This is a genomic window from Actinomadura gamaensis (genome assembly GCF_042652125.1).
Taxonomy (GTDB): domain Bacteria; phylum Actinomycetota; class Actinomycetes; order Streptosporangiales; family Streptosporangiaceae; genus Spirillospora; species Spirillospora gamaensis.
Genome location: NZ_JBHSIT010000002.1, coordinates 57672 through 171901 on the forward strand (window position 1 = coordinate 57672; position 114230 = coordinate 171901).

At 71.0% G+C, this 114230-nt stretch carries 104 protein-coding genes, 2 pseudogenes and 2 CRISPR repeat arrays (2 of these 108 cut by a window edge); of the genes and pseudogenes, 47 read left to right on the plus strand and 59 right to left on the minus strand.

All coding sequences use genetic code 11. The features are described from left to right. Nucleotides 1–428: direct repeats of the CRISPR family, unit length 29 nt; unit sequence GTGCTCCCCGCGCACGCGGGGATGGTCCC; it begins 341 nt to the left of the window's first position. A 211-nt stretch (nt 429–639) separates the two neighbouring features. Genes cas3 through cas2e form a run of 8 tightly spaced genes read left to right on the plus strand, consistent with a single transcriptional unit; the run spans nt 640 to nt 9775 of the window. Further along, nucleotides 640–3522 carry a CRISPR-associated helicase Cas3' gene (gene cas3 / locus ACFPCY_RS06150; protein ID WP_378252632.1) on the plus strand — a complete coding sequence of 961 codons (2883 nt, stop codon included), beginning with the start codon at nt 640–642 and terminating at the stop codon, nt 3520–3522. Then, nucleotides 3512–5218: a type I-E CRISPR-associated protein Cse1/CasA gene (gene casA / locus ACFPCY_RS06155; RefSeq protein WP_378252633.1), complete on the plus strand. Its 1707-nt coding sequence runs from the start codon at nt 3512–3514 to the stop codon at nt 5216–5218. Before cas3 ends, casA begins: the two co-directional genes overlap by 11 nt. Further along, nucleotides 5215–5871: a type I-E CRISPR-associated protein Cse2/CasB gene (gene casB, locus ACFPCY_RS06160; RefSeq protein WP_378252634.1), complete on the plus strand. Its 657-nt coding sequence runs from the start codon at nt 5215–5217 to the stop codon at nt 5869–5871. Before casA ends, casB begins: the two co-directional genes overlap by 4 nt. After that, complete coding sequence (gene cas7e / locus ACFPCY_RS06165; RefSeq protein WP_378252635.1) at nt 5868–7067, plus strand: type I-E CRISPR-associated protein Cas7/Cse4/CasC; 1200 nt, start codon at nt 5868–5870, stop codon at nt 7065–7067. The genes casB and cas7e overlap by 4 nt, the downstream gene beginning before the upstream one ends. Then, nucleotides 7064–7783 carry a type I-E CRISPR-associated protein Cas5/CasD gene (cas5e, locus tag ACFPCY_RS06170; protein WP_378252636.1) on the plus strand — a complete coding sequence of 240 codons (720 nt, stop codon included), beginning with the start codon at nt 7064–7066 and terminating at the stop codon, nt 7781–7783. Before cas7e ends, cas5e begins: the two co-directional genes overlap by 4 nt. Further along, entirely contained in the window at nt 7783–8481 is a 699-nt protein-coding gene (gene cas6e, locus ACFPCY_RS06175) for a type I-E CRISPR-associated protein Cas6/Cse3/CasE (RefSeq protein ID WP_378252637.1), read from the plus strand. Before cas5e ends, cas6e begins: the two co-directional genes overlap by 1 nt. Further along, a complete protein-coding gene (gene cas1e / locus ACFPCY_RS06180; RefSeq protein WP_378252638.1) occupies nt 8478–9428 on the plus strand; it encodes a type I-E CRISPR-associated endonuclease Cas1e in 951 nt (316 codons plus the stop codon). Before cas6e ends, cas1e begins: the two co-directional genes overlap by 4 nt. Beyond that, a complete protein-coding gene (cas2e, locus tag ACFPCY_RS06185) occupies nt 9425–9775 on the plus strand; it encodes a type I-E CRISPR-associated endoribonuclease Cas2e (protein ID WP_378252639.1) in 351 nt (116 codons plus the stop codon). The genes cas1e and cas2e overlap by 4 nt, the downstream gene beginning before the upstream one ends. A gap of 648 nt (nt 9776–10423) precedes the next feature. Here the strand turns inward: cas2e and ACFPCY_RS06190 are convergent. The 4 genes and pseudogenes from ACFPCY_RS06190 to ACFPCY_RS06205 form a co-directional block, all read right to left on the minus strand. Then, on the minus strand, nt 10424–10858 hold the full coding sequence (locus ACFPCY_RS06190) for a hypothetical protein (protein WP_378253787.1): 435 nt from the start codon (nt 10856–10858) through the stop codon (nt 10424–10426). 238 nt (nt 10859–11096) lie between these two features. After that, nucleotides 11097–11651, minus strand: a pseudogene (locus ACFPCY_RS06195) (SAM-dependent methyltransferase); the annotation flags it as partial. Beyond that, entirely contained in the window at nt 11648–11911 is a 264-nt protein-coding gene (locus ACFPCY_RS06200) for a hypothetical protein (protein WP_378252640.1), read from the minus strand. The gene ACFPCY_RS06200 and the pseudogene ACFPCY_RS06195, both read right to left, overlap by 4 nt. A 299-nt stretch (nt 11912–12210) precedes the next feature. Then, nucleotides 12211–12570, minus strand: coding sequence for a hypothetical protein (locus ACFPCY_RS06205; RefSeq protein ID WP_378252641.1), 360 nt, complete (start codon nt 12568–12570; stop codon nt 12211–12213). A gap of 228 nt (nt 12571–12798) precedes the next feature. Here ACFPCY_RS06205 and ACFPCY_RS06210 point away from each other — a divergent pair, with 228 nt between their 5' ends. Then, nucleotides 12799–14196 carry a hypothetical protein gene (locus ACFPCY_RS06210; RefSeq protein WP_378252642.1) on the plus strand — a complete coding sequence of 466 codons (1398 nt, stop codon included), beginning with the start codon at nt 12799–12801 and terminating at the stop codon, nt 14194–14196. Here ACFPCY_RS06210 and ACFPCY_RS06215 read toward each other — a convergent pair. Continuing rightward, nucleotides 14178–15191: an NAD-dependent epimerase/dehydratase family protein gene (locus ACFPCY_RS06215; protein WP_378252644.1), complete on the minus strand. Its 1014-nt coding sequence runs from the start codon at nt 15189–15191 to the stop codon at nt 14178–14180. The genes ACFPCY_RS06210 and ACFPCY_RS06215 overlap by 19 nt on opposite strands. 87 nt (nt 15192–15278) lie before the next feature. Continuing rightward, nucleotides 15279–18494, minus strand: coding sequence for a hypothetical protein (locus ACFPCY_RS06220; protein ID WP_378252645.1), 3216 nt, complete (start codon nt 18492–18494; stop codon nt 15279–15281). Nucleotides 18495–18652: 158 nt separating this feature from the next. On the opposite strand from ACFPCY_RS06220, the gene ACFPCY_RS06225 reads away from it, so the two are divergent. The 7 genes from ACFPCY_RS06225 (at nt 18653) to ACFPCY_RS06255 (ending at nt 26666) form a co-directional block, all read left to right on the plus strand. Next, the gene (locus ACFPCY_RS06225) at nt 18653–18838 is read left to right on the plus strand and encodes a hypothetical protein (protein ID WP_378252646.1); all 186 of its coding nucleotides are present in this window, start codon (nt 18653–18655) and stop codon (nt 18836–18838) included. A 183-nt stretch (nt 18839–19021) separates the two neighbouring features. Next, nucleotides 19022–19279 carry a hypothetical protein gene (locus ACFPCY_RS06230; RefSeq protein WP_378252647.1) on the plus strand — a complete coding sequence of 86 codons (258 nt, stop codon included), beginning with the start codon at nt 19022–19024 and terminating at the stop codon, nt 19277–19279. Nucleotides 19280–19589: 310 nt separating this feature from the next. Then, nucleotides 19590–20564 carry a helix-turn-helix transcriptional regulator gene (locus ACFPCY_RS06235; protein ID WP_378252648.1) on the plus strand — a complete coding sequence of 325 codons (975 nt, stop codon included), beginning with the start codon at nt 19590–19592 and terminating at the stop codon, nt 20562–20564. 26 nt (nt 20565–20590) lie between these two features. Further along, the gene (locus ACFPCY_RS06240) at nt 20591–22390 is read left to right on the plus strand and encodes a S9 family peptidase (protein ID WP_378252649.1); all 1800 of its coding nucleotides are present in this window, start codon (nt 20591–20593) and stop codon (nt 22388–22390) included. 64 nt (nt 22391–22454) lie between these two features. Beyond that, nucleotides 22455–23690, plus strand: a complete 1236-nt coding sequence (locus ACFPCY_RS06245) for an MFS transporter (RefSeq protein WP_378252650.1) — start codon at nt 22455–22457, stop codon at nt 23688–23690. Nucleotides 23691–24349: 659 nt separating this feature from the next. Next, entirely contained in the window at nt 24350–24862 is a 513-nt protein-coding gene (locus tag ACFPCY_RS06250) for a plasmid mobilization protein (protein WP_378252651.1), read from the plus strand. A 22-nt stretch (nt 24863–24884) separates the two neighbouring features. Next, a complete protein-coding gene (locus tag ACFPCY_RS06255; RefSeq protein ID WP_378252652.1) occupies nt 24885–26666 on the plus strand; it encodes a relaxase/mobilization nuclease domain-containing protein in 1782 nt (593 codons plus the stop codon). 2 nt (nt 26667–26668) lie between these two features. On the opposite strand, the gene ACFPCY_RS06260 is transcribed toward ACFPCY_RS06255, so the two are convergent. Further along, nucleotides 26669–27370 (minus strand): HAD family hydrolase, encoded by a 702-nt coding sequence (locus ACFPCY_RS06260; protein WP_378252653.1) that lies wholly within the window; start codon nt 27368–27370, stop codon nt 26669–26671. Between the two features lie 721 nt (nt 27371–28091). On the opposite strand from ACFPCY_RS06260, the gene ACFPCY_RS06265 reads away from it, so the two are divergent. The 3 genes from ACFPCY_RS06265 to ACFPCY_RS06275 are packed head-to-tail and all read left to right on the plus strand — an operon-like array spanning nt 28092 to nt 32634. Further along, complete coding sequence (locus ACFPCY_RS06265; RefSeq protein ID WP_378252654.1) at nt 28092–29396, plus strand: helix-turn-helix domain-containing protein; 1305 nt, start codon at nt 28092–28094, stop codon at nt 29394–29396. Next, the gene (locus tag ACFPCY_RS06270; protein WP_378252655.1) at nt 29393–30238 is read left to right on the plus strand and encodes a toll/interleukin-1 receptor domain-containing protein; all 846 of its coding nucleotides are present in this window, start codon (nt 29393–29395) and stop codon (nt 30236–30238) included. Before ACFPCY_RS06265 ends, ACFPCY_RS06270 begins: the two co-directional genes overlap by 4 nt. Beyond that, complete coding sequence (locus tag ACFPCY_RS06275; protein ID WP_378252656.1) at nt 30235–32634, plus strand: hypothetical protein; 2400 nt, start codon at nt 30235–30237, stop codon at nt 32632–32634. Before ACFPCY_RS06270 ends, ACFPCY_RS06275 begins: the two co-directional genes overlap by 4 nt. Nucleotides 32635–32842: 208 nt before the next feature. Here the strand turns inward: ACFPCY_RS06275 and ACFPCY_RS06280 are convergent, their stop codons facing one another. Continuing rightward, nucleotides 32843–34570 (minus strand): S9 family peptidase, encoded by a 1728-nt coding sequence (locus ACFPCY_RS06280; RefSeq protein ID WP_378252657.1) that lies wholly within the window; start codon nt 34568–34570, stop codon nt 32843–32845. A 113-nt stretch (nt 34571–34683) separates the two neighbouring features. Continuing rightward, nucleotides 34684–35997, minus strand: coding sequence for a helix-turn-helix domain-containing protein (locus tag ACFPCY_RS06285; protein ID WP_378252658.1), 1314 nt, complete (start codon nt 35995–35997; stop codon nt 34684–34686). Nucleotides 35998–36137: 140 nt separating this feature from the next. Here ACFPCY_RS06285 and ACFPCY_RS06290 point away from each other — a divergent pair, with 140 nt between their 5' ends. The 3 genes from ACFPCY_RS06290 to ACFPCY_RS06300 all read left to right on the plus strand — a co-directional run bounded on the left by ACFPCY_RS06290 (nt 36138) and on the right by ACFPCY_RS06300 (nt 40031). Further along, nucleotides 36138–37493 carry a UDP-N-acetylmuramate--L-alanine ligase gene (locus ACFPCY_RS06290; protein WP_378253758.1) on the plus strand — a complete coding sequence of 452 codons (1356 nt, stop codon included), beginning with the start codon at nt 36138–36140 and terminating at the stop codon, nt 37491–37493. A gap of 77 nt (nt 37494–37570) precedes the next feature. Beyond that, complete coding sequence (locus ACFPCY_RS06295; protein WP_378252659.1) at nt 37571–38557, plus strand: D-alanine--D-alanine ligase family protein; 987 nt, start codon at nt 37571–37573, stop codon at nt 38555–38557. Between the two features lie 85 nt (nt 38558–38642). Then, on the plus strand, nt 38643–40031 hold the full coding sequence (locus ACFPCY_RS06300) for a UDP-N-acetylmuramoyl-tripeptide--D-alanyl-D-alanine ligase (RefSeq protein ID WP_378252660.1): 1389 nt from the start codon (nt 38643–38645) through the stop codon (nt 40029–40031). 70 nt (nt 40032–40101) lie between these two features. Continuing rightward, nucleotides 40102–41288: direct repeats of the CRISPR family, unit length 28 nt; unit sequence GGACCATCCCCGCGTGCGCGGGGCCGAC. Between the two features lie 301 nt (nt 41289–41589). Here ACFPCY_RS06300 and ACFPCY_RS06305 read toward each other — a convergent pair. Further along, nucleotides 41590–42336: an ATP-binding protein gene (locus ACFPCY_RS06305; protein ID WP_378252661.1), complete on the minus strand. Its 747-nt coding sequence runs from the start codon at nt 42334–42336 to the stop codon at nt 41590–41592. Between the two features lie 274 nt (nt 42337–42610). Next, nucleotides 42611–43354, minus strand: a complete 744-nt coding sequence (locus ACFPCY_RS06310) for a GntR family transcriptional regulator (protein WP_378252662.1) — start codon at nt 43352–43354, stop codon at nt 42611–42613. Nucleotides 43355–43440: 86 nt separating this feature from the next. On the opposite strand from ACFPCY_RS06310, the gene ACFPCY_RS06315 reads away from it, so the two are divergent. After that, on the plus strand, nt 43441–44547 hold the full coding sequence (locus tag ACFPCY_RS06315) for a DUF1152 domain-containing protein (RefSeq protein WP_378252663.1): 1107 nt from the start codon (nt 43441–43443) through the stop codon (nt 44545–44547). A gap of 926 nt (nt 44548–45473) precedes the next feature. On the opposite strand, the gene ACFPCY_RS06320 is transcribed toward ACFPCY_RS06315, so the two are convergent. Together ACFPCY_RS06320 and ACFPCY_RS06325 are read right to left on the minus strand one after the other, a co-directional pair. After that, nucleotides 45474–45974: a DUF6193 family natural product biosynthesis protein gene (locus tag ACFPCY_RS06320; RefSeq protein ID WP_378252664.1), complete on the minus strand. Its 501-nt coding sequence runs from the start codon at nt 45972–45974 to the stop codon at nt 45474–45476. A 357-nt stretch (nt 45975–46331) separates the two neighbouring features. Continuing rightward, nucleotides 46332–46841, minus strand: a complete 510-nt coding sequence (locus ACFPCY_RS06325; protein ID WP_378252665.1) for a hypothetical protein — start codon at nt 46839–46841, stop codon at nt 46332–46334. 348 nt (nt 46842–47189) lie between these two features. Between ACFPCY_RS06325 and ACFPCY_RS06330 the strand changes: the two genes are divergently transcribed. Next, entirely contained in the window at nt 47190–47558 is a 369-nt protein-coding gene (locus tag ACFPCY_RS06330) for a hypothetical protein (protein WP_378252667.1), read from the plus strand. A 104-nt stretch (nt 47559–47662) separates the two neighbouring features. Next, entirely contained in the window at nt 47663–48325 is a 663-nt protein-coding gene (locus ACFPCY_RS06335) for a nucleoside monophosphate kinase (protein ID WP_378253760.1), read from the plus strand. A 376-nt stretch (nt 48326–48701) separates the two neighbouring features. Here ACFPCY_RS06335 and ACFPCY_RS06340 read toward each other — a convergent pair whose 3' ends face one another. The 22 genes from ACFPCY_RS06340 to ACFPCY_RS06445 all read right to left on the minus strand — a co-directional run bounded on the left by ACFPCY_RS06340 (nt 48702) and on the right by ACFPCY_RS06445 (nt 68532). Then, complete coding sequence (locus ACFPCY_RS06340) at nt 48702–48980, minus strand: superinfection immunity protein (RefSeq protein ID WP_378252668.1); 279 nt, start codon at nt 48978–48980, stop codon at nt 48702–48704. Between the two features lie 19 nt (nt 48981–48999). After that, on the minus strand, nt 49000–49899 hold the full coding sequence (locus ACFPCY_RS06345; RefSeq protein WP_378252669.1) for a hypothetical protein: 900 nt from the start codon (nt 49897–49899) through the stop codon (nt 49000–49002). Further along, nucleotides 49896–51839: a toprim domain-containing protein gene (locus ACFPCY_RS06350; RefSeq protein ID WP_378252670.1), complete on the minus strand. Its 1944-nt coding sequence runs from the start codon at nt 51837–51839 to the stop codon at nt 49896–49898. Before ACFPCY_RS06350 ends, ACFPCY_RS06345 begins: the two co-directional genes overlap by 4 nt. Beyond that, entirely contained in the window at nt 51836–52174 is a 339-nt protein-coding gene (locus tag ACFPCY_RS06355) for a hypothetical protein (RefSeq protein WP_378252671.1), read from the minus strand. The genes ACFPCY_RS06350 and ACFPCY_RS06355 overlap by 4 nt, the downstream gene beginning before the upstream one ends. Before the next feature lie 133 nt (nt 52175–52307). After that, nucleotides 52308–53273, minus strand: a complete 966-nt coding sequence (locus tag ACFPCY_RS06360; protein ID WP_378252672.1) for a DUF2637 domain-containing protein — start codon at nt 53271–53273, stop codon at nt 52308–52310. 12 nt (nt 53274–53285) lie between these two features. After that, a complete protein-coding gene (locus ACFPCY_RS06365; protein ID WP_378252673.1) occupies nt 53286–54764 on the minus strand; it encodes a hypothetical protein in 1479 nt (492 codons plus the stop codon). Between the two features lie 12 nt (nt 54765–54776). After that, nucleotides 54777–55178: a hypothetical protein gene (locus ACFPCY_RS06370; RefSeq protein WP_378252674.1), complete on the minus strand. Its 402-nt coding sequence runs from the start codon at nt 55176–55178 to the stop codon at nt 54777–54779. A 112-nt stretch (nt 55179–55290) separates the two neighbouring features. After that, nucleotides 55291–56091 carry a hypothetical protein gene (locus ACFPCY_RS06375; protein WP_378252675.1) on the minus strand — a complete coding sequence of 267 codons (801 nt, stop codon included), beginning with the start codon at nt 56089–56091 and terminating at the stop codon, nt 55291–55293. Then, nucleotides 56088–56486 (minus strand): hypothetical protein, encoded by a 399-nt coding sequence (locus ACFPCY_RS06380; RefSeq protein WP_378252676.1) that lies wholly within the window; start codon nt 56484–56486, stop codon nt 56088–56090. Before ACFPCY_RS06380 ends, ACFPCY_RS06375 begins: the two co-directional genes overlap by 4 nt. A gap of 21 nt (nt 56487–56507) precedes the next feature. Continuing rightward, nucleotides 56508–56951 carry a hypothetical protein gene (locus ACFPCY_RS06385; protein ID WP_378252677.1) on the minus strand — a complete coding sequence of 148 codons (444 nt, stop codon included), beginning with the start codon at nt 56949–56951 and terminating at the stop codon, nt 56508–56510. 16 nt (nt 56952–56967) lie between these two features. Beyond that, on the minus strand, nt 56968–57900 hold the full coding sequence (locus ACFPCY_RS06390; RefSeq protein ID WP_378252678.1) for a hypothetical protein: 933 nt from the start codon (nt 57898–57900) through the stop codon (nt 56968–56970). Beyond that, complete coding sequence (locus tag ACFPCY_RS06395; RefSeq protein ID WP_378252679.1) at nt 57900–58676, minus strand: hypothetical protein; 777 nt, start codon at nt 58674–58676, stop codon at nt 57900–57902. The genes ACFPCY_RS06390 and ACFPCY_RS06395 overlap by 1 nt, the downstream gene beginning before the upstream one ends. A gap of 23 nt (nt 58677–58699) precedes the next feature. After that, nucleotides 58700–59497, minus strand: a complete 798-nt coding sequence (locus ACFPCY_RS06400; RefSeq protein ID WP_378252680.1) for a hypothetical protein — start codon at nt 59495–59497, stop codon at nt 58700–58702. Then, complete coding sequence (locus ACFPCY_RS06405) at nt 59497–60306, minus strand: hypothetical protein (RefSeq protein ID WP_378252681.1); 810 nt, start codon at nt 60304–60306, stop codon at nt 59497–59499. Before ACFPCY_RS06405 ends, ACFPCY_RS06400 begins: the two co-directional genes overlap by 1 nt. Continuing rightward, complete coding sequence (locus tag ACFPCY_RS06410) at nt 60303–60743, minus strand: DUF4913 domain-containing protein (protein ID WP_378252682.1); 441 nt, start codon at nt 60741–60743, stop codon at nt 60303–60305. The genes ACFPCY_RS06405 and ACFPCY_RS06410 overlap by 4 nt, the downstream gene beginning before the upstream one ends. A gap of 82 nt (nt 60744–60825) precedes the next feature. Next, nucleotides 60826–62631 carry a type IV secretory system conjugative DNA transfer family protein gene (locus ACFPCY_RS06415; RefSeq protein WP_378252684.1) on the minus strand — a complete coding sequence of 602 codons (1806 nt, stop codon included), beginning with the start codon at nt 62629–62631 and terminating at the stop codon, nt 60826–60828. After that, the gene (locus ACFPCY_RS06420) at nt 62628–64079 is read right to left on the minus strand and encodes a hypothetical protein (RefSeq protein ID WP_378252685.1); all 1452 of its coding nucleotides are present in this window, start codon (nt 64077–64079) and stop codon (nt 62628–62630) included. The genes ACFPCY_RS06415 and ACFPCY_RS06420 overlap by 4 nt, the downstream gene beginning before the upstream one ends. A gap of 12 nt (nt 64080–64091) precedes the next feature. Beyond that, on the minus strand, nt 64092–65564 hold the full coding sequence (locus tag ACFPCY_RS06425) for an SCO6880 family protein (RefSeq protein ID WP_378252686.1): 1473 nt from the start codon (nt 65562–65564) through the stop codon (nt 64092–64094). Further along, complete coding sequence (locus tag ACFPCY_RS06430) at nt 65554–67005, minus strand: hypothetical protein (protein ID WP_378252687.1); 1452 nt, start codon at nt 67003–67005, stop codon at nt 65554–65556. Before ACFPCY_RS06430 ends, ACFPCY_RS06425 begins: the two co-directional genes overlap by 11 nt. Then, the gene (locus ACFPCY_RS06435; RefSeq protein WP_378252688.1) at nt 67002–67673 is read right to left on the minus strand and encodes a DUF8175 domain-containg protein; all 672 of its coding nucleotides are present in this window, start codon (nt 67671–67673) and stop codon (nt 67002–67004) included. Before ACFPCY_RS06435 ends, ACFPCY_RS06430 begins: the two co-directional genes overlap by 4 nt. Further along, the gene (locus tag ACFPCY_RS06440; RefSeq protein ID WP_378252689.1) at nt 67670–68017 is read right to left on the minus strand and encodes a hypothetical protein; all 348 of its coding nucleotides are present in this window, start codon (nt 68015–68017) and stop codon (nt 67670–67672) included. Before ACFPCY_RS06440 ends, ACFPCY_RS06435 begins: the two co-directional genes overlap by 4 nt. Next, nucleotides 68017–68532: a hypothetical protein gene (locus ACFPCY_RS06445; RefSeq protein WP_378252690.1), complete on the minus strand. Its 516-nt coding sequence runs from the start codon at nt 68530–68532 to the stop codon at nt 68017–68019. Before ACFPCY_RS06445 ends, ACFPCY_RS06440 begins: the two co-directional genes overlap by 1 nt. 180 nt (nt 68533–68712) lie before the next feature. Here ACFPCY_RS06445 and ACFPCY_RS06450 point away from each other — a divergent pair, with 180 nt between their 5' ends. The 3 genes from ACFPCY_RS06450 (at nt 68713) to ACFPCY_RS06460 (ending at nt 70460) form a co-directional block, all read left to right on the plus strand. Further along, on the plus strand, nt 68713–69021 hold the full coding sequence (locus ACFPCY_RS06450; RefSeq protein WP_378252691.1) for a helix-turn-helix domain-containing protein: 309 nt from the start codon (nt 68713–68715) through the stop codon (nt 69019–69021). A 63-nt stretch (nt 69022–69084) separates the two neighbouring features. Next, complete coding sequence (locus tag ACFPCY_RS06455) at nt 69085–70011, plus strand: C40 family peptidase (RefSeq protein ID WP_378252692.1); 927 nt, start codon at nt 69085–69087, stop codon at nt 70009–70011. Between the two features lie 11 nt (nt 70012–70022). Next, nucleotides 70023–70460, plus strand: coding sequence for a hypothetical protein (locus ACFPCY_RS06460; RefSeq protein ID WP_378252693.1), 438 nt, complete (start codon nt 70023–70025; stop codon nt 70458–70460). Between the two features lie 324 nt (nt 70461–70784). Here the strand turns inward: ACFPCY_RS06460 and ACFPCY_RS06465 are convergent, their stop codons facing one another. Then, a complete protein-coding gene (locus tag ACFPCY_RS06465; protein ID WP_378252694.1) occupies nt 70785–71120 on the minus strand; it encodes a hypothetical protein in 336 nt (111 codons plus the stop codon). Between the two features lie 119 nt (nt 71121–71239). Between ACFPCY_RS06465 and ligA the strand changes: the two genes are divergently transcribed. The 3 genes from ligA (at nt 71240) to ACFPCY_RS06480 (ending at nt 75243) form a co-directional block, all read left to right on the plus strand. Continuing rightward, a complete protein-coding gene (gene ligA / locus ACFPCY_RS06470; protein ID WP_378252695.1) occupies nt 71240–73231 on the plus strand; it encodes an NAD-dependent DNA ligase LigA in 1992 nt (663 codons plus the stop codon). A 69-nt stretch (nt 73232–73300) separates the two neighbouring features. Then, a complete protein-coding gene (locus tag ACFPCY_RS06475) occupies nt 73301–74176 on the plus strand; it encodes an SDR family oxidoreductase (protein WP_378252696.1) in 876 nt (291 codons plus the stop codon). Then, entirely contained in the window at nt 74173–75243 is a 1071-nt protein-coding gene (locus ACFPCY_RS06480) for a DNA topoisomerase IB (RefSeq protein ID WP_378252697.1), read from the plus strand. The genes ACFPCY_RS06475 and ACFPCY_RS06480 overlap by 4 nt, the downstream gene beginning before the upstream one ends. Here ACFPCY_RS06480 and ACFPCY_RS06485 read toward each other — a convergent pair. From ACFPCY_RS06485 to ACFPCY_RS06495, 3 genes are read right to left on the minus strand one after another with little or no spacing between them, the layout of a single operon-like run. Further along, a complete protein-coding gene (locus ACFPCY_RS06485) occupies nt 75209–75976 on the minus strand; it encodes a metallophosphoesterase family protein (RefSeq protein ID WP_378252698.1) in 768 nt (255 codons plus the stop codon). The genes ACFPCY_RS06480 and ACFPCY_RS06485 overlap by 35 nt on opposite strands. Then, nucleotides 75973–76218, minus strand: coding sequence for a BON domain-containing protein (locus ACFPCY_RS06490; protein WP_378252699.1), 246 nt, complete (start codon nt 76216–76218; stop codon nt 75973–75975). Before ACFPCY_RS06490 ends, ACFPCY_RS06485 begins: the two co-directional genes overlap by 4 nt. Then, nucleotides 76215–76790, minus strand: a complete 576-nt coding sequence (locus ACFPCY_RS06495; protein ID WP_378252700.1) for a hypothetical protein — start codon at nt 76788–76790, stop codon at nt 76215–76217. The genes ACFPCY_RS06490 and ACFPCY_RS06495 overlap by 4 nt, the downstream gene beginning before the upstream one ends. A gap of 243 nt (nt 76791–77033) precedes the next feature. Between ACFPCY_RS06495 and ACFPCY_RS06500 the strand changes: the two genes are divergently transcribed. Next, the gene (locus ACFPCY_RS06500) at nt 77034–78143 is read left to right on the plus strand and encodes a hypothetical protein (protein WP_378252701.1); all 1110 of its coding nucleotides are present in this window, start codon (nt 77034–77036) and stop codon (nt 78141–78143) included. A 146-nt stretch (nt 78144–78289) separates the two neighbouring features. Here ACFPCY_RS06500 and ACFPCY_RS06505 read toward each other — a convergent pair whose 3' ends face one another. Next, nucleotides 78290–78487, minus strand: coding sequence for a hypothetical protein (locus ACFPCY_RS06505; RefSeq protein ID WP_378252702.1), 198 nt, complete (start codon nt 78485–78487; stop codon nt 78290–78292). A 138-nt stretch (nt 78488–78625) separates the two neighbouring features. Between ACFPCY_RS06505 and ACFPCY_RS06510 the strand changes: the two genes are divergently transcribed. Next, entirely contained in the window at nt 78626–79084 is a 459-nt protein-coding gene (locus ACFPCY_RS06510) for a MarR family winged helix-turn-helix transcriptional regulator (protein WP_378252703.1), read from the plus strand. Between the two features lie 44 nt (nt 79085–79128). On the opposite strand, the gene ACFPCY_RS06515 is transcribed toward ACFPCY_RS06510, so the two are convergent. The 3 genes from ACFPCY_RS06515 to ACFPCY_RS06525 all read right to left on the minus strand — a co-directional run bounded on the left by ACFPCY_RS06515 (nt 79129) and on the right by ACFPCY_RS06525 (nt 81687). After that, a complete protein-coding gene (locus ACFPCY_RS06515) occupies nt 79129–79884 on the minus strand; it encodes a GAF and ANTAR domain-containing protein (RefSeq protein ID WP_378252704.1) in 756 nt (251 codons plus the stop codon). Then, nucleotides 79874–80887, minus strand: coding sequence for a GAF and ANTAR domain-containing protein (locus ACFPCY_RS06520; protein WP_378252705.1), 1014 nt, complete (start codon nt 80885–80887; stop codon nt 79874–79876). Before ACFPCY_RS06520 ends, ACFPCY_RS06515 begins: the two co-directional genes overlap by 11 nt. 269 nt (nt 80888–81156) lie before the next feature. Beyond that, entirely contained in the window at nt 81157–81687 is a 531-nt protein-coding gene (locus ACFPCY_RS06525; protein ID WP_378252706.1) for a MarR family winged helix-turn-helix transcriptional regulator, read from the minus strand. 86 nt (nt 81688–81773) lie between these two features. On the opposite strand from ACFPCY_RS06525, the gene ACFPCY_RS06530 reads away from it, so the two are divergent. Further along, nucleotides 81774–81938 (plus strand): hypothetical protein, encoded by a 165-nt coding sequence (locus ACFPCY_RS06530; RefSeq protein WP_378252707.1) that lies wholly within the window; start codon nt 81774–81776, stop codon nt 81936–81938. On the opposite strand, the gene ACFPCY_RS06535 is transcribed toward ACFPCY_RS06530, so the two are convergent. Next, complete coding sequence (locus ACFPCY_RS06535) at nt 81935–82369, minus strand: tautomerase family protein (RefSeq protein ID WP_378252708.1); 435 nt, start codon at nt 82367–82369, stop codon at nt 81935–81937. The two genes, ACFPCY_RS06530 and ACFPCY_RS06535, sit on opposite strands and share 4 nt — an antisense overlap. A gap of 82 nt (nt 82370–82451) precedes the next feature. Here ACFPCY_RS06535 and ACFPCY_RS06540 point away from each other — a divergent pair, with 82 nt between their 5' ends. After that, nucleotides 82452–82961, plus strand: a complete 510-nt coding sequence (locus ACFPCY_RS06540; RefSeq protein WP_378252709.1) for a winged helix-turn-helix transcriptional regulator — start codon at nt 82452–82454, stop codon at nt 82959–82961. 5 nt (nt 82962–82966) lie between these two features. On the opposite strand, the gene bla is transcribed toward ACFPCY_RS06540, so the two are convergent. From bla to wrbA, 3 genes are all read right to left on the minus strand, one after another. Next, on the minus strand, nt 82967–83938 hold the full coding sequence (bla, locus tag ACFPCY_RS06545; RefSeq protein ID WP_378252710.1) for a class A beta-lactamase: 972 nt from the start codon (nt 83936–83938) through the stop codon (nt 82967–82969). A 162-nt stretch (nt 83939–84100) separates the two neighbouring features. Next, nucleotides 84101–85531, minus strand: a complete 1431-nt coding sequence (locus ACFPCY_RS06550) for an MFS transporter (RefSeq protein ID WP_378252711.1) — start codon at nt 85529–85531, stop codon at nt 84101–84103. 37 nt (nt 85532–85568) lie between these two features. Further along, nucleotides 85569–86252: an NAD(P)H:quinone oxidoreductase gene (wrbA, locus tag ACFPCY_RS06555; RefSeq protein ID WP_378252712.1), complete on the minus strand. Its 684-nt coding sequence runs from the start codon at nt 86250–86252 to the stop codon at nt 85569–85571. 92 nt (nt 86253–86344) lie between these two features. On the opposite strand from wrbA, the gene ACFPCY_RS06560 reads away from it, so the two are divergent. From ACFPCY_RS06560 to ACFPCY_RS06570, 3 genes are all read left to right on the plus strand, one after another. Next, entirely contained in the window at nt 86345–86815 is a 471-nt protein-coding gene (locus ACFPCY_RS06560) for a MarR family winged helix-turn-helix transcriptional regulator (protein ID WP_378252713.1), read from the plus strand. 9 nt (nt 86816–86824) lie between these two features. Further along, nucleotides 86825–87463: a class I SAM-dependent methyltransferase gene (locus ACFPCY_RS06565; protein WP_378252714.1), complete on the plus strand. Its 639-nt coding sequence runs from the start codon at nt 86825–86827 to the stop codon at nt 87461–87463. A 132-nt stretch (nt 87464–87595) separates the two neighbouring features. Next, nucleotides 87596–88165, plus strand: coding sequence for an EF-hand domain-containing protein (locus ACFPCY_RS06570; protein WP_378252715.1), 570 nt, complete (start codon nt 87596–87598; stop codon nt 88163–88165). Nucleotides 88166–88174: 9 nt separating this feature from the next. Here ACFPCY_RS06570 and ACFPCY_RS06575 read toward each other — a convergent pair whose 3' ends face one another. Next, complete coding sequence (locus ACFPCY_RS06575; RefSeq protein ID WP_378252716.1) at nt 88175–88594, minus strand: VOC family protein; 420 nt, start codon at nt 88592–88594, stop codon at nt 88175–88177. 108 nt (nt 88595–88702) lie between these two features. On the opposite strand from ACFPCY_RS06575, the gene ACFPCY_RS06580 reads away from it, so the two are divergent. After that, the gene (locus ACFPCY_RS06580; RefSeq protein WP_378252717.1) at nt 88703–89737 is read left to right on the plus strand and encodes a helix-turn-helix transcriptional regulator; all 1035 of its coding nucleotides are present in this window, start codon (nt 88703–88705) and stop codon (nt 89735–89737) included. Here the strand turns inward: ACFPCY_RS06580 and ACFPCY_RS06585 are convergent. The 3 genes from ACFPCY_RS06585 to ACFPCY_RS06595 form a co-directional block, all read right to left on the minus strand. Further along, nucleotides 89682–91181: an ABC1 kinase family protein gene (locus tag ACFPCY_RS06585; protein ID WP_378252718.1), complete on the minus strand. Its 1500-nt coding sequence runs from the start codon at nt 91179–91181 to the stop codon at nt 89682–89684. The two genes, ACFPCY_RS06580 and ACFPCY_RS06585, sit on opposite strands and share 56 nt — an antisense overlap. A 20-nt stretch (nt 91182–91201) precedes the next feature. Then, nucleotides 91202–91642 (minus strand): hypothetical protein, encoded by a 441-nt coding sequence (locus tag ACFPCY_RS06590; protein WP_378252719.1) that lies wholly within the window; start codon nt 91640–91642, stop codon nt 91202–91204. 87 nt (nt 91643–91729) lie between these two features. Then, entirely contained in the window at nt 91730–92254 is a 525-nt protein-coding gene (locus tag ACFPCY_RS06595) for a hypothetical protein (RefSeq protein ID WP_378252720.1), read from the minus strand. A 392-nt stretch (nt 92255–92646) separates the two neighbouring features. Between ACFPCY_RS06595 and ACFPCY_RS06600 the strand changes: the two genes are divergently transcribed. Next, entirely contained in the window at nt 92647–93801 is a 1155-nt protein-coding gene (locus ACFPCY_RS06600) for a geranylgeranyl reductase family protein (RefSeq protein WP_378252721.1), read from the plus strand. Nucleotides 93802–93890: 89 nt separating this feature from the next. Then, nucleotides 93891–100148, plus strand: a complete 6258-nt coding sequence (locus ACFPCY_RS06605; protein ID WP_378252722.1) for a type I polyketide synthase — start codon at nt 93891–93893, stop codon at nt 100146–100148. Between the two features lie 131 nt (nt 100149–100279). Here the strand turns inward: ACFPCY_RS06605 and ACFPCY_RS06610 are convergent, their stop codons facing one another. The 4 genes from ACFPCY_RS06610 to ACFPCY_RS06625 form a co-directional block, all read right to left on the minus strand. Then, complete coding sequence (locus ACFPCY_RS06610; RefSeq protein ID WP_378252723.1) at nt 100280–101935, minus strand: M20/M25/M40 family metallo-hydrolase; 1656 nt, start codon at nt 101933–101935, stop codon at nt 100280–100282. A gap of 272 nt (nt 101936–102207) precedes the next feature. Then, nucleotides 102208–103362 carry a c-type cytochrome biogenesis protein CcsB gene (ccsB, locus tag ACFPCY_RS06615; RefSeq protein ID WP_378252724.1) on the minus strand — a complete coding sequence of 385 codons (1155 nt, stop codon included), beginning with the start codon at nt 103360–103362 and terminating at the stop codon, nt 102208–102210. 85 nt (nt 103363–103447) lie between these two features. Continuing rightward, nucleotides 103448–104206, minus strand: a complete 759-nt coding sequence (locus ACFPCY_RS06620) for an ABC transporter permease (RefSeq protein WP_378252725.1) — start codon at nt 104204–104206, stop codon at nt 103448–103450. Beyond that, nucleotides 104203–105234, minus strand: a complete 1032-nt coding sequence (locus ACFPCY_RS06625; protein ID WP_378253762.1) for an ABC transporter ATP-binding protein — start codon at nt 105232–105234, stop codon at nt 104203–104205. Before ACFPCY_RS06625 ends, ACFPCY_RS06620 begins: the two co-directional genes overlap by 4 nt. Nucleotides 105235–105345: 111 nt before the next feature. Between ACFPCY_RS06625 and ACFPCY_RS06630 the strand changes: the two genes are divergently transcribed. The 6 genes and pseudogenes from ACFPCY_RS06630 to hemL all read left to right on the plus strand — a co-directional run bounded on the left by ACFPCY_RS06630 (nt 105346) and on the right by hemL (nt 111556). Next, complete coding sequence (locus tag ACFPCY_RS06630) at nt 105346–105942, plus strand: TetR/AcrR family transcriptional regulator (protein WP_378252726.1); 597 nt, start codon at nt 105346–105348, stop codon at nt 105940–105942. A gap of 647 nt (nt 105943–106589) precedes the next feature. Continuing rightward, a complete protein-coding gene (locus tag ACFPCY_RS06635; RefSeq protein WP_378252727.1) occupies nt 106590–107264 on the plus strand; it encodes a LuxR C-terminal-related transcriptional regulator in 675 nt (224 codons plus the stop codon). A 399-nt stretch (nt 107265–107663) separates the two neighbouring features. After that, nucleotides 107664–108968, plus strand: a pseudogene (locus ACFPCY_RS06640) (IS701 family transposase); the annotation flags it as partial. Nucleotides 108969–109030: 62 nt separating this feature from the next. After that, nucleotides 109031–109522, plus strand: coding sequence for an L-2-amino-thiazoline-4-carboxylic acid hydrolase (locus tag ACFPCY_RS06645; protein ID WP_378252729.1), 492 nt, complete (start codon nt 109031–109033; stop codon nt 109520–109522). Between the two features lie 58 nt (nt 109523–109580). Beyond that, entirely contained in the window at nt 109581–110225 is a 645-nt protein-coding gene (locus ACFPCY_RS06650; protein ID WP_378252730.1) for a hypothetical protein, read from the plus strand. Nucleotides 110226–110257: 32 nt separating this feature from the next. After that, complete coding sequence (hemL, locus tag ACFPCY_RS06655) at nt 110258–111556, plus strand: glutamate-1-semialdehyde 2,1-aminomutase (RefSeq protein WP_378252731.1); 1299 nt, start codon at nt 110258–110260, stop codon at nt 111554–111556. Nucleotides 111557–111655: 99 nt separating this feature from the next. Here the strand turns inward: hemL and ACFPCY_RS06660 are convergent, their stop codons facing one another. The 4 genes in view from ACFPCY_RS06660 to ACFPCY_RS06675 are tightly spaced (at most 21 nt apart) and all read right to left on the minus strand, a layout consistent with a single transcriptional unit that may run on beyond the window. Beyond that, a complete protein-coding gene (locus ACFPCY_RS06660) occupies nt 111656–112426 on the minus strand; it encodes an energy-coupling factor ABC transporter ATP-binding protein (RefSeq protein WP_378252732.1) in 771 nt (256 codons plus the stop codon). Next, on the minus strand, nt 112423–113190 hold the full coding sequence (cbiQ, locus tag ACFPCY_RS06665) for a cobalt ECF transporter T component CbiQ (RefSeq protein ID WP_378252733.1): 768 nt from the start codon (nt 113188–113190) through the stop codon (nt 112423–112425). Before cbiQ ends, ACFPCY_RS06660 begins: the two co-directional genes overlap by 4 nt. Further along, nucleotides 113187–113576 (minus strand): PDGLE domain-containing protein, encoded by a 390-nt coding sequence (locus ACFPCY_RS06670; RefSeq protein ID WP_378252734.1) that lies wholly within the window; start codon nt 113574–113576, stop codon nt 113187–113189. The genes cbiQ and ACFPCY_RS06670 overlap by 4 nt, the downstream gene beginning before the upstream one ends. A gap of 21 nt (nt 113577–113597) precedes the next feature. Next, on the minus strand, nt 113598–114230 hold the 3' portion of the coding sequence (locus tag ACFPCY_RS06675; protein ID WP_378252735.1) for an energy-coupling factor ABC transporter permease. 57 nt of this gene lie beyond the right edge of the window; the window shows 633 of its 690 coding nt (coding positions 58–690); its start codon lies off the right edge, out of view; its stop codon occupies nt 113598–113600.

Sequence of the window (114230 nt, forward strand, 5' to 3'; positions counted from 1 at the left end):
CTCGGCCGTCACTGGCCGTACACCACGTGCGAGTGCTCCCCGCGCACGCGGGGATGGTCCCCGCGCGGAGCATATTCTCATCACCACTGAGAGCGTGCTCCCCGCGCACGCGGGGATGGTCCCGATGGTGTCTACCTGAGAAACCTGGTAGTGACGTGCTCCCCGCGCACGCGGGGATGGTCCCCCTAGGGTTGGATCCAGATATGAGTACCGCTCGTGCTCCCCGCGCACGCGGGGATGGTCCCCTGGACGTGACGCTGATCATCCGGCAGGTCCTGTGCTCCCCGCGCACGCGGGGATGGTCCCCGGGCCGGGTACGAACGTTTGGGAGCGGACTTGTGCTCCCCGCGCACGCGGGGATGGTCCTGCAGGACGGGTCTTTCCGTGCCACGTTGCCAGGTGCTCCCCGCGCACGCGGGGATGGTCCCGCGATGCGCGGGTGATTCGCAATCAGGGTCTTGATGCTCCCCGCGCACGCGCCCGTGTCACTGAATTGTCCCCTACGGCTGGACCTGGCCTTGGGGGCGCCAGCGGGTCGCGCTCAGTTAGGGAAGCGCTGGGCTCCTGGGTGGCCATGTGTGGACAGAGCGTGTTGCTGGTTCGCCGGACGGTGTCGGATCTCTGTTGTTGAATGCCGTCATGTTCAGTGGCGAGCGGCCGGTTGTCTGGCTCGAAGAGAGCTTGTCCATAGCGGCGCGGAGGGTTTGGGCGAAGTCTGATTATTATTCGGATGATTGGCTTCCGCTGTGGCGTCACATGGCGGATAGCGGGTCGGTGGCGGGGCTGATTTGGGACGAATGGTTGCCTCGGCGAGTAAAGGAGATCATCGCTGAGTCGCTCCCCGGTGAACAGGATGATGCTCGGCTGCTTGCGGTGTGGTTGGCGACTAGTCATGACATTGGGAAGGCGACGCCTGCTTTCGCTTGTCAGGTTGACGGTTTGGCCGACAAGATGCGTGATGCTGGGCTGAAGATGCCGTTGCAGAAGCAGATGTCGGATCGGAACATGGCTCGGCATGGGCTGGCGGGGCAGGTGCTTCTCCAGCAATGGTTGGTGGAGCGTTTCGGGTGGGCGCGATCGGCGACGTTGCAGTTCGCGGTTGTGGTCGGTGGTCATCATGGAGTGGCGCCGGACGCCAGTGCCGTTCGTGAAGTGAACGTTCGTCCGCAGTTGCTGCGTACGCCTGGATGTGAGGCGGTCTGGCAGGGAGTACAGGACGAGTTGCTGGATGCGTGTGCGAGTGCGTGCGGGGTCGAGGAGCGGCTCGTCGCGTGGCGGACGGTGAAGCTGTCGCAGCCTGCGCAGGTCTTGCTGTCCGCTCTGGTCATCGTTGCGGACTGGATCGCCAGCAATAAGGATCTCTTCCCTTACTTTCCTGATGCGGCGGGCGTCGGCGATGAGGAGCGGGTCGCGGCCGCGTGGGCGGGTTTGAACTTGCCTGCGCCGTGGCGACCTCAAGAGCCTGAGTGCACTCCTGAGGAATTGTTCGCCTCTCGATTTCCTTTGCCTGCCGGTGCGAAGCCGCGGCCGGTGCAGGAGCAGGCCGTGTCGGCGGCCTTGGCCATGAAGTCACCGGGGTTGATGGTGATCGAGGCGCCGATGGGGGAGGGGAAGACCGAAGCGGCTCTGGCGGTGGCGGAGATTTTCGCTGCGAGGTCGGGGGCCGGCGGGATGTTCATCGCCCTTCCCACGATGGCCACCGGTAATGCGATGTTCCCTCGGCTTTTGGACTGGATCGGGCGTGTCCCCGGGACGGGAGATGGCGATCAGTCGGTGTTCTTGGCGCACTCCAAGGCGGCTCTCAACGAGGATTTCGTCGAACTCATGCGGCGCGGTCGGCATCGGTTGTCGTCGGTCGACCAGGATGGCGCGCCCGCCAAGGAGAAGCGGACTCTTTCGGCGGAGCTGATTGCTCACCAATGGTTGGTCGGGCGTAAGAAGGGGATGCTGGCGTCCTTCTCCGTAGGTACGATCGATCAACTGTTGTTCATGGGCTTGAAAAGCCGTCACCTTGCGCTGAGGCATCTGGCATTGGCAGGCAAGGTCGTCGTTATTGACGAGGCCCATGCATACGACACTTACATGAACACCTATCTGGATCAGGTGCTCGGCTGGCTGGGGGCCTACGGCGTCCCGGTGATCGTGCTGTCGGCGACGCTTCCGGCCCGGCGACGGCGCGACCTGGTCGCGGCCTATGTCGGGGCGGGCGGCCAGGACGTGGGACCTGAGCCGGAGGGCTATCCGCTGTTGACCACGGTCGAGCCGGGAAGGGCCGCGTCCAGCAGGGTGGTCGCTGCGTCGGGGCGAGGCACCGCGGTTCAGGTGGAGCGCTTGGACGACGACCTGGACGTCCTGGCCGACCGGCTGGACACCGAGCTGACCGATGAAGGGTGTGTTCTGGTCATCCGGAACACCGTCAAGCGTGTCCTGGCGACAGCCGCACACCTCCGCAAGCGCTTCGGCGAGGACGCCGTCACCGTCGCGCACGCGCAGTTCGTCGACCTCGACCGCGCCGACAAGGACGCCGATCTGCTGCGACGCTTCGGCCCGCCCGGCAAGGGCACCGCCCGCCCGGACAAGCGGCACATCGTGGTGGCCAGCCAGGTCGCCGAGCAGTCGTTGGACATCGACTTCGATCTCCTGGTCACCGACCTCGCTCCGATCGACCTGATGTTGCAGCGCATGGGCCGGCTCCATCGGCACCAGCGAGGCGCGGGTCAGATAGACCGGCCCCCGAGGTTGCGGACCGCGCGTTGCCTGATCACAGGGGCCGACTGGGCGGCGTCGCCGCCTGAGCCTGACTCGGGAACGTGCATGGTGTACCGGCGGTGGGCTCCGCTGAGAGCAGCCGCTGTGTTGGAGCCGTTCCTGAGCGGAACCGCCGCGTCAGGCACCGTCGTCCGGCTGCCCGACGACATCAACCCGCTGGTCCAGGCGGCGTACGGCGAGAGCCGGGTCGGCCCGGATGCCTGGCAGGACGCTCTTGGCCAAGCGTGGCAAGAGGAGGAGATCCACCGGGCGAGGCAGCGTCAGGAGGCTGAGACGTTCCGTTTGGGCGGCGTGGGCAAGCCGGGCAGGTCGCTGCTGGGGTGGGTCCAGGCCGGGGTCGGTGACGCCGACGACACCCCCGCCGGACGTGCTCAGGTCCGCGACATTCGCGAGACCCTGGAGGTGCTGGTCGTCCAGCGTGATTCAGCCGGCGTGCTGCGGACGCTCCCCCGACTGTCGAAGAACCGAGGCGGCTTGGAGCTTCCCACTCACACTGCCCCGGACTCGCGCGTCGCACGCATCGTGGCCGCGTGCGGTCTGCGGTTGCCGTTCGTGTTCTCCATCCCCTCCGTGCTGGATGAGGCGATTGCTGAGCTGGAGAAACTTTACGTCGAGGCTTGGCAGACCCCGGAGAGCCCGTGGCTGGCCGGCGAGCTGGTCCTGGTGCTCGACGAAAACTGTCAGACCCGGTTGGCAGGCTACGCACTGTCATACAGCCATCTCGATGGGCTGGAGGTGACCCGTGTCGACTGAACCCGCTCGCCTGGCGTTCGATCTGACCGAACGTCCGTGGATCCCCGTTTTGCGCGCCGATGGGTCCGATGAGCTCATGTCGCTGCGCGGCGTCTTTGCGAATGCCGCCGACCTTCGCAGGCTCGTGGGGGACGTTCCGACCCAGGACTTCGCCCTCCTGCGCCTGCTGCTGGCCGTCCTGCACGACGCCATCGACGGACCGCAGGACATTGAGGAATGGCAGGAGCTGTGGGGCACCGGCGGCTTGCCCACCGACACCGTCAATCAGTACCTGGACGAGCATCGGGACCGGTTCGACCTCCTGCACCCCTCGACCCCGTTCTTCCAGACGGCCGGTCTTCGCACGGGCAAGGACGAGGTCTTCCCGCTGAACCGCATCGTGGCGGACGTGCCGAACGGGGAGCTGTTCTTCACGATGCGCGCCACTGGAGTCGATCGCCTCGGCTTCGCCGAGGCGGCCCGCTGGGTCGTCCACGCCCATGCTTTCGACACCTCCGGGATCAAGACGGGCGTGGTCGGGGACCGGCGCGCCAAGAGCGGCAAGGTCTACCCACTGGGTGTCGGGTGGGCGGGGAACCTGGGCGGCGTGGCCGTTGAGGGCGACGACCTTCGCGAGACCTTGCTGCTCAACCTCATCGGCGTCCAGGACTCCGGCCTGCGCCGACCGGATCCCGAGACTGACCGTCCGGCCTGGCGGCAGGAGCCTGCCGGGCCCGGCCAGCGAGGCGAACTGGAACTCAGCCGCCGTCCGCATGGTGTGCGCGATCTCTACACCTGGCAGTCCCGACGCATCCGGCTGCATTTCGACGAGGACGGCGTTTACGGGGTGGTGCTCGGATACGGCGATCCGCTGTCGCCGGTCAACCAGCATGACCGGGAGCCGATGACCGCGTGGCGACGCAGCCCGTTTCAGGAGAAGAAGCTGGGCAAGGCCTCGGTCTACCTGCCGCGTGAGCACGAGGTCGCCCGTTCGGCGTGGCGCGGCCTCGGCGCCTTGGTGGCCGGACGCGTCGAGGGCGCCGAGCAGCGGAACGAGGCCGCGGCGGCGGTGCAGCCGAAGATCCTCGACTGGGTGGCGCGCCTGACCGTCGAGGGCGACCTGGATCCGGACATGATGATCCGCACCCGTCTGGTCGGCGCGGTCTACGGAACCCAGCAGTCGGTCATCGACGAGATCATCGACGACTCGGTGTCGCTGCGGCTGGTGCTGCTGCGTGACCGTGACACCAGGCTGGGGCAGGCGGCGATCGATGCGGTCGCCGACGCGGACAAAGGAGCCTGGCAGCTCGGCGACCTGGCCGCCAACATCGCCACCGCGGCCGGGGCCGACTCCGATCCGCCCCGTGAGACGGCCAAGTCCCTGGCTTATGCCGCGTTGGACGAGCCGTTCCGCCAATGGCTGGCTGGCCTGGATAGCGGCGCGGACCCGGAAGCGTCCCGGCTGGAGTGGCAACGTCGGGCTCACGCTGTGCTCGGTCGTCTCGGAGATGACCTCCTCCGCGACGCCCCGGAAGTCGCTTGGGCAGGACGGACGATCACGACGAGGCAGGGCAAGGAGCTTTGGCTCGATGCGGCCAGGGCCGACCTGATCTTCCGTCGCGGCCTCAGAAGGGTCCTGCCCGGGCCGGCCGCATCCGGCGAGGACGAGACCGAAGCTCCCGCCACTGAAGCCCCCGTCGTGGAGGAGCCGGTATGACCACCCAACCCGTCGGACGCCATCAGATCCCCAGGATCATCGCCGACGTCGCTGGTGCCCAGATCCGAACCTGGCAACGGGGATACCTGGCCGACCTCGGCTCGGCCGTCGCCGCCCTGGCGCAGCTTCGGCGAGGCGCGGGCAAGCTGCCCGCCGACGTGCCCGAACTCTGGGGGACGACCGGCACCGAGGAGCTCTACCAGGCGCTCCCCGAGCTGGCCAAGTGGGAGAGCGAGGCCACCCACGCAGAGAACGCGCTGTTCCTGGCCCTGACCCTGTACGCCTCCCATCAGCAGTCTCACCGTAGCGCCGCGATGCACAAGCCGGACATCGAGCTCGGTGCGGCGGTACGGCGACTGGCGGGGGAGGAGATCGACGAGCCGATCCGCAGACGCTTCGTCCGCGTCGGCGCCGCCGCCACCCCCGACGTCCTCGCCTACCGGATGCGGGAGATCGTCGCGTTGCTGCGCGGCGCGGCGATCCCGCTCGACTACGCCCGGCTCGCCCAGCGCCTCTACCAGGCCCAGACCCCGGACGGCATGGCCGAAGTCCGGCGCGTGTGGGGCCGGAGCTTCCACGCCTTCCGCTCCTCGCCGCCTCCATCCGCAGACGCCACTCCCAGCGAGGGCACGACCAGCAAGGACGCCGAATGAGCACGCGCATTATTGTCGAGCTGCATGCCCTGCAGACCGTCCCGCCGAGCAATCTCAACCGGGACGACACCGGCACGCCCAAGACGGCCCTGTACGGCGGGGTGCGGCGGGCGCGGGTGTCGAGCCAGGCGTGGAAGCGCGCGACCCGCAAGGCGTTCCACGATCTCCTCGACCCCAGCGAGCTGGGTGTTCGCACCAAGCGCGTCGCCGAGGAACTGGCCAAGCACATCCGCCGCCTCGACGGCTCCATCCCGCAGCAGGACGCCTGGGAGCTGGCCGCCGAGACGATCCAGGCCGCGACCGGATCCAAAATCGAGACCCCCAAGCGCGCCAAGAAGACCGAGGACTCCGCACCGGTGGCGCCCGAGTCGAAGTACCTGATGTTCTTCAGCACCCGCCAGCTCGCCGGGCTCGCCGAGCTCGCGGTGAAGGGACGCGACGACATCAAGGCGTTCTTCAAGGACAAGGACAACAAGGCGACCGCCAAGCAGCTCGCCAACAGCCGCCACTCGGTCGACATCGCCCTGTTCGGACGCATGGTCGCCGACGGCGCCGACGTCAACGTCGACGCGGCGGCGCAGGTCGCCCACGCCATCGGCGTCCACCGCTCGGAGACCGAGTCCGACTACTACACCGCCGTCGACGACGCCAAGGACCGCGAGAACGAGGACGACCTCGGCGCGGGCATGATCGGCACCGTGGAGTTCAACTCCGCCACTCTCTACCGCTTCGCCGCCGTCGACGTCGACCTGCTGCGCCGCAACCTCGGCGCCGGTCTCCGCGAGGACGAGCCGGACAACACGCCCGTCCGCCGCGCGGTCGAAGCGTTCGTCCAGGGCTTCATCACCTCGCTGCCCACCGGAAAGATCAACACTTTCGGCAACCACACCCTGCCCGACGCCGTCCTGGTCAAGCTGCGCAGCTCCCGGCCGATCAGCCTCGTCGCCGCGTTCGAAGAGCCCATCCAGCCCGCCGAAGGCGTCGGCGGACACGTCCGGCAGGCCGCCGAACGCCTCACCGCCTACGGCCCCGACATCGAGCGCGCCTACGGCGTGAACGGGACCGACGACGCCTGGGTGATGACGATCGGGCCGAACACGGCGTCCATGCGCGAGCTCGGCACCGATGTCAGCCTGCCCGAACTGGTCGAGCAGGTCGGCGCGGCCGTCGCCGCACGCCTGGACGCCCAGCCGTGAGCGTTCTGATGCTCCGGCTCGCCGGCCCCCTCCAGTCATGGGGCGCCACGGCCCGGTTCGCCCGCCGCACCACCGAACCGTTTCCGACCAAAAGCGGCGTCATCGGCCTGCTGGCAGCCGCACTCGGCCGCGACCGCACCGACGACATCACCGACCTCGCCGCACTGCGCTTCGGCGTCCGGACCGACCAGCCCGGCACCGTCCTGCGCGACTACCAGGTCGCGCTCCACTTCGAGACCGAGAAATCCATGCCGGTCTCCGAGCGCTTCTACCTCGCGGACGCCGTCTTCGTCGCCGGTGTCGAAGGCGGCGACGCTCTCATCGAGCGCCTCGACGCCGCGGTCCGCGCCCCTGCGTTCCTGCCCTACCTTGGCCGCCGCTCCTGTCCGCCCGCCAAGCCGGTCGACCTCGGCGTCCGCCGCGACGTCACGCTCGAGATGGCTCTGCACCAGGAGCCCTGGCACGCCGCCGACTGGCATCAGCGCCGCCGCCGCAACGAAGCCACCGTGAAGCTGGAACTCCACCTGGAGGCCACCAGCACCGACGGCCCGGTCGACACTCTGCGGGACCAGCCGCTCAGCTTCGACCCGCGGCACCGTCGCTACGCCCTGCGCGGCGTCCGTGTCGCCGACCCGGTGCGCAAACCCAACCCGCGCGCCCGCATTACGCCGGCACCTCCCGACCACGACCCGATCGCCGCCCTGGAAGGCGCCTGATGTACCTGACCCGCTTCCGCATCAACACCGCGAGGGTCACCGCCCGCCGCCTGCTGGCCTCACCGCAGAACCTCCACGCCGCGGTCATGTCCGGCTTCGCGGACGCCCCCGACCCCGAACGCGACGGCGCCCGCGTCCTGTGGCGGCTGGACACCAGCAGCGACCGGGCCCAGACTCACTTGTACATCGTGAGCCCCGCCCCTCCCGACCTCACCCACCTCGTCGAACAGGCCGGCTGGCCCACCACCGCTCCGCAGGGTTGGAAGACCTACGACTACGCGCCCCTGCTGACCCGCCTGGCCAAGGGCGACCGATGGCGCTTCAGACTCACCGCCAACCCCGTCCACACCGCCCGCCGCAACGATGACGAACCGACCAAACTCACCGCCCACGTCGGACGCCACCACCAGAAGAAGTGGCTTCTGGACCGCCAGCAAGCCGCCGGCTTCCAGATCGTCGAGAAACCCCTCGCCCAACGTGCACTCCCCGACGGCGACGAACATGAGCTGCTCCTGCACAACCGGCGCCAGCTGTCCTTCAGCCGTGGCCGCCCAGCCAAGACCGTCAGCCTGGTGACACTCACCTACGACGGCCTGCTCGAAGTCACCGACCCTCAAGCCTTCCGCCACACCCTCACCAACGGCCTGGGACGCGCCAAAGCCTACGGCTGCGGCCTCATCACCCTCGCGCCAGCATGAGCACCGTCGGGAAACGCGGCGCCTCCACCCCACGCGAACTCACCCGGATGGGCGATCGCATCTCCTTCATCTACCTGGAGCGCTGCACCCTCCACCGCGACGACAACGCCATCACCGCCGAAGACGCCGACGGCGTCATCCACATCCCGTCCGCGACCATCGGCACCCTGCTCCTAGGCCCCGGCACCCGCGTCACCCACCAGGCCATGAGCCTGCTCGGCGACAACGGCGCGGGCGTCGTCTGGGTCGGCGAGCAAGGTGTTCGCTTCTACTCCGGCGGACGCTCCCTCACCCGCTCCTCGGCCCTGGTCGAAGCCCAGGCGACCAAATGGGCCAACCGCCGCACCCGCCTCGACGTCGCCCGCGCTATGTACCGGCTGCGCTTCCCCGACGAAGACCCCTCCGGCCTCACCCGGCATGAACTCCTCGGCCACGAGGGACGTCGGGTCAAAGAGTGCTATCGGCGCGAGGCCGCCCGGGTCGGGATCACCTGGCGCGGCCGAAACTACGTGCCCGGGGCGTTCGACGTCGGCGACGCCGCTAACCAGGCCATCACCGCCGCCGCCCAATGCATGTACGGCATCGCACAAACCACGGTCGCCGCCCTGGGCTGCGCGCCCGGCCTCGGGTTCGTCCACTCCGGCCACGAACTCGCCTTCGTCCTGGACATCGCCGACCTATACAAGACCGAGATCGCCATCCCCGTCGCGCTCGAAACAGCCGCCGAAAGTATCGACGACGTGGGTTCCCGCACTCGCCGAGCCATCCGCGACCGCGTCAACGACCTGAGCCTCCTGCGCCGCTGCGTCAACGACATCAAACAGCTCTTGCTCCCGGAGTCCCCCGAAAGCGACCCGACAGGCACCGACTTCGACCGCGTCACCCTCCAAAGCGACAACGGCCTCGAAGTCGAATCCGGCTACAACTACGCCCAGGACCCCTGGTGACCATCATCGTCCTCACCCGATGCCCCTCCGGCCTACGCGGCTTCCTCACCCGCTGGCTGATGGAGATCTCACCCGGCGTCTTCATCGGCAACCCGTCCGCGCGCGTCCGCACCGCTCTTTGGGACGAGGTCATGAAGTACGCCGACACCGGCCGCGCCCTCCTCGCCCACACCACCAACAACGAACAGGGCTTCACCTTCGAAACCTACGACCACCACTGGCACCCGGTAGACCACGAAGGCGTCACCCTCATCCGCCGCACCAAACAAGCACCCACGATCACCGCCACACCCCCAAGCCAAGGCTGGAGCAAAGCCTCCAAACGCCGCCGCTACGGCAACCGCTAACCCACCTTGCCTGTGCCACAGAGACCTCCCATATCTTGGGCTCAACAAAGATGTCCGATATGTCCGCCTCTCAAGAAGTGCTCGATTTCGGCGCCTTCCCCGTAGAAGAGCCCAGGTCATCGAGAGTGCTCCCCGCGCACGCGGGGATGGTCCCCTTGGTAAGAACTCAGGTGGGCGTGCACGCTTGTGCTCCCCGCGCACGCGGGGATGGTCCCAGATCCTCGGCCAGACCTGGCGGAACCTGGATGTGCTCCCCGCGCCCGCGGGGATGGTCCCTGGGAGATAATGGCGCGCGCGGCCAACGCCCGGTGCTCCCCGCACGCCGGGATGGACCCTCGATGTGCTTGCCATGCCCATTGGGCAACCCGGAAAGTCCCGTCAGCGTGCGCGTCGCCGCGCTGCATCGGTACGAACCCGGCGACCTGCGTACGAAGCTCTCCAGGTGCCCGCCGAACTGGTAGAACGCGATTGTGCGGGTGACGCCGTTCAACCGCAGCACCACCAGCACCCTCCGGGCGTGAGCTGCTGCAACCACCGCGGGGAGATGTCCCAGGCGCGCGCCGTCGTCGAGGCCGCCGTTGTTGAGGTTTCAGGTGGTGACGCGCAGGGTGATCGCGTCGGGCATGCGGTACTCCTCCGAACACGGGGTCAGGATTGGGTGAGGGTGGGGTCGTGCTTGGTGAGCAGCGCGGTGCGGGCGGTGTCGAGGTCGTCCACGGCCGCGACGGGGGTGAACACGAAGCCGCCGTCTTCGGGCGGGCGCCACCGCAGCCAGCCCCAGCAGCGCACCGGAATGCAGCCGGCGAAGGCCCCGTCGTCGTCCGGCCGGGGCACCGGGCGCAGGTAGATGATCGCGCTGCGGGGGGCGGGGGAGTGGTCGGGCATCACCGACCGCGCGTCCGACGCCCCGGCGGTCTGGGCGGCTTTGACGACGACGTGCGCGCCGTCGGACTCGTGGTAGCCGACCGCGCGCAGGGCCAGTCCGCGTTTGGTGCAGTAGGCGGCGATGTGGGCGGCCAGGGCGTTGGCGGCCGCCCCCGGCGCCTGGGCCGGGGCCGGGGCCGGGCAGGGGATGGCGTTCACGGTCGGTCCTTGTCGGCGGGGCAGCGGATGGCGATACCGCCGAGGCCCGCGCCGTCGGTGGTGTCGTTGGGCAGGACCGGCGGCGGCCAGGTGGCGATGTCCCGCACGCCGGGTTCGGGTTCCAGCTCACCGAACAGGGCCCGGACCTGCCGGGGGGGCGCGGGTAGATCGGCTGGACGCGGTCGGTGTAGGTGGCGACAGCCTCATCCAGCGCGGGATGGTCACCCACGTGCGAGATCGCCATCCACCCGCCCGGCGGAAGCGCCGCCCCGTACTGCCCGGCCATCTGCGCCGCCTGGTCGTCGGGGAAGAAGTGCAGGATCGCCAGCAGCAGCACCGCGAACGGCCGGTCCAAATCCAGCAGCCGGGACGCCTGGCTCAGGACGGTCGGGACGTCGCCGGCGTCGGCGTCCACCACGGCGACGTGGGCGTTGTCGACCAGCAGCGCGCGGCCGGTGGCCACCACGTGGGGATCGTTGTCGACGTACACCACGCGCACGGCCGGGTCCTGCTGGTGCGCGATCTGGTGCACGTTGTGGTGGAGGTTCTGGTCGGTGGGTAGCCCGGAGCCGATGTCCAGGATCTGCCGGACGCCGCGACCGACGAGGAAGCGCACAGTCCGCTCGAGGTAGGCCCGGTTGGCGTGGACCACCTTGGTCAACAGGCCCCCGGACTGCTCGTCCAGCAACTCGGCGAGAGAGCGGTCCGGGCGGTAGGCGTCCTTGCCGCCGAGCAGGCCGTTGTAGATCCGGGCGATGTTCGGCTGCGCCTGGTGGGCGGGTGGCTGGATCACCAGGACTTCCGGGCGGCGGGGTGGTCGGGGGACAGGTCGAGCAGCCAGCCGCGCAGCTCCTCCGGCGATTTGGCGAGCTCGCTGCGGTACGGCAGCGCGGAGTCCGGTCCGGCCGGGACCTGACCGAGCCAGGACCCGCCGGACGCCGGAACCACAGGGCCGTCCGGGAACTCCTCCTTGAGCTCACGCCAGATCCGTTCGGTATCGCCCCGGCGGGGCGGCGGGTCGGGGAGCGGCTGGGCCGCGTGCGAAGAAGTCATCACGGGGGTCCCTACGGGTGCGGATGTGGGGGCCTGCGCGTCCCGCCCGGACGGGGCCACAGCGGGACGGGCGGGACACGCAGGGGGGAGGTCCGCTCCGCCTCCTGGGAGAGGAGGAGAGACGAAGCGGCGAACGGGCCCGCAAACCGATGACGCAGCAGCACCGCGCAATCCCTGCATGGGGCGTACTGCTCGCTGTCGCATCGTCGGCCCGGTCCTCACCGAGATGCCCTGGCTCGGTGGCGGACCCGCCGGCACCGGACGGCGCGTCCGGTGCCAGTTCGGGGGGACGGCCGCGTTCACAGGTGGCCGATTCGGGAGAGGCGGTCGAGCCGGTCGGCGGTCTTCTCGATCTCCTGGATGCGGCCGTAGTAGGAGTTCGGCCGGTCGGCGCGGCCCCAGAACCAACCCGAGGAAGGAACTTTCCGGATGGTGATGAGCCGGGGTGTTCCCAGGCCGTGCGGCGGCTGGACCTTGAGCAGCGGGACCTGTTCGCCGCGGTAGTCATAGGCGGTCGCCTGCTCGACCCGCCAGCGCCGTTTCTTCAGGGCGGCGGCGAGCAGGTCGAGGCTGGCTTGGGTGTCGGCGGCCGACAGCGATGCGCGCTCGATGCCTGCCGAGGTGTTCGGCACGCGCGCCTCAAGCTCGTGGACTCCCACCGCGCGTCTCCTCCTGATCGCCGCTCGTCTGGCACTGGCCGGCTCCGTTGGTGTTCGGAGCAACGACGAGGATGGTCAACCGAAGTGGGCGTCCGTGCGCCATAAGTGCGCCACTTCACGGCGCAGTGCGCCATTTCACGGCCCGGGTGCGCCTCTTGGAAGGGAAATCCGGCAGATAGCAGGACGGCGGCTTACCCTGACGGCAAACCACCGGCGCTGGGAGACGACATGACCAACGTGCTGGTCCGCATCGCCGCCGAGCGCAACCTCGACAGCTACTCCCGGTTCCGCGTGGCCTACTGCCAGGCGGCCCATGAGCTGGGGCAGCGCAACGCAGACCTCAGCCGCCGCCAGCATCTGCGGTGGACCCGCGGCGACATGAAGGCACTGCCCCGCGCGGCGGCATGCGAAGTGTTGGAACGAATGTTCGGCGTCCCGGTCGCCGTCCTGTTCTCACAAGACCGTCGCACCCAGAAATCCCCGGCCGAGCCCTCGAACCGGACGAGCAGCGACGCCTCCAGCCCACCCGCGTCCGAGGATGCGAGGTCTTTGGAGGAGCTGCTGCGGGCCGGAGCCGGACGGGCGCGTCGCCAAGCCGAACTCGCCGGAGCCAACATCAGCGACTATGCGCTCGAACAGGCACATGCCGATACCCGCCGTCTGGCCGGGGACTACATGGACCGTTCTCCCGCCGAACTGATCGTTGAAGTCCACGACACCCGAGAGCTGGTCTTCGACATGTTGGACCGGACCCGCCGGCCCCAACAGATCACCGACCTGATGCTCCTGGCCGGAATCTTGTCCGGGCTGTTCGCGCAGCTGTGCATCGACCTGGGCCATGAACGATCGGCCACCGAGCACGCGCTGGCGGCGTGGACGTTCGGCCAGACCATCGGTCACAACGGCTTGGCCGGGTGGGGGCGCGGCATGCAGGCGACCGTCGCGTTCTGGGATCGGCGGCCGCGCGATGCGATCGCCTCGATGCAGCGGGCCGAACAGTATGTGACCAGCGGCCCGATGGCGGTCCGCGCCGCGAGCCTCACCGCGCGGGCCTGGTCCCACAACGGCAACATCAACCAGACCGTCCTGGCGGTCCGGCGCGCCGAAGAACTGGCCTCCACCGCCGCCGGCAACGACGACCTGTCCGACGGCATCGGCGGCCTGCTGCGCTGGGACACCACCCGCCGCGAAATGTGCGCCGCTTCGGCCTACGTCCAACTGCTGTGCCTGCTGCGCACCGAGATCGACCGCGAGAAACTGATCTGGCTGGCCGACCAGGTCGTCCACCACGCCTCCCGGGCCCTGGCCTCCTCCGAGCGCGCCCCGCACCAGGGACGCTCCATCGCCTTGGAGACCTCCATGCGGCTCGACATGGCCACCGCCGCGATCATCCTCGGCGACCACGACCGCGTCCGCGACGCCCTCGCCGACCTCTTCGAGCTCCCCGACCAGCGCCGCACCTACCCGCTGCTCTACCGCACCGGCCACGCCAGCGCCGTGCTGTCGGCGATCCGTGACCCGTGGGCGCGGGAACTCACCGACGAGATGCGGCACTTCACCGCCAAGGCCCTGCTGCCCGCCACGCCGACGCTCCCGGTCGTGCCCGGTCAACTCGCCCTGCGGTAGCCGTCCCACTCACCCAACAGCCGCTGCTCCTTGGCCGCGTCCAGGCCGATGTCGAAGGAGCGGTAGTTCTCCACCGGGACACCGCCCTGCTGCATCCACTTCCACGTCGCCGCCACCGTCTCCTCGATCGGGCGGCACCGCAGACCCTGCTGCCAGGCCGCGCTGGTGACCCGCCAGGTGCCGGGGAAGGTGCGCCACAACGGCAGCTCGGTCCACTGCTCGACGTCCCGCTCCAACAAAAACGCGTTGTCCACCCACTCCAGCTCGGCGACCGAGCCGGTGACCGCCGCGCACGCGCGCAGCATCTGCCCGTAGGTCGCATGGCCGAACGGCGCGGTGAGGTTGATCGGCCCCGCCATGTCACCGGTGCGCAGGGCGAACGCGGCGACATCCCGGACGTCGACCGGCTGGATCGGCTGATCGGGATCGCCCGGAGCCAGAACCCGGCCTCCGGCGGCCATCCGGCGCAGCCACCACGGCAACCGGCCGATGTAGTCGCCCGGCCCGAGAATCACCCCCGGCCGCAAAATCGTCGCCCGCGCGCCGAACTCCCCGACAACGGCCTGCTCGCAGCCGACCTTCAGCCGGGCATACCGGGCGCCGTACCACTCGCCCTCACGCCACGAACCGTCCGCGTCGGCCGCCCCCTCGCGCAGCGGCGAGGACTCGTCCAACGGCTCGGTCGGCCAGCCGGCGTACACGTTCACCGTCGACACCAGCGTGTACCGGGCAGCGCTCCCCGCCAGGATCCGCGCTCCCACCTGAACGTCGATCGGCACCTCGGCACTGGTGTCGATCACCAGATCCCACGGGCCCTGCTCGGCCAGCCGGATCAGGTCCTCACCCGCGGCACGATCGCCATGCACGGCACGAGCCCCTGGGACCCCGGGCGTCCGACCGCGGCTGAAAGTCGTGACGTCCATCCCGTCGGCTACAGCCTGGGCCACGACCGCCTTGCCAAGAAACCACGTCCCGCCCAGCACGAGAATCCGCACCGTCCGATTATGTCGGGATCCAGGGAGCGGGGCGCCGACAACGTCCACCGAGGGGCGGCGGCGAGGAGGAAGGACGGTAGCGGTCGATCACTCCAGCTCGCCCCACCCCCACGGGTCGGCGGGACGTCCGTCCGGTTTTCGCCCAAACCGATACCGCGACTTGTGATCACCGACCTTTAGGAATGGACCGAGCATGCCGACAGCTGGCAGCCGGTCGGCCAGCGCGGTCACCTGCTCGTCCGCGCCGACCTTGCGCAATCGCTCCAGCAGAATGGCGACGGCGCTCGGGTCCTGGAGGGGTGTGTCCGCGGCGGCCCGGTCGGCCAGCGCGGTCACCTGCTCGTCCGCGCCGACCTTGCGCAATCGCTCCAACAGAGCGGCGATGACGTCCAGGTTGTCGAGGGGGGCGCGGGCGGCGGGTTCGGATGCCATCAGGGCGGTCATCTGCCTGCGGGCCCGTGCCCTATGCCGCAACCGGGACAGCCGGTGCGCGACGGCGGCCCGTCTGGCCAGCGCGGTCACCTGCCTGTCCGCGCCGGCCCTTCGCAGCGCGGCCTGCAAGGCGGCGACCGCAGCGGGGTCCTGAAGGGGAGCGTGCGCGGCGGCCCGGTCGGCCAGCGCGGTCACCTGCTCGACCGCGCCGATCTCATGCACTTCGTCCAGCAGGCGTGCGACGCCGTACGGTTCATCGAGAGCGACGTGCACGGCGATGTCACGGCCCACCAACGCGGTCACCTGTTCGGCCATCCCCACTTCCCGCAACCCTTCCAGCAGGAAGGCGAGGGAGCCCGGGTCGTGGAGGGGAGCGTGCGCGGCGGCCCGGTCGGCCAGCGCGGTCACCTGCTCGACCGCGCCGACCTCCCACAACCCTTTCAGCAGGAAGGCGAGGGAGCCCGGGTCGTGGAGGGGAGCGTGGGCAGCGGCCCGGTCGGCCAGCGCAGTCACCTGCTCGACCGCGCCGACCTTGCGCAATTGCTTCAGCAGGACGGGGAAATTGTGCAGCTTGTGGAGGGGAGTGTGGGCGGCGGCCCGCTCGGCCAGTACAGCCGTCTGCTGGTCCACCTCGACCTTCCGCAACTCGCCCATCAGACATGCGATGGCAGCCGGCTCGTCGAGGGAGGTGCGGGCGGCGGCCCGGTCGGCCAGTGCGCCCGCCTGCTCGTACGCCCCGACCTCCCGCAATCGGGTCAGCAAGAGAACGACGGGGTACGGGTCGTCGACAGCGACGTGTGCGGCGATGTCACGCGCTACCAACGCGGCCACCTGCCCGCCCGCCCCGATCTGCAACTCGATCTCATGTAACTCGCCCAGCAGGGCGGCGACGTCGCCTGGGACGTGAAGGGGGGCCTGCGCGGCGGCCCGGTCGGCCAGGGCGATCACCTGCTCGTCCGACCCGATCCTCCGCAACATGATCAGCAGACGTAGAACGGCGTACGGGTCGTCGACAGCGACGTGTGCGGCGATGTCACGCGCTACCAACGCGGCCACCTGCTCGCCCGCCCCGACCCGCTCCAACTGCTCCAGCAGCGCACCGACGGCGGCCGGGTCGTCGAGGGAGGCGTGGGCGACGACCCGCTCCGCCAGCGCAGTCACCTGCTCACCCGCCCCGATATGCCGCAAGTCGTTTAGCAGGCCCGTGAGCTCGGCCGGATCGTCGACAGCGACGTGCGCGGCGACGTGGGCTGCTGGACGGTGGTCGGTTGGATGCACGGCGTGCAACTCGCCGATGAGGGCTCGCGCCGCCGACGGGCTGCCATGGTCGGTGGCGTTCTTATGGAGCTGGGCGGCATCGCGGTACAGGAGCCGCTGCCAGGCGGCGTGCCCGAGCGTGACCTGGTCGGTGGGGTGGGCGTGGGCGGCTGCGGCGGTCCAGAAGCCGATGGGTGGGATCTGGTCGGCGCGGGTGGCGCGGCCGTGCTGGTCGAGGTAGTCGGCCAGCCGGTACACCGGCCCGCCCGCACTCACCGCGCCGTCTGCTGAGGACGAGGAGCCGGGGGTGCGGCGGGCCGAGCGGGGGTGGGCGGAGCGGATGCGGGTGACCGGTCCGCGAGCCCCCTTGCAGGGCTCGCCGGTGTAGGCCAGCGCGTCTTCCAGCCAGTTGTCTGCGAGCTGGTCCCATTGCAGGTCGGTCAGGTAGGCCGGGGCGGCGGCCTCCAGCAGCGCGTGCGGAAGGGCGTTGCGGTGTCCCATCCGACGGGCGTCCATCGCCGCCTCGATCACGGCCCGCGCCGCTGGCGGGGCGGCGTCGAACCGGGCCAGCAACTCCGGCGCCCCGGCCAGGTATTGGGTGATGTGCCCGCCCTCGGCCTGCTTCACCGCGGCGGCCAGCCGCGCGTCTGCTTTGGCCGTCCGGGCCATGGTGTCCAGGTCGGCGCCGCGGAAGGTTTCGGGCACCTGGATGACCGTGCCGTCCAGCAGCTGGGTCACCTGCGAGCCGGACCGCCGGGTCAGGCCCGCGTGATGCCCGGGCCACAGCGTGCCCAGCACCAGCACCGGCGCCCGGGTCGAGTCGATCAGCAGGCTGTGCAGCTTGGCCGCGACCTGTTCAGCGATGTCACCGGGGGCGTCGAGGTATTCCTGGGTCTCGTTCAGCCACACCACCGTGCGCGGCCCGACCTGGTCCAGCCTCGCCACCGCCGCCTGCGGCCGAGTCGGGTCGAAGGGATGCCACAGCCGCCACCCACCCGCCTGGCGCAACGGTTCCAGCGCCTCCCACAAGGCCCGGGTCTTGCCCGCCGACGACCCGGCCACCAGCACCGCCATCGCGCTCTGCCCGCACCGGGCCTGGGCGATGACCGCATCCAGCAGGTCGTCATGGGCCCGCCGCACATACGGCGGCAGCGGCGGCAGGTCAACGGCCCGGTCCAGGGTGATCGGCCGGTGCACATGCAGGGCGAACGGATCACGGACCTGATCCAGTGGCGTGCCTAGCGGGACGAAGGTCTGGGCTTGCAACCACAGCTCACGGGCGCGGACGGCGGCGTCGCCGGGGTCCTGGCGGGCCAGCCGCGCCAAGGTGCGGGCGACCGCGACGGTGTCGAGCTGCGACGGCGGCACCGTCCGCGCGCTGATGATGCGGTGGATGGTGTCTCGGCTCGGCCACCCCGCGACCTGATCGGTCCCGTCGCGCTCGCACTGGCGGTGCATCTCATCCAGCGACGGATTCCCCGCCCGCTGGTAGAGCCAGTACAGCCAGTCCTTCAGTGCGCGCAGCGGTCCGGGCGGCAGCGTCGGTTGCTTGAGCCGCCGCTGGGAGCCGCGCTTGCCGTCGGCCCCGTGATCCGCGTGGTCGTCGCCGCTCATCGCACCATCATCGCCCCGGCCCGACACCCGCCTCACCCTGTCCTGGGGCGATTGCCGACACCGGCCACCGGCTCATCGCAGCCCGGCATCGCGGTTGCGGGGTGGTTCGAGGCTTGAGCCCAAACCGACCATCGCACCAACCTGGGGAGAGGGTTCACGTGCTGACCACCGTGCAGATCATGGGGCTGCTGCTGGCCGCCTCGATCGCGCTCCACATCGCCACGATCACCGCGCTGGTCGCGCGCCGGACCGGTGCCGGCGCCGCCAACGCCGTCCTCACCGGCGCGGGCGCCGCCGCCACGAGCCTGGGCCTGTACTTCGCCGCCCTGGCCGCCTACCACTGACCACCACACCCCCGGCCTGCCACGAGGCCGGGACGCTCCTGCCCGACGATGACGGCGCGGCCGGGCTGGGCGGCGGCCGACGGATGACCAGGGCGTCATGCTCGCGCCACCCGCGCGGCACGATAGCCGCATCCCGGTGCTCGGCCACGGGCTGGCACTGCATCCAGTCGGGATAATGCGCCAGTGATCCCGATCTACACCACCGACACCATCCCGATCGCCGCGAGCGCGGGCACCGTCCTGCAAGCCTGGCCCGCCTGGGTCAATGAGGTCGACGACATCGGGAGCGGGCTCGACCAGCTCGCCCAGGACGCGGCCGGTCGCGGCGCCCACGCCATCGTGGGGTTGCGGATCTCCAGTTTTTGGAGCGAATCCCGGGTGAGAGTCAAGCACAGCCTGGTCGGCACAGCCGTGGTGCTGAGCGCTCCTGTATCAACCTAGGTTGACATAAGGTCTGAAACTCCTGGGTGTCGCTGGTCGGTTGCCTCGGTGAAGTCGAATGGCCAGGTCAGCGGCCATGATCAATCCCTCAGGACAGGAAGTGATCTCAGGGTCGCTCTTGGAGTGCCGTGCGGCGAGCAGCGGCCGGGCCTGGTGGTCACTGGCCTTCAGGCGTCGCTGTCGGCGCTGAGTGCGATGCGATCAATTCCTGTCGCTGACGAGAAGCCCTCGGGCGCGCCATCGTGCTGTTACTCTTCGTGTCGTCTTTGTCGCTCGGGGTTAGAGGAGTGATGTGAGGGACAGGCCTGAGGTGGCGGCGCAGTTGCTGGAGGGGATTATCCCGGACGAGCTGTACCGCGCCTACCGGGTGTTGCTGGATGGGCAAGGGTGTTCCTCCGACCAGGCGATGGAGACGCTGGGGACCGCAGATCTCGTCACGGCTCTGCTCGACCGGGGGATGGCGTACCGGGTGCCGGAACCGGGAAAGGCGCCGCAGCTGATCCCGGCGCCGCCGCACCTGGCGCTCCAGGCGGTACTGGCCGAGATGAACCAGCGGCTGACCGACGAGCACGAACGGTTCCTGGCCGGTCATCGGCGGCTGGTCGAATACGTTCCCGCGCCGGCGGCGAGCGGGCAGGACGCGTCCCGCGGACTGATCCAGGTCGTCACCGAACCGGAGGAGATCACGCGGTTGTCGGGCGTTCTCGTGAACGCGGCCAGGCATGACTGGCTGACGCTGGAGAACTACCTGACCGACCGTCCGATCGATGACACCATGATCATCGCGCCGCCGCCGGCCCTGCGGAGCGGCGTGCGGTGTCGCACGATCTACGAGAGCCGGTGGGCCGAACATCCCGTCGTCGCCGAGAACATCGTCGGGGCCGCCGAACTCGGCGAGGAATCCCGCCTGCTCGGCGGGATCGGGATGAAGATGAAACTCGCTGATGCGAGCGTGGCGCTTCTCCCGCTCGGACCTACCGGGATGACGGGCGCGGTCCTCGTCCGCTCACCGGTCATCGTTGCGGCGTTGCGGGAGTACTTCGAGTTGCTGTGGGAGCGGGCGACGCCGATCGGAACGGTTCGGCCGGACAACCCGCTCAGCGAAGACCTGCGCGAGGTGCTGGAGCTGCTGGCCCAGGGTGCTGATGACGACGCCATCGCACGCCGTCTGAAGATCAGCACCACGACGGTCCGGCGGCGATTCACCATGCTCCGCGAGCAGCTGGGAGTCACCTCGCGCTTCGCCGCCGGCGCTGCAGCCGTTCGCCGCGGCTGGATCCAATAGCCGTCCATACCAATCTCAGGAGCGTCATGCCTTCCTTCCAGTATCAGGACTTCGTTCCCGCTCAGCGGTTTCAGCGCACGCTGGCGTTCTCGCCACAAGGTGACCACATCGCATATTCGAGTAACGCCGATGGCCGGTCCGCGCTGTGGACGGTGTCGACCAAAGGAGGGGCCGCGCGCAAGACCGCGCAGATAGCGGGCCGGATCGTCCGACAAGCTGCATGGACGCCCGACGGGACCGGCATCGTCTTCACGGCCGACCACGAAGGCGATGAGCAGTTCGGGCTCTTCCGGATCGGGCTGGAGGATGACGAGCCGACCCCGATCGCGTTGGCTCCGGAATGCCAGCGCCTGCTCGCGTCGAGACCGTTCGACCAGGTGGGACGCCGGCTTCTGTATGCGGCCAATGACCGTGACCCGTCCGTCCAGGACCTGCTGATCCGGGATCTGGCCACGGGGGAGGTGCAGCGTTTCCAGCCGGAGCAGAACGTGATGTTCACTCCGGTAGCGTTCTCTCCGGACTCCCGCTGGCTGTTGATTTCGGGTGAGCGTTCCAACACCGAGGCCGACTCCTATTTGGTCGACCTCCTACGCCCTGATGCCGAACCAGAATGCCTTACTAGGACCCACGGCAACGGCCTGTTCGAACCGCGAAGCTGGGCGCCGGACTCCTCCGGCTTCTACTTGCTGACCGATCTGTGGGGATTCACAGCGGCGGCGTTCTACAGCATCACCGACCACACCCTGAGCCCGGTCGCGCATCACGAATGGGACGTCGAGGAACTCGACGCGGCCAACGGAACGCTCGCCTGGACCGTCAACGAAGCCGGCCGATCGGTCCTGTACGTCCGGCGCGATGGCACGGTCGTCCAGCCGGACGTGCCGTCCGGCGTGATCTCGATGCTGACGCTGTCTCCGGACGGCCGGGCGGCGGCGATGCTGCTGGACACGCCCGCCCATCCTGAAGAGATCGTGGTGGTGGACCTGGACGATGCCGTTCCGTGCCGACTCACCGACGGACGGCCGCCCGCGCTGCACACGGTCACACCCGTCCGACCGGAGTCGATCACCTATCCGGCGTCCGGCGGGCGCGAGGTGCACGGGTTCGTCTACCGTCCGTCCACACCGGGCCCGCATCCAGTGCTCCTGTCGATCCACGGTGGCCCCGAAGGGCAGGAGCGTCCCCGCTATGCGGCGTTCTACCAGCATCTGCTGCATCAGGGGATCGCGGTGTTCGCGCCGAACATCGCCGGCTCGACCGGCTACGGCAGCGCCTACCAGAAGCTGATCTATTGCGACTGGGGCGGCATCGATCTGGACGATCTGGATCGCGCCGTCCAGTATCTGCGCAGCCGTCCCGAGCTCGACGCCGACCGGATCGCGGTCTTCGGCGGCTCGTACGGCGGGTTCGCCGCGCTGTCGTGCCTGGCGCGGCTTCCCCACACTTGGGCCGCCGGCGTGTCGATCTGCGGCCCGAGCAACCTGGTCACCCTCGCGACCGAAGCGCCGCCGACCTGGCGCAACTACATCGACGTCATCCTGGGCAACCCGGAGCGGGACGCCGAACGGCTGCTCGCCAACTCACCGATCACTCATGCCGACGCCATCAAAGCCCCGCTGATGGTGTTGCAGGGCGCCCGCGACCCGCGCGTCCCGCGCGCCGAATCCGACAATCTCGTCGAACGCCTCCGCGACCGCGGCGTCCACGTCGACTACCAGGTCTTCCCCGACGAAGGCCACGGCTTCGCCACCCAGGCCAACGAGGTACGCGCCTACACCGAAGCAGCCACGTTCCTTGTCACTCATCTACGGGGGGATCGAACGTGACGGCGCTTCACCTGTTCTCCGATCCGACCGCTTCCCTCATCACCCAGCTGAGCCGGTACTTCCCATGACCGCACTCCGGGTGCTCACCAATCCCGCTGTCACGCCCTTGCTGGCCGCACGCCTCATCTCGTCGGCGGGGGTCGGTTTCGGGCAGGTCGCGTTCGTCTGGGGGATGAAGACCAACGGCTACAGCGCCGGCGCGATCTCGCTCGTGGCAGCCTGCAAGGCCATTCCCGCCCTGCTCATCCTGGCCGGAGGCGTCCTGGGGGACCGGTTCAAGCGTCACCACGTGCTGGCCGCGGCCGAAGTCACCGCGAGCGTCACCTGGGTGGCCATCGGCGGATGCCTGCTCAACGGCCACACACCGACAGGCCTGCTGTGCGCGCTCGCGCTGGTGTCGGGAACGGCCTATTTCATCTTCCTGCCCACCGTCCGGAGCATCACCGCCGATCTCCTTCCGAGCGACCAGCGGCACTGCGCGAACGCGCTCGTCGGTCAGACCGAGGCCGTCGGTGCGCTCATCGGCCTGACCGTGGCGGGCGTGGTCGTCAGCTCGGTCGGCGCGGTGCCGGCCGCGGTACTGAAGGGCGTGATGTGCCTTGCCAGTGCCGCGCTGCTGCTCCGGCTCAAGATCTCGCGCCGCAGGATCGCGACGCCTGGGCCGCTCACCGAACTCGCGGCCGGATGGAAACACTTCGTCCCGCACCGCTGGATGTGGGCGATGGCGTTGCAGTTCACCACGGCCATCATCGCTACCGCCACCCTCGTTGAGATCATCGGTCCCGTCTTCATGGACGACCACCACCGCGGCGCGAAGACCTGGGGAATCGTCAGCGCCTGCGAGGCTCTGGGCGCAGTCGCAGGGGCGCTTCTGGCCGTCCGCTGGAAGCCACGCCGGCCGATCCCGGTCGCCGTCGTCCTGCTGATGTTCGCGGGTGCACCGCCCCTGGCCATCGGTGCCGGAGCCCCCTCAGCCGTCATAGCAGCAGGCATGTTCGCATCCGGGATCGCCAAAGCGGTGTACATGGTGTTGTGGGTCACCGAACTCCAACGGACCCTTCCGATCGAGACGATCGCACGTGTGAGCGGCTGGAACTTCGTCCCCGCCTACGCGCTTGCGCCCATCGCCCTTCTGCTTGTCGGCCCCCTTGTGACGGCCGACGGCCCGAGCGACGCCGCCCTGGTGATCGTGGCGAGCGTCTTCGCCTCGACTTTCGCGGCGGCCCTCCTACTGCTGGCGACGAGTCGCAGGCCTGGCGGCCGAGAAGCAGGGCAATCCGAGGCGCTCGCGGTGCCCTAGTCACCGCCGCACTCTGAGGGGCCCCTGGGATCGGCGGGGACTACTCTGCGCACCCAGCTCTTGACTCTTCGTCTCATCTGAACGAGTATGGAGCGCAGAGCGTGTTACCCAGCTTCTATGAATGTCATCCATAGTCAGTCTCGCGAGGAAGGAAGTCGATGATCAACCTCAGCGTGATTGTGGAGCCCCTTCATGAGCGAGCCCGGCACTTCGGACGATGAGCACACGTTCCCACCCGCTTCCAACCCCCGCGAGCTGGTTCGAGACCTGACCCACCCTGCGTCGAGCGTGCCGGTCTCACCACGTTGCAGACCGTCTGCGTCCTCCTGGTTAACCGGAACCAAGCCGCGACCAGACCTACCCGACCGCCTGGGCAGATGGGCATGTTCTCGAAGCAGGACGGCTCGGACGGATGGCTGGCCGGCCACCGCGAGGACACGTCGGCCATCTCAGCGAGCCGCGCCATCTCGTCGGCCGACCATGCCAGCCGCACCGGTGCCCGCCGACTTCCTCACCAAGGTCGCGCTGACGCCTAACATCATCGCTTCCGCCGACTCGTCCGACCGTCCCTTGACCGGTACGCCCCGAGCGTCGCAGCAGGCTGCATCCGGGGGCAACGGCGAGCTTGCTCCGCCGCTGCTCGCCGCGCGGAGCAAGAAATGGAAATCCCAGGGATTTCGCTCCCGACCGAGCGCGGCCGGGAGCACGAACCGGATCGGGCGCGATCCGGTATGGAGGTGGCGTTGCCGCAAGAACGACTTCCCCAGCAGGCACCGAAAAGACGACATGGCACCGACCAGAACCGCCGTAGACACCAGTCCCCACGCCGGGACAAAAAGATCACTTTCTCGCTGTCCCGGCAGGAGTACGCGGTCCTCCGGGACGCCGCGCGCCGTTCGCATCTGGCAGTCGGTGCGTTCGTCGCACATGCGGCCTTGGCGGAGGCGACCGGTGCCGGCCGCGCCGACCACGCCGAGCTGCGCGCGCTTCTGGGGGAGTTGATGCAAGCCGGAGGGCAGGTCCGCCGGTTGGGTGTGAACCTCAACCAAGCTGTCGCGGCGCTGCACTCGGGCGAGCTGGCGCAGCAACTCGGTGCCTATGCCCATGCCTGCGCACGGGCGGTGGACAAACTGGATCGGACGGCCGACGAGATCTGTCGGCGCTTGCCGTGACCTTCTGCACCGGGCAGCGGGCATGATCGGCAAAGTGCGCCGCGGCAGTCGGGTGGAAGGGCTCCTGCGGTACCTCTTCGGGCCCGGCAATGATGGTGAGCACCGAGACGCGTACATCGTCACCGGCTTCCGCAGCGTCGATGAGCTCGAACCCCTGCGGCGGCCGGACGAAACCCGAGACCTACGTCGGCTGGATGCGCTGCTCACTCAGCCGATGAAGCTGCTGGGGGAGCGGAACTACCGCAAGCCCGTTTGGCATCTGTCACTACGGGCCGCGCCCGAGGACCCGATCCTGACCGATCAGCAGTGGGCCCGGATCGCGGTCCAGATGATGGACCGAGTCGGACTCGCGCCGGACGGGGATCCGGACGCGGTCCGCTGGATCGCGGTCCGGCACGCCGACGACCACATCCATTTGGTCGCCACGCTGGCGCGCCAAGACGGCGTCCGGCCGGACGTGTGGAACGACGCACGCTTCATCCGCGCCGGCTGCCGCGAGGTGGAGGACGAACTCGGCCTCCGGCGGACCGCACCGGCGGACCGGACCGCGGCCCGGCGCGCCACCCGAGGCGAACAGGAGAAGGCACGCCGCGAAGGACGGGCCGAAGATCCCCGGTCCGCGTTGCGGCGCACCGTGCAGGAGGCGGCGGCCGCCGCCCGGACCGAGTCTGAGTTCTATGACCTGCTGCGCAGGGCGGGCGTGCTGGTTCGCCAGCGACACAGCCAGCACAATCCCGACCAGGTGACCGGCTATGCGGTCGCGTTGCCGGAGTACCGGACGGCCGCCGGACCGGCGGTCTGGTACGGCGGCGGGAAGCTGGCGGCTGACCTGACGCTGCCGAAGCTGCGGGCCCGCTGGACGGAGGCCGGTCCGCCGGTGTCCGGACGCGGTCTGGACGAGCGGACCGTCCGCGCCTACCTCCGGACCGCCGTCCGCCAAGCCGCGGACCAAGCCCGGACGGCTGCCGAGTTCCTCGGCCACCTTGAGGCGGCGGGGATTATGGTCCGGACGCGAGAGAGCGTTCGCAATCCCCAGCAGCTCACCGGGTACGCGGTCGCACTCCCCGATCACCGCGACGCTCAGGGCCGGCCCGCCTGGTACACCAGTGGAAAGCTCGCCGCCGACCTGTCCTGGACGCAACTGGTCCGCGCTTGGCAGCACGAACCCTCGCCCGTGCCTCGAGCACTTGCGCTATCGGCCGACGAACGCCGCGCCGTCTATGAAGACGCTGCCCGGGCGGCGGCGTTCGCCAGCGCCGAGATTCGCCGTCACACCGTCACCCGACCTCACGCTGCTCGCGATGCCTGCTGGGCTACCGCCGACGTGCTTCGCTCCGCTGCCCGCGCCACTGGCAACAACCACCTGCGGAACGCCGCTGACGCCTACGACCGTGCCGCCCGCGCGCCTTTCGGCCGCCCGCCCGCTCCGACTCCGAGCGGCAACCGGCTTCGCGCCATCGCTCGCGTTTTGGCGATCACCCGGTCCGGCGACAGCGTCGCGCTGCAGCTCATCAGCACTCTCGCGCTCGCCCTTCTGGCGCTGGTAGAAGCGATCACCGACCTGCACCGGCTTCAGAATCGTCAGGCTCAAGCAGGCGCCACCCGCGCAGCGTCCGCCCACCTTCACCAGATCAACAGCGAAGAGCACCCCTGGCTCTCCAAGGATCAGCCGATGCCTGAACCTGTCGCGCTGGCCATGGCCGACGTGCCCACGCCCTGGGCCCCGCCGGCCTTCGCTGCCCCTCCGTCTGCGCCCCTAGCCAGCCGGCCCAAGAAGGACCAGCAACCCAGGCACGTCCTCTGACCTCATGCGAGCCCTGCGAGCAGCCGATCCAGATCGCAGAGATCGGTCAGGACGGACTCGGCCCCTGCGGAGCGAAGTTCGGCGGCGCTGCTCTTGCCCGAAGCGACGGCCACCACTCGCGCGCCGCCCTGGTGAGCAGTGGTGATGTCGCTGGGCGTATTGCCGATCAGGATCGTTGTCGTCGCGTCGAACACCGTCTTGTAGCGGGTTGCCGCGCGCTGCTGGGCGATGGCCACCAGCCGAGGCCGGACGGCGTCGTCGGACCCGTACGCCCCGGCCTCGAAGTCCAAGTGCTCGTCGTCGAAAGCAGCGAGCTTGGTCTCGGCCACCGCCCGGATGTTGCCGGTCAGCACTGACTGCACCAAGCCCGATTCTTCCGCCAGCGCAGCCAGCGCTTCCGCCGCGCCCGGCAGCGCGCGCCCGCGCCGCTGCATCTCCTGAACCCGGTCCCGGTAGCCCTTGGCCAAATGCTCGGAGAAGGCGTCGAACAGCTCTTCCGTGACGTCCACGCCATGCAATTCGGCGGTCTCCCGGAAGATGTCGGGCTCGGTGCGTCCGCTCACCTCGGCCATCTGCTCCATCGACCGTCCCACCGCCTGAGCGAAGGCATCGGCGAACACCTCGCGGCCGACGCCGCCGGTCTCGATCAGGGCGTGGTCGACGTCCCAGAGGACCAGGCGGACGGGCGTTGGCGGATTTGCCATGTCGGTGGCCCCTTCGGCGGCTTAGAGCAGGTTCGCGCCAAGGGCCCGGACGACCCGGTTGCCGGGATCCCGTTCGGCGGGGTGCAACCCCCGAAGCCGTTCACGCGCCGCCGGTAGAACACACCGGGAAGTACGGTCAAGATCAAGAGCGTCACCTGCTGCACAGACGTCGGTACCACCGGTGACTCCCTCCCCCTCGGCGTTTCTGGCAGGCACCTCTCGACGGTCCTCAATGGGACACCTCGGCATGGGACGACTCACTCGTGGTGAAAGTTCGGCGGAACGGCTTTTCGGTCGGTGGCCGGATCCAGCCACGGTTGGTCTTGTGCCCTCACTGCCCGCGGCGAACTCTGCGCTTGGGGATGGCCTGGGTGCGGTGCTGGTCGTTACCTCGTGCGAGGTCTTCGGAATTGCGGACGCTCGTGCCGAAGATCCATCAGGAGAAGAGCGCACGTCGCCAGCAGGTGATCAATTTTCCGACTGCCCAGTATCTGGTTCGGAGAGTTTGATCGTACATCGGTGATTCGGAGGAGGAAGCTTACCGGCGTAGAGTCGAGGCCCGGGCAGCATGATATTGGACTCGCAGAAGGACTCGCTATCGAGCGTCAGTACGAGACAGTTGTGATCGTCATGCCAGTGGGCAACGGGAAACACCTTGTCCCGGAAGACTCGACTGTTGCAGGCTGGAACGTGGCTGTCGGGTAGGGCGGAGGGAGGGGGCATGCTTCAGCAGCCGAACGACTTCGGTGAAGAACTGCGGAAGCGGCGGCTCGCTGCGGGGATGAGCCTGGGCGAGCTGAGTGCACGGGTGAATTACAGCAAGGCGCATCTGAGTAAGGTTGAGCGGGGGATCAAAAAAGCTTGCTGGTATTTGGCGCGCCTATGTGACGCAGCCTTGGAGGCGGACGGAGAGCTCGCAGTGCTGGTTCCTCAATCGTCCGCTGAGACCAGTACCTCGAAATCCTCTGAGATAACTGGTGACGTATGGATCCTGCGGTTGTCTGCGGATGGTGAGAGTTCGTTCACAGCCATTGATCGGCGGCAGGCGCTGGCGGCCGGGGCGGCGGCTGTTGCGGGGCTGCGAATTGGGCTGAGGCCGTCTGCGCACGGCTTGGAGGACACTTCGATGATCGAAGGTTCTCGGGTGCTGTTCGACCACTTCCGGCAGACGGCCCAGTCGGTCGAGCCGGGACTGGTTCTGCCGCCGGTGATCGCCCAGTCCCACATACTCGGTCAGCTCGCGGCGCGAGCCGGAACGGGTGCCCGGCCCGCGCTGCTTCGGCTCAGTTCCCGCTACGCCGAGTACATCGGCTGGCTGGTCCAGGAGACCGGGAACGAGGACGGTGCGCTTTGGTGGACGAGTCGGGCGGTCAGACTCGCGGCGGCTGGGGGCGATGACGATCTCGCCGCGTACGCTCGCGTCCGGCACGCTCTGATCACTCTCTATCGCGGGCATGCGCGGCAGACTGTCCAGTTGGCCGAGCATGCCCGGACGAGCCGTGCGGCTCCTCGGATCCGAGGCCTGGCCGCGCAGAGGAAGGCGCAGGGCCACGCTCTTGCCGGCGAATACGACGCCTGCATGCGGGCTTTGGACCAGGCTCGTCCGCTACTCGCTGAGCCGAGCGAGGATCCCCGCGAGCCGGTCATCGGCTCCACCAACCTGGCTGACCCGGTCGAGATGATCACTGGCTGGTGCCTGTACGACCTGGGGCGCCCTCAAGCCGCAGCCGAAGTGATCGGTACCCAGCTTGTGCGGACGCCGAAGCGGGCCGTGCGCACCCGGGTCCGTTACGGCATCCGCCAGGCGCTGGCCCTTGCTGCTGCAGGAGAGATCGAGCAGGCCTGCGCCGTGACGGCGGGCCTACTACCGGACGCCATAAGGGTCGGCGCTTCGACCGTTGTCGGCGACCTGGACCGGCTGGACGGCACACTACGGCGTCATCCGACGAACTCTGCGGTCCGTCAGCTGGCCCCTGACCTGGCCCGGACGGTACGCGGCCTGGGCGAGGGAGGAAGGCCAGTATGAACGAAGTATTCATCAACTACCGGACTGGTGATGGAGACGAGGCAGCCGCATTCCTGGAGAATGCGCTGTCACACCGCTTCGGCAGCGAGGCGATCTTTCGCGCGGCCAAGTCCATACCGCCCGGCAAGGCTTTCGACACGGAGCTGCTTACGGCAGTGCGGGCCGCCTCGGTGCTACTAGCGATCATCGGCCCGGGCTGGGCCACGGATGAGCGGCTTCGTGATCCGGGCGACTGGGTGCGACGGGAGATCCTCGAGGCGCGGGCTGCGCGCATTCCGGTGATTCCGGTGCTGAAGGGACGTACGTCCGGCCGCCTCCGCGCCGACGACCTCCCGGCAGAGCTGGCCTATCTCGCCGGCATCCAGTCGCTCCGTCTCGACATGCGTGACAACGGCGCCGACGTCCAGCGGATCGGTGATGTGCTGGCCACGCTCGTGCCGAGACTCAGGACAGGAAACCGCCAGATGACTGACAACAACCACTTCAACGCCGGCTACGGCTCCAACGTCGGTGGACAGTTCGGGCGCTTCGAAGGCAACATCGGCCAGCTCGGCGGCACGATCAGCAACGTCACCCACGCCGACTCCAACGACCTGCTGGCCCTGTTGGACGACCTGCTCACGGCGCTGGACAAGGCTCATGCAGAGGGGAACCTGGACCCGGTGGCGTACGGAGCCGCGCGGGCCGAGGTCGAGACTGCCGAAGTCGAGCTGGGCGGTAACAAGGACGGGCGAGGCCGAGTACTGACGGCAATGCAGAAAGTGCTCGATCTCGTCAACGGGGTCGCTGCGCTGGTCGCGAAGGCCGACGCGATCATCGCAGCGGTGACGGGTCGGCGATGAATCATTTCGAAACGCATTCAGGTGCCCGGGTCGGCGGGCAGTTCGGTCACTTTCAGGGTCGCATCGACCAGCTCGCCTCGGTCATCAACAATTATGAGTACAACTCGTCGAAGGCCGGCACGCCTGAAGAGCGGTTCAGCCAGGCAGTCGCCATGCTACAGGGCAACATTCCCCGCCGGGCCGAACGCATCATTCGTGAACTCGTCCACGAAGGCTTTCCGCTCACCAGCCGAGTCGCCTACTACTGGGTCCTCGCGATGCTCAGCGGGCGTACTCTCGCTGAGCTGGCCGAGGAGGACTTCGAGGTCTTGCAGGGTGTCAGCAAGGTGCCTGCCAAGTCAGCCGACCGCCTGTGGCAACGCCCTCTGACAGTCGTGCAGACCCTGCTTCAGCTCGTGTACCGCCAAGGCTATGACGGCAGCCTCGGCAAGGCGGAGCTGGAAGCGGCCGGCGGCGCGCTCGCATCTCTCGACGAAGCCCGGCGCGGGGAGATCGTGCGGCACCTGGCCATGCTCACGAGCGGAGCAATCCAGGACTACCTGGACAGTGTGCGTCAAACCGAGATCCGAACCCGGCGGATGAGCAGCGACCGTGCCAGACGGGCTTGGAAGTTCTTCGAGCCGCTCCCAGAAGCGCCCCGCCCCCGCACCCTCGACCACTACAGCTGGCATCCCGTCAAGATCGGCATTGCGGTCACTGGCGTGACGATGGCAGCGCTCGGCCTGCTCCTGTCGATTCTGGCCCAGGTCAACGGGAGTGACGCGATCGCCATCATCGACCCGCTCTTACTTCTGACGGGAACGGCATTGACCGCGCTCTTTTTGCCAAGGTGGCTGGCGGCGCGGGCTCGGCTCGCCGCGGCCGACTTCCGAAACGGGTTCGGCAAGCCGGTCGGCCGCTACGCCCCGCCGCCCCTCCTCCGGCCCGCTATCGTCGGATGGGAGGACGCTTTCGGCCGGGTGAACATGCCGAATCTGCTGGCGCAGTCCGAGCGCCGACACCGATTCGACCAGTACATGCCTGAAGGCGTGAAAGCTGCGTTCATGACATACGCCCCGGGGACGGACCAGCCGCGGCTCCTGGCGCAATGGTATAGAGACACCGAACATCAGGTTCGGGCAGTCATCCAGGAAATGTTCGATCTGTACGGCGGCCTGCCGCCGGTCGAGCCCGCGGCGATCCAGTGGCTCATCCGCTGGCGCGTACGAGGAATTCGGGACGCCTGGAACCGCGGCGCGCTCTTCGCATATAGGCGAACTATGCGGCCGCGACCCGAAACGGTCCTCGGCGCGGTCGGTGGATTGATCCTGTTGGCGTGCGGCGGGCTGACGGCCGCGATCGGCATCGGCTCGAATCCACTCCTCGGCTTCCTCGCCTGCGCGCTCCTTGGCGGCGGCGCTGCGATGGTTTATGCCAGTGAGCTCGATAAGTACCTTGTCTGGCGTGAACGCAACGGATGGGACAGACATGACGACTATCAGCGCTTGACGGCCGAAAATATCGCGTTCCATCAATGGAAGAGTTGGCTTGCCGACCGGCCCAACGATCGGGAGATCGCCGAGTGGCTGGAGTGCGACAAGATGTATCTGGCGGGTCTGGCTCTCCGCAACTACGGCCTCGTATACCGCGACCTGGTCGTACCACCGGTGATCTTGACCGAGCGCGACCCCGCCCGGGGCGCCCGTCGGGCCAGGGTCGTTGGCGGACCACCGCGCTACTCACGTCTCGTGGTAACGCTATTCCTCCTCACCGGCGCAGGCGTAAGAGTCGCGATGTATGACCTCGACTTCTACACGGGTACCGCCAGCGACCCACGGCGTATGAGTTTTAGCTACGGCGCGATCGCTTCAGCGCGTGTTCACGAGAAATCCACCAATCTGGACGCCGGTATCAGTCCCGCGCAAGGTGCACATCCGTACGTGCACTCACCCCCCGGAGCGCGGTGGAAAACTCCGGGCTTCGCTCGACCCACGCAACACGGGATGCCGAACTCGCCTTCCCCGCCAGGATCGGACGACGTCGGACGCCTGGTCGTTGAGGAGTCGTTCTCCGTCACACTTGTGAATAGTCAACAGGTCAGCATCGGGGTCGAAAACTTCGACGATGGCTTCATTGACCGACTGCAAGAAGATGAGCGGACGATCTACGACCTGGCCCTCGACCCCTCCGGGATCCGGTCCGCCTGCCGAATCCTCGAAGCCGTCGCAGTCGAAGGAAAGGACTGGATCAGCGCGGAACAAGCCCGCAACCGCCGCCGCGTTCACGACTTCCTTGGCAAACCAGAACACCCTCTCCGCCTGGACAGGAACAACGCATCCGAACTGGACACGTCCGGCTTGCCCGAGCTCGACGGCGGAGCTGAACAAGACCAGACGCCAGACGAGCAGGCGAACTGACCATGACGTAATCGACAGGTTCGAGCACCGCCATGCCGAGGACCACGCCGATCTGCCAGGCGGTGTTGCTTATGAGCCCTCCACGTCATGGCAGGCCAAGGAACCGTCGTCGCGGCAGGCAGACGACTCCGGTACTTTGCCCTCGGACTGGATGGTGGCCCGTGAGCACGGCTGTCGGCCAGGAGGTCCGTGTAACGGGACGGCGTGGTCAATCGCGCCGAGGCGGCAAACGCGGTTCTGGGCATCCGCTGGTCGCAGTTTCCGGGATGTGCCTTCGGAGGAAGACGTCTTCCATCTGCAATGCCGTCTGGACGGCTGCGGGGGAGCGCAGGACGTGCGCTTCGTTGGGGAAGGTGACGAGCTCTGCCGACTGGCCGAGGTTTTGAGCGAGTTTCCTGGACTGGGCCACGGGCGTGATGGGGTCGTCTTCGCCGTGCAGGATCAGGACGGGACGGGTTATCTGTTCTGGCTGGCTGAGGAGGGAACGCGCTCGGTAGAGAGCTTCCGAAGCGGGCCAGGGGCCGATGAGGCCGTCAGCGTGGTGGGCTTGGAATTTGGGGGCGACGTTGCGCCAGGTGGCCGGGTCCACTACGGGGCAGCGGGCGATGGCGCCGGCGAAGACGTCGGTGAGGGCAAGGGCGCGGAGCGCGGTGTAGCCGCCGGCGCTCGCGCCCCAGATCGCGATCCGTTTGCGATCGGCCAGGCCGGTGGCGGCCAGGTGGAGCGCGGCGTCGGCGCAGTCGTGGGCGTCGGTGATGCCCCAGTTTCCTTTGAGTGCTTGCCGGTAGGGGCGTCCGTAACCGGTGCTGCCGCGGTAGTCGATTTCGGCGACGGCGTATCCGCGGCTCGTGAAGAACTGGGTGTGCCAGTCGAGGCGCAGCGGGGCGTTCGCGGTGGGGCCGGGGTGGGCCTTGACGATGAGTGGCGGTATGCCGTGGCTGTTACGCGGTGGGTGGTAGAGGCCGTGCGCCGTCGCGCCGTCACGAGTGGGAAAGGTGAAGGAGCGAGGAAGCACTACACCTGCCGCCTCGGCGCGCGGTGCGGTGATGCGTTGGAGGCTTGGGTCGTTCGTATCCAGCAGGACGATTTCGGATGCGCGTGTCGGGTTGGAGCCGATGAAGGCGAGCCGTGTTCCGGATGCCGACACGTACGGCTTGATCGAGGTGTAGGGCTGGTCCAGCTGGATGAGCTTGCCGTCGGCGAGGATTTCCAGGGTGTGTCGACCGCCTTGCTGGACGGCGATGGCGATGCGTCCGTCGGTGACGAAGGCGTAGGTGGCGTAGCCGAGTTCCCATTGGGCGACGCCGAACTCGCGCTCGTCCTGGAAGAGGGCTTGGACGTGTCCGTGCTGCCAGGTGTAGAGGTTCCACCAGCCGGTTCGGTCGGAGACGAAATGGAGCACTCCGTCGGGGCTCCATTCGGGCTGGAACACCGATTCCTCTGGGCTCCCTGCGATGAGAACCGGGGTGCCCAGGTGATCACCGCGGATCTCGGCGATCCAGAGTTGGGTGCCGTCCCAGGGCATCAGGGGCGAGTTCCAGCTGGTCCAGGCAAGCCAGTGACCGTCTGGGCTGGGCCGGGGCGCGGAGTAGAAGTCGGCTCCGTTCACCACTGAACGTATTGAGCCGTCGTTGCCGATCAGAACCAGGTCGTTGCGGACGTGGTTGTACTCGTGGCGTTCCCGGACGGCCCACAGCCTTCGCCCGTCGATGCTGGGGCGCATATCGGCATACCGATGATCGCCGCAGGGCGGTGTCAGTGGAACCGGATCGGAGTCGCCCGACGTCCAGTAGATCCGCTGGTCGTTAGCGGACGAGAACCAGACGCCTTTGGGCGTGGCCCAGTACGCGCCGCCACCGTACGCGTGGACCTGTGAAGCGACACCCTGTCCTCCGGTCGGAACGTCCTGGATGCCGTTTCGAGGTGTCCAGCGCACTAGGGCGTCTCGTCCGTCCGGTCGCCCTTCTACCCAGAAGACCGCGTCTCCGACCGCCTGGACCGCGTCGTAAGCGACAGTCGATTGGGCTACCAGGTCTGCAGACACGTCGCTCACTGCGCGGCTCGCAGCCGTTCGCGTACCAGATCGTCCATCGCCCGGGCGCGACTCTGCTCGCCCATGCTCCCGAGGACGTCGCGGAACCGGTGCACTCGCCGGATTCCGGAGACTGATCCGCGCATCGCGAACACCTCCAAGGCATCGGTGGCCGCCGCCACCGCTACATCGACGTCACCTATGCGAAGGTACGCCTCTGCCAAACCGACCCTGAGCTGGGCGCCACGTCGTGCGCAGGAGTGGGGAAGCGCTTCGATCCCTTCGGAGAACGCGGCGGCAGCGGCTTGCGGATCCTCCATTCGAAGCAAGGCCGTTCCGCAATAGCCTGCCAACGCCACACGGTCGAAGTCGTACATCCATTCTTCTCGGCGTGCGGCGGCGTCGAGGAGGACCCGCGCGTCAGCGAGGAGCCGTCGCGCGTCATTGCGTCGATCAGGTACCAGGGCGAAAGCCGCGGCATTCACCGCGCTCAGCCACGCTCGCGTGGGACGGCTGATGAATCTGGGAGCCTTGACCAGCGCGGCTTCGGCATACTGACGTGACTCGGGAAGCAGCCCCATTCCCTCGCAGGCCAACGCCCTGTAAGCGCTGATGTAGGAACCGAGCGCAGGGTGCTCCGACTCGGCGATCAGCTTTTCGGCTCGCCGGTAGTAGAAGTTCGCCTTGTACTCGTCGCCGAGGTCGTACCAGATCCACGCGGCGAATCCGGCGGCCTCGCCGGCGGCTGCCGCGATGCGGCGGCGCAGCGGCTTGGGTTGCGAACCCTTCAGCAGGGAGACCAGCAAACCAAGGTGGGTCTCGACCGGGACGAGTAGTTGAGCCGATGACAACCGGTGGTACATCACCCGCTGCCGATCGGTGATCATTTCCAAGTCGGCGACGATGTCCGGTGACACGGTCGCGGATGCTCCGCCGAGGGCGGCCAGCCGAGCCCAGTCCAGGTCGGGCGGCAACGAACTGGTCGTCGCCGGTGCTCCTCGCTGGCGCGATGCTCCGCGCTCATGCCGATCTGCGGCTTCCTCGCGGACCACGGCGGGAAACCGTGTGATGAGCCGTCCCGCAGCGTTCAGCGCATGGTCGCATCGCACCACCAACGGCTCGGCAGGGGCCACCTCGCCGCGTTCCACCGCGCTGAGGTGCTGACTGGAGTAGTTGACGAGCCGACCGAGTTCGACGAGCGTCAGTCCTTCCTCCAGCCGCAACCTCCGCAACTCGGCGGCCAGCTGAAGACGGGCGGACGCGGACGCGTCCACCTTTTTGGCAGGACGGCCCGCCTTGCGCTTGTCGGAGCCCTCCGAGGTGGGGGACATCGGCTCGCCCTCCTCGCCTTTTCTCGACGTTGCGAGCAAATCAAACCCGGGCGTGTGCTGTCAGCTACAACCCCTCAGGGGACCACAACCTCTAGAAAAGGAACACGATGACCGATACACGTCGTGGCGCCCCGGCTCCCATGTGGGTGCCCGGGGTGGACGTGAGCCGTCCGCACCTGATCGGGTGCGACGGAGTCGGGATGTCGGCGCTGGCGGCGCTGTACATCGAGGCCAGGTGCGCGTTCACCGGCTGGGACCGCAAGCGTGGGGAAGGTCGTCGTCCTGCGTTGGACGCCGCGACGTGCGCTGTGGTCTCGTCGGCGATCGACCCTGACGACGCCGAGGTGCTCCGCGCCCGGGCGGCTGGGCTGCCGGTGGTCCACCGGGCGCAGGCGCTGGCGAGCTTGATGCGCGACCGGACCGGTGTCGCGGTGACCGGTACGCACGGCAAGACCACCACGGCCGCGATGCTTGCTCACATCCTCACCGAAGCCGGCCAGGATCCGACCTTCGCGGTGGGCGGACGGCTGGTCGGTGTCGGCAACGCCCGGACCGGCCGCGGGCCGATGGTGGTGGAGGCGGACGAGTCCGACCGGTCGTTGTTGCTTCTGTCGCCGCAGGTAGCGCTCGTCACCAACGTCGATGACGACCATCCCGAGACGCTCAACGGTCTCAACGACACGTTGGCACTGTTCGAGCGGTTCGTCCGACGGCTGCCCGTGACCGGGACGGTCGTGCTCTGTACCGATGACCCGGGCGCCACCATGTTGATCGAACGGCTACGCGGCCCGGTCACGCCACGGGTGGTGACCTATGGCAGCAGCCTCGCCGCCGACACCGTCATCGGGAAGATGACAACGCGCCGGGGCGGATCTCATGCCGTTGCCCGAGTCGGCGGACGGCAGGTCGACGTCCACCTGCCCTTCCCCGGACGGCACCTGGCGCTGGACGCGGTCGGCGCCGTCACCACCGCACACCTGCTCGGCGTCCCGCCGGACCTGGCGGCCCGCGCGCTGGTGACCTATCCCGGCGTGGAGCGCCGGTTGACGCTGCACGGCAACCATCACGGCATCGTGGTGGTCGACTCCTTCGCCCACCACCCGACCGCCATCGCCGCCGACCTGGCCGCCGTGCGCGGTATCGCTGTACCGCAAGGGCGTGTGTGGGTGGCGTTCGAGCCGTCCGGTGCGGTCCGGGTCGAGCGCTTCGGCCCGGAGCTCGGACGTGCCCTGGCCACCAGCGCGGGCGTACTCCTGCTGCCGGTCCACAGCCAGTTCGCAACCCCGGGGCCGGACGCGTTGGAGCAGATTCGCAGGGAACTGAGCGAACACAACGTCCCAGTGCGGGACGCCCCCGAGATCTCGGCCGATAGCGCGCGCTTCCTGGCCGAGCTGGCCGGCCCGGGCGACGTGATCGTCACGATGGGCACCGGTCGCGTCACCGAGCTCGGACCGCAGATCTGCGCGCTGCTCGACAGTCCTCTCCTGGTGTCCTGACCCGCCAATCGGCCCTTTGAACACGTGCCGCGCCGCTCCCTCGTACGGCGGCGCGGCAGGCTTTCAGGAGCAGTTCCATGTCGTTCCTCGTGTCGCCCGGACGAGGCGTTGTGGCAGTGTGCACCGGAGGCCGCTCGTGCGAACGCGAACGATCGCTCCGGTCGGGTGCTGCTGTCGCGGAGTCGCTGCGTCGTCAGGGATACATCGTCACCGAACTCGACGTCGCCGCGCCGCTGTTCGGTCAGGAGATCCGCAAGGCCGATGTGGCGTTCCTCGCCGTCGCGGATCAGTACGCCCAGGACGGCAAGCTCCAGGGCATGCTCGAACTGCTGGACATCCCCTACACCGGTTCGGGTGTTCTGGCGTCCGCGCTTGCGGCGCACAAGCCGACCGCCAAGAAGCTGCTGCGCCGCACGGTGGTGCGGCCGGCCGCACCTTGGCTGCACTGCACCGAGACCTTGCCGAGTCGTCCGGCCGAAGCCTTCGCCGACGACTGGACGAGCCGGATCCTCGCCGTCCTCCAAGCGCCGATCGTTCTCAAGCCCGCCTCCCAAACCTGCTCACTCGACCTGCGCATTGCCCGCGACGAACATGAGCTTCGCGGCCTGCTGACCGAACTCGCCCCTGCCTACAGGCGCGGCGAGGAACTACTCATCGAGCCCTACCTGGCCGGACGCCACCTCTCGCTCGGCGTTCTGCAGACCGGCGGTGAACTCGTCGTGCTGCCGCCTCTGGAGATCGAGCCGACCGACGAACGTGTCGGTTCCAGCGCCAACCAACAGCGCATCCCTCGGTGTCCTGCGTCGTTGACCACCCAGCAGCATGCGGACCTGACCCGCGCCGCCACCGCTGCCCATCAACTGCTGGATTGCCGCGGCCACTCCCGCTCCGACTTCGTCCTCGATCACCGCGGTCGGCTGTGGTGGCTGAAGACCCGCACTCTGCCCGACCTGTCCCCGGCGGGAGGCATGGCCGCCATGGCTGCCGCTGGCGGCCTTGACTACGACACCCTCGTCCTTCGCATCCTGCACACCGCCACCCGCGGCCACGGCTTCCGGCCCTGACCATGCCTCGCGTCTTTCCGCAGGGGCACGCCTCTGATCAGCAACAATGAACCGTCCAGCCTCGTCCGCTCACTGGAGACGCCTTGTGATCCCGCTGACCCTGGAAGAGATCGCCCGCACCGTCGACGGACGACTGGACGCGGTGCCCGATCCCACCGCCCGGGTCACCGCCCCCGCGGTGATCGACTCCCGGCTCGTCCAGCCCGGCGGACTGTTCGCGGCCCTGCCCGGCGACCACACCGACGGCCACCACTACGCCCCGCGAGCGGTCGCCGCCGGCGCCACCGCCGTCCTGGCCACCCGCCCGGTCGGCGTCCCGGCCGTCCTGGTGCAGGACGTCACCGCGGCGCTGGGCTTGCTCGCCCACGCCGTCGCCAGCCGCCTGACCGACACGACGGTGATCGGTCTGACCGGCTCGTCCGGCAAGACCTCCACCAAAGACCTGCTCCTGCAGGTCCTGCAGCAGCACGCGCCCACGGTGGCGACCGACCGCTCGTTCAACAACGAGATCGGTCTGCCGCTGACCGTCCTGCGCGCCGAACCCGACACCCGCTACCTGGTGCTGGAGATGGGCGCGCGCCACATCGGCCACATCGCCCACCTCACCGCCCTGGTCCCGCCCCGCATCGGCCTGGTCCTCAACATCGGCACCGCGCACGTCGGCGAGTTCGGCGGACGCGAGGCGATCGCCACCGCCAAAGGCGAACTCCTCGAAGCCCTGCCCAGCGACGGGTTGGCCGTGCTGAACGCCGACGACGTGCTGGTCGCCGCAATGGGCACCCGCACCAAGGCCCCTCTCGTGATGTTCGGCCGCACCCCCGACGCCACCGTCCGCGCCACCGACGTCACCCTCGACCGCGGCCGGGCCCGTTTCACCCTGACCACCCCGAGCGGCACCGCCCCGGTCGCCCTCCAGGTCCACGGCGCACACCAGGTCTGCAACGCTCTGGCCGCAGCCGCGGTCGCCCACGGCGTCGGCATGCCCACCCCCGCCATCGCCACCGCCCTCAGCCAGGCCCAGCCCCTGTCGTCCGGACGCTTTCAAGTACTCGAACGCGCCGACGGCGTCACCATCATCAACGACGCCTTCAACGCCAACCCCGACTCCATGACCGCCGGCCTCCACACCGCGACCGCCCTGGCCAACGGCCGCCGCACCATCGCCGTCCTGGGCGAGATGCGCGAACTCGGCGACCACAGCCACCAGGCCCACACCCAACTCGGCTGCCTCGCCGCCACCCTGGGCATCGACCACCTCATCACCGTCGGCACCACCGACGCCCACACCCTCGCCGACGCCGCCCGCCAGACCAGAGCCGATTTGCCGACCGTCACCGTCCACGACCACGCCGCAGCACACAACGCGCTTCAACCCATCCTGAAACCCGGCGACGTCGTCCTCATCAAAGCCAGCCACGCCCTCCACCTAGACCAACTCGCCCAACAGCTCCTCGCCGACCCGACCACCAACTAGCACTCCTGCGAGCCAGCACACCGTTCGGCACTCAACCTCCAGAGCCGTTCTGGACGAGGCGCACGGTGTTGGGCCATCCCCGCGTGCGCGGGGCCGACCGTCCATGCCGAGACCGGACGCGTACGGGAAGAGGACCATCCACGCGTGCGCGGGGCCGACCGTGGCTGCGGCGGTCTCGGTCACGACGCGCCCGGACCATCCCCGCGCACGCGGGGCCGACCTGCCCGGAGTGCGGTACGGCCGAGCTGACGCTGGACCATCCCCGCGTGCGCGGGGCCGACGCGGGACTACCACGGCTGACCCGCCGCACCGCCGGACCATCCCCGCGTGCGCGGGGCCGACGGATCAATCAGCGGCGGGACGGACGTCACGCCGGGACCATCCTCGCGTGCGCGGGGCCGACGTTGCAGGGGAATGTCGAGGCGCTGTTCCAGCAGGACCATCCCCGCGTGCGCGGGGCCGACCCGAGCGCGACCAGGACGCCAGGATCGCGGAGAGGACCATTCCCGCGTGCGCGGGGCCGACGAGGTCGGGAGTGTGAGCATGGCGGGACGGTACGGACCATCCCCGCGTGCGCGGGGCCGACCCCGGTAAAGAGAGGTGGACGCGGCGCGGTTTCGGACCATCCCCGCGTGCGCGGGGCCGACGACTGGCGTTCGACCGGACCGGGCTCGCACGGCGGACCATCCCCGCGTGCGCGGGGCCGACTCGCCCACGGCCGCCTGCATGTACAGCGGAGTCGGACCATCCCCGCGTGCGCGGGGCCGACCGGCGAGACGGCGGACGCCGAGGAATTCGGCTGGGACCATCCCCGCGTGCGCGGGGCCGACTGGCTGGTCAGGCTCGCCGGCAACTACGGCGACGGACCATCCCCGCGTGCGCGGGGCCGACGGGGTGGCGAACCCGGCGATGGTGTGGACGGGCGGACCATCCCCGCGTGCGCGGGGCCGACATGAGGGGGGGTGCCGCGCGGCCCCGGCGGAGGGGACCATCCCCGCGTGCGCGGGGCCGACCCGCTGGGACACAGGGCCTGGACACGGACGGTCGGACCATCCCCGCGTGCGCGGGGCCGACGCGGAGGACGGACAGCGGGCCCTTACGAAGGTGGGACCATCCCCGCGTGCGCGGGGCCGACTGCACTAGCCGATGCGAATACGCCATAGGCTAGGGACCATCCCCGCGTGCGCGGGGCCGACCTCTGGAACGCCGATGACGCGTCCCTCGCGGACGGACCATCCCCGCGTGCGCGGGGCCGACACTTGCTGACCAGGAGGTTCGTGGGCGGGAGCGGCGGTTTTCATTCAGTTGGATTTCCAGACTGACTGCGCATCTCATTGAAGGTTAGAGATCTTCTCCTGGTGCTTCGCGGGTCACCTCATCATGGTCCCAGTCGCAGCTGGGTCGGGGAAAGTTCCTTCGGGAGCGCCCGTTCCTGGACGGACGGTTGCGCAGGTTCGGCGTGAAGGACGGGGACGCGGCGGTGTGACGACGCGTCCCCGTCCGGAAGAGCTCTGGGGATGACCTTCCGCGGTCGCGGTCAGTCCGGACCGGCTGGTGATCAGCGGACGGTGGGGCAGTTGGTCGAGTCGAGCGTGGCGATGATGTGCTCGGTGGTCTCCTGGAGATCGATGAGCGGATGACCGTGGCAGGTTCCGTTCGGACCGGTCCAGGAGAAGACCGACGGACGGACCCAGATGTTCAAGCCCGACGCGTCGACCAGCGAGATTCCCGTGCTTTCCGTGGTGCGGTGCGTGGCGACTCCCCGTGCCGACAGGTTCATGGTCAGGCGCTGCGCGGCAACGGCGGGGAAGATCGGGCCAGTCGGGCGCGGCCAGTTCGAGGGGAGCGGCATCGCCATCCAGACGGCTTTGCCGGAGCGTGGCTGAGGTGCCAGGCGGGACCGGGACGGGTGGGAACCCCAGCCGCTGGTGACGGCTCCGACGATGGTCATGCCGCGTCCGCCCTCGGCCAGCAGAGGGCCGTCGCCGGGGCGCGGAATGACCTGGCGGTCGAGGTCGAACACCGAGATCACCAGTTCGGGCCGGGGTGACAGGCGTGCCCATATCGCCAGTTCGCTGACCGAGTGCGGCGGCAGCGGCCGACGACTGGCGGCGTGCTGGAGGGCATTGGTCGCGAGTTCGCTGACAGCGAGTTCGGCACTGTCCAGAGCGTCAGTGTCGAAGCGCAGCGCCTCCATCGCGCGGCGCAGTGCGGCTCGCGCTACATGAGCGCACCGTTCGTCGGATGGCAGCGGCCAAGCGCATGCGCCGCCGTACGGAAGATCGGCGGGGTTCTGGGCTCTCATCTGGGGGTCCACTGCGCGCGGGCCGGGTGCTGGCCCGGGGCGGGCTGGAGCGTGGTGTTCGTCGTGGGCCCCGTGGGATCCTGTTTCAAGTCGGACCTCCAGTGTCCGAAGAGGTCCCGGCCGGTGGTCGCATCACCGGCCGGGGCCGCCTGCTATCGGGGGAGTGAGACTCCGTCTCCGGCTAGCCATTCGGGCGATCCGGATAGTGGCCTATGCCACTCACTCAGAGTGGCATAGGCCACTACGGTCGGCAATGACTTCCGAGAAACGATCGTCAGTGGATCATGTAGGTCTCTTCGAAGGTCCACGCGTCGGGCGGGTACACGGCTTCGGCGAACTCCATGGGACGCTCATCCATGTCGTACACGGTGTGCCGCACGACCAGGACGGCCGCCGGCCCGGCCAGTCCGAAGACCTCCAACTCGTCCTCGTCGGCCAAACGAGCCGACACCCGGTCATGCCCGTGCCGCGCCCGCCGGTTGGTGGCGCCCTCCAGGTAGGCGACCGTGCCCTCCCGGATACGTGCCCGGTCCTTCAGCAGCGGTGCCCGCTCGGCGACGGCTTCGGCATACCAGGAGACAGAGATCTCCACTGGCCGGTCATCGCGGAAGACGATGCGCTGCCGCCGCAGCGCTCTGGCGCCGTCCGGAAGAGTCAGCGCCTCGGCGACGTGTGCGGGCGCGGTCACCAGTTCCGACGCGACGATCTCAGCACGCTCGGTCGGCGGATAGATCCGTCCGGTCTGGGATGCTCGTTGGTAACGCTCCCGGGCGCGGCGGTGCAGCCCGTACAGGTCAAGGACGTAGGTACCAGAGCCGCGACGCGACTCGACGAGGCCTTGCGTTCGGAGCGCTTCCAGTGCCTTGGTCGCCGTCGGACGCGACACGTCCCAGTGGGCGGCGATCTGCCGCTCTGACGGGACCTCGTCGCCGGCGCCCAGATCTCCGCGGAGGATCTGATCACGGATGTACGCGGCGATCTGCAGGTACTTCGGCAGCGACTGCTCCAGTTCAGGCACGTGGCGCCTCCCGGATGTGAGAGTGGATAGATCCACTGGCCACCATCTTAGCCAGGGGCCGTCGAGTCGACCCTAGGCTGCGGGATATGTCCCGGCTCCTGATCGCGGCGGGTGGTGGGGGAGATGCGCTGGCCGCCGCTCTCATTCACGATGCGACCGCCGTAGGTCGGGCGTCTGCCAGCGAGCCGGCAGCGATCGCCACCTGGGCGTGGGATCGGCTCGCCGTCGACCCAAGGCCGGGACCGCGGGGGACGGCCGACTTCACTGGACTCGGACGCATCGGCGCCGGCGTCGCCGTGATCACGGAGATCACGCGACCCCTACCGCCCGCCGGATCGACTCTCCCTCGCCTGGCGGTCGAGCTCGATGTGCCGTTGCTCCTGTTGGACGCGGTAGGAGGCGCTGTGGGGTTACGCGCTCAGATTCGTGTGATCGCTACCGTGACCGACGCCCGCAGTGTCGAAGTGGTCGACGTCGGCGGAGACATCCTCGCTCGGGGAGACGAAGCCGGGTTGCGCAGTCCGCTCGCTGACGGCCTGATCTTGGCGGCCTGCGACGGACTGGACGTCCCCGTGACGGTTCTGGTCGCCGGGCCCGGGCTCGATGGCGAGCTCACCGAGGCCGAAGTGCTCGCGCGTGCAGGAGACGACCTGGCGCTCCGGCTCACCGCGGCCCACGTTGATCGACATGGGCACATCCTTGACTGGCACCCTTCGGAAGCGAGCGCGCTGCTGGTCGCTGCAGCGCGCGGGGCGCGCGGGAAAGCCGAGATCCGAGGAGACGGCGTCCCGGTTCTTCTCACTGACCGAAGCCCGAACGTGTACCGCATCTCCCTGGCAAGAGCCTCAACCCTCAATCCCGTCGCGCGGGCGTTACAGAGCACGAGGAGTATGGAGGAAGCCGAGATGGTCGTCCGCCGGTACTGCGGCTTTTCTGAAATCGACTTCGAGCGGCTGAAGGTCGCTGCCATCCGTCGTCGAGCGTCGCCCTGCCAGTTGCCCGACGACGAGCAGGTGCGGGCATTCGAGCAGCAGGCCGCTGCTCGAGGCATCGACTACTTGACCTTCCGACGCCTCGCTGAAGCCTTCTCACTGCGCCACACCGCTGCCGCGCAGCTGCGTGCACGACTCATCACGACACGTCCCAGCCACTACGCCCCGCCTCTGTGGCGGACCCGACCGAGGTGTCCTTGACTGTCCGGTCGGAGGGCCGAGCCCGGCAGTTTGACGGAGCGGACATCGCTCCATACACCCAGCCCCAGGGCCGTCGCGGGACCCATCCCCGCGTGCGCGGGGCCGACGCCTTGGAAAGCTCCTGAAGCTCCCTAACGCTCGGAACATCCCCGCGTGCGCGGGGCCGACACTTGATGACCAGGAAGTTTGTGGGCGGGAGTGGCGGTTTTCATTCAGTTGGATTTCAGACTGACTGTGCATCTCGTTGAAGGTTAGAGATCTTCTTCTGGTGCTTTCGGGAGTCACGTCAGCATGGTCCCAGTCGCAGCTGGATCGGAAAAAGTTCCTTCGGGAGCACACGCCCTTGCCTGGACGGATGGTTGCGCAGGTTCCGCGTAAAGGACGGGAATGCGGCGTTATGACGACGCGTCCCCGTCCGGGAGAGCTCTGGGGTTGACCTCCCGCCGTCGCGGTCAGTCCGGGACCGGCTGGTGGTCAGCGGGCGGTGGGGCAGTTGGTTGAGCCGAGTGTGGCGATGATGTGCTCGGTGGTCTCCTGGGGGTCGATGTGCGGGTGTTGGTGCTGGCCGCCGCTCGAGGAGGGCCAGGAGAATGCTGAGCCGCATACCCGGACGTTCAGTGCAGCGGTCGATATGAGCGAGATGCCGTTTGTCTCGGCCGTCCGAGTTGCGGGAACTCCGCGCGCCAGCAGGTTCAGAGAATCGACAGCTCGCCGTTGTCGTCACGGTGGACGATGCTTCCTGTCTCGTCCTCGGCTCGATGATGGATGTGCCACAGCACATAGACCATGGCAGCACACTGTGCCCGGTATGCGGCCCTTGGGCCATCGGATTTCGCTGTTCGGAGGTTCGGGAGAAGGGTTCGGCCGTGGTGTTGGGTCCGGCTGCGGCCAGGTTCGCCGACCGTCTGCGGCGGTGGGGGGCGACGTTAGGCGTTTGAAGCGGGCGCATCGGAGGATCCCTGCAGCAGGTCGGCGGGGATTCGGCCGACGGCGATGGCGACTGCTTCGGCGGGTGTGGGGACGTGGTGGAGGGCGGGGCCGTTCCACCATTGTCTGATGGTGTAGTCGCCGGTGCCCCGGGGTGGTTCGATCGAGACGAAGGCCGGGGTGTTGTAGGGGAGGTCGGGCGCGGCGAAGCCGAGGGCCCAGTGGTTGGTGTAGGGGTAGAGCCTGCGGAGTTTCGGTTCGGCGTGGGCGGTTTCGATGAGTGCCTGATACTGGGGCCAGCCGACGGTGGCGGCGTCCTTGCGCATGCATTGCCATTCTGAGGCGGTGACGTCGGCGGGGTTGTTGTCGGGGACCTCGAAACGTCCGGTCAGCAGGTCGAAGGACGCGGCCTGTCCGATCTCTTCGAGGGGTGCTCCTTCGGCCCAGCCGCGGATCACACGGGGAAGTCCATACAGGTCGGCGGTGTTTCCGCAGATCATGACTCTGTTGTTGGACGCACCCCTGAGGGACCATCTCCGCTTGTGATGCCAGGCGGTGACGTAGGACGAGTGGCGATGCGGGACGACACTGTGGATCGTGGCGTGCCGCAGTGGATCGGAGGGGGTGACAGCCAGCGGAAGGAACATGCCTTGGTCGTCGGCTGCGGCTTGGAGTGCCGCAGCCAGGCTGCCGTGTGCGACCACGTCCGGGTAGAGAACAGCAGGATCTGGTTCGCGACTCATGACGTTCCGTTCTTCTCCCCGTGCGTCCCTTTGGGGTCAGCCTAGAAGTGAAGAGTGTGGGGGAGAACCGGCGGATGCAGGTCGGTGTTGATCGGGGTCAGGGCTTGGTGAGTTTCAGCAGGACGCTGTTGTTGCGGATACCTCGGGTGGGTCTTCGCGCAGCCACTGTTTGGCGTGGGAGCCGATCCGGCAGTTGCGCCAGTGGCTGCCGTCCAGGCGCCTGGCGACGTGGGGGTGGGTGACCGCGCGGACGTGCCGGAAGGCCAGCTCGGCCAGGGCGGTGAAACGTTCGCGGATTTCGGGTGTCTGTTCGTCGGGGAACCACGTATACGCCAGCCGCCCGCTGTCCAGGGTCTCCTGCATCACCACCGGTACGTGCCTTCCGTCGGGCAGTACCTCGAACCCGTCGTAGGGGAAGTGGCCCGTTGTCAGGAACTGGATGATGGGTCCAATCTGCCCGCTTGAGCCGTCCCGTAGCCGCAGGAAGGCCTGTACGTCATCGACCGCCAGAACCTCGGTCAGGTGTTCGCTGGCGGTCGTGTGGGCTTGGTCGTTCCACAGGGCCAGACGCGCGATGGCAGGGGCGAGCGCGGCACTGAACGCCTCGACATCGGCCCGGATCATCAGCAAATCCAGCGACCTGCTCCGCCGACCTGGTTCACCTGCCACACCGTTCATGCTGTCACCCCAGGCCAGGCCGGACCAAGGGGGGACCGGGCTTGATCAACAACAGGCCGGCCCGGACGGCGGTAGGACCAGCCCGGCCAGCCGACCTGCGGATTCCTGCGAACCGTAGTGGCGGAGGCCGTCTTGGGCCGTCTCGTCCTGGAGCTGATCCGGCATGCCGCCGGTCAGCGAGTTGCGCGACGCATGGCATCCGAAGAGGTCGGAGCTTCGAGCCCGGTGCCGCAGGCACCGGGCTTGAGAAGATCGAACGTGGACGAAACTCCTGGACTCCTGAGCAGAGTCCCGGTGAGCGCCGACGGCAGTCACCTGCTGGTCTTTCCTGACGGAGAGCACGAGTTGGTCGATCCGCATCTCAGCGAGGAGCAACTCGCCGCACGCTACGGCCTCTCCAAGGTCGTCCGCATGCCCGAGATCGAACTCTGCACAGCGATCCGTCTCGACGGGCCATTGGCCGGTACCACCACGCACTACGCCATTAACCAGCTCGGGTCACAGTCCGGATTCGCCCTTCCCCCGAGACGTGGCGGATCGACCGGCACCTACGAGCTGATCAAGCTCGCCAGTGGAGACCAGCCCGGCGAACTCCGCTTCGTAGAGCTCAACGGCCGTTCTCTGACGTATCCAAGCCCCGAGTGCGGAGGACCTCCCGCATGATCAGGCGTCTGAGATGCTCTTCGGGTCGGTAGTGGTGATCTGGCCGCTGCCTGTCCTGTGGCTGCTTGCTCTACTCCCCCGATAGCGAGGTTGACCAGGTGAGGATGACGGAGCTGTGCATCTTCGTGATCGCCGCCCCGGTTATGGGCAAGGAGCGGCCGGCCGCGCTGCTCGCCTCGCAGCTGTCCCTCCCGAGGTTCTCGGCGGGCGACGCTTTCCGCGTCAACTTCCGAGACCGTACCGACCTCTGGTGGCAGGCCAAGGCTTACCTGGACCGCGGGGAGGCCATCGCCGACGAGGTGATGGTCGCGATGGTGGGTGAGCAGCTCGCGCTGGACGGTGTTCGTGACGGGTTCGTGCTGGACGGGTTTCCCTGCACGGTGCCTCAAGCTCACGCGTTCAATCAGATGCTCGCCGCCGAGTTCGGTGTCGGGCTGGATCTGGTTCTGCGTCCGGTGGTGGACTACGAGCAGGTTCTGCGGCAGTGGTCGGGCCGACGGTCCTGCGGCGAGTGCCATCGGCTCTGGCACGTCGATGACGACGACGTTCAGGACGGCCTTTGCGGTGACTGCGGCAGCACCCTGTACCAGCGCGATGACGACAAGGAAGAGGCCGTTCGTCCTCTCTTGCACTCCCACCAGGAATGGTCCGCCGCTTTGGCGCGGATCTACGCCGATGAGACGGTCGTGCTCGATTTCGACGCGACCGGGACGGCCGAGGAAGCCGCCCACCAGGCGCTTCAAGCGATTCAGCAGTCACCGATGTGAACGTTCGCGGCTGGTGTTCGGCTGCCTGTTCGCGTGGGACGAGCCATGGTGTGAGTTGGCGATGCGGGGCGGGTCTGCGCAGGGCTGGGCGGGTTGTTCAGTGTGGGTCTGAGGGGTCCTGGCTGAGGTAGTAGCCGGTTTGCCGGGGCTGGCCCTTTGTCGTCAGGCGGCTTGGTCGGTGGCTTGGTTTTGGAGGGTTTTCGGGGTCGGGTGCGTGGGTGTTGATGTGGCCGCGGGTGGTGTAAACGCGGATGGGGATGTTGTCGGTCATTGGGCTGGCGTGACGATCGATGGACTTGCTGGGGTGATCGTGGGTTTGGGGCAGCGTTTCTGGTGGTGGGTGGTGGGTGGTGGACACGTAGGAGGCGCCTTATGTCTAATGGCGACTCGTCCTGCACGAGCTGCTGGGGTGATCTGCGCGATGGAGTGGTCTTGCGGCTTTGCGGGTGGGCCACTTGATGGCGTAGGCGAGCAGGACGAACCAGCCGACGATCGTCGGGCAGGCGAGGACGTTGAGCAGGCCGAAGATCAGGACATGCTCGGTGTCGACGCCGCGGACTGTTGCGATCAGCGTGGGAAGGAACGCGACGGTCAGCGCGAAGACGATGACGACGACTACGAGTGCGAGTCCCGCGCCGCCCATTGGGAGTTGCATGTGGTTGACTCCAGCCTGCTCAGAGGTTGCGGCGACGGTTTCGCTCGGGAACCTGGTTCGGGTGACGTCGGAATGGCGGTTGGCCGACGGGGCGCGCGGATTGCATGGCGAGGGCTTCGTCGATGGTGAACGGGAAGGCCGCGTCGGCGAGAGCAGCCTCAGGGGTGTCGATGCCGCTGCCTGCTCCGCGTCCGGAGCGGAGAGGGACCACCTCGGTGATCACGTCTTCTGGGAGGTTGGTGGTGACCTCGAGCATCGTGCGCAGCTCGGCCGCGCTCGGGTCGTGGCCCTTCTCGCGAACCTTGTCCCGGAGCCTCTTGGTGATCTCCAGTGCTCGTTCGCGCTCTTGAGCCTTCTCCAGATCCGCCCGGGTGGGGCCGTGAGGGTTCGCTGCCCATCGAGTCCCGGTCCCTGCCGGGAGGGCCTGCTGACGGGCTGGGACGTCGCCGGGACGGGTGTGTGGCGCGTTGGCGAAGAACGGGGCGGCCCCTTGCATCGCCTCCAAGCGATCCTTGCCCTCTGCGCGAAGCTCGTCGTAGCGGTGCATGGCGTAAGGGTGAAGTTCGCGCAGGCGGGCTTCGCATTTCTCGGCGGCCGAGCGTGCGGAGGCGACCGTGTCGAGGTAGGGAAGCGTGGCCGTCCAGGCTTGACCGGTTTCGTAGAGATCGGCCTGGCCTAGCCACTCGCGGTCGTGAGCAGGAACCCAGCGCGCTCGCGCCTCGTCGCGGATCGCGCGAGCGAGGGCTTCTTCGCGTTGCGCTGCCGCTTCGTCCTTGGCGCGGCGTGCTGCGGCTAACCGGCGTGTGAGTGCGTCCTGGCCCTGTTTGACCACTGTCGCGATCGTGAGCGCTTGCACTAAGCGCTGGCCGGCGATGGTGAGACCTTCGGTGAACGGGTCGGGGTGCTGCTCTTGGCTCATTGCCTTCTCCTACTTCTGGGGTTTGAGGTCGCGCTTGATCGGCTGCGAGGCCGGGTGGGGTCGGCTGGGGGCGAACTGTCATGGCTGATCGCGTCGGTGACGAGCGTGGTGATGATGTCGTGGGGGACGCCGGTCGCGGTCGCGATGCGGGGGACTTGGCGGGTGATCTGAGCCGGGGGCATCTGGGCGATCAGGGTGGCGGCGGCGCGGGCTGCTGCCACTCGGGCTTCGGCGTGTTCGAGCGTCCCGCCGATGCGCTCGATCTGGGCGTCGACGACCAGGTCGGGGAGCGGGGATACAGAACGTAGTGACTCGCGCACGCTCATGGATCCTTGGTAGCGCAGGATGTCGGCTGGGTCGCGGTCTTTGGGAAGAACGACCGCGTCGACTGGTCCTTTGATCTGCTGCAGCGTTTTCCAGGCGCGCAGCATGGCGCGCTGGCCGGCTTCGTCGCCGTCCAGTGCGAGGACCAGGCCGACGGTGTCGAGGGCGGCGTGCTGGCTCAGGTGCGCCAGCTGTTGGGCGGTGATTGCGGTACCGCAGGGGGCAAGGGGCACGTACTCGTCTGGTGCGGCGATGCGGACGGCCAGGACGTCCAGCGGGCCCTCGACGATGAGGGGGCGGGTTCCGGCGGCCAGCTGATCTCGGCCCTCGGAGAGGCCGAACAGGGTTTGGCTCTTGTCGAAGAGGGCGGTCGCGGGCGTGTTGAGGTATTTGGGGCCTCGGCCGGTGTCGTGGCGTCGGCCGATGAAGCCGACGACCGTGCCGTCCGGGGTGCGGAGCGGGAGCATGAGCCGGTCGGCGAACAGGGGACGCGGGCCGGCGGGGGAGTCCCTGGTCAGGCCGGCTTCGTGCAGGGTGGCGTCGGTGAAACCGAGGGATTTGAGGTGTTGGACGAGCCCGTTGGCGGGGGCGTATCCGATTGCCCAGGCGTCCAGCGCGCTGCTGGGAATGCCGCGCTCGGCTAGGTACGCCGGACACCAGCTCGTGGCCAGGTGGTCGCGGAAGAACTTGTGCGCTTGGCTGAGGGCGTCGATCAGGTCTTCGCGCTGAGGTGATGATGTCGAAGGTGGCCGGGTTCGGGGTGCGGGGGCGAGCGGTGTGCTGGTGCTCGGCGGGCTGCTCAAGCGCCGTCGGAAGTGTTCGGCCGTTCGGACGACCTGTGCTCCCACTGTTTGGACGGCGGTCAACGGGCGCGCGCGTTTGTCGGTTCCGGCCCAGGCGGTGACGGACGGGAAAGTGAACTTCCTGGTGTCTGCCCCGAGGTGGGCCAGGGTGAGGTAGGCGATGGAGTCGGCGCGGACGCGGCGGGCGCCGCGGCAGGGCGTGCCCTCTTGCGGATCGAAGTGTTCGCCGCGTTGGAGAACGTGCGCGAGCTGATGAGCGAGGACGGCCAAGGCTAGGTCGTCGCTCAGTTCGCCCGGGAGGGGAACTCGGCGGTCGGGGCGTCCGAGGTAGGGCCAGCCGCCGCGATCCACGTAGACCTCCAGGTCGGCGGCGAGCTGGACGAGGCGCTCCAGCGCCTCGGAGGCGGGTGTGGGTGTGCGGGGTGAGGGGGCCGGAGTCGGTCCGTCGGTCTGCGTGACGTCGAAGACGGAGTAGGGCACGCCGCGGCGGGAGATGACGCGGATGCCGCGTTCGTTCTTGCGTACCTGATGTCCTTGGGCCTTCCAGTCGTCGTAGCGGCGTACGTCCGTCGCCGCCGTCCGCTGGGCGTTGACCAGCAGGACGTTGGTGAAACCGTGACGCCCGTGGCGGTCGGCCAGGTCGAGGAAGTCCGCCCAGGCCAGCCGACCGTCGTGGAGCTGCCGGATCTGGTGGTCGGCGATGCCGCGGAGGACGGCGATCTGGCCGCGTCGCTCGGCGTCGGCCCGGCTGGCGCCGGCACTGCTGAGGGCGTCGGCGCCACGTCCGGTCGGTGCGGGAGTCGAAGGTGTCATCGCTGCTGGTGGTCCAGCATCCAGACGAGCAGGCGGGCGATGGAGTGGACGTCGGCGGTCGGGCCGAGGAGGCGGCCGTGTGCGGTGACGTAGGCGTAGGTGCCTTCGCTGCCTGCGCACATCACCGTCTCGTGCCAGCCGTTCTTGTGGAGGCGCAACCGCCAGATCCCGCTGCGGGGCCTGGTGAGGCGGGTCCGGACGCCGAGGGCAATGAGGGTAGTGCGCAAGCGGTTGAGGTCGGCCTCGCGTGCCCGCTGGTCCGGATCGTGACGCCGGCGTGCCCTCGGTGCGGGGATGTTCTGGTGGATGGCGGACGACGAGGCGGGTGCGGCCATGAACGTCACCTCTGAAGGACAAGGTCAACAGACGCGATCTCTGTCAACTAAAGTTGTTGGAGCCTCGACGATGCATCGGCGGGTGACCGTTTGTCAACTGTGAGTTATCGAACTGGGGATGATTTTCTTCTGGTTAGGCCGTGCTGGCGGTGGCGACTTCGGCTGTGACTGCGTGCTGGCGGAGTTCGGTGAGGCGCTCGTTGGAGATCGAGAAGCCCTGCTCGCGCAGATGCTGGCCGAGCTCGGTACGGGTGAGGGCGCGGTCGGCGGCCAAGGCGTCATCGAGGACCCGCCGGGTCGCGAGGAGCAGATCATCACCGAGCCAGTACGGCCGCGGCGGCTGAGGATCTCGCGGCGGTGGGGCGGGAGCGCTCCCGTGGGTCGGCGGGTGGTGTTCGGGGAGCTCGGCGGCCAGGAGGCGCAGACTGAGGCGTTCGCGTAGTGGGGTGCGCCAACGCCAGGCGAGCCGACCGTATTGCTCCTGCAGCTGACCGACCGTCGTGAGGCGGCGGTACTCCATCTGGAGGGCCTCGCGGTAGGTGGTGATGTTCCAGAGCGCCATGCGCCGCCACAGCAGGGCGGTGGAGACCGGAGCCAGCAGCCAGCGCCGGGTCGGGATGCGTTCGGTGCGCGTTCCGTAGGCGAGGCCGACGTGATGTCGGATGAGGTGCCGGATGCCCTCGACGACGGTGATGAACAGCATCGGCATCGCGGCGTGCATGAGACTTCCCGCCACGTCGCCGTGCGCGGCCAGGACGTTGATCGTGACGGTGGCGGCGATGTAGCTCCAGGCGACCCATCGGAGCACCGGCCAGGGCATGTCCAGGTACTCCATCAGCAGGTCCCAGGCGAGCAGGACCAGGATGCCCACGTCCATCCCGATCGGCACGCTCCAGGCTCGGTCACCGAACCAGGGCTCGGCCATCGCGCGGACGGTGGTGAAGGACCCGATCCCGCCGAGCGTCGCGAGGGTGACGATCAGCGGGACGAGGATTCCGGTCACCGCCCGGACCGTGCGGGTCTGCTCGGTGATCGGTAACTCCGTTGCAGCCGGGCGTTCGAACGGCTGCGGGGACGCGGGCGGGCGGACGGTCGTCATGCGCTTCCTCCTTCAAAGACGTGGGCCTGGCTGGTGGGGTCGGTCGAGACGCCGAGCGGCGCAGAAATGGCGGAACGCCGTACCGTCGAGGGCGCCGTCAGTCAACGGATGCGGACAGTCGGCGCCGGCCAGCAGCGCCGGCGAGGGCGTGGCGGCGATGCGCAGCGCGAGGGCCGTCTTGGCCTCCGGCTCTGGTGAGACCTTGTGCATGATGTCGATGAGCTGGGTGATGGCCGCTCGTCCGGCGTTGTAGTTCGCCGGGTAATGCATGAAGAGCTTCCTGATCTCTGTCGGACGCTTGGCCGCCGGCGAGATGGTGCCTTCGAGCCGGCGGATTCGGAGCACGTCGTTGAGGGCGTCGCGATGGTGGGCGGCGATCTGGTTGCAGGCGTCCAAGGTCTTGATGACCGTGAGGCCGATCGTGCTGAACTCCTCACGCGTGGGTGCGAGCACGGCGGGATCGATGTTCTCCGGTCGGGCGCGGTGGCCCGGTTTCCAGTGCGGGTCGTCGTAGGCGAGCCTGCCCAGGCGAACGAGTAGATCGCCGGCGTCCACCGCGGGCCCGGTCTCCGGATCGGCGTGCGCGGCGGTGAGGTCAAGCCACCTGCGCGCGAGCGCCCGCCATCGCTCGGCCAGCGGATCCATGGCCCGGATCGTCTGCCACAGCGGGTCGACGAGGTCGCTGGCGCCGAGCGCCTCGGCGCGCAGGCGGAGCATGCACAGGAGGTGCCGGTCCAGGTCGCAGATGATCGTCGCGGCGCGGGCGAGATAGCGCCAGGTGGTCACCGAACCCGCTGCTTGGGACGCGTCCAGACGACGGACGCTGCTGTCGATGCCCGCGAGGAGCTGTTCTCGGCCTTCGTTCTCGTCAGGGGGGATGCGTTCGGCCGTCTCATTCAGGGGAACCGCGTTGATGCCCGCGTCGCTGGGGTGTGAGACGGGGCCGGTCATTGCGGCGGCCTGGAGGAGGGCGCGACCGGCCATGCCTCCGAGGGGTCCGGCTTCCGCGGCGATGCGTCCGGCCGTGGCGGCGTGTTGGGTGATCAGGTGGAACAGGGACGGTGCGCTGTCCGGCGCGGTGATGACGGCGGCTACGGACGTCGGAAAGCGGCCTTGGTCCGGGGCGGGCAGGTGCGTGGCCAGAAGGTCGAGTCCGCACCCGAGCGCCACGGACGACGCACGCAGGTGGTCGGCCAGGCGAGTGTCCCGAGACGTGCGGACGCCCGCCAGATCCAGGGCTTCGCCTGCCTGGTGCAGCAGCGTTCCGGCGCGGCGCGCGATGCCGCGTGCCTTCGCGCCGTGGTCACCTGGCAGTCCGAATCCGCTGGCGATGCGGTCGGTGTAGCGGATCAGCACTCGGGTCAGCCTCCCCAGCTCGGTGATCGAACTGGGGTGGCTGGCCTGAGTGGTGATGTCGGCTTGCTGGAGAGCTTCATGGGCCTTGGACCGGTGTAGGTCGGCGACCGCCAGCAGCTCCCCGAAGGTGGCCATGGAGTCGGCCTCCTACTCGAACTGCTCGCGGAGCCGCCCGACGTACAGGGCCGCGTTGAGGAAGGCCAGGACGTCGGCGGGCAGGACGCTGCGGCCGGCTCCCTCGACGAGGCTCGTCGAGGCGCTGGCCGCGACGGTGGCGATCTGGTCCAGGGCCGGCGCGATGTCCTCGTCGCTCAGGCCCGTCACCGCATCGGCTTCGACCTGGGCCTTGGCGACGGCCGTAGGAGAGAGGGAAGGCGCGCTGCGCAGGGCGGCGAGGGCGTCTGCCGCCTCACCCTCGGCGAGGCCGAGCCGGATGTAGCCGTCAGGGAGCTGGTCGATCGCTCGGGTGATGATCGCTTTGGCCCTGTTGAGGTCGGTGTAGACCTCCTGCAGGACGGTGGCGGGCTCGGCTGCCCGGGGCTGATTCACGAGGTTCCCTCCGACGGGACGGCTGGTGCTGTGGCTGTTCGAGGCCGGCTCCGAAAGGGAGTCGTGCCTTCGTCTGGTGGCTTCAGGTCTGGTCATGGGTGTGGTCTTTCGGTTAGGCGTGGTCGCGGCGGGCGGCGCTGCTCGCGGGGAGCGGCGCGGAGCGAGCCGCCGTGTCGGCGTCGGCGGAGGGGCTGCCGGTCTGGTCTGCGAGATCGTGAGCCGCCAGGGCCGCTGGATGCTGCTCGGACGGGACGGGCGTCCGCAGCTGCTGCACCCGCCGGTTGATCTGCGTCTTCAGGTCGGTGAGGAGCTCGTGCGATGTGCAGCCGCTCCACGCGGTCAGCGCCTCGACCGTCCGGTTGTAGGTCTGCGTCCAGCCGGGCGAGGTGGAACCGAGGTGCAGATGAGCCTTCGCGTCGATCAGCTCGGCCTCGGCCTGCTTCACGGTGGCCGCGACCCGGTACATGCCCTGCACGGCCGGGAACGGCGGTGCGGGTTCCAGCGCGACGGCGCGCTCGCAGTGGACGAACGGCAGGCCTGGGACTTTGACCAGGTACGAGGGATCGTCGGTATGGGCGTCGTCGATGTCGCTGATGGTGCCGCGCCGGTACGGACTGTGGCGAAGCTGGACGGCGTCACCGATCGCGTACCGGCGGGCGGCTGCGATCTCGTCAGCGTAGGCGTCGTGTCCTGCGACAGCGGCTTCCGTGAAGTCTACGTCGTTTGCGGATGCAAAGTGCTCCAAGTCACAAAGGAATGCGGCCACCAGAGCCTGCATGGAGATCGGATCGCTGGGCAGCCCGGTCGGCTGGCCGTCGAGTGCGCCCCGCTCGTAGGCGCGAAGCGCCTCGGTGACGTGGGCGATGCGCTCGACGATCGGGATGTCGCCCGGGTCGGCGGAGGCGGTGTTCACGCGATCCTCCTCAGCGCGGCGTGGACGCGTCCGGCATGGTCGACGGCCGCCAGGCAGGCGACCTGGTCGGCGGACAGGGACGTCTTGTTCGCGGCCTTCAGGAGGGTCTCGCTGACCAGGAGCACCAGCTCGGCCGTCAGGGAGGCGAGTTCGGGAAAGCTGGCCGGCCCGGACGGCACCGCCCAGGCGGGCGCGTCCGACAGCGCCCACCAGGCGTTGACGGCTTCGGCGAGTGCGGTGCCGCACGCCTCGCGGCAGTGAGGTGGCGCGTGTTCGCTGAGCAGCGAAGTGGCGCGTTCGATCGTTTCCAGGCCGTAGAAAGCTGCGGTGAGCAGGGCGGGCAGGGTGTCGGCGTTGTTTGTCTGGCCGCTGACGAATCGGATGTGGTCTTCCACGGTGTTCTCCTGTTCGGGTGGTCAGTACCTGCCGAGCGCCCGCGAGTGGTGCAGTTCGGCGGTGAGGACTTGGACGCGCAGTGCGGCCTTGAGGGTGCAGAGCACGTCGGTGACGTCCTCGGCCTGGCGGGCGGTGGCGAGGAGCGTTTCGGTGAGGGCTTCGCCGAGCTCGATCAGCCGTCCGGTGACGGTGGCGTGGTCGTGGACGGCCAGAGCGACGGTCGGCGGCGGGACGGTCAGGGGCCAGGCGATCGACGGAGCGCCGGTCAGCAGCGCGCGGGCCTGCGCGGCGTGCCGATGGATGGCGGCCCAGCGGGGAGGCGGGTCGAGCGCGTCCAGGAAACCGAGCTCCTGGACGGCTGCCTCGAGCAGCTCAAGTGCGCAGTAGGAGGCGGCGAGCCGGTCGGTGACGGTTCGGGCTTTGGCGAGGGCGCCGAGGTGGTGCGCGATCAATGGCAGCGACAAGCGGGGCTCCTCCTTGTCACGGGTGCAGATTGGGGCGCGGCCGGGCGCCCAGCGGCGACGAAGGCCGAGGCGTTGGCTGGCCGGGTGGCGTGACGCCGAGTTCGGGGCTGGTTCCGTCGGCGGCGGCGAGGTAGGCCGGATGCTCACCGGCGCCTGCGGCATGAGCCGGATGCTCACCGGCGCCTGCGGCATGAGCCGGATGCTCGCCGGCGCCTGCGGCATGGGCTGGATGCTCGCTGGCGGCTGCGAGGCGAGCAGAGTGCTCGCCGGTGGTTGGCGGCGGGCTGGAGCCCACCTGGCGAAGCACGGCTTCGATGCGAGGGGAGAGCAGGACTCGCAGTCGATGCGTCGAGGAGGTGCCTGACCAAAGGCGAAGTTCCCCGTACAGGTCCTGCAGGTCGCGGACGTGTTCCGGACGTGGAGCCCGGTTCTGCTCGGCCGCCGCTCGCACTTGGACGGAGGTCGCGATGATGGCGCGTTCGGCGTCGAACGGGGAGCGGATCAGGCCGTTGCTCGTCCTGACCGGACGGAAGTCCATGCCGGGCCGCAGCTCGTCCTCGCTGTAGCCGCCCGCGTGGGTGACGCCGGCGAAACGGACCCGGTAGACGGGTTCGCCCGACGAGTTGATGATTCCGGTGATGAGACCGCGGCGGGGAAGGTCGGCTTCGCGGGCCTGCTCGGCGGCCTTGCCCACCAGCTCGACGGAGGAGTCGAGCTCGAACTTCGGGACGCCGGTGCGTTCGGCGGCGAACGTCAGTTGTGCGGCCTCCATGGCCTTGGTGAAGCTCACGCCGTGCAGCCAGCAGTAATGCATCAGGTCGGTGAGCATGTCGCTGATCAGGGCTTGCCCCGGGATCCGGCTTTCGGGCTGATTGGCGAGCTGTCGTTGGTAGGCCTCCACCAGCTGTTGGGCGGAGTTCGCGGAATCGCGGTTGTCGCTGGGTGGCATCAGCGGCTCCTTCTAGCGGGTGCGTCCGGGGCGGCTCGACGAAGCGATGCTTTGAAGGGGCGGATGGCGTCTTCGATGCGCGAGGTGAGGACGGCTTCGATGCGTCCGGCGCTGATGCCGGTCCACTGGGCCAGGCCGACCGCGAGGCAGGCGTGGTTGACCAGGTCCTGCGGGGTGGGCCTATCGCCTTGGTCGCGGGCGAGGCGGATGTGCGCGGCTGCGCGCACGAAGGCGGCCTCGGCGCGGGCGGCGCCGAGGACCGGACCATGGGTGGTCGACACGATCGGGAACGGGTCGGCGGCGCACAGGTGATCGGCCTGGACGCGGAACTGGCGAGCGGGCACGCCGGGGAAGACGACCGTGCACTCGGGTGCTTCGCCGGGATGGAGCGCGCTGACGTAGCCGGGTGAGGCGGGGAGTTCGACGTCCGGTACGCCCGGACGGACGCGTACCTCGCTGCCGATCTGCCAGCCGTCCTCCGAGGGAGCGGTTTCGGGGTATCGGCGTGAGGGACGGGAGTGGGTCAGCCGGGCGTGGCTCGACGGGTAGAAGTCGATGCGGTGATGCTCGGCGTAGGCGGCGAGGTCGCCGATCAAGCTGCTGATCCGGGCGGCGGCGAGCGTCTTGTCGTCGCGGTAGGAGCCCGAGCCCGGCAGATCGATGACGTCCTGCTCGTAGGTGTCCAGGAGGATCTCGGCGCTTTCGACGGCGTCGGGGCTGCTTCGTGGGGCGGACCTCGGGAAGGTGGGCAGGCTTCGCTGTGGCGGGTCGAACATGTATGGCTCCAGCGGAGAAGAGTTCAGAGCCGGGGGCTCTGGTGAGGCGACGGTGGCTGAGGGGGCGCAGACGCTCCGGCCGGAGGTGCAGGCGCGGACGTGGGCGACCAGAAGACGGAGGTGGGAAGGTCGCTGGCGGCCAGCTGGGCGGCGTTCATCGGGCTGGCGGACAGGTCCGCTGCGGCTCGGACGATCGGGCGTTGGAGCGATTCGCGGAGCCGAGCCGTCGACACTCCCGCCCAGTCGGATATCGCGGCGCCGAGGAGCGCTTCGTCGATCAGCTCTCGCGGGCCGGCGTTGCCGTAGAGACGGCGCGCGCTGGCGATGACGAACCGTCGCATCGCCTCGGACGGACGAGTGACTTCGGCGTCCTCAAGCGAGACGCCGGGAAACGGCTTGGTGGCGCGCACGTTCGTGCCCTGCATGCGGACCGGCGCGGGAACTCCGGGGAACGCCACCGTGCATTCGAGTGATCCGTCGGCTGCATGGTGGATCGCGGCCACGTACCCACGCGTAGGCGGAAGACAGCCTGAGCGGGGGATGGCTTTGACCGCGTCGTCCACCTCCCAGCCGAGAACGTGCGGAACCGCGAACTGGGAAGGGTCGGGAGAGGTGCGCGGGCGAGCCAGCGCGGCGATCTGCCCCGGATCGAGGCGGATCTGGTGCAGGTCGGCATAGGAGGCCAGGTCGCTCAGCAAGGTGTTGATGAGCGTGCGAGCGACGGCCGGGTCTGCTCGGTAGGAACTGGTCCCGGCTGGTAGCGCGAACTGCCTCTCGTAGGCGTCCAGGGCGGCCTGACTGCGGCGGATGGCGTCGCTCATCACTTGCCTCCCGTGCGGCGGGACGAGGCTGCTCGTTTCGCGGACTTGGGCCGTCCGGAGGAGGCGCGTTTGGTGGCTGACTTGGTGGTTGTGGGCTTGGCCGGCGCGGCGTCCGGCGGGGGCTCCGGCGGGGTGTCGTGGGCTGCGAGCTGCGCCGAGGTCTCTTGCGTGTGTGCGCTGAGGGCCGCAGGCAACTGCTCGAACGGCCACAGCTTCTCTGCGGGGATTCCCGTCCAGGTGGCCAGGGCTTCGGCCAGGCGAGCCTGGTCGGCCAAGTCGGCGGGAGCAGGGGATTCGCCGATCCGGCTGGTGGTGTGGATGCGCGCCGCGATGAGCAGGTACTGCTGGTCAGCGGCGAGCGCGCTGGACAGCGTCCCGTCCGACACCTCTACTTCGCCGAACGGAGCCGCCTCCATCAAGGCCGAGGCGGGAAGGTCACGCTCTCGCGGCTCGGCGCCAGGGAAGGTGATCTCGTAGCGGTGCTCGCCGTCCGGTCCCAGTCGGACTGCCGTGACGTAGCCGGGAGTCCGGGGCGTGGTCTGGTCGTAGCCGCCGCGGAGCCGCACCTCTGCGCCGAGGTCGAACGTCGGACGCGGCACCGCGGGCGAGGCGGAGCGGTTCTCGGCGGCTTCCAGCAACCGGGTGGTGTCCACGGCCAGGCGGTGCTCAAGGGCGAAGAGCGCGAGGTCACGCACCAGGAACCGGACGACCGCTGCGGCGATCTCGGGGTTCTCTCGGTAGGACGACTGTGACGAGCTGACGTAGATGTCGAGCGCGGCTTCGGCTCGCGCGATCGAACGGCCCTTCATGCGTCCGCCCGCTCGTCGAGCTGCGGTTCGGGCGCGTCCCACCAGCGCAGCGGCGGGGGCTCCAGGCGGGCGAGGTGGGGTTCGAGGTGCTCGTCCTCGGTGCACTGGTAGAAGGGGCCGCGGGCGCCGAGCAGGATGGGCAGCTGCGGGTCGAGGTAGTCGCGGTACCACAGGCCCATGCCGGTCGCGCCCTGGAGGCGGGATGCCTCCCAGGACTGCCACAGCGCGTTCAGGCGGGAGATCGCCTCGGCGTGCCGCCACCATTGGGCGCACCACCGGAACTCCCCGCCGAGCGTGCGGCGGTACATCGGGACGAAGTACTGGGTGACCCAGGAGGTCACCGACGAGTAGTACGGCTTGGAGACGCGCTCCAGGGCGCGGGCGGGATCTACGCTGGCGGCGGCGTTCGGCGCCGCTGAGCGCTCAGTGTCGGACACGGCAGGTACTCCAGGGTCGGAACGTTCATGGGACGTGGTCCTTTCGTGCGGTCGGACGGGAACGTGCTGGTGAACCGGGCGATCAGTCGTCGGACGGGGAGCTCGGCTCCTTGCGGTGGTAGTGGCGGGCGGCTTCGGTGATGGCGAGGTCGGCGTCCTTGATCGCGGCGTCGATGCGGGTGGCGTAGGCGCCGCGGTACCAAGGGAGGAGTTTGATCAGCGCTGGGCGGGTGCCGGTCGCGAGCAGCAGTGCGGTTCCGGCGGGAAGCGCTCGGATGTCGGCCGCTTCCAAGATCTCCTGGCGGCGCAGGGAGATCTGCTCGGAGGCGCGTCCCTCGCTGTAGGTGATGGATCGGACCGGGACGTCGTGTTGGCCGATGAGGGTGGCGAGGTCGCGGGCGAGCCGGGGTGAGTCGATCCCGGCGCCGATGAGCTTGCGCGTCGCCGCACCCCAGAGTGCGGCCATGCCGGGTTCGCCCCAGACGGTGACGCCCTGCTCGTAGGACTGCAGGATCGTGACGGGGATGATTCCGCGCGAACCGAGGTGGGAGTAGAGCTGGGGCAGGTCGGCGATGCGGCAGATGTTGGCCGCCTCGTCCAGCACTACGACCATCGGAGGGTCGAGCCGTCCGCCGGACTGCTCGGCGCGGCGTTCGGCGGCGCGCATCGTGGTGTCGGTGAGCGCGGCGATCAGCGGGGCGGCGGCGCTGAGCGACTTCGACAGAAGGTAGAGGGTGTCGCGGGAGGCGGCGAACGCGTCCGGGACGAACACCGGAAGTTCGTCCTGTGGGGTGACCCAGGCGAGGATCTCCTGGTCGCGCAGGCATTTGGCGGCGGTGCGGGCGGTCTGGTAGATGCCGTCGCGGGTCTCGACCGCGCCGTTCTGGGTGCCCTTCAGTGAGGACGCCATCAGGTTGAAGCCGGCCTGCTGGAGCAGCTCGATGGGGGTGGGGACGGCGGGCTCGTCCAGCCATTGGGCGATGTGGTGCATCGAGCGGCCCGATGTCGCGGCGGCCAGAAGCAGCGCGCACAGCAGGTCTTGCGCGGCTGGCCCCCAGAGGTCTTTCTTCTGTCCGTCGTCGACAGTGAGGACGAAGTGCCCGGCGAGGCGGTGCGCGTCCTCCACGGTGGTGAGGTCCGCGAGCGGGTTCCACCACCACTCCTGAGCCTGGTAGGTGATGCGCTGCGGATCGAAGAGCCAGATCTTTCCGCCGGACTTGCCGGCGCGGACGGTCGCGATCGCCGACCACAGATCGGCCTTGTTGCTGGTCGCGACGACCGCGCCGGGCGCCGACAGCACGTGCGGGATGGACTGGGTGGTCGTCTTGCCGGAACGCGGCGCCATGAACGCGACGACAGTGTCTTCCCACGAGGTGAAGAGCGTGGCTCCCGAGCCGCCGGGCTTGAGGATGTCGCCCATCACCAGGCCGATGTCGTCCCGCGATAGGTCGGCAGTCGGACGGCCGGTCAGCGAGCGCCGCAGGGCGACAGCGCGTGATGCGGTCGCGTCCGGGGTGAGGCTGGTGATGTCGGCGCGTTCGGTCAGCGCGGCGACCGGATCGCCGGGAGGCGTGAGCTGGCTCGCGATGCGCTGCCAGATGTTCCAGACGGCAGTCCAGATCAGTCCCGTGAGCAGCGCGACGAGCACGAGGACCAGCGCGGTCGGTGTCCCTGGCCACATGCGGGACGTGTCGTGATGCGCGAGCGCGAGTGCGAAGTCAGTGCCGAACGGCATCACCTGTCCGCCGACCATCGCGGCGGCGATGCGAGCGGCGGCCCACAGCACCCACAGGCATCCGATAGGCAGCCAGCAGGCGATCAGGACCATCCAGCCGCCGGCCGCGTGGGAAGCCCAGACGGAGGCGCGTGGTCCCAGTGCCCGGGTCATGCGGCGCCGCCTCGGATGGCCTGGTCGGTGTCGTAGAGGTCGAACTCGGGGCCGACCAGGGAGAGCTCGACGGGGATGCCGAGGCGTTCGCCGGTCTTGATGAGGTACTTGCCGCGTCCGGGGTGGCGGGCGCCGGGCTGCCAGGAGTCAGGCGCAGACCAGGAGCCGACCAGGTGCTGTTCGGGCCCGGTGAGCGGCGTGACCTGGTGGACGCGGGCCAGCTCGCGCGGCGGGAGGCCGGCGAGGACGGTGATGGCGGCCCGTTCGACGAAGCCGCGGGCCTTGGCGCGGTCCTCCTCGGTGGCCAGGGCGTCGAGGTCGGCGAGGGAGTGGGTGATCATGATGGACGCCATGCCCTTGGCGCGGTTCAGGCGGGTGAGGGCGTCGGCGTGCTCGACCAGGCCGGGCGCTCCGCGCAGGGCCCGCCAGAGTTCGTCCATCACGCCCAGGTGGGTGCGGCGCGGGGCCTGGTCGAGGTCGGAGAGCGCGGCGCTGGCGTCCACCATGCCGAAGGCGTACGCCCAGGTGCACAGCATCGCGGCGGTGAGCAGCTTGTCTCCGGCGGCCCGGACGCGCGAGATGTCCACGCTGATCGCGGGGGCGTTCAGGTCGAGGGGGCGGGTGGTGGGGGCGTCGAAGACTCCGGCGAGTGAGCCGGTGAGCAGAAGGTCGAGGGTGAACGCCAGCTCGCGCGTCTGCTTCCGGTAGGAGGCGAGCGAGTCGGTGCGGGTCACGGCGCGCAATTCGTCCGGTCCCTGTTCGAGGATGCGCAGGACGTCCGGGATCGTCGGCTCACTGTCGAGACGGTCGTCGAGCAGGTCGAGGGCGCGGCCGAGCACGACCTCCTCGGCGTTGGTGATGCGGGCTTCGCGAACCAGGGTCGCCAGTGCGAGGAGCAGTGACAGGCGGCGGGAGCGGACTTCCCAGCGCAGCGAGTCGGATTGGGAGCCGGCTATTGCTGCCAGGGGGCCGGCGTCGAGGGGGTTGATGCGGTCGAGGCCGCGTCCGATGCGGATGACCTGGCCGCCGAGGTGGTCGACCAGCATCGTGTAGTCGGGTTTGGTGTCGCCGAGGACGATCGGGGTGGTGCCGGTCGCGACCGCTCCGGTGATGAGCCGCTTCACCAAGGTGGACTTGCCGGTGCCGGGCTGTCCGAGGACGAACATGCCGGGGTTGGTGACCAGCCCGGCGCGCAGCCAGGCGAGGGGGTCGCAGCACACGACCTCGCCCCACAGCTGGTGCCGTCCGATCGGCGTGCCGATGGTCGGCGTCCCGGACCCGGCGGTGAACGGGTACAGGCCGCAGACCTGGCTGGTGGTGGCCTGGAACTCGGGCGCGGCTTCGACGTGCGCGGCGCGTCCGGCGTGCCGGTGCCGCCAGCCCCAGGGCGGAGCCAGGGGTTCGGCCATTGCTGCGGTTTCGGCGTCGGTCGGTGCATCTGCCAGCACGGGGGCTCCTTCCTAGTGCGGGAGGCGGCGGGTGAGGTCGGCGGGGTGGATCCCGCAGGGCAGGGTGGTGGCGAACGCGGCGGCTTGGCTGCCCCACAGGCGGCGAAGGCGGATCTTGGCCGTGTCGGCTGCGGACTCCACGTGGGCGACCGCGCGGGGGAGCAGTTCGGGATCGGTGACGGTGACGGCGGCGTACATGGAGACCAGGCAGACGCCTGCGCCGGCGGCTTCCTCGGCGGCGGCCTGGCGGGCTCGGGCGGCGTCGATGCTGTCGCGGGCGGTTTCGTCGCGTCCGGTGCGGCGGCGGAACTGGGCGCGGAAGGAGGCGGCGTTGACCTCCTGCTGGACGAGGCGGCTCGCGGCGGCGGCCGGGAGCGCGCGGTACTGCAGCGTGATGCGCTTGGGGAAGGGGCCGGGCGCGACCAGCCCGGCGAGGATGTCGGACCGGACGTTCTGGCGGGGCGGTTCGTGCCATCCCCAGCAGACCGAGACGCCGCCGTCGTGCTCGTAGTGGTCGGTGTGCTCGCGGGCGAAGAGCGGCCCGGCGTCGCCCCAGCCCAGGACGTCGGGGGAGCCGTAGGAGAGGAGCCGGTTGACCTCGCCGCGGCTGTGCGGGTCGAATGCGATCCGGACCGTCCCGGCGAGTTCGGCGGCGGTGGCGCGGCCCAGCACGGAGACTCCGCAGTTGCCGAGCCGAGACGCGAGCCCGTCCAAGAGCCGACTGAGTTCGGCGACGGCTTCGGGGAGCGAGCGCGGCTTGGTCGGCGAGGCGTTCGGATCGAAGGTGATCGACACGCGGGTGTCGACGTCTGCGGCGGCGGCTGGGGCGGTGCGTACGAGCTCGTCCAGAATGGCGCGTGCCGATTGCGGAGCTTCCGGGAGCAGCGACCGGGATACCGCGTCGGCCAACGTCGAGCCGGGCTCGGGAGCGGTGTCGACGGTGACGCTGACCCACCGCACCTGCGGGAGATGACCGAGCGCCGCCAGCCATCCGCCCCACGAGGCGACCCAGGTGTCGCCGTCCGCGCGGTCGGCGAGCCAGGTCGAGGCGGGAACCACGCGGAGTGTCGCGGTGAGCAGGCCGGTGCGGCGGTCCCAGACGATTCCGTAGCTTCCGGTGCGTCCGTCCTCGGCGCTGAGCAGCGTCAGCGGAGCCAGGACACCGGGAAGCTGGAAGGCGCGCGGATGGTCCACCACGATGCCGGCGCGGTAACGCGTGCGGCCTCGCCAGGCGGCCCACCACCAGCGCGTGCGCGCCAGGACGAGCCGTCCGACCGGGATGCCACCGATGCGGATCAGGCAGAGGCCGCCCGCCAGAACCGCGGGGAGCGCGACGTACGGGAGGACGGTCGGCTTCATAGCGGCGAGCACGACGAGCACGAGGGCGGCGGCGAGGGCGCCGAACGTCGCGGTGGTGTCGAGGCCGAGCAGCCCGATGCCGTGACGGCGTCGCCAGCCGCCGTAGGTGCGGATCTCAGGCTCCACCTGCGCCACCTCCCACACCGCCCGCGTCGGCGGCGCCGTACGGCGCGCCCGATGCGCCGCCGTCGCTTCCGGTTGGGTTGCCGAGCCAACGGATCATCTCCGGTCCGCGTTGCCGTTCCCGATCCGCCATCCGGACAGAAGCGGGACCGATCGGCTCGCCGCTCGGACTCGCCGCGCCCGAAGCCGTGTCCGCGCCTTGGGTCGTGCTTCCGGTCGGCGTTGCCGTCTCGGCCAGGTCGGGGCGTCCTGCTGGGGAGGAGGTCGAAGACGCGGGCCCGTGGCTACCCGTGCTGCTTGCGCTGCCTTCGGGGGCGGCTGATCCAGGGGTGTTGCTGAGTCCGGCATTGTGCTGGCCGGCGGGCGCGCCTTGGCCGGAGGTGTGCTGATCGCCGAGTTGCTGGGAAAGCAGGCTCGCGTGTTCGCTCGCCGAGCTACCGCTTGAGCCGCCGCCGGCCATCCCCGGGGCCCAGCCGTAGCCGCGCAGTGCGCCGATCGCGGTCAGGCCACCCATGACGCTGTTCATGACACCGCCGCCGGTGCCGGAGGAGACGTTGTCGGTCGTCCAGGTGAAGAACCGGAGCAGCACCGGGAAGGCGATCAGGCTGAGCAGCATCATCGCGAAGCCCGCGAGCAGGGTGTGCAGGTTCCTGCCGTTGCCGACGAAGGTGAACGCGGTGGCGTACACCGCCGCCGCGGCCGCCTTGTAGAAGATCAGCGCGAGCATCCATCCGGCGACCTTCTTGAACCAGGACTTGGTCGCGCCGGTCATCATCCCGGCCGCCGCCAGCGGCAGCAGGCCCGCCAGCAGCACGATCGCGGCCCCGCGCAGCAGCAGCAACAACGCCTGGACGATCCCGATGAACAGCGCGACGATCCCGAGGATCACCGCGAGCACCGCCGGAATCCCCTGCCCGGCGATCATCAGGTTGGTCATCCTGTTGGCGAACCCGCCCGACGCCGAGGCGTCCAGCACCCACGACACCCACTGGTCGCTCCACTGCAGGAGCCGGTTGGGCAGCAGGACCCCGAGGACGCTGACGACGGCGAGCACGGCCAGCCCGGTTCCGGCGTCGATGAGTGGCGTCGCACGGCGCAGCAACGCGAGTTTGGCGGCCACCACCAGCAGCGCGCCGACGGCCACCGCGATCGTGAGCGGCTGCATCAGCTGGTGCATCCGGGCGATGGCGGGCTCGGTCTCCAGGTTGGGCGACGGGGTCTGCACCCACCAGGCGGAGGTCTGGGAGATGAACCACTTCACCGCGGCGGTGACGGCCTTGGCGAGGCCGTCCAGGGCGTTGCCGCCGGCCTCGGCGGCCAGATCGGGCAGCGGCACCCCGAACGCGTGTCCGCCTGCGCCGTGGTGGTCGCCGGTCTGGGCGCACTGGGGGTCCAGGACGGTGCTGCACGGCGGGACCAGCGGCGCCGGCGCGAGGAGCATCATCGGCTGCTCCCTGCGGCGGGGAGACGCGTGTAGCCGTCCAGCGAGCCGACCGGCGTCGCAGACGCCTGCCAGCTCCCGCCGGGCGGCGCGACGACCCGCCAGTCGCCGTCCCGCCACTGGAGCTGGATGCGGGTGGCGGCGCGGACGACCTGGTCGCTGTCGCCGGGCCCGGCCGACACCACGTCCATGCTGGCGGTGTCGGGCGTGTAGCCCTGCCAGCGGAATCCCTCCAGCACGACATAGGCGTGGGGGGTATTCGGTGCGGGCGGCGCGGCGTTGATCGAGGCGAGCATCCCGACGGTGTCCGGCCCGACGAACTCGGTGTTCACGGTGGACGCGGCGGTCGCCAAACCCCAACGCGGATCGGACCGCACCGACAGGTGGATCGCCGCGAGCAGCGCCCCGAGCGGGCTGTGTCCGAAGCCTGCGACACGATCACCGCTGACGGCGTGCGGACCCTCGGACGCCGAGTACGGCATCCGCAAACCGTGGAAGTCGCGCCAGGTCAGACCGTCCAACGGAGTGACGGGGGAGGCCTGAAGCTGAACGATGGCGGAAGGCGGACGCGACGGCGGGGAGTTCTCGGTCCCGTGAGGCATCAGCGTCAGCGCGCCGAGGCCGAGCGTTGCGGCCGTAGCGGCGCTGATCAGCAGCGCGCGGCGGTTCATTTGAAGAACACCCCCACGATCGCCGAGGCGGTCGCGGCCAGGCTGAGCCCGCCCAGCACCCACGGGATGCCGGTCGCGCCATCGGCGGCGAAGGTGGACCGGTTCTTGCGACCGATCGCCATCTGCCCGGCGCAGATGAACAGGCCGGCGACGCCGCAGACGAGCACCGCCCACTTCCCCCAGCTGAGCAGGGTGCTCACCTTCTCGTCCAAGCCGGGCGGGGCGGACGGCGGCGGGTCGGGGACCTGGACACCGGAGCCGTCCCCGTTCCCGTGACCGGGCGGGTTGGGCAGCGCCCCGACCCAGCGGGCGAACTGCGGCAGATGAGCGAAGACCAGAGACATCAAGGCCTCCTCGCGGTGGGAAGGGTGGCGCCGACCGGCGCACCGGCCAGGAGGCGGATCTGGTCCAGCGCTCTTCGCACTTTGGCCGGAACGGGGACCAGCGCCGGATCGGTGGTCAGCCGCAGTGTCGGCATGAACGGCACTCGCACGACGCCGGCGACCCGCGCGGCCAGCAGCCGGAACCGCGCGGTGGCGTCCCGCGGTTCGCCGAAGCCGTCGGCGACGATCGCCAGGACCCGGACCGGCTGGCCGATGCGATCCAGGAAGTACTGCGCCGAGACGGCCCGGCGGGAGCCGCCCACGGTGTTCCGCGTGACCAGCACCATCGGGGCTTGGGCGGAGTCGGGTGCGTGGTCGGTGGTGCCCAGGTCGTCGGCTCCGCCGAGCAGGACGGCCAGTGTCGAGGTGCCTGCTCCGCCGTGCGCTCCGATCAGGCGCAGGTTGCCCGGACTGAGCGCGTGCGGGGCTGGTGGGTGGGTGGCGGTGAGGTTGAGTTCGAGTCGTCCGAGCTGCATCCGGAGACCTCCGGTTGGCTTCTCAGGGTTGCGATGCGGCTACCGTACGTGGCAATCTTTTAGAGCGCAAGTAGCGTCAAAGAAGTTCAACGAGCCTCAACGCATCGAAGAGCGTGCTTCCGCCGCACCGCATCCGCGAGAATGAAGGGCCAGACCATGACCGCGACCCCAGGAGCCGACATGGCAGACCGAACCGGCGCCGACACCGGTGGCGACACCGGCCGTGACCCGGACGTGCTGACCACCGCCGAACTCGCCGCCAAGCTCGGCCTGTCCGCGCAGACCGTCCGCCGGATGGCGCACGCCGGACAGATCCCCGCGCTCAAGACCGGCAAGGACTTCCGCTACTCCTGGGAAGCAGTCCGCGAGGTGCTGCGGCAGCCCCACCACCAACCGGGGACCGCCGATGATCCAGCCACCGAACCGTCCAAGGGCGCGGGCTACCGCGCCCAGCGCCGCGCCCGCACCGGAGCCACCACCGACGACTGACCCGCCCCCGGCCCCGGCGCGGCCGCGATGCTGAAACTCGCCGCCGCAGCCGGAGCCGCCCTCTTGGCCCTCCTGCTGGTCCTGCTCGCCCCGAACGCCTCGTCCAGCAGCCCCAGCCCGGACGTGGCGGGCGCACCGACCGCGTTCGCCCGCCGCGACATCCCACCCGACTACCTGCGCTGGTACCTGGACGCGGCGCAGACCTGCCCCGGGTTGTCCTGGGCGGTGCTGGCCGGCATCGGCAAGACCGAATCCGACCACGGCCGCTCCACCCAACCCGGCGTCCACTCCGGCCAGAACTACGCCGGAGCCGGCGGCCCGATGCAGTTCCTCGCCGCGACCTTCGCCGCCTACGCGGTGGACGGCGACAACGACGGACGCGCCGACCGCTACGACCCCGCCGACGCGATCTACACCGCCGCCCGCTACCTGTGCGCCAACGGCGCCGGCCAAGGCGGCGACCACCTGCGCGCCGCGATCTACGCCTACAACCACAGCGACACCTACGTTGCCGGCGTTCTCGCGCTGGCCGCCAAGTACGCCGCGCCCACCGCCTCCACCCGCGGCCAAACCGCCGTCCGCGCCGCCCTCCGCTGGCTCGGCACGCCCTACGCCTGGGGCGGCGGCAACGCCTCCGGCCCCACCCGCGGCAGCGCCCAAGGCGCCGACACCATCGGCTTCGACTGCTCAGGCCTGACCCTCTACGCCTGGGCCCAAGCCGGCATCCACCTGGACCGCATCGCCGCCGACCAGTACCACGACGGCCCGCACGTCCCCCGCGACCAGCTCGCCCCCGGCGACCTGCTGTTCTTCGCCCACGACCCGAACAACCCGGCGTCCATCCACCACGTCGCCCTCTACCTCGGCAACGGCCGCATGATCCACGCGCCCCAGACCGGCGACGTCGTCCGCATCTCCACCTTCACCGGCGACCCCTACCGCGAACGCGAATACACCGGAGCCGTCCGCCCCGGCGCCCCCACGCCCTGACCGGAGGCCGCATGCCCCAAAGCCACCCACGTCCCGACCCCGTCCCCTACCGACGCCACCCCCACCTACACGGCGACCCCGACACCCACCTCGCCCCACGCCGAACCCACACCGCCACCCGCCGCCCCGCCAAGAAGCCACCCTGCGGCCCGCTTCGCGCCTTTAGCTTCGGCGGCGGCTGGCAATCAGTCGCCGCCCTCGTCCTGGCCGCGCGCGGCGACCTGGACTTCGACACCTTCCTGTTCGCCAACGTCGGCGACGACAGCGAGAACCCCGCCACGCTCACCTACCTGCGCCGCCACGCCATCCCCTACGCCCAGGCCCACAACCTGACCATCCGCGAACTGCACCGCATCCGCCGCGACGGCAGCACCGAAACCCTCTACGGCCGCCTCGTTCGTGAAGGTTCCCGCTCCATCCCGATCCCCGTCCGGATGAGGCGTTCGTAGGGTTCGGCGTGGCGGGTGACAGCCCCCCTGGGGAGGACAGAGGATTAGCCTTCCGCTCGTCTTTCAGGGGTCTGCGCCGACGCTGCTTTTAGGTTCTCGTTCGCTCGCCGCGACTTGGGCTGCGCGAGGGGGCAGGGACGCGGGCGAGCGCGATTACCGTGTGTAGCCGGGGAACGGGTGGTGCAGGACTGCATCGGACGCCATGAGGAAGATGCGGCGGGCGCCTACTAGCGGATTCGCTAGCGGATGATCTTTCCAGGGTGGGTCGTGGTCGGGGCTGTGGGGCGGTTCGGTGGGCTTCGAATGCTGGTCTTGCGTGCGGGCTCAGCCGAGCTTCGGGGTGGCGCGCTCGATGAGCGGAGCGAGGTCGAGGCCGGGCGGGAGAGTGCCGAAGACGCCTCCCCAGTCGCCGCCGAGCCGACTCGCGCAGAAGGCATCGGCGACAGCCGGGTGGCCGTACCTGACCAGCAACGATGCCTGCAGGACGAGGGCCAGGCGCTCGGCGACGCGGCGGGCGCGGAACTCGATCGTGGCGGTGTCGGCGAAGCTTTCCTTGGCTTCCTTGACGGCGGCGTCGAGGCGCGGATCGGTGCCACGGGCAAGCTCGACGCCGCCGAAGACCGCTTCCAGCGTCTGCGGCTCGCGTAGGGTCGCACGCAAGAGATCGAGTGCCGCGACGTTGCCGGAGCCCTCCCCACGCCCCGCCTGCCTTGCCCGCCCGCCGACCGCCGCCGAGCGCGGGCGGCGGGGTTGTCGGTGGGATCGCGTTTAATCGTGGGGTGGACGTCGAAAAGCGCATCGCGGAGCTGACCGCCGAGGTCAGGCGGCTGAACGACCTGTACTACGGAACCGGCGACAGCCCCCTGCCGGACGCCGACTACGACGCTCTGAAGGACGAGCTGGCCGCGCTCGTCGCCGAGCATCCGGAGCTCGAACCCGCCGACAGCCCGCTCGGGAAGGTCAACGCGCCGGCGGAGCTGACCGGGCCGACCGTCCGGCACGCGCGCCCGATGCTCTCGCTGGCCAAGGCGACCGACGAGGACCAGATCCGCGCGTTCTGCGAGCGGTTCGGCGGCCAGGTCTTCCGCGTGTCGGAGAAGCTCGACGGGTTGTCGCTGAGCGTCGTCTACGTCGACGGGGAACTCGACTATGTCGCGACGCGCGGCACCGGGACGGTCGGCGAACTGGTGACCGAGAAGGTCCGGCACGTGATCCCGGGCCTGCCGACCGGGATCTCCGAGCCCGGACGCGTCGAGGTGCGCGGCGAGGCCGTGATGCTGAGATCGGTGTGGGCCGCCTACAACGAGGCGCATCCGGAGCGGACGCTGACCAACCCCCGCTCGGGCGCCGCCGGAACGCTCGTGCTGAAGGACCCGGAGGCGGCGGCGAAGGCGAAGCGGCTCCTGCGGTTCTACGCCTTCGGCGCCGACCGCGACGGCGTGGCGATGGACATCCCGGCCGGGTTCGAGCCCGTCGCCCAGTACGTCGGCACGAGCGTCGAGGACGTCATGGACGCGATCCACGAGATCGGCGCGCGCCGCGACGGCCTGGACTACGACATCGACGGCGCGGTCGTCCGGCTTCACGAGCCCGCGGCCTTCGCCGCGGCGGGCTTCAACAGCGCCGAGCCGCGCGGGGCGATCGCGTTCAAGTACCCGCCCGAGGAGAAGCTGACGACGCTGCTGTCGGTGGAGTGGCCGGTCGGCAAGATCGGCCGCGTCCCGCCGCGCGCGAAGGTCGCGCCGGTGTTCGTCGGCGGCGTCACGGTGGAGAACATCACCCTGCACAACCCGCGCCTGATCCGCGAGCGCGACCTGCGGATCGGCGACACGGTGGCGGTCGTCCGGCGCGGCGACGTGATCCCGTTCGCGGGCCGCTCGCTGCCCGAGCGGCGCGACGGCACCGAGGTCGAGATCGTCCCGCCGGCGCACTGCCCGTCCTGCGGGTCGGAGCTGGAGGTGCGCGGCGCGGGGGAGGAGCGCTGGTGCGTGAACCTCCAGTGCCCGGCGCAGGCGACGCGGCGGCTGATGCACTGGGCCTCGCGCCCGGCGGCCGACATGGAGGGCGTCGGCGACGTCTGGATCGAGAAGCTCGCCGAGGACGGCGTGCTCAGGCGGCGCAGCGACTTCTACGACCTGACGGCGGAGCAGCTGCTCGGCTACGAGCGGATGGGCGAGGTCAGCGCCCGGAACATGGTCGAGTCGATCGCGTCGTCCAAGGGGATGGGGCTGCGGCGGGCGCTGATCGGGCTGGCGATCCCGATGGCGTCCGAGGGCACGGCCAAGCGCCTGTGCCTGGCGGGCTACGAGCGCGTCGAGGACGTCGCGGACGCCACCGTCGAGGACCTGGTCGCCATCCGCGACATCGGCCCGAAGGTCGCCGAGAGCGTCGTGGCGTTCTTCGCCCGCGCGGACGTCCGGGAGGAGATCGCGGCGCTGCGCGAGCGCGGCGTGAACCTCGACGTGCTCGACGAGGACCGCCCGGTCGACGCCGCGGTCGCGGGCGACTCGCCGCTCAAGGGCAGGTCGGTGGTGATCACCGGCGCGTTCGTCGATCCGCGCTCCGGCGCCAAGATCAGCCGTCCGGACGTCACACGCCTGGTGGAGCGGGCCACGGCGACCGCCGCCTCCTCGGTCTCGGCTAACACCGACTATCTGCTGGCGGGGGACAATGTCGGCGCGGCCAAGACCGCCAAAGCGGAGAAGCTCGGCGTCACGGTCGTTCCCCAGGACGAGCTGTGGCGCTGGCTCGCCGAGGCCGGCGTGATCTGATCATCCCGGCTCGCACCGGTTTGCTCCCGTCCTCTCGGGGCAGGCGCCTCCTGACACGAGGGGGACGTGATGAACGAGGAGAAGAGGGGCGAACGGCCGGCCGACCCGCCGGCGCAGAGCCAGCGGTATCCGGGGCGCACGGGCGACATGACGCCCGAGCCCCGGGACGAGATGCGCGACTACACCGGCAGCGGCCTGCTGGACGGGCGGCGCGCGCTGATCACCGGCGGCGACTCCGGGATCGGCCGCGCGGTGGCGGTGGCGTTCGCCAAGGAGGGCGCCGACGTCGCGATCACCTACCTGGAGGAGGACGGCGACGCCCGGCACACCGCGAAGCTGGTCGAGGCCGAGGGGCGGCGCTGCGTCACGCTCGGCGGCGACCTGGCCGAGGAGCGGCACGCCCGCGAGGTCGTCCAGCACGCGGTGCGCGATCTCGGCGGGCTGGACGTGCTGGTGCTGCACCACGGCACGCAGAAGCCGGTCGACGACGTCCGCGAGATCGACACCGCGCAGCTGCGCCGCACCTTCGACGTCAACGTGCTGTCGCTGTTCTGGACCGTCCAGGAGGCGCTGGACCACCTGGGGGCCGGCTCGTCGATCGTGATCACCGGTTCGATCAACGGGCTGCGCGGCAACAAGACGCTCATCGACTACGCCGCCAGCAAGGGCGCCGCGATGGTGCTGGCCCAGTCGCTCGCGCAGTCGCTGATGGACAAGGAGATCCGGGTGAACTGCGTGGCGCCCGGCCCGGTCTGGACGCCGCTGATCCCGGCGACGATGCCGGACGAGCGCGTCGAGAGCTTCGGCAAGCAGGCGCCGATGGGGCGGGCCGCCGACCCGGACGAGGTCGCCCCGTCGTATGTGTTCTTCGCGGCGAACCGGCTGTCGTCCTACTACACGGGGCAGACCCTGGTCCCGGCGGGAGGCGAGATCCATCCAGGATGACCGACACGAAGGAACCGCTCCGCGGGGAGCCCTCCTGCGTTGAGCTGACCCGCAGCGACCCGTCCGCGCCGGGGCTGGCGCGGCGGCGCTGCGGGCGCGGCTGGCGCTACCTCGGGCCGGACGGCCGTCCGCTCGCGGACCCGGACGAGGTCGCCCGGATCAAGGCGCTGGTCATCCCGCCCGCCTGGACCGACGTGTGGATCTGCCCCGATCCGTCCGGGCACATCCAGGCCGTCGGCGTGGACGCGGCGGGCCGCCGCCAGTACCTCTACCACTCCACCTGGCGGGAGCAGCGCGACCGCGAGAAGCACGACCGCGTGCTGGACCTGGCCGAGTGCCTGCCCGCCGTCCGCGAGCGGGTGGGCGCCGACCTCGCCCGGCGCGGGTTCCCCCGCGAGCGCGTCCTGGCCGCCGGGCTGCGCCTGATCGACCTCGGCTTCTTCCGGATCGGCGGCGAGGAGTACGCCGCCGAGAACGGCACCTACGGCGTGGCGACCGTGCTGCGCGAGCACGTCACCTGCCGCCGCGACGAGATCGTCTTCGAGTACCCGGCGAAGGGCTCCAAGGAGCGGCACCAGTCGATCGCCGAGGAGGCCGTCCGCAAGGTGGTGACCGGGCTGAAGCGCCGCCGCGACGACGGCCCCGAGCTGCTCGCCTACCGCACCCCGGACGGCTGGCACGACGTCACCACGACCGACGTCAACGAGTACGTGCGCGAGGTGACCGGCGGCGACTTCTCCGCCAAGGACTTCCGCACCTGGCAGGCCACCGTCCTGGCGGCGGTCGGCCTCGCCGTCTCCACCGCCGCGGCGGGCACCGAGGCGCGGCGCAAGATGGCCGTCAGCCGGGTCGTCAAGGAGGTCGCCAGCTACCTGGGCAACACGCCCGCCGTCGCCCGCGCCTCCTACATCGACCCCCGCGTCATCGAGCTGTACGAGCGCGGGAAGACCATCAGTCCCGCGCTGACCGAACTCGGGGTGGACACCGAGACGGGCGAGCTGGCGACGCAGGGGCCGGTCGAGGAGGCCGTGCTCAAGCTCCTCCGAGAAGCTCAGGCTGGCCGCTGAGGGCGCCGCCCTCGCGCTCGGCGGGATCGAGGCAGTACACCGCGTACGCCTGCTGGATCACCGGCAGCGCCACGTTCCGGACGCGCGTCCCGCCGGGCGTGAGGCCCTTCTCGGTGCCGTGGTGCGCGTGCCCGTGGACGGCGAGGTCGGCGTGCGCGCAGTCGATCGCCTCGGCGAGCAGGTAGCTGCCGAGGAACGGGTAGATCTCCAGCGGCTCGCCCGCCAGCGTGCCCGCGACCGGCGAGTAGTGCGTCAGCGCCACCAGCACGTCGGAGTCCAGGCCGAGCAGCGCCGACCCGAACCGGTCGGCGAAGTCGCGGGTGTGCCGGACGAACGCCTTCATCTCCGGCTCGCCGAAGTCGGACGCCGTGCCTCCGGGGAAGCCGCCGCCGAACCCCTTCCCGCCCGCGATCCCGAGCCGGACGCCGGAGCAGTCGACGATCGTTCCCGTCCCCTCCAGGACGGTGATCCCGGCGTCGCGCAGGATCCGGGTGATCTCGTCCTCGGCGTCGGAGTGGTAGTCGTGGTTGCCGAGCACGGCGACCACCGGCACGTCCGCGTGGGACAGCTCGGCGGCGGCGACCTCGCCCTCCTCGGCCGTCCCGTGCCGGGTCAGGTCCCCGGCGACCAGCAGGACGTCGGCGTGCTCGGACAGCCCGGCGAGGCGCGGCCCGTAGCTCCCGGCGACCTCCGGCCCGACGTGGATGTCCCCGACGGCGGCGATGCGGATCATGGCAGCGTCTCCTCCCCGTCCGGGGCCCGGACCGGGACCACGGACACCTCGTTGCGGATCTCGCGGCCCTCGGCGGCGGTCCGCGCGGCCTCCTCCAGCTCGCGCCGCCGCTCCTCCGACACGACCTCGCCGCGCAGGTAGACGGTCTGGTCCCGGACGTCCACCTGCACGCCCAGCTCGTGCGCGCGCGCCGCGAGCCGCTCGGTGATGCGGGCCTCCAGGTAGTCGGGTTGCTCGGTCACAGGAATCCCCCCTCGATCACGCCCAGCCGGGCGAGCAGGGTCAGGAACGCGTAGGCGTACGGCGAGCCGGCGGTGCGGCGGCCGACCTCCGGCCAGTCCACCTGCTCGCGCAGCGCCCGGCACACGTGCAGGTAGCCGCTGAAGTCGCAGGCCGTCTCGGAGAACGCGTGCAGCCGCATGGCCACCAGGTCGGTCGCCGCGAGGACGGGCATCCGCACCGCCGCCACGGTCAGCTCGTCCGCCCGGGCGAGCAGCGCGCCGTCCACCGGCATCTCGGCGGGCGCGTAGATCAGGTCGATCAGCTGCTCGCCGTCGTACACCTTGGCCAGCCAGTTCTCCGGCGCCTCGTGGTACCGCATCCCGGCCTTGACCAAAGCTTTCACCGCGTTCTCGACCTCGTCCTCGGGCAGCACGAAGTCGACGTCGTGGATCGACACCGCCGCGCCCCGCGCGTAGGCGGCGAAACCGCCCGCGAGGGCGAAGCGCACCTGCGCCTCCTGCATCACCGACGCGGCCTTCTTGAGGCTGAGCAGCAGCCCCTCGGCGGCCGATCCGGAACTGCCCGTGTCCACGTCCCCCCATGCGTTCCTCTGGTTACGTTGCGGTCGCGGGGTCCGGTACCCGCAGAACGCCGTCCTACTCGGCACGAATCTCCGCCGGCCGCGGCGTCCTGCTCGGCACGAACCTCCGCCGATCGCGGTGTCCTGCTTGGCACGAACCCCCGCCGGTCGCGGCGTCCCGATCCGCCGAGGTAAGGGGCGTGTAACCGTCCCGCCTATCTCAGGGTGAGCATCCTTGAGACAGGAGAATTCCCCGTGCCCGAGCACACGCGTCACGCCTGGACCGCCCGAGTACGGCGGCAGCTGACGGCGACCGCGGCCGCCGCCGGGATCGCCGTCGCGGCGGTCGTCGCCGCGGGGCCCGCGCAGGCGGCCGTCCCGCAGTACAAGCTCACTCTCAGCCCCACCGTCAACACCCAGTACACCGCGATCAACAACAACGGCGACATCATCGGAGAAGGCCCACGAGCGGGGACGGGCACCACCGCGCCCTTCCTGCTGACGACCAGGTCGAGCACTCCGCTGCCGCTCGACGTCCCGGCGAACCAGACCGGCTCGGCGTTCGCCACGGCCGAGGCCCTCAACAACGCCGACACCGTGGTCGGCGAGTCCGACAACGGGAACTTCACCGCGCTGAAGTGGCCGGACAGCAGCACCCCGACGAACCTCCAGGCGACGCTGCCCGGCCTGTCGAGCCGGTTCTTCCAGACGCAGGCCACCGACATCAACGACAACGGCCTCATCGTCGGCTTCGGCGAGGGCCCCGGGACCCGCGGCGACACCACGATCGGGTTCACGATCCAGGGCAGCACGGTCACGCTGCTGCCGGAGCTGCCCAACGGCGGCGTGGACAGCCATCCGATCGCGGTCAACGCGGCCGGCACCACGATCGTCGGCGACGCCGACGACAGGACCCGATCGGGTGTGCCCGTGGAGTGGGTGAACGGCGCGATCAAGGAGCTGCCGTTCCTGCCGGGCAGCACGACCATCGCCAAGGCGCTGGGCGTCAACAACGCCGGTCAGGCCGTCGGCGCCGACACGCTGGAGTCCGACCTCGACGCGCACGCGGTGCTCTGGTCCAACGGGACGGTCACCGATCTCCATTTCGGCGCGGGCGGCGACGCGCAGGCCAAGTCGATCAACACGGCCGGGGTCGTCGTCGGGGACGGCGGCGTCGCCGAGGGCGGCGGCCACGCGTTCATCTACAGGAACGGCGTCGCGACCGACCTGAACACCCTCATCCCGGCCGGATCCGGCGTCACCCTGGACACCGCGTCGAGCATCAACGACCACGGCGTGATCGTCGGCACCGCCCTCAACGCCCGCGGCCTGACGCTCGGCTTCAAGCTGACGCCCGTCCAGTAGGCGCCCACGCTCCGGAGAGCACGCCATCACGGAGATGTTCCGGAGAACACGCCATCACGGAAAACACGCGCGGCCCTCATCCCCCAAGGAGGGCCGCGCGTTCCGCGTGCCCGGCGCCGGTGTCCCGTCCCGTCGCCGGGGAGGGGTCACGTGCCGAGGATGGCGAAGAGGATGCCGCCGACCACGTGCGCCAGGACGGTCAGCACGCCCACGGCGATGAACAGGTTCTTCGCCGTCGGATGGTCGAACTGGGACCCCGGCTCGGACCGCTGGGCGGAGCGGTCCAGGGCCCGCTGCTCCATCTCGTCCAGCGACGGAAAGAAGGACGATCGTCGGATGGCCATCGGTTCTCCTCCACGCGTACGGACGGCGAGCCGGACCCCGCGCCGGGCGGAGCCGCTTCCGTTGCCGCACCAAAAGTTGGTGCACAAATTATTGCGGTACCCTCTTTATATCCGACGAGCAGCCCGACTGGAGGACCCGTGGCCGGTGATCCGCCCGACGTTCCCGACCCGCTGGCGTTGGAGAACCAGGTGTGCTTCGCCCTGGTGGTGGCCTCGCGCACCGTCCTCGCGCACTACCGCCCGATCCTGGAGCCGATGGGCCTGACCCACCCGCAGTACCTGGTGATGCTGGCCCTCTGGGAGCACCGGCAGCTGTCGGTCAAGGAGCTCAGCAGGCTCCTCCAGCTCGATCCGGGGACGCTGTCACCCCTGCTCAAACGCCTGGAGGCGGCCGATCTCATCCGCCGCGAACGCGACGTCCGCGACGAGCGGCTGCTGGCCGTCACGGTCACGCCCGCCGGTCGGGCGCTCCGCGAGCGGGCCGAGGAGATCCCCGCCACGATCATGGAACGCCTCGGCATGAGCCTGGAGGAACTCCGGGACCTGCACCGCACCCTCACCCGCGTGATCGCCGCCGCGGGCGACCTCCCCGCCTGACGCGCGTCCGCGGCGGGGCAGGGCCGGGCCGGGAAGCCACGAGCTCAGGAGCGGTGGGCTCCGGAGCCGTTGGCGAGGGCGCGGACGTCGGGGGAGTCGTGGATGAGGGCGAGGGCGATGTCCGAGAGCTTGCGGTGGTGGCGTCCGGCGTAGGCGCGCATCTCGCCGGCGGCGTCGTCCACGGACAGGCCGCGGCGCTCGGCGAGGACGCCCTTGGCCTGCTCGATCAGGATCCGGCTGTGCACGGCGATGTGCAGTTCCCGGGTGAGGGTGCCGTCCTGGTGGGCGGCGTGGTGGCCGAGCAGCCCGATGGTGGCGTGGTCGGCGAGCGCCTGGCCGAGCCGCCGCTCGCCGGGCGGCAGGTCGCCGGTGTGGTGGGTGAACAGGTTGAGCGTGCCGAGGACGTCGTCGCGCAGCCGCAGCGGGAGCCCGTGGGCGGCGCTGTACCCGGCCTGGCGGGCGGCCGGGGCGAAGGCGGGCCAGCGCTTTCCGGCGGCGGTCAGGTCGGGCCCGGAGACGGGACGTCCGGTGGTGAAGGTGTCCAGGCAGGGGCCCTGGTCCTGCTGGAGCTGCAGCAGCTCCAGCATGCGGACCCGCTCGGTGGACGCGGCGACCAGCTGGAGCCGCCCGCGCCGGTTGGTGAGCAGGACCCCGGCCGCGGCGACGGTGAGCAGGTCCATGGCGTGGACGGTGAGCCGGGTGAGGTAGTCGATGATCTCGAAGTCGTCGACGAGGGTGTCGGCGAGGTCGACGAAGGCGCGGGTGAGGCGCTGCTCGCGGGTGATCTGCTCAGTCGCCATGGTCGTCCTTCCGTCCGGTCGCGGGAAAGCGGAGCTCGCGGCCCACGACCTCCAGCGCCACCCGGGAGAGCGGACGGCGGTGGGCGACGGCGTACCGGCGCAGGAGCGTCAGCGCCTCCATCAGCCCGACCCCCGACTGGACCGAGACCATTCCGGTGGCCTGGAAGATCTCGGCGCGGTCGGCGCCCAGGCCGTCGCCGTGCCACGGCAGCCCGACCTGCTCGCCGCCCGCGTCCCCGCCCGCGCTCCCGGCGTTGCCGCCGGTTCCTGCGCTCCCGGGGGTGCCCGGATGGACGTGCGCGAGGATCATGTCCAGGGCCAGTTCGGCGAGGGTGAGCGCGTCGGCGAGGCGGCCGTCGGCGAGCGGCCCCGGCTCCCGCCGGTAGAGCTGAAGGGTTCCGGCGGAGATCGCGCCGCTGCGCAGCGGGAAGGCGAACACCGCCCGCGCCCCCGCGGCCAGCGCGGCGGGCGTGTAGCCGGACCAGCGCAGATGCGCCTCCACGGCGCGCAGGTCCTTCGCCGTCACCGGGCCGCCGAGCTCCCACGCGTCGGTGCAGGGGCCCTCGCCGAAGGTGAGCTGGAGCTCGTCCAGCTGCCGCGACACCGGGTCGGTCGCATGGGCGAGGACGCGGTGCTCGGCGTCCGCTGCCACCCGGACCGCCGCCCCGGTGACGGCGAGGACCTCCACCGAGACCTCGCACAGGTCCGCCAGGGTGGCGGGTTCACTGCGCCGGACGGCCCGGGCGGCGATCAGCGCGGCGAGTTCGGCGCCGCGTCCGGCGCCCGCCGCGGACGAGGTGCCGGGGAGCATCGGCGCCGCGCCGTCCTCGCGCCCGGCCTCGATGATCCGCAGATCGGCGGTCGCCCGGTCGGCGGCGGCCGAACGGGCGTACTCGGCGACGGACAGGCCGGCCAGCTCGGCGGCCCGCTCGATGACCGCGACCTGCCGGGCCGTGACCGGCACCGCGATCAGGCGGTCGCGGCCGGGCTCGGCGGGAGGCATGGGCACCGGCTCGCAGCCGCGCCGTCCGGGGGTTCCGGGACGGGACGGGACGGCCCGTCCCGCGTCTGATCGATCCGCATGCCTCCGCCTTCGCGCGTGGGAGCGGGTGGCGACAGCCCGCCGGCGCGGCTGCTTCCCTCCCAACGTCCTGCGAAATTCGTTCCGTGGCAAGGGCGTGGGCTGCGCAATCGGGAGTTCCGCACCGGGGGAGGAGAGCTTCCACCTCGGTTTTCACATGCGCGTCAGGGGCCGCGCCCGGCAGCGTCCGGTCACACCCGGCGAGCGGATTCCGTACCGCGGGCGGGAGCGTGGTGCTCGGCACCGCGGGCGGAGGCGTGGTGCTCGACACCGCGGGCGGAGGCGTGGTGCTCGACGAGGCGGGTCAGGAGCCGGACGAGCTCGGCGCGCTCGGCGGGGGAGAGCGGGGCGCAGAGGTCGTCCTGGATCTGCGCGAGCACGTCGTCCAGGACGGCGAGACGGCGCGTCCCCTCGGGGGTGAGCGTGACGACGTTGCGCCTGCGGTCGGCGGGGTCGGGGGAGCGTTCGACGAGGCGCCGGTCGGCCAGCTCGTTCAGGGCGGCGACCACGTCGCTGCGGTCGATGCCGGTGCGGCGGCCCAGCTCGGCCTGGCTGGCGGGGCCGGACTCGGCGAGCGCGGCCAGCAGCCGGTAGTGGTGGCCGCGCGCGTCGGCGGCGGCGAACCGCTCGGTCACCAGGCGGTGGCCGTGCGCCGAGGCCTGGCCGATCAGCCAGCTCGGCGCGTTCCGCAGGCGCGGCGGCGTCTGCTCACCGGTCGTCATGCCCGGCAGCCTACCCACTCGTCGGCGGCGCCCACGATCATTGCTGGCCGGTGCTCCGACGCCGGCGTCGCCGGCGGATATCGGTGATGTCGGGAACGGCCGTACCGCGACGCCCCGGTCCCGAGCGGTGCCCGGTTCCGGTCGGCGTCGCGGTGCTCCCGCGCGACATCACCCGGTCGGTGCGGCCGATCGTCCAGCGTCTGGACGACGTCCGGCACCGGACGGGGTTCGGCCGCGGACCGGTCGCCTAGCCGTTGGCGACCAGGGCCACGATGTCCTCGGTCCGGACGATCTTCCCTCGCGCCCCCCAGTTGCCCTCGGGGATCTCGTTGATGTGCACCCAGGCGGTCGCGGCCTGCGTGAAGCGCTCCGGCTCGTCGTCGGCGTCCGCGAGGACGCGCGTGACCCGCTCCACGATGTCGCGCCGCTTGTCGTCGTTCATCGATCCGGCCGGGACGCCGACCCGCACGACGTACTTCGGCTTCTCGTCGGCGGGCAGCGGCCGTCCGCCCACGAACCACGCGTCGATCTCGTTGACCACCAGCCAGGAGATCGCCCTGGCCGTCTCGGTGTCGGGCGCGCCCTCGGCGAGCATCACCTCCGACACGAGGCGGCCCCCGATCTCGTCCCGGCGCTCCGGGGCGAGCGTGCCCCGGCGGACGAACAGCTCCACGAACGGCATGAGTCAGTCCTTTCATTGAACTCGCTGGTCCCGGAACCGTATAACGGGTGAGTTCAATGAATCAACCCTCTAGACTGGGGGCATGCAACGGACCAGCTTCGCGGCGATGCACTGCTCGATCGGGCAGTCCCTGGAACGGGTCGGCGAGTGGTGGACGCCGCTGATCGTGCGGGACGTCCACCTCGGGCTGCACCGGTTCGACGACATCGCCGAGAACCTCGGCATCTCCCGCAACCTGCTCACGCGTCGGCTGGAGGCGCTGGTCGCCGACGGCATCGTGGAGCGGCGGGCCTACCAGGAGCGTCCGCCGCGGTACGAGTACCACCTGACCCAGGCCGGACGCGAGCTCGTGCCGGTGCTGATGGCGCTGATGGCCTGGGGGGACAGATGGGCGACGCCGGAGGGCGGCCCGCCGGTCCGCCTCGTGCACGACGAGTGCGGGACGGAGTTCACGCCGCAGGTCACCTGCTCGACGTGCGGGGGAGTCGTGACCACCGCCAACGTGAGGTCGCTGCCCGGTCCGGGCGCAGCGTACGGCCCGGGCACCAAGGTGCTGGCCCGGCGCAGCGGCCTGGCGCCGCAGGAAGACTGACCGGATCAGGGCATGCGGCCCAGGCCGCGTGCCAGCAGGGTGGCCGTCCGCTGGAGGACGGTGTTGTCCACCTTCGCGTCCTTGGCGTCGCGGTGGGTGTAGATCGCGATGACCAGCGGGGCGCCCGAGGGCGGCCAGGCGATCGCGATGTCGTCGGCGGCGGCGTACCAGCCGTCCGCGGTGCCGGTCTTGTCGCCGACCGTCCAGTCCTTCGGGAGGCCGGCGCGGATGCGCTCCCCTCCGGTCGTGGTGGCCTTCATCCAGGCGGTCAGCTGCCGCCTGTCCGAGGGGACCAGCGCGTCGCCCACCGTGAGGCGGGCCAGGTCGCGGGCCATGAACGCGGGCATGACCGTGTCGCGGCGCTCGCCGGGCGACCAGTGGTTGAGTTCGGTCTCGTACCGGTCGAGGCGTCCGGCCGGGTCGCCCAGGGAGCGGTAGTACCGCGTCATACCGCGCGGCCCGCCGATCTGCTTGAGCAGCACGTTCGCCGCGGTGTTGTCGCTGGTGGTGATGGTCGCCTCGCACAGCTGGGCCGTGGTCAGGCCGTGCGCGACGTTCTCCGGCCTGCCGGTGACGGGTGAATTGTCCAGGACGTCCTTCTGGGTCCAGTGGAGGGTGCGGGTCATGAGCCCCGGGTCGGAGGTGCGGGCCTTGTGCAGCAGCCCGCCGCACAGGATCGCCTTGAAGGTGGAGTTGCTGGGACCGCGCTCGTAGGCCCGGTAGCCGATGGTCTTGCCCGTTCCGGTGTCGATCGCGAACGCGCCGATGCGTCCGTGGAAGGACGCCTCCAACTGGCGCAGTTCCCTGGTGACGTCGCTCGCGGCGAGCGGCTTCGGCGCGGCCTCCGTGTGCGCCACGCGCTCGCCGGTCGCCGTCCGCGATCCGGCGCCGCAGGCGGTCGCGGCGAACACCGTCGCGATCGCCAGGGCGGAGATCCCCAGCTTCGTCCGGCCGTTCGGGATGTGGGGGCGTCGCATGTCCGGCTCCCTGCTCTCGGTTCCGATCTTCATCGGGGACGAGCAGACCAGAGGCGCTTCCATCGTGTCCAATACTGATATCAGTCGTGGATTAAGCACATTTCACGTATCAATGCAGGCGGGCGGGGCCCGTCTGGTCCCCGCCCGCCCCTCGCCGGACGGTCAGTCACGCGCGTGTCGCGGCAGCGCGAACCCCACCGCCGCGAGGACGACGGCGAGCCCGGCCGCGATGAGGAAGACGCGGTCGTACCCCGTCGCGAACGCGGCCGCGGTGCTCCGTCCGGCCGGCGTGGCGGCTCCGGCGGCGGTCGCGAGCACCGCGAGACCGACCGATCCGCCGACCTGCTGGGCGGTCTGGGCCAGGCCGCCGACGGTCCCCGCGTCCCCGCCGGGCGCGTCGGCGGTCGCCGCCGCCATCAGCGTGGGGAAGACCAGCCCGATCCCGGCGGCGACGAGCAGCGTCGGGCCGAGCACCCCGGCCAGGTAGGACGTGTGCACCCCGGCCGTGGACAGCCAGCCGAACCCGGCCACGAAACCGGCGCCCCCGGCGAGGACCAGCGGACGGACGCCGAACCGCGGCAGCAGCCCGGCGGCGCAGCGCGCGACCAGCATGAACGTCACCGCCGCCGGGGTCTGCCCGAGGCCCGCCCGGAGCGGCCCGTACCCGAGGACGTTCTGCAGGAACAGCGAGCTGAAGTACCACATCGCGATGGCGATCCCGCCGAACAGCAGCAGCATGCCGGTGCCGACGGCCACGCCGCGGATCCGCAGCAGCCGCGGCGGCGTCATCGGACGCGTCGCGAAGCGCGCCTCCACCAGGGCGAAGGCGGCGAGCAGGACGATCCCCGCGCCGACCGGCCCGGCCACCGGCGGGGACGTCCAGCCGTGGTCGGCGCCGTGCATGACCCCGTAGATCAGCGCGGCCAGGCCCGCCGTCCCGGTGACCGCGCCCGCGAGGTCCAGCGGTTCGCGCCGTCCGGCCCGCGCGCCGGACAGCGCCGTCGCGGCCACCGCGACGAGCACGGCGCCGATGGGCACGTTGATCAGGAACACCCACCGCCACGACAGGCCGGTGGTGAGCGCGCCGCCCGCGACGGCGCCCGCCATCCCGCCGACGCCGCCCGCGGCGGACCACGCGCCGAACGCGCGGGCCCGGGCGCGTCCCTCGGCGAAACCGGTGTTGATCACCGCCAGCGTCGCCGGGGCCAGCAGGGCGGCGCCCACGCCCTGCGCGACCCGGGCGCCGACCAGCACCCCGGCGCCCGTGGCGAGCCCGCCGACCAGGCTGGACGCCGAGAACAGCACCAGCCCGGCGGTCAGCGTCCGGCGCTGCCCGAACAGGTCGGCGGCGCGCCCGCCGAGCAGCATGAACCCGGCGAAGGTGAGCAGGTAGCCGTTCACCACCCAGGCCAGGCCGGCGGACGAGAAGCCGAGGTCCCGGTCGATCGAGGGCAGCGCGACGTTCACGATGGACGAGTCGAGGATCACCATGAACTGGCAGGCGCACGCCAGCGCGAGGACGAGCCAGGCGGGTCTGGTCCGTCCGGTGACCTGGCCGGTCGCTCGGGTGGCCGCGGACATTTGGGTCGTCATAAGAGGTCTCCTGAAAGCTCGAAAGTGAGATCGCGGTTCATGCGGTCTGGAGGGACGCCTCGTCCTCGACGCGACCCTGCGGCCCGGCCTCGGCGGCGTCGACGGCGGTGGCGCGGGTTCCCGCCAGCAGCCGGATCGTGGTGCCGGCCAGCCGCCGTCCCTGGTAGCGGGCCGCGTCCAGCGCCGCGTCCCGGAGGTCGTCCCCGGACGGCCCGGTCACGGCGGACGCGCCGTAAGGGTTGCCGCCCGCGGCGTACACGGCCGGGTCGGTGAAGCCGGGCGGGACGATCAGCGCGCCCCAGTGGTAGAAGACGTTGGCGAGCGACAGCAGCGTGGCCTCGCTGCCGCCGTGCCGGTTGTAGGCCGAGGTGAAGGCCGTGACCGGCTTGTCGGCGAGCCCGCCGTCCTGCCAGAGCCCGCCGGCCTGGTCGATGAACTGCTTGAGCTGCGCGGCGGGCGTGCCGAACCGGGTGGGCGTCCCGAACGCGAGCCCGTCGGCCCACGCCAGGTCGTCGATCGCGGCCTCGGCGATCGCGGCGGTGGCGTCGGCGTGCCGCCGCCAGCCGGGGTTCCGGTCGATGGCGTCCGCGGGGGCCAGTTCGGCGACCCGCCGCAGCCGCACCTCGGCCCCGGCGGAGGCGGCGCCCTCGGCGACGGCCTCGGCGAGCGCGTGGACGGTGCCGGTGGCGCTGTAGTAGACGACGGCGATCTTCACGGACATGCCGGCTCCCGATGCTGGAGTAGAGTTCGTTATGCGGATAACGTTAGCCGCATAATAGTTATGCGCGTAACGAACTTGTCAAGGAGAATCCCGTGGACTTCGCCCGGGCCGACGCCCTCAACCAGGCCATCCGCCTGCTCAGCCTGCGCCACCGGGCCAGGGCCGCCGAGCTGCTGGCCCCGCTCGGCCTGCACCCCGGCCAGGAGGCGCTGCTGCTCGAACTCGCCCGGACCGGGCCCATGATCCAGGCCGAGCTGAGCGAGGCGCTCGGCGTCGAGCGGCCGAGCGTCACGCTCATGGTCCGCAAGCTGGAGGCGGCCGGCCACCTCCGCCGCAGCCCCGCCCCGGACGACCAGCGCGCGACCGTCGTCGAGCTCACCGGCAAGGGCGAGGCCCTGGCCGAGCGGGTCAAGGAGCTGTGGTGCGCCCTGGCGGAGGAGACGGTCGCCGGGCTGCCCGACGAGACGGTGGCCGACCTGCCCGCGCTCCTCGGCGTGCTGACGAACAACGTCGACACCAAACGCCCCCGCCGCCGCGAGAACGCCCAGCGCGGGCGGCGCTAGAGTCTCGGGGTGGACGATTCCGCCCTGATGGCCGACGCGTTCGGCGAGCTGGCCGACACCTACGACCACGAGCACCACGACGCGGTCGCCCGCGCGCTTCTCGACCTGGCCCCGCCTGAGCCGGAGGACGCCGTCGCCGATGTGGCGTGCGGGGCCGGGGCGGTGGCGCTCCAGGTCGCGGCGATGCTGTCGCATCGGGCGCCCGCCGTCCTCGCGGTGGACCTGTCCGAAGCGATGGTGGCGGTCGGCAGAGCCCGAGCCGAGCGGCTCGGCCGGGCCGAGGCGATCGACTGGCGCGTCGGCCCGGCCCTGCCGCTGCCCGTGCCCGACGGCGCGCTCGACCTGGTCCTGTGCGCGTCCTCGCTGCACTTCCTGGGCGCGCGAGCGCTGGCCGACTGGCGCCGCGCGCTGCGACCGGGCGGACGGATCGGGTTCACCCTGCCGCTGGCGTCCCAGTTCCGTCCGAGCGGCACCTTCGCCGCGCTCGTCGCGGACGACCTGCCGCTGCCGGAGAACGTCGAGCAGGCGTCCGCGCTGGCGGCCAGTGCCGGATTCGTGCACGTCACGGCGCGAGTAGCCGACATCGGCTCCCGCGCGGTCGTCTGTGTCGCCGCGTCCACCCCGGAGCCGGCCGTCCGTCATCGCTGACCATGAGCACCCGCTGTCACTTGTCGCATGTCGTGCACACGGTGACCGTCGCTGACTTAGAGTGAGGGCCACTGCTCCGGCCGTCCGCTGGGCGCGGCGAAGCGGGGCTCACCGAGCGACGAGGAGGCCGGCGTGCCGCAGGCGGACATCCTTCGGGCCAAGATCGAGTACGGTTTCGACCACTTCCTGGACGCCGACGGCGACGGGCGGCTCACCGAGCGGGACCACATCCTCATGGGGCGGCGGATGGCCGGGCTGCTCGGGCACGCGCCCGGCTCCGCCGCCGAGCGGGACGCCGTCGAGGCCTACGTCGGCATCTGGCGCGACCTGCATCTGCCGCACCTGCCGCCTGGATCCACGGCCCTGACCAGGGAGGACTTCGTCCGCTCCACCATGACGCTCGCCGCGGACCGGCGGGCGGCGCAGGCCACGGTGGGCGCGCTGGCCGAGCGGTTCCTCCAGGTCGCCGACGTCGACCGCGACGGCCACGTGGACCGCGAGGAGTACGCGACCTTCCTGCGCGGCCACAACCCGGACATCGCCGACCAGGACATCGCCGACGCCTTCGCCCACCTCGACGGGGACGCCGACGGACGCCTGACCACGACCGAGTTCACGAACGCGGTCGTCGACTACTGGTCGAGCGCGTCCCCCGACGCCCCCGGCAACTGGTGGCTCGGCCGCCCGGCCTACGAGCGCTGATTCCCGGCCCTAGAAGGACGCGGCGGCCACGTCGAGGACCCACGTGACGCCGAACCGGTCGGTGAGCATCCCGTAAAGCGGAGCCCACTGCGCCGGCCCGAGAGGCTGCTGCACGGTCGCGCCGCCGGAGAGACCGTCCCAGTAACCGGTGATCTCTCCGGCGTCGTCGCCTCGCACCGAGAGGAAGAACGCGTTCCTGCCCTGGTCCCAGGGCAGGTCCGAAGGGACGTCGTAGGCCATCACCCGGAACCCGTTCGGTGCGGTGACCTGGCCCCACATCACCTGGTCCGCCTCGGCCGCGCCGCCGGTGGCGCCGGCGTCCTCGTAGGTGATCACCACGAGCTCGCCCCCGAAGACCGACTGGTAGAAGGCGAGCGCCTCCCTCGCGTCGCCCCGGAAGTTCAGGTGGGTCACGGCGTTGACCGACATGGCCGGCTCCTCGTTCGTCTTTCGGACGGCCCTCGCCGCCCGGTGTGGTGACCACGCTCGCAGCAGTAGAGGCCAGGTCATGGCCTCTACTTGCGGCAGCATGGAGCCATGCCGAAGACCTCCGGGCGGCTGCTCGCCCTGCTCTCCCTCCTCCAGGCCCGGCGGGACTGGCCGGGGGCGCTGCTGGCCGAACGGCTGGAGGTCAGCCCGCGCACCGTCCGCCGCGACGTCGACCGCCTGCGCGAGCTCGGCTACCCGATCACCGCGGTCAAGGGCCCGGACGGCGGGTACCGGCTGGAGGCGGGCACGCGCCTGCCGCCGCTGCTGTTCGACGACGAACAGGCCGTCGCCCTGGCGGTCGCGCTCCAGACGGCCGCCGCCACGGGCGCCGGTATCGGAGAGGACGCGGCGCGTGCGCTGAACACCGTCCGCCAGGTGATGCCCGCCCGGCTGCGCCACCGCATCGACACCCTGCGGGTCACGGCCGTTGAACGGCCCGCGAGCGAGCGGCCCGCGAACGAGCGGCCCGCGAGCGAGCGGCTCGACGGCGAGGTGCTCGGCGCGCTCAGCACCGCAGTCCACGCGCGCGAGGAACTGCGCTTCGACTACACGTCCGCCGCGGGGGACGCCTCGCCGGTTCCGCGCCGGGTGCAGCCGCACCACCTCGTCACCTGGGGCGGACGCTGGTACCTCGTCGCCTGGGACCTCGACCGCGACGACTGGCGCACCTTCCGCGCCGACCGGATCGTCCCGCGCACGCCCACCGGGCCCCGCTTCCCGCCGCGCGACGTGCCCGGAGGCGACGTGGCGGCCTTCGTGACCGGCAGGTTCCGGGGCTCGGACGGCCCCGGCGACTGGCCCTGCCGCGGCGAGGCGATCCTCGCCCGGCCCGCCGCGGACGTCTCCCGGTTCGCCCGCGACGGCGTCGTCGAAGAGCTCGGCCCGGGCCGCTGCCGCCTCGTCCTCGGCTCGTGGTCGTGGACCGGGCTGGCCGCGTCCCTCGGCAGGTTCGACGCCGACATCGAGGTCGTCGGCCCGGACGAGCTCAGAGCCGCGTGCGCGCTGCTGGCCCGCCGCTACGCCGAGGTCAGTGGCGGTTCGGGGGCGGGTGGCGGCGGGTCCACCAGATCAGGCCGGCGATGACCGCGGCGGCCCGCAGGGCGGTCCTCGACGGACGGTCGCCGGAGGCGCCTCGCCCGCGCAGGTGGCCGACGCGGATGGTCAGGTCGCGGTCGGCGGCGTCGCGGACCAGGCCGCGGAGCTGCTCGGTGGCCAGCGTGTTGCCGATCATCAGGTCCATCGCGGTGCGGGCGGCCTGGATCTCCGACAGCGACTCGCCGGCCAGGTGCAGCAGGATGCCGTGCAGCTCCTCCTGGAAGACCTCGGTCAGCCGCAGTTCCGGCGCCAGGTACCGCACCGAGCCCTCCATGTTGGAGAACGACTTGCCCAGCAGCGACACGACCGGGCTGGTCTGGATGCCGCGGCGGGTGGAGTGCTTGAGCACCGAGGTGAGGGTGACGCCGAAGTCCAGGTCCTCCAGCGAGACGGTGGCGACCTTGGGCACCAGCAGGGCCATGTCACCGGCGAACCCGGGGATGTCGGCCCAGGGGGTGGCCCGGCCCAGCTCCACCCAGGCGCGGGCCAGGCCGGGGCCGTCGTTGTGGGCGAGGCTGAGCAGCACCGTCACCAGCGTCATGCTCATCCGCCGGTCGATCCGCCCGACCATTCCCCAGTCGATCAGGTGCGCCTTGTGGCCGGGCGCGACGAAGACGTTGCCCGGATGGGGGTCGGCGTGGAAGAAGCGGTCCACGAAGTACCCGCGGTACATGAACGCCAGCAGGTCGCGGCCGATCCCCAGCCGCTCCTTCTCGGTGAGCGAGCCGGGATCCACCTCGCGGACGGACCGTCCGGGCGCGGTGCTCTGCACGATCACGCCGGGGGTCGCCCAGACGACGTCGGGCACGTCGAGGTACTCGAACGGCTTCAGCAGGCCGCGGGCGCGTTCCATGTTGGCCGCCTCGACCGTCAGGTCCAGCTCGGCCTCCATCGCCTCGAAGATGAGGTTGAGCGACGCCTCGACGTCGATCACGGCGTTGAAGTCCGGGAACGCGCGGGCGACCAGCCGCGCGGCACGCCGCATCATCTTCATGTCCGCCAGCACCTGGGAGCGGACGTCGGGCCGCTGGATCTTCAGGACGGCCGTCTCGCCGCCGCGCAGGACGACGCGGTACGCCTGCGCCAGGGACGCCGACCCCAGCGGCCGGGACCGGTCGATGTGCGCGAAGCGCCGCTCCCAGTCCGCGCCCAGCTCCCGGGCCAGCACCGGCTCGAACACCGCGAACGGCACGGGGGACACGTGGTCGTGCAGCAGCGCGAGCTCGGCCCTGATCTCCGGCGACACCAGGTCCGGACGGGTCGACAGCATCTGCCCGACCTTCACGTAGAAGGGGCCCAGGCGTTCCAGCGCGAGCCGGATCGCGCGCGGCCGTCCGACCGCGTCCTCGCCCGGCGCGGATCTGCGGCGCGCCGTGCCGCGCACCGTGCGGGGCAGTTCGGTGCCGACGAGCTCGGCCAGCACCCTGGTCACGGTGAGCAGCCGACCGCCGGTCAAGGCCGCCCCGGCTCGGGCCGTCCCGGCTCAGGGCGTTCCGGCTCGGGCCGTCCCGGCTCAGACCGTCCTGGCTCGGGCCGTTCCGGCTCGGGCCGTTCCGGCTCGGGCCGTTCCGGCTCGGGCCGGTCGTCCCGCGGCGGGCCCGGTTCGATCTCGGCCGGCGCGCTCAGGAGCCGGTGAGCCGTCCCGAACGGGGCGGGGGCGGCCATCGGCCCGGCGTGGCGGGCCAGCGCGCTCCGCAGGACCTCGACCAGCACCTGGTTGGTGCATTCGGCGCCGGTGCCCTGCCGGTGGGCCTGGAACGGGCGTCCGGCGCGGATGTCGTCGGCCAGCTCCGCCAGACCGGCGAAGCGGCGCTCGTCGAGGTCGAACAGCCGCCCGTCACCCTCGCGCCGCAGGCGCCGCCGACGGTGCTCGGAGCGGGGCCGCTCGGGCATCCGGATCCTCTCCTGCCGGTCGTCGTCTCGCGCGCCGTGGACCGCCGGGAGCTCCCGTCCGGCCGGCGCCCGGCCCATCGGACGGCCCTACCGCGAATCCTCCTCGTCGGGGTCGTCCGATCGCAGGTGGTGCGCCACCTCCTCCAGGCGGCGGTTCAGCCGGGCGAGCTGGTCGGCGAGCTCGACGTCGCCGTCGGGGGTGCGGGCCCTGGCGTCCCGCTCCCGGTCGCGCGGGTAGGGCCGTTCCCGCCGGCCGTCGCGCCGCTCCCGGGCGTCTCGGTCGTCGCGCCAATCCCGCGCGTCTCGGTCGTCCCGGGGGTGCCGCCGCCGGCGGCACAGGTCCCGCAGGTCGTCCAGGATCTCGTCGAGGTAGTCCCAGCCGTAGTCGTCGTCCCGGTACCGGCGGTCATCGTCGCGATCGTCCCGGCGGCGGCCGTCGTGGCGGTCGCGGTCGCGGTACCGGCCGCCGTCGCGGTCGTCGTCGTCCCGGTTCTCGACGGCCTTGCGGGCCGCCCGTCGCAGATCGTGTTCGACGTCGCTCGCCCGGTCCAGGGTGTCGTCGATGAGGTCGCCGATCCGGCGGGTGGTGCCGCCGCGGCGGTGTCTGATCATTTCGATCTCCTTCGGGGGCATCGATGAATCGACGTCCACGGCCGCCACCCGGGTGAACTCCGGCCGGTGACCGCTGCCGGCTCATCGACCGTCCCCGCGCCATCGGTTCATCGCGTCATGAGATGTGACGGTAAGTAATCTTCCAATGACTCTATGCGATGAGCGATGCCTGGTCAACGGTACTTCTGCCGCGCCCCAAGTGACTACCCACAGTAACTTTCCGGACACGTTTCCGGATGTCCGGGCGAGGCCATACCTCAGGTGGCCGGATCGAGCGGCCGTGCGGGAACGCCCCGCGCGGCGGCCCGGATCCCGCCGCCCGAGGCACGTCCCCTCGTGCCCGCCGCTCCACCGCTTCGCTGGAGCGGTCCCCCCTTCCAGGACGGAGAGCCGTGTTGTCGTGGGATGTCGTGGTCGTCGGCGCGGGACCGGCCGGTGCCAGCGCGGCCCGGGCGGCGGCCGAGGCGGGCTGCCGCGTGCTGCTCCTGGAGCGCGCTGAGATGCCGCGCTACAAGACCTGCGGCGGCGGTCTGATCGGCGCTTCCCAGGCCGCGCTGCCGGACGACCTGAACGTGCGGGTGCACGACACGATCGGCTCGTTCACCTTCAGCCATCTAGGACGCCGGCAGCGGACGCTCGCCTCGTCCGGGAACCGCCCGTGCCTGATGGTGTTCCGCGACGAGCTGGACGCCGCGCTGGCCGAGTCCGCGGCCCGGGCCGGCGCCGAGGTCCGGGACGGCACGGCCGTGGCGGGCCTGGACGTGGACGATCTCGTCACCGTGCGGCTGTCGGACGGCGGCGCCGCGCGGACGCGGGTGCTGATCGGCGCCGACGGCAGCGCGAGCAGGATCGCCCGCCACATCGGCGTGCGCTACGAGCAGACCGACCTGGCGCTGGAGGTGGAGGTGCCCGTAAGCGGTGCGTTCGCGGACGGCTGGCGAGGCCGGGCGGTGTTCGAGTGGGGTCCGCTGCCGGGGTCGTTCGGCTGGGTGTTCCCTAAGACGGACCTCTGCACCGCCGGCGTGGTGGCGTCGCGCGGCCAGGGCGCCGCCACCCGCGGCTACATGCGCGATTTCCTGGCCCGGCAGGGCCTGGACGGCGCGACGCCGGTGCACGACACCGGGCACCTGACCCGGTGCCGCCATCCGGACTCGCCGCTCGCCCGCGGCCGGATCATGGTGGCCGGGGACGCGGCGGGGCTGTGCGATCCCTGGTCCCGCGAGGGCATCTCGTTCGCGCTGCGCTCCGGCCGCTGGGCGGGGGAGACGGCGGTGGTGATGGCGGGCTCCGGCGCGTCCGGTGTGGACGTCGCCGGCGCCGAGTACGCCCGCCGGGTGCGGACGGTCCTGGGCGCCGAGATGGCGGCCTCCCGGCGGGTGATGGACATCTTCTGGCGGCGTCCGGGCGCGTTGCACGGCGCGCTGACCCGCGTCCCGCCGGTGTGGCGGATGTTCGACCGGTACGTGCACGGCGAGACGACGATTCCCGAGCTGATGGCGCATCCGGCGGCCCGGATGGCGGTGCGGGCGGCCGACCGCTTCCTGTGAGCCGCGCGTCCGGTCCGTCCGGGCCGGCGCGTCCCGGTTCGCCGTCCCGGCCGGCACGAGCAAGGCAGGCAGCGAGAGAGGACCTTCAGGTGAGCCCGACCGAGCATGTCCAGGTACCGGTGGCGATCGTGGGAGCGGCGTGCAGGGCGCCCGGCGGCGTGACCGACGTCGAGAGTCTGTGGGACCTGCTGCTGGACAGGCGCGACGCCGTGGCCGGCTGCGACCTGGACGCGCGGTGGCCGGGAGACCGGCGGGTGGTCCCCGCCGACCTCGCCGGCACCCGGGCGGTGCACCACGGCGCGTTCCTGGACGGCATCGAGCTGTTCGATCCGGGCTTCTTCGGGATCCCGGCCAAGGACGGCCCGAGCGTCGATCCCCAGCACCGCCTGCTGATGGAGACGACGTGGGAGGCGCTGGAGAACGCGGGCATCCCCCCGAGGTCGCTGGCTGGCTCGCAGACGGGCCTGTTCGTCGGCATCTCCAACACCGACTACTCCCGGCGGTTCACGCTGGACACGGTCGACATCTACCACGGCATCTCCTCGACCATCTCGGGTGCGCCGGGCCGCATCTCCTACCTCCTCGACGTCAACGGCCCCTCGACCGCGGTGGACGCCGCCTGCGCCTCGTCGCTGGTCGCCGTCCACCTGGCGTGCCGCTCGCTGCACACCGGGGAGAGCGACCTGGCCCTGGCGGGAGGGGCGACGGTGCAGCTCGAATGGGCGGGCATCGTCGGCTTCGCGCGGGCCGGGGCGCTGTCGGCCCGCGGACGGTGCGCGGCGTTCGACGCCAGCGCCGACGGTTTCGTCCGGGGCGAGGGCTGCGGCGTGGTGGCGCTCAAGCGGCTGCCCGACGCCGTCCGCGACGGCGACCCGGTCCTCGGGGTGATCAAGGGGACGGCCGTCAACCACGCGGGCCGCGTGCAGGGCATCACCCAGCCCTCGCGGGCCGCGCAGCAGGCGGTGATGGCCGCGGCGATGCGCACCGCCGGCGTCGCCCCCGGCGAGGTGGGGTTCGTCGAGGCGCATGGCACCGGGACGCCGGTCGGGGACCCGATCGAGTTCGCCGCGCTCAGCGGCGCCTACGGGTCCGGCGACGCGCCGTGCGCGCTCGGCTCGCTCAAGACCAACATCGGGCACCCGGAGAGCGCGTCGGGCGTGCTGGGCCTGATCAAGGCGGTGACGGCCGTCCGCGCCGGTGTCATCCCCGCCAACCTGCACTTCACCGGCTGGAATCCGGCGATCGACGCGGCCGGCACCCGCTTCTTCGTGCCCACGGAGGGCGTCGAGTGGCCGGACGCGCCCGGGCCGCGGCGGGCGGGGGTGTCCTCGTTCGGCGTGACCGGGTCCAACGCGCACGTCATCGTGGAGCAGCCGCCACCGCCCCGGCCCCCGCGTCCGCGCCCCGCGGCGGACCGGAAGACCGAAAGCGCCGGACGGCCGGAGCCGGAGGCGGACCGGGTGCGCGTGTTCCCGGTGTCGGCCGCGTCCGAGGGCGGTCTGGCCGCCACCAGCGCGCGGCTGGCCGAGCACATCGAGACGATCCGCCCCGCCGGGCGCGACGTCGCGCACACGCTCGCCCTGCACCGCAGCCACCTCGCCCGCCGCGCCTGCGTCGTGGCCGGGGACGGTGAGCAGCTGCTGGACGGCCTGCGCGCCCTGGCCGACCGCCACCCGGACGGCGCGGACCCGGACCGGGTGATCTGCGGGCTGCCGGAGCTGCCGGGCCGGCCGGTGTGGGTCTTCTCCGGCCACGGCTCGCAGTGGCCGGGCATGGCGCGTCCGCTGCTGGACCGCGAGCCGGCCTTCACCGGCGTCATCGACCGGCTGGAGCCGATCGTGGCGGACGCGGCCGGGTTCTCGCTGCGGGGCATGCTGGAGTCGGGCGAGTGCAGCGACCGCATGGACGTGGTGCAGCCGCTCGTGTTCGCGGTCCAGGCCGGGCTGGCGCGGATGTGGCGGGAATGGGGCGTGCGTCCCGCCGCGGTGGTGGGCCACTCGATGGGCGAGGCCGCCGCGGCGGTCGCGGCGGGCATCCTGCCGCCCGAGGACGGCATGCGCATCACCGTGACCCGGTCGGCCATGCTGCAGCGGGTCGCCGGTGGCCGCATGTTCAGCGTCGCGCTGCCCGCCGACCGGGTCGCGGCCGAGATCGAGGGCGTGCCCGGGGTCTCGGTGGCGGTCGTGACCGCGCCCTCGGCAACGGTCGTGGCCGGGCACGGCGAGGCGGTGGGGGAGGTGGTGCGCGGCTGGCGGGAGCGCGGCGTGTTCTGCCGGCAGATCTCGGTGACGGTGGCCGCGCACTCGCCGCAGGTCGACCCGATCCTGGACGACCTGGCCCGCGAGGTGGCGTGGCTGTCGGGGGCGCGGCCGGACGTGCCGCTGTACTCCACCGGCCAGGACCCGCGCGAGCCGGTCCGCTTCGACGCCGCCTACTGGACGCGCAACCTGCGCGAGCCCGTCCGCTTCGATCTGGCGTGCCGGGCGCTGCTGGAGGACGGGCACCGGCTGTTCGTGGAGCTGTCGCCGCATCCGCTGCTGCTCCAGGCGGTGGAGGAGAGCGCCGCCGTGCTGGGCGCCCCGGTCGTCACCGCGCCGAGCCTGCTCCGCGACCAGGACGCCCGCGAGACGATGTGCCGGGCCGCCGCGCGGCTGCACGTGGCCGGGGCTTCGGTGGACCTGCGCGCGGTCAACGGCGACGGCGCCCGCGTGCCCCTGCCGGCCACCGCGTTCGACCGGTCGCGGTTCTGGGAGGAGCCGAGGACCGGCGGCCACGGCGGCTCGGGCCACATGTGGCTGGGCGAGCGCCTCACCCTGCACGACCGGGACGCCGAGGACCGCACCCGGCACGTGTGGAGCGCGGACCTGGGCACCGACCGGGTCGCCTGGCTGGCGCAGCACACGCTGCGCGGCAACCCGGTGGTCCCCGGCGCCGCCTACGTCGAGCTGATCCTGGCCGCGACGGGCGATCTACTGGCCGCCGCGACCGGCCGCCTGCGCGTGCGGGACGTGCGGTTCGAACGGCTGCTGCCGCTGGCGTCCTCGGTGCCGGTCCACGTGACCGCGACGGTCAGCGGGCAGCAGGTCAACGTGGAGATCTCTCACCAGGCCGCGGGGACGTGGGAACGCGTCGCGTGCGCGGTGGTGTCCCGGTCCGACGCCCCGCCGGACGAGCGTCCGCCGCTGGTGACGCCGGACGCCGACGCGGCGGAGCCCGAGGGACTCTACGAGGCGTTCGAGCGGATCGGCCTGGACTCCGGCCCGGCGTTCCGCTCCATCACCGCCCTCGCACCCGGCGGCGTCAGGCGCGTGCGCGTTCCGGACGAGGCCGTCGTGCGGACCGGTGCCCCGCGCGTGCATCCCGTCCTGCTCGACGGCTGCATCCTGTCGGTGGCCACGGAGCTGGCGACCGCCGACCGGAGCGCTTCCGGCCAGGGCCGCCACTGGCTGCCGACCCGGATCGAGTCGGTGCTGCTGCCCGACGACCCGGGCGTCATCGCCTGGACCCGGTGCGAGCTCCAGCGGGGCGAGAACGAGACCGCCACCGGACGCGCCGACCTGTACGACGGCGACGGCCGGTGGGTGGGGGCGCTGGACGGGCTGCACTTCGTCCGGAGCGCCCGTCCGCCGGCGACCCAGGTCCTCAACAGCCGGCTGTTCGAGATCGTATGGCGGCAGGCGCCGCCCGCCCGGCGGCCGGAGGGGGACACCGGACGGTGGGCCGTGATCGGCGAACCGGGAGACGGCGGCCGCGTCGCCGAACGCCTCGCCGAGGCGCTGGCCGGGCACGTGGACGACGTCACCGTCCACCGGCCGGACCACATCGAGGCTGATCCCGCGCCCGGCCGACCGGACGCCGCGAACGTGGTGTGGTGTGCCACCGGCGACCTGGACGGGTTGGAACGGGTCAATCGAATCCTGGCGGTCCTGCGCGGCGAGGGGGGAACGGCTCCGGCGCGGCTGTGGCTCGCCAGCGACCGCGCCCGGACGGTGCTGGACGACGACCCGGTGGATCCCGACGTGTGCGCGGTGCGGGGGCTGCTGCGGGTCGCGTCCTTCGAGCACCTCGACACCGCGGTCGGCTGGGTGGACGCCGACTCCGTCGAGGACCTGGCCGCCGAGGTGGCCGCCGGTGACGACGAGACGGAGGTCGCCTGGCGGGCCGGGCAGCGGTACGTCGCGCGGATCGCCCGGGCGCCCCTGGCGCCGCAGCCGCCGCGGCAGGCGCGGGACGTCGAGATCGTCGCGGGGGAGCAGGAGTACGCGCTCGACCAGGGCCCGGACGGCGGCCTGGACGCGCTCCGGCTCACCGCCACCGGAGCGCCCGCGCCGGTCCCCGGCCCGGGCCAGGTGCTGCTGCGCCCGGAGGCGTGCACCGTGCACTTCCGCGACGTCATGATCGCTCTGAACATCTATCCGGCCGAGGACGGCGACCTGCCCCGCCTCGGCTCCGACGCCGTCGGCGTCGTGACCGCCGTGGGCGACGGCGTGGAGCACGTGCGGCCGGGGGACCGCGTCGTCGCGATCGTCCCCGACGGCAGCGGGACCATGGCCTCGCAGTGCCTGGCCCGGGCCGATCTGACGCTGCCGCTCCCCGCCGGCGCCGACCCCACCGCCTTCGCGCCGAACCCGCTGACCTACGCCAACGCCTGGCACTTCCTGCACGACGTCGGGAGGCTGAGCGAGGGCGAGACCGTGCTCGTGCACTCGGCGGCCGGCGGGACCGGGCTCGCCGCGGTCGCCGTGGCGCGGCTGCTGGGCGCCACCGTCCTCGCCACCGCGGGGACCGAGGCCAAGCGGCGCCACCTGCGCGAGCAGGGCGTCGAGCACGTCTTCGACTCCCGCGGCCTCGACTTCGCCGACCAGGTCCGCGAGGTCACCGGCGGGCGCGGCGTCGACGTGGTGCTCAACTCCCTGACCGGCCGGGCCATGCACGCGTCCCTGTCCCTGCTGGCGCCCCGCGGACGGTTCCTGGAGATCGGCAAGCGCGACCTCTACGGCGGCACGCGCGTCGACCTGAGCCACCTGCGCCGGGGCAACAGCTACGCGGCCCTGGACATGGCGCTGACCTTCGCCGAGCACCCGCACCTCTTCCGCGCCGCCGCCGAGCGCATCTTCACCGAGATCGCCGCGGGACGGCTGCCCCTGCTGCCCTGCGACTCGCATCCGCTGGCCGACGCGCCGGCCGCGTTCAAGCGGCTGGCCTCGGGCGACCAGATCGGACGCGTCGTGCTGACCTTCCCGGAACCCGGCGAGCCGCTGCGCGTGCGGGCGCCGCAGAACCACCGCGTGGTCCGCCCCGGCGGCGCCTACGTCATCACCGGCGCCACCAAGGGCGTCGGCCTGGAGGCCGCGCGCTGGCTCGCCGAGTCGGGCGCCGGACGGGTCGTCCTAGGTGGACGCAGCGGGTTCGGCCCCAGGGAGCGGCGGATCGTGTCGGCCATCCGCGCGGCGGGCTGCGCGGTGGAGCTGGTCCGCGGCGACATCGCCGCCCCCGGCACGGCGCGCCGCCTGGTCGCCGCCGCCGGTCCGGAACTGCGCGGCGTCCTGCACACGGCCGTCGTCCTCGACGACGCGCCCATCCCCGACCTCACTCCCGACCGGGTGGCGTCCGTCTGGCACCCCAAGGTCACCGGCGCGAGGAACCTGCACGAGGCCACCGCCGGGACCGACCTGGACTGGTTCGTCATCTTCTCCTCCCTCGCCGCCATGGTCGGCAACCTGGGGCAGGCCAGCTACTCCGCCGCCGGGAACTGGGTGGACGCCTTCGCGCGATGGCGCCACCGGCAGGGCCTGCCGGCCCTGTCGGTGGACTGGGGCGCCTGGGGCGAGACCGGACGGGCCACCGACTTCGCCGAACGCGGGTTCACCACCATCACCAACGCCGAGGGGTTCGCGGCGCTGAGCGAACTGATCCGCCACGGCAGGGTGAACACCGGCATGTTCCCGTACCAGCCGGACGTGATGGCCGCCTACTACCCCTACGGCGTCCAGGCCCCGCTGCTGACCGACCTCCAGGCCCGGACGGCCGGACCCGGGAAGGACGCCGACGCCGCCGCCGTCCACGCGCAACCGCCGGGGCCCGCGCGCACCCACCTCATCCAGGACCTGATCCTGCGCAGCCTGGCCGGCCTCATGGGCGCCGACGAGGCGTCCATCCCGGCCCACGCCAGGTTCGCCGAGGTCGGCCTGGACTCGCTCATGGCCGTCGCGCTGACCCAGCGCCTGAGCAAGGCGCTGGACGTCTCGCTCACCTCCGCCAGCGCATGGGCCCACCCCTCCGCCGCGCAACTGGCGGCCCACATCGACCAGACCCTCGCCTCCCATGGTCCCGGGGGCCGGTCGTGACTCGCGGGTGATTCGCGCACGCCTTCAAGAGACGCCGTGAATCGCGGCGGAAATGGAGCGGCCGCGAGCCGTCCCGGCACTGGGAGTGCCGTTCGGCTCGCGGCCGTTTCAGTGGTGACCAAAGGCTCGGATCAGCGGACCGGAGCGCCCCGGGAATGGGATGACGGAGGCGCCGCCGCGTGGACGCGGGGATTGGCCGGCCCCGACAGCACCCTCGTGTCGAACGCCATGGTGCCGACCATGTTCGCGAATCCCCTGGACATGAACGTCATGACCCTGGGGTCGTTGTTGCTCAGGTTGTCGCACCAGCGGAACGGGTTGTCGACGCAGCCGCCGTCGGTGCTCGGGATCTTGCCCTCGAAGTTGCCGGTGTAGCCGCCGAACAGATCGACGTCCGACTGGAGCTTGCAGCAGTCCTGGCCGGTCAGCACGCCGCTCGCGGGGACGCCCGCCAGGTTGAACTGCTCGGCGTCGGTCCCGACCGGGGAGAAGAAGATGTGCTTCTTGCCGATCGAGTCGAAGTACTGGACGCCGAGGTCGCGGGCGATCTTCGACGGCTCGTACACCTGCGGCGGGAACTGCTCGGAGACCGTGCGGGTGAACAGGTCGACGCCCGCCGGGTCGAGCACGCCGACGTCGTAGTTCGGCGTCGCGGTCACGTCCGCGTCCAGGTCGTACCCGATCTTCGCCAGGTCGGCCGGGGCGAGGTTGCCGACGTAGTAGGACGAGCCGAGCTCGCCCAGTTCCTCGCCGCCGAACCAGATGAACCGCAGCTTGTTGCGCGGCGTGACCTTGTGCATCAGCTGCGCGATGTTCAGGATCGTCGCCGAGCCGGACGCGTTGTCGAGCATCCCGGCGCCGTAGATCGCGTCGAGGTGCGCGTCGACGACCACGACGTGGTTCGGGTCGCCGCCCTTGGACTCGGCGATGACGTTGTAGTCGTCGGCGTTCGGGTCGACCTTCGCCTTGATGTCGATGCCCATGACCGGCGGCGCGGTGCCGTTCTTCGCGGCCTGCTGGTACTGCGTGTACAGGTCGTTCCCGGTCGCGAACGAGGTGAACACCACCGGGATCGTCGGGACGATCCGGTTGCCGTTGGCGTCCACGAGGCTGCCGTTGACCACGTCCGTCCGGCCCGGGTTGCCCTCGTTGAAGACGATCACACCGGACGCGCCGGCCGCCTGCGCGTTCTGGACCTTGACCCCGTAGTTGCAGCCGCCGCGCTGGACGAGCGCGACCCGTCCCGCCGTAAAGCCGGTGAAGTCGGCCGCCGTGCAGCCGCTGGTCGAGCTCGGCGTCGGCGTCGGCGGGATGACGATGCCGCCCGCCGGCTGGAGCGCCGCCGAGGCCGAGCCGGTGCTCTGGCCGGGGTTCCAGTCGGTGACGACGGTGTAGTCGTGCGCGGTGGGGGACACCTCGCGGAACGTCGGCGTCGAGGTGAAGGCGAAGTAGAAGAACTTGTAGGTCTGGATCGTGACGTCGTACCCGGACTGCCGCATCAGCTTGGCGACGTAGTCGACGGACGCCTTGTAGCCGGGCTCACCCGAGTTGCGCGAGGGGTGCCCGTCGGCCCCCGGATGGGCGTCGGCGATCGCCTGGAAGGCCCGCATGTGCCGCCAGAGGTCCTCGGTGCGGACGCATTCCACCAGCTTCCTGGCGGTGTCGTTCACCCGGTGGGCGCAGGCGGCGGGGCTCGGCCCCCCGCCGGCCGGGGCGCCCGCCGGGACGGCCCCGGCGGGCGCGGTGGTGACGGCCGTGACGAGCGCGGCGGCCGCCGCAAGGATCATGAATGGACGCGACGACCATCGAGGACGGTGTGACATTCGCCAGCTCCCCTCGCACACCGAAACCATTCGGCAAGGGCCGAACGAGGAGCACTGTGTCACACATCCCGCCGCCTGAGAATGCGTCGCGAATAAGTTGGCCATCCCCGGCCAGCGGCCGCCTTCTCTCTTTTCTCTTCGCTGTCGCCGCGGCTTTTTCTCGATTTCTTGGATGATCTTCCCGATATGTTCGGGCGGGCGGGAGCCGTGATATGCCCGAGATAATCCCGGAGGGGTCAGACGCCCGCGTAGGAATGGAGACCCGAACCCCAGATGTTGATGCCGACCAGGTTGTAGAGGAGGCAGCCGTACCCCACGAGGGAGATGACGGCGGCCCGGCGTCCGCTCCAGCCCCGGGTGTTGCGCGCGTGCAGGTGCGCGGCGTACACGATCCAGGTGACGAAGGCCCACGTCTCCTTCGGGTCCCAGCCCCAGTAGCGGCCCCAGGCGCTGTCGGCCCAGATGGCGCCGGCGATGATGGCGAACGTCCAGATGGGGAACGCGAACAGGATCGTCTGGCGGGCCAGCCGCTCCAGCGTCGCCGCGCTCGGCAGCCGGGCGGCGATCGCCGCGACGGTGAACGCGCGCGAGCCGTCGTCCTCAGCGGACGCGGCGGAGGCGGAACCGGCGGAGAGGGAACCGGCGGACGTGGAACCCGCGGAGGCGGAACCGGCGGACGCGGAACCCGCGGACGTGGAACCGGCGGCTGCGGCGGCGGCGAGACCGCGCGCGCTGCTCTGGTACAGGTAGACGGCCGCCAGCGCGGCGGCGACGGTGAACGCGCCGGTGGCGACGATGGCCGCGAGGACGTGGATGGCCAGCCAGTACGAGTGCAGGGACGGCTGGAGCGGGCTGACCGGCGTGTACAGCACCGTGGTGGCCAGCCCGAGCCCGACGACGACGGGGAAGACGACGAACGCGCCCAGGTAGTAGGTGCGCCCGCGGCCGAACAGCACCAGCAGCGCGGTCACGGCCGCGAAGGTCACCGCGCATACGAACTCGTACATGTTGGCCCACGGCACCCGGTGGGCCGCCAGGCCGCGGGTGGTGAGCGCCGCGAGCTGGACCGTCCAGCCGAGGGCGGTGAGCGCGACCGCGTACCGGCCGAAGTTCTCCGCCGACAGGGCGCGCGCCTGCTCGGGCTCGGCGCTCGGCGGCCCGCCCGCGGGCGGGCCGTCCGGGTCGCCGGCCGGGCCCGGTGGCGCGGGAACGGGCGCGCCGGAGCCGACCAGGACCCGCTCGGGGACGGCGGCCGGCACGCTCCGTTCCCGGGCGGGCGCGCCGCGGTAGGCGAAGATCGCCATGAACGCCAGGGCGGCGAGGGTGTAGAGGGCGGTGGCGCTGTTGATCAGCGTGTTGCTCAGCGCCGCCAGCGCGGTGTCCGAAGGCAAGGGTCGTTCCTCTCTGATCGTGTCTGATCGTGCGGTCGATCGTTCGATCGGTCGTCGGTCGTCGGTCGTCGGTCGGAGGTTCGCGTCACTCGTCGAGTGCGGAGCGGTAGGCGCGCGAGGCCAGCGCCAGGCAGCAGGCACCGGCGAGTGCGGAGCCGAGAAGGCGCGCGGTGATGGCCGTCCAGTGCGGGTGCGCGGACAGCGCCGACGCGAGCGCGTCGACGTCGTAGGCGAGGGGGAGCGCGGCGCGCAGCGGCGTGAGCCAGCCGGGCAGGGACTGGGGCGGGACGAGGCCGACGAACATGGCCAGCGTCAGCCCGAGCTGGCCCGCGAGCGCGGCGGTCTCCGGCCGCCGGAAGCCCAGGCCGCTGAGCGCGCCGAGCGCGCTGAACAGCAGGCAGGACGTCACCGTCGCCGGGACCAGCACCCACAGGTGCGCGGTCGGAAGCGCGAACAGCGACGTCCCGGCGAGGGCGCTCAGCGCGATCCCGGGCAGGGCGAACGCGCCGTAGCAGGCGCAGAAGCCCAGCACCACGGCGGCCGGACGGACCGGAAGCGTCCCGTAGTACTCCAGGCCGCCGCCGTGCTTGAGCGCGGACGTCCGCTGGGCGAGCAGGTTCCAGCCGATGAACGCGGCCACCGAGAACGTCGCGCCCGCCGTCACGGCCGCGCGGGACCCCTGGCCGGGCGACCCGCCCATCCCGTGGAGCAGCACGAGGATCGCCAGCGCCTGCACGGTGGCGACGAGCACGACCGCGCCGCCTCCGGCGCGCGCCCGCCCGATCTGCCCGGCGAACACGGCGGCGACCGTCCTCGGAACGGGCGTGAAGGCCGGCGCCGTCATCGCACCGCCTCCCGATCTCCGGCGTCCGCGTCGCTGGGCGCGGGGTCGTCCGGCGGTGGCGGGCCGGCGTCGCAGGCCAGTAGGACGTCCTCCAGGCTGGGCGGGGCGAGGGCGAAGTCGTCGAGTTCGGCGAACGCGGGGCCGGCCAGCAGGACGTCGAGCAGGCGGCGGGCCCGCCCGAGCGGGAGCCGCACCGACCAGCGCCGCCCGTCGGCGGCGACCTCGCCGTCCAGGTCGCCGGGATCGAGCGGCGGGCGCCCGCGCCAGCGCAGATCGAGCCGGACGCGCCCGTCGAACCGGGCCTTCAGCTCTCCGGGGGTGCCGGTCGCGACGGCGCGTCCGGCGTGGAGCACCAGCACCCGGTCGAGGACGGTCTCCGCCTCCAGCACGTTGTGCGTCACCAGGACCACGGAGGAGCCCGCGTCGCGGCGGCGGGCCAGCGCCGACCAGACCGCGCGGCGGGCGTCGAGGTCGAGGCCGGTGGTCGGCTCGTCCAGCACCAGCAGCGGGCCGGACCCGGCGAGGGCGGCGGCCACGCCCGCGATCCTGCGCTGCCCGCCCGACAGCCGCGCCACCCGCCGTCCGGCGAGGCCGGTGATCCCGAGCTCGGCGAGGACGCCGTCGCACGCGGCCCGCGCGTCGCGGCGAGGCAGGCCGCGCAGCCGCGCCGTCGTCTCGACCGCGGTCCGGACGGTCGTGTCCGCCAGCGCCGACTCGCGCTGCGGCAGGTAGGCGAGGCCGCTCGCGCCGAGCGCGGCGTTCCCGGTGATCTCGCGGCCGCGCAGCAGCACGCGGCCGGAGTCCGGGCGGCAGAGCCCGACCAGCATCCGGATGAGCGTCGTCTTCCCGGCCCCGTTGCGTCCGAGCACCCCGAAGATCTCGCCGGGGCGCACGGTGACCGAGACGTCCCGCACGGCCGGCCGGGACGCGCCCGGGAATCTCCTGGTCAGCCCGGTCGCCGCGCACGGGGCGGGGCCGTCCGGCGGCCCGGCCGCCGCGGGCGCGGGCGAAGTCCTTCCGCGAACCATCACGGGGCCACCCTACAGACGTTGTGTATCTACGTCCTGTAGTACCTACGTGTCGCCGAAAAATCGCTGGTCAGCGCGGGTGTCCGGCGGCGGGTCGCCTACGATGCGAGCGTGCCCCGAATCTCCGGATCCCTGAACCAGCACCGGGCCGCCATGCGCGAGCGCATCCTCCTGGCGGTGCGGGAGATCATGACCGAGGACGGCGTGGACCGGCTGACGATGGCCGAGGTCGCGCAGCGGTCGGGACTGAACCGGAGCGTCGTCTACAACTACTTCGCCGACGTGCGCGCCCTGCTCATCGCGCACGCCCAGCACGAGACCGGCCGGTTCACCGAGGAGCTGGAGCGGGCGCTCCGGGACGCCGGGACGCCGACCGAGCGGATCGTCGTCTACATCCGCCGGCAGCTCGCCGACTTCGCCGCCCATCCCCAGCCCGCCGGTCCGGAACTGGCCACCCTCCTCGGCCCCGACGGCTACCGTGAGATGCACGCCCACGTCGGTCCGCTCGGCCGGATGCTCACCGAGATCATCGAGGACGGCGTGCGCGCGGGGGAGTTCGCCGAGTGCGATCCCGCCGCCACCGCCCACCTCGTCCACGCCTGCCTCGGCGCGGAGCGCTACCCCCTCGGCCAGGGCGTGCGCGACCTCGACGAGACGGTCGGGCGGGTCACCACCTTCGTGCTGCGCAGTCTCGGGGCCACCGCCTGACACCGGAGCCCCGGCGTGCGGGTGAGCCCGATCTGCACCACCGGGACACTGTTTTCGAACCGGTGCGCCATTGACCGCTCCGCGAGCGGCGCCGCGCGCGGACGGTCTGTCAGGGATGCGTCAGCCGGACGCCGCGTCGCCTGCGAATCGGCGGCGGGCCGCGCGCGCCGCCTTTCGAACAGGATCGCGGACGGATGTGCAAGATATCTGCGGTAGTCGGTTTCCGCGGCCGAATCCCGCCACCCGTATCAAGAATTCTCCGGGCCGGTCGAGCGTTTTTACCGTTGCCTGACGAACTCGTTTGTTGATCGGTTCGACGAAACCTATGTATATGTGAATCGCAAGACGTCCTTGACCGGTGACCTTGAGTTGGACGCGGGAATGCGGAGCGTGATCGTCGTGGGCTCCGCGTCCCCGCGGTGAACGACCGGGCGCGGCCGCCCTCCTGGAGGCCGCGTCCCGGAACTGTCGTCGACGGCCGCTCCCGAACCCCGTACCCCCGCTCCGGACTGTTCGCCTGCCCGAATGCGGACGTGCGGAGCGCGGCGCCGGGCCGGGTGGCGGTCGACCGACCGCGGCCGCGGCCGCGACTTGGGGGTGTGCTCGATGAGGTGGAAGCGGAGCGTGCGCGCGAGAGGGAGGGGCGCGTGACGGTACGGGTGATCGTTCTTGATCGCCAGGCGCTCACCCGGCTCGGGGTCCGCATGATCCTGGAGGCCGAACCCGATCTGGAGCTCGTGGCGGAGGCCCGGACGGGACGCGAACTGGTGCCGCTGGTGGCCGAACGGCGGCCGGACATCGTCCTGGTCGGCCTGCCGCTGGCCGAAGGGGAGGCGAGCGAACTGGTACGGAACCTCGTCGCGGACGGCGGGCGCAGACCGGGCGTGGTGGTCATGGCGGCGTCCGCGCACGAGGCGTCGCTGCTGGAGACGCTGCGCGCGGGGGTGCGGGGCGTGGTGGGGAAGGACTGCCCCCCGCACGAGATCGTGCGGGCGATCCGGGTGGTGGCCTCGGGTGGAGCGGTCCTGACCTCGGCGGTCACCGGGCAGCTCCTGGACTGGGTGGCGCGGGTGCCGGTGGCGACCTCGGTGCGGCCCGCGGTGGCCGAGGCGCTGAGCGACCGCGAGCGGCACGTGCTGGAGCTGGTCGCCGGCGGGCTCTCCGACACCGAGATCGCCGAGGAGCTGCACGTGTCGACCGCGACCGTCCGGTCCCACGTGCACCACATCACGGCCAAGCTCGGCGTGCCCGGACGCGCGCAGGTGGTCGCGTTCGCCTTCCGGCAGGGGCTGGTGGCCGGGGAGCCGGCCGGGCGCGGTTAGCCGGTCCCCGCGCCCGGCGAATACCCTCTTCCCGTTTTTGCGAATGATTTGCAAAAGCGGGAAGAGGGTATTTGTGTGTTCGGAGCGAATGTTCCGGCGTTTCGAAGACGCCGACGTCACGGACGGTGATTCCACATCCGTTCGTCCGGCGCCCCGCCAGGGGCAACGCGGGTGGACGGCCCGTCCGGCGCCGCTCAACATTCGTGGACCCCGCCCTGGATGCCCGTGGAATTCCCGGCCGGGAAAGATCAACGCATGACCGAAGACAGCCGGGTGCCGGGCCGCCTACTGTGACGGCGACCGCATTTCCGAATGAGGGCGCCGAAGTGTGAGGGGGATCGGCGGCCGACGAAAATCAAATTCGAGGGGATCGAATTGAACACGTCGCCGGCTCGTGTCATGGAGTTCTCGCCGCCGGGCGAGAACGCGGGGGAGAGCGCCGGGGGCAGCCCGGGGGAAAGGGCGCGGGACGGTGCGCCGGGCGGTGTCCCGGACCGGGGAAGCGCCGAATCCGCGCGCATTCTGCGCACCGAGCTGTTCCTGCGCCGGCTGCACCGGATGATCGGACCGAGGTTCGCCCGGGCGGAGCCCCGGGAGCGCGCCTTCGCCTTCCTGCGCGGCATGGTCGCCTCCGGCGGCCGGCGCAACGGCAGGCGACTCGCCGAGGCCGCCGGCGAGGACCGTCCGGACGGCATGCAGCGGCTGCTGACCACCGCGCGCTGGGACGCCGACGAGCTGCGCGACGACCTGCGCGACGTCGTGCTGGAGCACCTCGCCGACGAGGCGGCGGTGCTGGTCGTCCACGAGGAGGCGTTCGAGAAGAAGGGGAGCAGCTCGGTCGGGGTCGGCCCGCGTCACGTCGCGGCCGCCGGTGCCGTCCGCAACTGCCAGACGGCGGTGTTCCTCACCTACGCCGTGCCGCGCGCGCAGGCGATCATCGACCGGGAGCTCTTCCTGCCGCCCGCCTGGGCGCGCGACCCGCTGCGCCGCGCCCGCGCGGGCGTGCCCGTCGAGATCCCGTTCCGGACCCGGACCCAGCTGGGCTGGGAGATGGTCCGGCGCGCGCTGGACGCGTCGGTCCCGTTCGCCTGGGTCGCCGCGGCGAGCCCCTTCGGGCACGACGTGGAGTTCCGGCGGCGGCTGGCCGCGCGGGGCGTGCCGTACGTGCTCGGGCTGCGCCCGCCCGGGCGTCCGTCCGGGCGGGCGTCCGGGCGTTCGTCCGGGCGTTCGTTCGGGCGGGCGAGCGGGGGCGCGGACGCGCCCGGACCGCGACCGGAGGCGTGGACCGAGCGGGGCGTCCCGGAGGAGGTCATCGCGGCCATCCCGGCGCGGGACTGGCTGCGCGTCCGGGACCCGGGCGACCCGCTCCGCCCGGACGGCGTGTGCCACACCGCGCGCGTGCTGCTCCGCCCGGCCGGACGCGCCGGGTTCGCCCAGTGGCTGCTCGTCCGCCGGGACCTGCGCCGGACGCTGACCTACCTCTGCGCCGGACCCGCGGGCACCACGCTCCGGCAGCTCGCCGAGGTCGCGCGGCAGGCCGAGCGCGGCGCGCTGTACGCGGCGTCCGCGCGGGCCGACGTGGGCCTCGACCACTACGAGGTCAGGCTCTGGACGGCCTGGTACCGCCACATCACCCTCGCCCTGCTCGCGCACGCGAGCCTCGTCCTCGCCGGGGAGCCGGCGTCACCGCGGCCCGGCCGCCCGCCGCTCCCGCCGAGGACCCCGCCCACCGTCCACCGCGACCGGCAACCCACGCAGGAGTGACCATGCGCGAGATCACCGACCCGAACCTCAGGCGCGGCCTGGCCGAGCAGCTGCGCCGCTACCGCGAGCTGCGCGAGCGGCTGGGACCCGAGCGCGCCCGGGAGGCGATGCTGGACGGCCTGCCCGAGAAGCAGGCCGCCCGGCTCGGCCCCGCCGTGGCGGCGGGCGCCCTCGCCGAGGGCATGGCGAAGGCCCTGCCGTGGCTGGAGGCGGCGGGCCTCGTCCACGAGGTCGTCGACGAGCGCCTCCCCGGCGAGGACGCCGCCCTGGAGATCGCCTTCACCTGCACGTGCGTGACGGCGGCCGAGGAGCTCGGCCTGTCCGCCGACCAGACCGAACCGCTGCTGTGCGACCTCGAGGTCGAGGCGACGCGGCGGGCGCTGCCGGAACTCGACGTGCGCGCGCTGGCGCACCGCGCCGAGGGCGCGCGGGTGTGCGTCTTCCGCTACCGCCGGACGGCGTCCCCGTCCGGCGACCCGGGATCGGACCGCTGATCCCCCGACCCGTGAACCGCCGCGGCGGACGCCGCCGCGGACCGACCTGGAGGTGACCATGAAGTTCGTCCCGTCCGCGCTCCGCCGCCGTCTCGGCTGGCGCGCGCAGGCCGTGATCGCCGGCGCCGGAGCCCTTCTCGCCACGGCGGGGGACTACCGGGCCGGCGTCCTCGCCGCCCACATCCCGGTGATGCTGACCCGGCTGAACGCCAGCGCCCTCACCGCCCCCGCGCTCCCGGACGGCAAGGTGTCGTTCGCGTTCTACGGCGTGCTCGACGAGCCGGGCGACGTCCGGGTCGTCCAGGCGGACCTGGACGCGGGCGACGTGCTGTTCGTCGAGATGCTGATCCCCAAGCTGCCGCCCGAGACCGGCATCGCGCCCGAGCTGCTGCCGTCGCTGACGCTGGTGGCGCCGTCCGGGGAGCGGCGCGTGTTCACCGCCCACCGCCGGGAGACGTTCGACGAGCCCTACACCGACACGTCCTACCTCAGCTACAGCGTCGGCCGGATGGCGGCCGAGGCGGGCACCTACACCATGGAGATCACCGGTGAGGTCCCGGCCCGGTTCGTGCTCGCGGTCGGCGAGGAGGAGCGTCCGGGGGAGGTCCTCAAGGCGACCATCGGCGACATCCCGGACGTCCACGAGTGGTACCGGACGCCGCCCGGCGCGTCCGCTCCGGAGACGGCCGGCCGGGCCGGTTGAGCGGGCCGGCCGAGCGGAGAGGGAGGAACGCGATGAACCGCACGGAGCGAACGGAAGCACTGTGGCGGCGCGCCCGGCGCGTCACGCCCGGCGGGGTCAACTCGCCCGTGCGGGCGTTCGGCGCGGTCGGCGGCACCCCGAGATTCATGGCCTCGGCCCGCGGCCCCTACCTGGTGGACGTGGACGGCACCGAGTACGTGGACCTGGTGTGCTCCTGGGGCGCGGCCCTGCTCGGGCACGCCCCGCCGGCCGTCGTCGGCGCGGTCCGGGACGCGGCGGAGCGCGGCACGTCCTACGGCGCGCCCACCGAGGGCGAGGTGGAGCTGGCCGAGGAGATCGCCCGCCGCGCGCCGGTCGAGCGGGTCCGCCTGGTGACCTCGGGCACCGAGGCGACCATGTCGGCGATCAGGCTCGCCCGGGGCTTCACCGGACGCGGCCGGATCGTCAAGTTCGCGGGCTGCTACCACGGGCACTCCGACGCGCTGCTCGCGGCGGCCGGGTCGGGCGTGGCGACGTTCGGGCTCCCGGACTCGCCGGGCGTCACCGGCGCCGCCGCGTCCGACACGATCGTCCTGCCCTACAACGACGCGGACGCGGTCCGCGCGGCGTTCGCCGAGCACGGCGAGACCGTCGCCTGCGCCATCACCGAGGCGTGCCCGGCGAACATGGGCGTCGTGCCGCCCCGGCCCGGGTTCAACGCCCTGCTCGCCGAGCTGTGCCACCGGCACGGGGCGCTGCTGGTGGCCGACGAGGTCCTCACCGGGTTCCGGGTGACGGCCGCGGGCTGGCACGGCCACGAGCCGATCGACGCCGACCTCGTGACGTTCGGCAAGGTCATGGGCGGCGGCCTGCCGGCGGCGGCCTTCGGCGGTCGCGCCGGCGTGATGGACCTGCTCGCTCCGGCGGGCCCGGTCTACCAGGCCGGGACGCTGGCCGGGAACCCGCTCGCGACGGCGGCCGGGCTGGCCGTCCTACGGGCGGCGACCCCCGAGGTCTACGCGGGACTCGACCGGACGTCCGCGGCGCTCCGGGCCGCGGTGGCCGAGGCCCTGGACAAGGAGGGAGTGCCGTACCTGATCCAGACCGGGGGCAACCTGTTCTCGGTCTTCTTCGGCGACCACGCCGGAGGCGTCCACGACTACGCCGCCGCCCGCGCGCAGGAGACCGCCCGTTACGCGGCGTTCTTCCACGCCGCGCTCGACCGGGGCGTCTACCTGCCGCCGTCGGCGTTCGAGTCCTGGTTCGTGTCGGCCGCCCACGACGACGCGGCGCTGGAGCGGATCGTCGAGGTGCTGCCGCACGCCGCGCGGGCCGCCGCCGAGGCGGGCTGACCGCAGGACCCGGCGAACCGGAAAGGCGGCCACCGCAACCGGTGGCCGCCTTCTCGTGTGCCGGGGTTCCGTCGGGTGGGTTCCGTCGGACGGGTTCCGTCAGCCGGCGGCGGTCTCCCGGACGGAGAACCCGTAGGGAAGGCGCAGCCGGTGCGCTTCCAGCAGCTCCTCGTCGGACAGGACGAGCCCGGTCGGTCCGTCCGCGACGATCCTGCCGTCGGAGAGGATCAGCGACCGCGGGCACAGCTCGGCGGCGTACGGCAGGTCGTGGGTCACCATCAGCACGGTGACGCCGAGACCCAGCAGCAGGTCCGCCAGCTCCGCCCGGCTCGCCGGGTCGAGGTTCGAGGACGGCTCGTCCAGCACGAGGATCTCCGGCTCCATCGCGAGCACCGTCGCCACCGCCACCCGGCGCCGCTGCCCGAACGACAGGTGCTGCGGCGGACGGCCCGCCGCGTGCAGCATGCCGACGCGCCGCAGCGCGTCCTCGACCCGGGCGTCCAGGTCCGGGCCGCGCAGGCCGAGGTTGGCCGGGCCGAACGCGACGTCCTCCCGGACGGTCGGCATGAACAGCTGGTCGTCGGGGTCCTGGAACACGATCCCGACGCGCCGCCGGATCTCCGGGAGGTTCGGCTTGGCCACCGGCAGCCCGGCGATCCGGATCGTGCCCCCTCCGCCGGACAGGATGCCGTTGAGGTGCAGCACGAGGGTCGTCTTCCCCGCGCCGTTCGGGCCGAGCAGCGCGACGCGCTCGCCGCGCCGGACGGTGAGGTCCACGCCGCGCAGCGCGCGGTGCCCGCCCGGGTAGTCGTAGGTGAGGCCGCCGACCTCCACGGACGGCGGCGCGGTCGGTTCGGTCGGTTCGGTCATCCGGGCACCATCCAGGCGGTCGCGGCGACGGCCGCGGCCACGGCCGGGACGAGCCCGGTCGCGGCCCACTGCCGCGCCGTCGCGGACACGTCGTGAAGCGTCGGGGTCGTGCCGCTGTAGCCGCGGCTGGCCATGGCGACGTACACGCGTTCACCCCTCTCGTAGGAACGCAGGAACAGCGCGCTGAGGGAGCGCGCGAGGACGGGGACGTGCCGCAGGTCGCGGGCGTCGAACCCGCGCGCCAGCCGGGCCGTCCGCATCCGGCGGATCTCGTCGAGCACGACGTCGGTGTAGCGCAGCATGAACGTCGCGATCTGCACGATCAGCGGCGGCAGTCGCAGCCGCTCGACGCCGAGCAGCAGGGTGCGCGGCTCGGTCGTCGCGGCCAGCAGGATCGAGGCGGTGACGCCCAGGGTCGCCTTCGCGAGAACGTTCCACGACGACCACAGCCCGGACGTGCTCAGCGGCACTCCGGCCAGGTGGACGTGCGGGCCCGGCACGACGAACGGCAGGAGGAACGCGAACCCGACGAACGGGAGCTCCACCGCCATCCGGCGCAGCAGAAAGCCGGGCGGGACGCGCGACGCCGCCGCGACGGCCGCGAGGATCAGCGCGTAGCATCCGAAGGCCCACACCTGATCGCGCGGCGTGGCCACGACGGCGATGCCGAAGCCGAGCGTGCCGAGGATCTTGCACTGCGGCGGCAGCCGGTGCACCGGGCCGTCGCCCGCCCGGTAGAGCCGGTGGACGTGCCCGCCGCTCACGGGCCGTCCCGCCGTTCGGTGCGCCGGCGGCGCGCGAGCCAGAACAGGCCGCCGCCCGCCGCGGCGACGACGCCGACGCCGGCGAGCCCGGCCAGCCCGTTGGACAGCCGCGCGTCGTGCACGCCCTTGACCTGGTAACCGCCGACCGGGGAGTCCTTCATCGGCTGGTCCCGTTTGCGGGCGTCCAGGTGGTGGTCGGCCGAGACCTTCTCCAGGCCGTCCGGCTTGCTGCTGGCGTAGTAGCTGACGAACCCCGCGAGCGCGAGGACCACGATCGTGCCGATGACGAGGAGCCGCTTGAGTGCGCGGTCCCGGGCTCGTTTCTCCTCCGGGACGTTCTCGTCGTGCATGACATGGGGCTCGTCCCTGGCAGGTTCTTCGTCCATGGCAGGTTCCTTCCGTGAGGATCAGACACGGGACGGTTCGGGCGCGGCGGCGGCCCGCCGGGCCATCGCCCTGCGGACGCCGTGGACCAGGTCCGGGCGGACGGCGAGGACCCCGCCGACGGTGAACGCGGTGATCACCCCCTCGCCGAGGCCGATCAGCACGTGGACGCCGACCATGGCGGCCGCGACGGTGCCGAGCGGGACGTCCGCCGTCCCGCCGACCGCGTACACCGCGACGAACCCGAGCGCCGCGACCGGCACCGAGAGCGCCGCCGAGACGAACGCGGCGACGGCGAGCGCGCGCGGCCGGTCGGCGAACCGGCGCGCGGCCGGGCGGAACGTCCAGTGCCCGACCAGGACGGTCACGACGCCCATCAGCGCGATGTTGACGCCGAGCGCGGTGAGCCCGCCGTCGGCGAACAGCAGCGCCTGGACGGTCAGCACGACCGCCATGCAGAGCACCGCGGTGTAGGGGCCGACGAGGATGGCCGCGAGCGTCCCGCCGAGCAGGTGCCCGCTGGTCCCGCCCGCCACCGGAAAGTTGATCATCTGGGCGGCGAAGACGAACGCGGCGGTCAGCCCGGCGAGCGGGGCGGTGCGTTCGTCGAGTTCGGACCGGGCGCCGTGCAGGCACCGTCCGACGCAGGCCGCGGT

Bases quoted from the DNA above. Each gene is read 5' to 3' on its own strand.
- ACFPCY_RS06395 (WP_378252679.1), bottom strand. From the start codon at position 58,676: ATGTTCGACCCGCCACAGCGAAGCCTGCCCACCTTCCCGAGGTCCGCC.
- ACFPCY_RS06650 (WP_378252730.1), top strand. From the start codon at position 109,581: ATGAAGTTCGTCCCGTCCGCGCTCCGCCGCCGTCTCGGCTGGCGCGCG.
- cas6e (WP_378252637.1), top strand. From the start codon at position 7,783: ATGTACCTGACCCGCTTCCGCATCAACACCGCGAGGGTCACCGCCCGC.
- ACFPCY_RS06290 (WP_378253758.1), top strand. From the start codon at position 36,138: ATGTGGGTGCCCGGGGTGGACGTGAGCCGTCCGCACCTGATCGGGTGC.
- ACFPCY_RS06535 (WP_378252708.1), bottom strand. From the start codon at position 82,369: ATGCCGTTCGTGGAGCTGTTCGTCCGCCGGGGCACGCTCGCCCCGGAG.
- ACFPCY_RS06645 (WP_378252729.1), top strand. From the start codon at position 109,031: ATGCGCGAGATCACCGACCCGAACCTCAGGCGCGGCCTGGCCGAGCAG.
- ACFPCY_RS06485 (WP_378252698.1), bottom strand. From the start codon at position 75,976: ATGATCCGCATCGCCGCCGTCGGGGACATCCACGTCGGGCCGGAGGTC.
- casB (WP_378252634.1), top strand. From the start codon at position 5,215: ATGACCACCCAACCCGTCGGACGCCATCAGATCCCCAGGATCATCGCC.
- ACFPCY_RS06345 (WP_378252669.1), bottom strand. From the start codon at position 49,899: ATGAGCCAAGAGCAGCACCCCGACCCGTTCACCGAAGGTCTCACCATC.
- ACFPCY_RS06440 (WP_378252689.1), bottom strand. From the start codon at position 68,017: ATGTCTCTGGTCTTCGCTCATCTGCCGCAGTTCGCCCGCTGGGTCGGG.
- ACFPCY_RS06200 (WP_378252640.1), bottom strand. From the start codon at position 11,911: ATGACTTCTTCGCACGCGGCCCAGCCGCTCCCCGACCCGCCGCCCCGC.
- ACFPCY_RS06610 (WP_378252723.1), bottom strand. From the start codon at position 101,935: ATGATCCTTGCGGCGGCCGCCGCGCTCGTCACGGCCGTCACCACCGCG.
- bla (WP_378252710.1), bottom strand. From the start codon at position 83,938: ATGCGACGCCCCCACATCCCGAACGGCCGGACGAAGCTGGGGATCTCC.
- ACFPCY_RS06475 (WP_378252696.1), top strand. From the start codon at position 73,301: ATGAACGAGGAGAAGAGGGGCGAACGGCCGGCCGACCCGCCGGCGCAG.
- ACFPCY_RS06505 (WP_378252702.1), bottom strand. From the start codon at position 78,487: ATGGCCATCCGACGATCGTCCTTCTTTCCGTCGCTGGACGAGATGGAG.
- ACFPCY_RS06250 (WP_378252651.1), top strand. From the start codon at position 24,350: ATGGAAATCCCAGGGATTTCGCTCCCGACCGAGCGCGGCCGGGAGCAC.
- ACFPCY_RS06430 (WP_378252687.1), bottom strand. From the start codon at position 67,005: ATGATGCTCCTCGCGCCGGCGCCGCTGGTCCCGCCGTGCAGCACCGTC.
- ACFPCY_RS06265 (WP_378252654.1), top strand. From the start codon at position 28,092: ATGCTTCAGCAGCCGAACGACTTCGGTGAAGAACTGCGGAAGCGGCGG.
- ACFPCY_RS06550 (WP_378252711.1), bottom strand. From the start codon at position 85,531: ATGACGACCCAAATGTCCGCGGCCACCCGAGCGACCGGCCAGGTCACC.
- ACFPCY_RS06220 (WP_378252645.1), bottom strand. From the start codon at position 18,494: ATGAGCGGCGACGACCACGCGGATCACGGGGCCGACGGCAAGCGCGGC.
- ACFPCY_RS06360 (WP_378252672.1), bottom strand. From the start codon at position 53,273: ATGACGACCGTCCGCCCGCCCGCGTCCCCGCAGCCGTTCGAACGCCCG.
- ACFPCY_RS06335 (WP_378253760.1), top strand. From the start codon at position 47,663: ATGACGGAGCTGTGCATCTTCGTGATCGCCGCCCCGGTTATGGGCAAG.
- ACFPCY_RS06525 (WP_378252706.1), bottom strand. From the start codon at position 81,687: ATGACGACCGGTGAGCAGACGCCGCCGCGCCTGCGGAACGCGCCGAGC.
- ACFPCY_RS06210 (WP_378252642.1), top strand. From the start codon at position 12,799: ATGACCAACGTGCTGGTCCGCATCGCCGCCGAGCGCAACCTCGACAGC.
- ACFPCY_RS06590 (WP_378252719.1), bottom strand. From the start codon at position 91,642: ATGCCCGAGCGGCCCCGCTCCGAGCACCGTCGGCGGCGCCTGCGGCGC.
- wrbA (WP_378252712.1), bottom strand. From the start codon at position 86,252: ATGTCCGTGAAGATCGCCGTCGTCTACTACAGCGCCACCGGCACCGTC.
- ACFPCY_RS06580 (WP_378252717.1), top strand. From the start codon at position 88,703: ATGCCGAAGACCTCCGGGCGGCTGCTCGCCCTGCTCTCCCTCCTCCAG.
- ACFPCY_RS06305 (WP_378252661.1), bottom strand. From the start codon at position 42,336: ATGAGAGCCCAGAACCCCGCCGATCTTCCGTACGGCGGCGCATGCGCT.
- ACFPCY_RS06445 (WP_378252690.1), bottom strand. From the start codon at position 68,532: ATGCAGCTCGGACGACTCGAACTCAACCTCACCGCCACCCACCCACCA.
- ACFPCY_RS06520 (WP_378252705.1), bottom strand. From the start codon at position 80,887: ATGCCTCCCGCCGAGCCCGGCCGCGACCGCCTGATCGCGGTGCCGGTC.
- ACFPCY_RS06515 (WP_378252704.1), bottom strand. From the start codon at position 79,884: ATGGCGACTGAGCAGATCACCCGCGAGCAGCGCCTCACCCGCGCCTTC.
- hemL (WP_378252731.1), top strand. From the start codon at position 110,258: ATGAACCGCACGGAGCGAACGGAAGCACTGTGGCGGCGCGCCCGGCGC.
- ACFPCY_RS06405 (WP_378252681.1), bottom strand. From the start codon at position 60,306: ATGAAGGGCCGTTCGATCGCGCGAGCCGAAGCCGCGCTCGACATCTAC.
- ACFPCY_RS06315 (WP_378252663.1), top strand. From the start codon at position 43,441: ATGTCCCGGCTCCTGATCGCGGCGGGTGGTGGGGGAGATGCGCTGGCC.
- ACFPCY_RS06285 (WP_378252658.1), bottom strand. From the start codon at position 35,997: ATGTCCCCCACCTCGGAGGGCTCCGACAAGCGCAAGGCGGGCCGTCCT.
- ACFPCY_RS06670 (WP_378252734.1), bottom strand. From the start codon at position 113,576: ATGGACGAAGAACCTGCCAGGGACGAGCCCCATGTCATGCACGACGAG.
- ACFPCY_RS06260 (WP_378252653.1), bottom strand. From the start codon at position 27,370: ATGGCAAATCCGCCAACGCCCGTCCGCCTGGTCCTCTGGGACGTCGAC.
- ACFPCY_RS06530 (WP_378252707.1), top strand. From the start codon at position 81,774: ATGTCGGGAACGGCCGTACCGCGACGCCCCGGTCCCGAGCGGTGCCCG.
- ACFPCY_RS06625 (WP_378253762.1), bottom strand. From the start codon at position 105,234: ATGGTTCGCGGAAGGACTTCGCCCGCGCCCGCGGCGGCCGGGCCGCCG.
- ACFPCY_RS06350 (WP_378252670.1), bottom strand. From the start codon at position 51,839: ATGACACCTTCGACTCCCGCACCGACCGGACGTGGCGCCGACGCCCTC.
- ACFPCY_RS06355 (WP_378252671.1), bottom strand. From the start codon at position 52,174: ATGGCCGCACCCGCCTCGTCGTCCGCCATCCACCAGAACATCCCCGCA.
- ACFPCY_RS06365 (WP_378252673.1), bottom strand. From the start codon at position 54,764: ATGGCCACCTTCGGGGAGCTGCTGGCGGTCGCCGACCTACACCGGTCC.
- cas7e (WP_378252635.1), top strand. From the start codon at position 5,868: ATGAGCACGCGCATTATTGTCGAGCTGCATGCCCTGCAGACCGTCCCG.
- ACFPCY_RS06660 (WP_378252732.1), bottom strand. From the start codon at position 112,426: ATGACCGAACCGACCGAACCGACCGCGCCGCCGTCCGTGGAGGTCGGC.
- ACFPCY_RS06245 (WP_378252650.1), top strand. From the start codon at position 22,455: ATGACCGCACTCCGGGTGCTCACCAATCCCGCTGTCACGCCCTTGCTG.
- ACFPCY_RS06460 (WP_378252693.1), top strand. From the start codon at position 70,023: ATGCCCCAAAGCCACCCACGTCCCGACCCCGTCCCCTACCGACGCCAC.
- ACFPCY_RS06255 (WP_378252652.1), top strand. From the start codon at position 24,885: ATGATCGGCAAAGTGCGCCGCGGCAGTCGGGTGGAAGGGCTCCTGCGG.
- ACFPCY_RS06400 (WP_378252680.1), bottom strand. From the start codon at position 59,497: ATGAGCGACGCCATCCGCCGCAGTCAGGCCGCCCTGGACGCCTACGAG.
- ACFPCY_RS06415 (WP_378252684.1), bottom strand. From the start codon at position 62,631: ATGACCCGGGCACTGGGACCACGCGCCTCCGTCTGGGCTTCCCACGCG.
- ACFPCY_RS06325 (WP_378252665.1), bottom strand. From the start codon at position 46,841: ATGATCCGGGCCGATGTCGAGGCGTTCAGTGCCGCGCTCGCCCCTGCC.
- cas3 (WP_378252632.1), top strand. From the start codon at position 640: ATGTTCAGTGGCGAGCGGCCGGTTGTCTGGCTCGAAGAGAGCTTGTCC.
- ACFPCY_RS06275 (WP_378252656.1), top strand. From the start codon at position 30,235: ATGAATCATTTCGAAACGCATTCAGGTGCCCGGGTCGGCGGGCAGTTC.
- ACFPCY_RS06575 (WP_378252716.1), bottom strand. From the start codon at position 88,594: ATGTCGGTCAACGCCGTGACCCACCTGAACTTCCGGGGCGACGCGAGG.
- ACFPCY_RS06340 (WP_378252668.1), bottom strand. From the start codon at position 48,980: ATGCAACTCCCAATGGGCGGCGCGGGACTCGCACTCGTAGTCGTCGTC.
- ACFPCY_RS06435 (WP_378252688.1), bottom strand. From the start codon at position 67,673: ATGAACCGCCGCGCGCTGCTGATCAGCGCCGCTACGGCCGCAACGCTC.
- cas1e (WP_378252638.1), top strand. From the start codon at position 8,478: ATGAGCACCGTCGGGAAACGCGGCGCCTCCACCCCACGCGAACTCACC.
- ACFPCY_RS06240 (WP_378252649.1), top strand. From the start codon at position 20,591: ATGCCTTCCTTCCAGTATCAGGACTTCGTTCCCGCTCAGCGGTTTCAG.
- ACFPCY_RS06620 (WP_378252725.1), bottom strand. From the start codon at position 104,206: ATGACGGCGCCGGCCTTCACGCCCGTTCCGAGGACGGTCGCCGCCGTG.
- ACFPCY_RS06540 (WP_378252709.1), top strand. From the start codon at position 82,452: ATGCAACGGACCAGCTTCGCGGCGATGCACTGCTCGATCGGGCAGTCC.
- ACFPCY_RS06390 (WP_378252678.1), bottom strand. From the start codon at position 57,900: ATGCCACCCAGCGACAACCGCGATTCCGCGAACTCCGCCCAACAGCTG.
- ACFPCY_RS06270 (WP_378252655.1), top strand. From the start codon at position 29,393: ATGAACGAAGTATTCATCAACTACCGGACTGGTGATGGAGACGAGGCA.
- ACFPCY_RS06320 (WP_378252664.1), bottom strand. From the start codon at position 45,974: ATGATCTGCGGAAACACCGCCGACCTGTATGGACTTCCCCGTGTGATC.
- ACFPCY_RS06480 (WP_378252697.1), top strand. From the start codon at position 74,173: ATGACCGACACGAAGGAACCGCTCCGCGGGGAGCCCTCCTGCGTTGAG.
- ACFPCY_RS06295 (WP_378252659.1), top strand. From the start codon at position 37,571: ATGTCGTTCCTCGTGTCGCCCGGACGAGGCGTTGTGGCAGTGTGCACC.
- ACFPCY_RS06450 (WP_378252691.1), top strand. From the start codon at position 68,713: ATGGCAGACCGAACCGGCGCCGACACCGGTGGCGACACCGGCCGTGAC.
- ACFPCY_RS06595 (WP_378252720.1), bottom strand. From the start codon at position 92,254: ATGATCAGACACCGCCGCGGCGGCACCACCCGCCGGATCGGCGACCTC.